Origin of the sequence: Methylobacterium sp. J-090 (assembly GCF_022829345.1) — a bacterium.
GTDB lineage: Bacteria > Pseudomonadota > Alphaproteobacteria > Rhizobiales > Beijerinckiaceae > Methylobacterium.
Map to the genome: position 1 here is coordinate 1 of NZ_JAKSXV010000080.1, position 113,053 is coordinate 113,053.

At 70.3% G+C, this 113,053-nt stretch carries 99 protein-coding genes, 2 tRNA genes and 1 pseudogene (1 of these 102 cut by a window edge); 61 read left to right on the forward strand and 41 right to left on the reverse strand.

What is annotated here, in order from left to right:
- Positions 1-525 precede the first annotated feature (525 nt).
- From MKK49_RS12480 to lysA, 4 genes are all read left to right on the forward strand, one after another.
- On the forward strand, positions 526-1,308 hold the full coding sequence (locus MKK49_RS12480) for a hypothetical protein (RefSeq protein WP_244028825.1): 783 nt from the start codon (positions 526-528) through the stop codon (positions 1,306-1,308).
- A 154-nt stretch (positions 1,309-1,462) separates the two neighbouring features.
- A complete protein-coding gene (locus MKK49_RS12485) occupies positions 1,463-1,735 on the forward strand; it encodes a 3',5'-cyclic-nucleotide phosphodiesterase (RefSeq protein ID WP_244028827.1) in 273 nt (90 codons plus the stop codon).
- Positions 1,736-1,988: 253 nt separating this feature from the next.
- The gene (locus MKK49_RS12490; protein ID WP_244028830.1) at positions 1,989-2,357 is read left to right on the forward strand and encodes a lipoprotein; all 369 of its coding nucleotides are present in this window, start codon (positions 1,989-1,991) and stop codon (positions 2,355-2,357) included.
- A 50-nt stretch (positions 2,358-2,407) separates the two neighbouring features.
- Positions 2,408-3,685, forward strand: a complete 1,278-nt coding sequence (lysA, locus tag MKK49_RS12495; RefSeq protein WP_244028832.1) for a diaminopimelate decarboxylase — start codon at positions 2,408-2,410, stop codon at positions 3,683-3,685.
- Between the two features lie 372 nt (positions 3,686-4,057).
- On the opposite strand, the gene MKK49_RS12500 is transcribed toward lysA, so the two are convergent.
- A complete protein-coding gene (locus MKK49_RS12500; RefSeq protein ID WP_244028834.1) occupies positions 4,058-4,609 on the reverse strand; it encodes a tellurite resistance TerB family protein in 552 nt (183 codons plus the stop codon).
- 186 nt (positions 4,610-4,795) lie between these two features.
- Between MKK49_RS12500 and MKK49_RS12505 the strand changes: the two genes are divergently transcribed.
- The 8 genes from MKK49_RS12505 to MKK49_RS12540 all read left to right on the forward strand — a co-directional run bounded on the left by MKK49_RS12505 (position 4,796) and on the right by MKK49_RS12540 (position 14,758).
- Complete coding sequence (locus MKK49_RS12505; RefSeq protein ID WP_244028836.1) at positions 4,796-7,486, forward strand: TIGR02302 family protein; 2,691 nt, start codon at positions 4,796-4,798, stop codon at positions 7,484-7,486.
- Between the two features lie 227 nt (positions 7,487-7,713).
- Positions 7,714-7,899 carry a twin transmembrane helix small protein gene (locus MKK49_RS12510; RefSeq protein WP_244028838.1) on the forward strand — a complete coding sequence of 62 codons (186 nt, stop codon included), beginning with the start codon at positions 7,714-7,716 and terminating at the stop codon, positions 7,897-7,899.
- Positions 7,900-8,027: 128 nt separating this feature from the next.
- On the forward strand, positions 8,028-8,642 hold the full coding sequence (locus MKK49_RS12515; protein WP_244028840.1) for an acyloxyacyl hydrolase: 615 nt from the start codon (positions 8,028-8,030) through the stop codon (positions 8,640-8,642).
- A 33-nt stretch (positions 8,643-8,675) separates the two neighbouring features.
- Entirely contained in the window at positions 8,676-9,263 is a 588-nt protein-coding gene (locus MKK49_RS12520; RefSeq protein WP_244028842.1) for a cob(I)yrinic acid a,c-diamide adenosyltransferase, read from the forward strand.
- Between the two features lie 744 nt (positions 9,264-10,007).
- A complete protein-coding gene (locus MKK49_RS12525; RefSeq protein WP_244028844.1) occupies positions 10,008-10,757 on the forward strand; it encodes an electron transfer flavoprotein subunit beta/FixA family protein in 750 nt (249 codons plus the stop codon).
- Positions 10,758-10,854: 97 nt separating this feature from the next.
- The gene (locus tag MKK49_RS12530) at positions 10,855-11,808 is read left to right on the forward strand and encodes an electron transfer flavoprotein subunit alpha/FixB family protein (RefSeq protein WP_244028846.1); all 954 of its coding nucleotides are present in this window, start codon (positions 10,855-10,857) and stop codon (positions 11,806-11,808) included.
- Positions 11,809-11,996: 188 nt separating this feature from the next.
- Complete coding sequence (locus MKK49_RS12535; RefSeq protein ID WP_244028848.1) at positions 11,997-12,878, forward strand: 3-hydroxybutyryl-CoA dehydrogenase; 882 nt, start codon at positions 11,997-11,999, stop codon at positions 12,876-12,878.
- Between the two features lie 293 nt (positions 12,879-13,171).
- Entirely contained in the window at positions 13,172-14,758 is a 1,587-nt protein-coding gene (locus MKK49_RS12540; protein ID WP_244028850.1) for a sensor domain-containing diguanylate cyclase, read from the forward strand.
- 93 nt (positions 14,759-14,851) lie between these two features.
- Here MKK49_RS12540 and MKK49_RS12545 read toward each other — a convergent pair whose 3' ends face one another.
- Both MKK49_RS12545 and MKK49_RS12550 read right to left on the reverse strand, forming a co-directional pair.
- Positions 14,852-15,136 carry a hypothetical protein gene (locus tag MKK49_RS12545; protein WP_244028852.1) on the reverse strand — a complete coding sequence of 95 codons (285 nt, stop codon included), beginning with the start codon at positions 15,134-15,136 and terminating at the stop codon, positions 14,852-14,854.
- 94 nt (positions 15,137-15,230) lie between these two features.
- Positions 15,231-16,241 (reverse strand): NAD(P)H-quinone oxidoreductase, encoded by a 1,011-nt coding sequence (locus tag MKK49_RS12550; protein ID WP_244028854.1) that lies wholly within the window; start codon positions 16,239-16,241, stop codon positions 15,231-15,233.
- A gap of 905 nt (positions 16,242-17,146) precedes the next feature.
- Between MKK49_RS12550 and MKK49_RS12555 the strand changes: the two genes are divergently transcribed.
- The 3 genes from MKK49_RS12555 (at position 17,147) to MKK49_RS12565 (ending at position 21,498) form a co-directional block, all read left to right on the forward strand.
- Positions 17,147-18,388: an HlyD family secretion protein gene (locus tag MKK49_RS12555; RefSeq protein ID WP_244028856.1), complete on the forward strand. Its 1,242-nt coding sequence runs from the start codon at positions 17,147-17,149 to the stop codon at positions 18,386-18,388.
- A gap of 51 nt (positions 18,389-18,439) precedes the next feature.
- Positions 18,440-20,383: a glycosyltransferase gene (locus tag MKK49_RS12560; RefSeq protein ID WP_244028858.1), complete on the forward strand. Its 1,944-nt coding sequence runs from the start codon at positions 18,440-18,442 to the stop codon at positions 20,381-20,383.
- Between the two features lie 107 nt (positions 20,384-20,490).
- Entirely contained in the window at positions 20,491-21,498 is a 1,008-nt protein-coding gene (locus tag MKK49_RS12565; protein ID WP_244028860.1) for a glycosyl hydrolase family 8, read from the forward strand.
- Positions 21,499-21,657: 159 nt separating this feature from the next.
- Here the strand turns inward: MKK49_RS12565 and upp are convergent, their stop codons facing one another.
- The 6 genes from upp to MKK49_RS12595 form a co-directional block, all read right to left on the reverse strand.
- Positions 21,658-22,329: a uracil phosphoribosyltransferase gene (gene upp / locus MKK49_RS12570; protein ID WP_244028862.1), complete on the reverse strand. Its 672-nt coding sequence runs from the start codon at positions 22,327-22,329 to the stop codon at positions 21,658-21,660.
- A 154-nt stretch (positions 22,330-22,483) separates the two neighbouring features.
- The gene (locus tag MKK49_RS12575; protein ID WP_244028864.1) at positions 22,484-22,960 is read right to left on the reverse strand and encodes a DUF2852 domain-containing protein; all 477 of its coding nucleotides are present in this window, start codon (positions 22,958-22,960) and stop codon (positions 22,484-22,486) included.
- 196 nt (positions 22,961-23,156) lie between these two features.
- A complete protein-coding gene (locus tag MKK49_RS12580; RefSeq protein ID WP_244028866.1) occupies positions 23,157-23,795 on the reverse strand; it encodes a TetR/AcrR family transcriptional regulator in 639 nt (212 codons plus the stop codon).
- 161 nt (positions 23,796-23,956) lie between these two features.
- Positions 23,957-24,142: a DUF1192 domain-containing protein gene (locus MKK49_RS12585; protein ID WP_244028868.1), complete on the reverse strand. Its 186-nt coding sequence runs from the start codon at positions 24,140-24,142 to the stop codon at positions 23,957-23,959.
- A gap of 21 nt (positions 24,143-24,163) precedes the next feature.
- Entirely contained in the window at positions 24,164-25,381 is a 1,218-nt protein-coding gene (locus tag MKK49_RS12590; RefSeq protein ID WP_244028870.1) for a phosphopentomutase, read from the reverse strand.
- Between the two features lie 8 nt (positions 25,382-25,389).
- Positions 25,390-27,018, reverse strand: coding sequence for an ABC transporter ATP-binding protein (locus tag MKK49_RS12595; protein WP_244028872.1), 1,629 nt, complete (start codon positions 27,016-27,018; stop codon positions 25,390-25,392).
- Between the two features lie 66 nt (positions 27,019-27,084).
- On the opposite strand from MKK49_RS12595, the gene MKK49_RS12600 reads away from it, so the two are divergent.
- Positions 27,085-28,071: a lytic transglycosylase domain-containing protein gene (locus MKK49_RS12600; RefSeq protein ID WP_244028874.1), complete on the forward strand. Its 987-nt coding sequence runs from the start codon at positions 27,085-27,087 to the stop codon at positions 28,069-28,071.
- Positions 28,072-28,166: 95 nt separating this feature from the next.
- The gene (locus MKK49_RS12605; protein ID WP_244028876.1) at positions 28,167-29,075 is read left to right on the forward strand and encodes an alpha/beta hydrolase; all 909 of its coding nucleotides are present in this window, start codon (positions 28,167-28,169) and stop codon (positions 29,073-29,075) included.
- 13 nt (positions 29,076-29,088) lie between these two features.
- Here MKK49_RS12605 and MKK49_RS12610 read toward each other — a convergent pair whose 3' ends face one another.
- The 6 genes from MKK49_RS12610 to MKK49_RS12635 form a co-directional block, all read right to left on the reverse strand.
- Positions 29,089-30,219 (reverse strand): endo-1,4-beta-xylanase, encoded by a 1,131-nt coding sequence (locus MKK49_RS12610; RefSeq protein ID WP_244028878.1) that lies wholly within the window; start codon positions 30,217-30,219, stop codon positions 29,089-29,091.
- On the reverse strand, positions 30,216-30,632 hold the full coding sequence (locus MKK49_RS12615; protein ID WP_244028880.1) for an acyl-CoA thioesterase: 417 nt from the start codon (positions 30,630-30,632) through the stop codon (positions 30,216-30,218). Before MKK49_RS12615 ends, MKK49_RS12610 begins: the two co-directional genes overlap by 4 nt.
- A gap of 61 nt (positions 30,633-30,693) precedes the next feature.
- A complete protein-coding gene (locus tag MKK49_RS12620; protein ID WP_244028881.1) occupies positions 30,694-32,466 on the reverse strand; it encodes a pyrroloquinoline quinone-dependent dehydrogenase in 1,773 nt (590 codons plus the stop codon).
- Between the two features lie 78 nt (positions 32,467-32,544).
- A complete protein-coding gene (locus MKK49_RS12625) occupies positions 32,545-33,693 on the reverse strand; it encodes an OpgC family protein (RefSeq protein WP_244028883.1) in 1,149 nt (382 codons plus the stop codon).
- On the reverse strand, positions 33,663-34,565 hold the full coding sequence (locus tag MKK49_RS12630) for an alpha/beta hydrolase (protein WP_279595504.1): 903 nt from the start codon (positions 34,563-34,565) through the stop codon (positions 33,663-33,665). Before MKK49_RS12630 ends, MKK49_RS12625 begins: the two co-directional genes overlap by 31 nt.
- Positions 34,566-34,809: 244 nt before the next feature.
- Positions 34,810-35,307 carry a MarR family winged helix-turn-helix transcriptional regulator gene (locus MKK49_RS12635; RefSeq protein WP_244028887.1) on the reverse strand — a complete coding sequence of 166 codons (498 nt, stop codon included), beginning with the start codon at positions 35,305-35,307 and terminating at the stop codon, positions 34,810-34,812.
- A 68-nt stretch (positions 35,308-35,375) separates the two neighbouring features.
- Here MKK49_RS12635 and MKK49_RS12640 point away from each other — a divergent pair, with 68 nt between their 5' ends.
- Positions 35,376-35,747, forward strand: a complete 372-nt coding sequence (locus MKK49_RS12640) for an antibiotic biosynthesis monooxygenase family protein (RefSeq protein ID WP_244028889.1) — start codon at positions 35,376-35,378, stop codon at positions 35,745-35,747.
- A 4-nt stretch (positions 35,748-35,751) separates the two neighbouring features.
- On the opposite strand, the gene ubiB is transcribed toward MKK49_RS12640, so the two are convergent.
- Both ubiB and ubiE read right to left on the reverse strand, forming a co-directional pair.
- Complete coding sequence (gene ubiB / locus MKK49_RS12645) at positions 35,752-37,299, reverse strand: 2-polyprenylphenol 6-hydroxylase (RefSeq protein ID WP_244028891.1); 1,548 nt, start codon at positions 37,297-37,299, stop codon at positions 35,752-35,754.
- A gap of 73 nt (positions 37,300-37,372) precedes the next feature.
- Positions 37,373-38,146: a bifunctional demethylmenaquinone methyltransferase/2-methoxy-6-polyprenyl-1,4-benzoquinol methylase UbiE gene (gene ubiE / locus MKK49_RS12650; RefSeq protein WP_244028893.1), complete on the reverse strand. Its 774-nt coding sequence runs from the start codon at positions 38,144-38,146 to the stop codon at positions 37,373-37,375.
- 105 nt (positions 38,147-38,251) lie between these two features.
- On the opposite strand from ubiE, the gene mutM reads away from it, so the two are divergent.
- Positions 38,252-39,151, forward strand: coding sequence for a bifunctional DNA-formamidopyrimidine glycosylase/DNA-(apurinic or apyrimidinic site) lyase (mutM, locus tag MKK49_RS12655; protein ID WP_244028895.1), 900 nt, complete (start codon positions 38,252-38,254; stop codon positions 39,149-39,151).
- Positions 39,152-39,335: 184 nt separating this feature from the next.
- Positions 39,336-40,760, forward strand: a complete 1,425-nt coding sequence (locus MKK49_RS12660; RefSeq protein WP_244028897.1) for a sensor domain-containing diguanylate cyclase — start codon at positions 39,336-39,338, stop codon at positions 40,758-40,760.
- An 18-nt stretch (positions 40,761-40,778) separates the two neighbouring features.
- Here the strand turns inward: MKK49_RS12660 and MKK49_RS12665 are convergent, their stop codons facing one another.
- The 3 genes from MKK49_RS12665 to uvrB all read right to left on the reverse strand — a co-directional run bounded on the left by MKK49_RS12665 (position 40,779) and on the right by uvrB (position 44,737).
- Positions 40,779-41,507: a YidB family protein gene (locus MKK49_RS12665; protein WP_244028899.1), complete on the reverse strand. Its 729-nt coding sequence runs from the start codon at positions 41,505-41,507 to the stop codon at positions 40,779-40,781.
- A gap of 32 nt (positions 41,508-41,539) precedes the next feature.
- Positions 41,540-41,896, reverse strand: coding sequence for a hypothetical protein (locus MKK49_RS12670; protein WP_409565068.1), 357 nt, complete (start codon positions 41,894-41,896; stop codon positions 41,540-41,542).
- Positions 41,897-42,010: 114 nt separating this feature from the next.
- Positions 42,011-44,737, reverse strand: coding sequence for an excinuclease ABC subunit UvrB (uvrB, locus tag MKK49_RS12675; RefSeq protein WP_244028901.1), 2,727 nt, complete (start codon positions 44,735-44,737; stop codon positions 42,011-42,013).
- A 115-nt stretch (positions 44,738-44,852) separates the two neighbouring features.
- Between uvrB and MKK49_RS12680 the strand changes: the two genes are divergently transcribed.
- The 5 genes from MKK49_RS12680 to MKK49_RS12700 all read left to right on the forward strand — a co-directional run bounded on the left by MKK49_RS12680 (position 44,853) and on the right by MKK49_RS12700 (position 49,035).
- Positions 44,853-45,350, forward strand: coding sequence for a VOC family protein (locus MKK49_RS12680; RefSeq protein WP_244028903.1), 498 nt, complete (start codon positions 44,853-44,855; stop codon positions 45,348-45,350).
- A gap of 102 nt (positions 45,351-45,452) precedes the next feature.
- Positions 45,453-46,511 (forward strand): SDR family oxidoreductase, encoded by a 1,059-nt coding sequence (locus MKK49_RS12685; RefSeq protein WP_244028905.1) that lies wholly within the window; start codon positions 45,453-45,455, stop codon positions 46,509-46,511.
- A gap of 79 nt (positions 46,512-46,590) precedes the next feature.
- A complete protein-coding gene (locus MKK49_RS12690) occupies positions 46,591-47,139 on the forward strand; it encodes an ankyrin repeat domain-containing protein (protein WP_244028906.1) in 549 nt (182 codons plus the stop codon).
- 76 nt (positions 47,140-47,215) lie between these two features.
- Positions 47,216-48,472 (forward strand): bifunctional phosphopantothenoylcysteine decarboxylase/phosphopantothenate--cysteine ligase CoaBC, encoded by a 1,257-nt coding sequence (coaBC, locus tag MKK49_RS12695; protein WP_244028908.1) that lies wholly within the window; start codon positions 47,216-47,218, stop codon positions 48,470-48,472.
- Between the two features lie 263 nt (positions 48,473-48,735).
- Positions 48,736-49,035: a hypothetical protein gene (locus tag MKK49_RS12700; protein WP_244028910.1), complete on the forward strand. Its 300-nt coding sequence runs from the start codon at positions 48,736-48,738 to the stop codon at positions 49,033-49,035.
- A 3-nt stretch (positions 49,036-49,038) separates the two neighbouring features.
- On the opposite strand, the gene MKK49_RS12705 is transcribed toward MKK49_RS12700, so the two are convergent.
- From MKK49_RS12705 to speB, 3 genes are read right to left on the reverse strand one after another with little or no spacing between them, the layout of a single operon-like run.
- Complete coding sequence (locus MKK49_RS12705) at positions 49,039-49,440, reverse strand: VOC family protein (RefSeq protein ID WP_244028912.1); 402 nt, start codon at positions 49,438-49,440, stop codon at positions 49,039-49,041.
- 27 nt (positions 49,441-49,467) lie between these two features.
- Complete coding sequence (locus MKK49_RS12710) at positions 49,468-50,109, reverse strand: glutathione S-transferase family protein (RefSeq protein WP_244028914.1); 642 nt, start codon at positions 50,107-50,109, stop codon at positions 49,468-49,470.
- Between the two features lie 54 nt (positions 50,110-50,163).
- Complete coding sequence (gene speB, locus MKK49_RS12715; protein ID WP_244028916.1) at positions 50,164-51,168, reverse strand: agmatinase; 1,005 nt, start codon at positions 51,166-51,168, stop codon at positions 50,164-50,166.
- Between the two features lie 267 nt (positions 51,169-51,435).
- Here speB and rpsT point away from each other — a divergent pair, with 267 nt between their 5' ends.
- From rpsT to MKK49_RS12740, 5 genes are all read left to right on the forward strand, one after another.
- Positions 51,436-51,702, forward strand: a complete 267-nt coding sequence (gene rpsT, locus MKK49_RS12720; RefSeq protein ID WP_056095665.1) for a 30S ribosomal protein S20 — start codon at positions 51,436-51,438, stop codon at positions 51,700-51,702.
- Positions 51,703-52,221: 519 nt separating this feature from the next.
- A complete protein-coding gene (gene dnaA / locus MKK49_RS12725) occupies positions 52,222-53,730 on the forward strand; it encodes a chromosomal replication initiator protein DnaA (protein ID WP_244028997.1) in 1,509 nt (502 codons plus the stop codon).
- A 212-nt stretch (positions 53,731-53,942) separates the two neighbouring features.
- Positions 53,943-55,064, forward strand: coding sequence for a DNA polymerase III subunit beta (gene dnaN, locus MKK49_RS12730; RefSeq protein WP_147710393.1), 1,122 nt, complete (start codon positions 53,943-53,945; stop codon positions 55,062-55,064).
- Entirely contained in the window at positions 55,064-56,254 is a 1,191-nt protein-coding gene (gene recF, locus MKK49_RS12735; protein ID WP_409565069.1) for a DNA replication/repair protein RecF, read from the forward strand. The genes dnaN and recF overlap by 1 nt, the downstream gene beginning before the upstream one ends.
- A gap of 14 nt (positions 56,255-56,268) precedes the next feature.
- Positions 56,269-56,880 (forward strand): LysE family translocator, encoded by a 612-nt coding sequence (locus MKK49_RS12740; RefSeq protein ID WP_244028918.1) that lies wholly within the window; start codon positions 56,269-56,271, stop codon positions 56,878-56,880.
- 3 nt (positions 56,881-56,883) lie between these two features.
- Here MKK49_RS12740 and MKK49_RS12745 read toward each other — a convergent pair whose 3' ends face one another.
- Positions 56,884-57,288, reverse strand: a complete 405-nt coding sequence (locus tag MKK49_RS12745) for a type II toxin-antitoxin system VapC family toxin (protein ID WP_244028920.1) — start codon at positions 57,286-57,288, stop codon at positions 56,884-56,886.
- Complete coding sequence (locus tag MKK49_RS12750) at positions 57,288-57,527, reverse strand: type II toxin-antitoxin system VapB family antitoxin (protein ID WP_244028922.1); 240 nt, start codon at positions 57,525-57,527, stop codon at positions 57,288-57,290. The genes MKK49_RS12745 and MKK49_RS12750 overlap by 1 nt, the downstream gene beginning before the upstream one ends.
- A gap of 90 nt (positions 57,528-57,617) precedes the next feature.
- Between MKK49_RS12750 and recQ the strand changes: the two genes are divergently transcribed.
- The 8 genes from recQ to MKK49_RS12790 all read left to right on the forward strand — a co-directional run bounded on the left by recQ (position 57,618) and on the right by MKK49_RS12790 (position 65,879).
- The gene (recQ, locus tag MKK49_RS12755) at positions 57,618-59,471 is read left to right on the forward strand and encodes a DNA helicase RecQ (protein WP_244028924.1); all 1,854 of its coding nucleotides are present in this window, start codon (positions 57,618-57,620) and stop codon (positions 59,469-59,471) included.
- Between the two features lie 158 nt (positions 59,472-59,629).
- Positions 59,630-60,811: a hydrolase gene (locus MKK49_RS12760; RefSeq protein ID WP_244029000.1), complete on the forward strand. Its 1,182-nt coding sequence runs from the start codon at positions 59,630-59,632 to the stop codon at positions 60,809-60,811.
- A gap of 108 nt (positions 60,812-60,919) precedes the next feature.
- A complete protein-coding gene (gene purL / locus MKK49_RS12765) occupies positions 60,920-63,145 on the forward strand; it encodes a phosphoribosylformylglycinamidine synthase subunit PurL (protein WP_244028926.1) in 2,226 nt (741 codons plus the stop codon).
- A gap of 27 nt (positions 63,146-63,172) precedes the next feature.
- Positions 63,173-63,409, forward strand: coding sequence for a BolA family protein (locus MKK49_RS12770; RefSeq protein WP_056095688.1), 237 nt, complete (start codon positions 63,173-63,175; stop codon positions 63,407-63,409).
- Between the two features lie 39 nt (positions 63,410-63,448).
- Positions 63,449-63,958, forward strand: a complete 510-nt coding sequence (locus MKK49_RS12775) for a DUF29 domain-containing protein (protein WP_244028928.1) — start codon at positions 63,449-63,451, stop codon at positions 63,956-63,958.
- Between the two features lie 44 nt (positions 63,959-64,002).
- A complete protein-coding gene (grxD, locus tag MKK49_RS12780; protein ID WP_244028930.1) occupies positions 64,003-64,347 on the forward strand; it encodes a Grx4 family monothiol glutaredoxin in 345 nt (114 codons plus the stop codon).
- Positions 64,348-64,464: 117 nt separating this feature from the next.
- Positions 64,465-65,370 carry an NAD(P)/FAD-dependent oxidoreductase gene (locus MKK49_RS12785; protein WP_244028932.1) on the forward strand — a complete coding sequence of 302 codons (906 nt, stop codon included), beginning with the start codon at positions 64,465-64,467 and terminating at the stop codon, positions 65,368-65,370.
- A gap of 293 nt (positions 65,371-65,663) precedes the next feature.
- A complete protein-coding gene (locus MKK49_RS12790; protein WP_244028934.1) occupies positions 65,664-65,879 on the forward strand; it encodes a hypothetical protein in 216 nt (71 codons plus the stop codon).
- A gap of 146 nt (positions 65,880-66,025) precedes the next feature.
- Here MKK49_RS12790 and MKK49_RS12795 read toward each other — a convergent pair whose 3' ends face one another.
- Positions 66,026-66,859, reverse strand: coding sequence for a hypothetical protein (locus tag MKK49_RS12795; protein WP_244028936.1), 834 nt, complete (start codon positions 66,857-66,859; stop codon positions 66,026-66,028).
- Between the two features lie 98 nt (positions 66,860-66,957).
- On the reverse strand, positions 66,958-69,045 hold the full coding sequence (locus MKK49_RS12800; protein ID WP_244029003.1) for a M3 family metallopeptidase: 2,088 nt from the start codon (positions 69,043-69,045) through the stop codon (positions 66,958-66,960).
- A 168-nt stretch (positions 69,046-69,213) separates the two neighbouring features.
- Here MKK49_RS12800 and MKK49_RS12805 point away from each other — a divergent pair, with 168 nt between their 5' ends.
- Entirely contained in the window at positions 69,214-70,107 is an 894-nt protein-coding gene (locus tag MKK49_RS12805) for an extensin family protein (RefSeq protein WP_244028938.1), read from the forward strand.
- Between the two features lie 84 nt (positions 70,108-70,191).
- A complete protein-coding gene (locus MKK49_RS12810) occupies positions 70,192-71,382 on the forward strand; it encodes a L,D-transpeptidase (RefSeq protein ID WP_244028940.1) in 1,191 nt (396 codons plus the stop codon).
- Here MKK49_RS12810 and MKK49_RS12815 read toward each other — a convergent pair.
- From MKK49_RS12815 to MKK49_RS12825, 3 genes are all read right to left on the reverse strand, one after another.
- The gene (locus tag MKK49_RS12815) at positions 71,363-72,097 is read right to left on the reverse strand and encodes an ABC transporter permease (RefSeq protein ID WP_244028942.1); all 735 of its coding nucleotides are present in this window, start codon (positions 72,095-72,097) and stop codon (positions 71,363-71,365) included. The genes MKK49_RS12810 and MKK49_RS12815 overlap by 20 nt on opposite strands.
- Positions 72,094-73,239 carry an ABC transporter permease gene (locus tag MKK49_RS12820; protein WP_244028943.1) on the reverse strand — a complete coding sequence of 382 codons (1,146 nt, stop codon included), beginning with the start codon at positions 73,237-73,239 and terminating at the stop codon, positions 72,094-72,096. Before MKK49_RS12820 ends, MKK49_RS12815 begins: the two co-directional genes overlap by 4 nt.
- Before the next feature lie 86 nt (positions 73,240-73,325).
- A complete protein-coding gene (locus tag MKK49_RS12825; RefSeq protein ID WP_244028945.1) occupies positions 73,326-74,276 on the reverse strand; it encodes a glycine betaine ABC transporter substrate-binding protein in 951 nt (316 codons plus the stop codon).
- Positions 74,277-74,587: 311 nt separating this feature from the next.
- On the opposite strand from MKK49_RS12825, the gene MKK49_RS12830 reads away from it, so the two are divergent.
- Positions 74,588-74,977, forward strand: a complete 390-nt coding sequence (locus MKK49_RS12830) for a response regulator (protein WP_056095721.1) — start codon at positions 74,588-74,590, stop codon at positions 74,975-74,977.
- 3 nt (positions 74,978-74,980) lie between these two features.
- On the opposite strand, the gene MKK49_RS12835 is transcribed toward MKK49_RS12830, so the two are convergent.
- The gene (locus MKK49_RS12835) at positions 74,981-75,376 is read right to left on the reverse strand and encodes a YraN family protein (protein ID WP_244028947.1); all 396 of its coding nucleotides are present in this window, start codon (positions 75,374-75,376) and stop codon (positions 74,981-74,983) included.
- The gene (gene rsmI / locus MKK49_RS12840; RefSeq protein ID WP_244028949.1) at positions 75,363-76,328 is read right to left on the reverse strand and encodes a 16S rRNA (cytidine(1402)-2'-O)-methyltransferase; all 966 of its coding nucleotides are present in this window, start codon (positions 76,326-76,328) and stop codon (positions 75,363-75,365) included. The genes MKK49_RS12835 and rsmI overlap by 14 nt, the downstream gene beginning before the upstream one ends.
- 120 nt (positions 76,329-76,448) lie before the next feature.
- Here rsmI and MKK49_RS12845 point away from each other — a divergent pair, with 120 nt between their 5' ends.
- Positions 76,449-77,690 carry a penicillin-binding protein activator gene (locus MKK49_RS12845; protein ID WP_244028951.1) on the forward strand — a complete coding sequence of 414 codons (1,242 nt, stop codon included), beginning with the start codon at positions 76,449-76,451 and terminating at the stop codon, positions 77,688-77,690.
- Here the strand turns inward: MKK49_RS12845 and hemW are convergent, their stop codons facing one another.
- On the reverse strand, positions 77,691-78,869 hold the full coding sequence (gene hemW, locus MKK49_RS12850; protein ID WP_244028953.1) for a radical SAM family heme chaperone HemW: 1,179 nt from the start codon (positions 78,867-78,869) through the stop codon (positions 77,691-77,693).
- 284 nt (positions 78,870-79,153) lie between these two features.
- Here hemW and MKK49_RS12855 point away from each other — a divergent pair, with 284 nt between their 5' ends.
- Positions 79,154-80,275: a tlde1 domain-containing protein gene (locus MKK49_RS12855; RefSeq protein WP_244028955.1), complete on the forward strand. Its 1,122-nt coding sequence runs from the start codon at positions 79,154-79,156 to the stop codon at positions 80,273-80,275.
- Between the two features lie 255 nt (positions 80,276-80,530).
- On the forward strand, positions 80,531-81,040 hold the full coding sequence (locus MKK49_RS12860; RefSeq protein ID WP_244028957.1) for a DUF4188 domain-containing protein: 510 nt from the start codon (positions 80,531-80,533) through the stop codon (positions 81,038-81,040).
- A 47-nt stretch (positions 81,041-81,087) separates the two neighbouring features.
- Here MKK49_RS12860 and rdgB read toward each other — a convergent pair whose 3' ends face one another.
- From rdgB to MKK49_RS12875, 3 genes are all read right to left on the reverse strand, one after another.
- On the reverse strand, positions 81,088-81,723 hold the full coding sequence (gene rdgB, locus MKK49_RS12865; protein ID WP_244028958.1) for an RdgB/HAM1 family non-canonical purine NTP pyrophosphatase: 636 nt from the start codon (positions 81,721-81,723) through the stop codon (positions 81,088-81,090).
- Positions 81,720-82,463 carry a ribonuclease PH gene (rph, locus tag MKK49_RS12870; protein ID WP_244028960.1) on the reverse strand — a complete coding sequence of 248 codons (744 nt, stop codon included), beginning with the start codon at positions 82,461-82,463 and terminating at the stop codon, positions 81,720-81,722. The genes rdgB and rph overlap by 4 nt, the downstream gene beginning before the upstream one ends.
- Positions 82,464-82,572: 109 nt before the next feature.
- Complete coding sequence (locus MKK49_RS12875; protein WP_244028962.1) at positions 82,573-82,893, reverse strand: hypothetical protein; 321 nt, start codon at positions 82,891-82,893, stop codon at positions 82,573-82,575.
- A gap of 286 nt (positions 82,894-83,179) precedes the next feature.
- Here MKK49_RS12875 and hrcA point away from each other — a divergent pair, with 286 nt between their 5' ends.
- Positions 83,180-84,238 carry a heat-inducible transcriptional repressor HrcA gene (gene hrcA, locus MKK49_RS12880; protein ID WP_244029005.1) on the forward strand — a complete coding sequence of 353 codons (1,059 nt, stop codon included), beginning with the start codon at positions 83,180-83,182 and terminating at the stop codon, positions 84,236-84,238.
- A gap of 57 nt (positions 84,239-84,295) precedes the next feature.
- Here hrcA and MKK49_RS12885 read toward each other — a convergent pair whose 3' ends face one another.
- Positions 84,296-85,249: a DUF1236 domain-containing protein gene (locus MKK49_RS12885; protein WP_244028964.1), complete on the reverse strand. Its 954-nt coding sequence runs from the start codon at positions 85,247-85,249 to the stop codon at positions 84,296-84,298.
- A 366-nt stretch (positions 85,250-85,615) separates the two neighbouring features.
- Between MKK49_RS12885 and MKK49_RS12890 the strand changes: the two genes are divergently transcribed.
- Positions 85,616-86,953, forward strand: a complete 1,338-nt coding sequence (locus MKK49_RS12890) for an MFS family transporter (RefSeq protein WP_244028966.1) — start codon at positions 85,616-85,618, stop codon at positions 86,951-86,953.
- 16 nt (positions 86,954-86,969) lie between these two features.
- Here MKK49_RS12890 and MKK49_RS12895 read toward each other — a convergent pair whose 3' ends face one another.
- Positions 86,970-88,790: a chloride channel protein gene (locus MKK49_RS12895; protein ID WP_244028968.1), complete on the reverse strand. Its 1,821-nt coding sequence runs from the start codon at positions 88,788-88,790 to the stop codon at positions 86,970-86,972.
- 165 nt (positions 88,791-88,955) lie between these two features.
- On the opposite strand from MKK49_RS12895, the gene MKK49_RS12900 reads away from it, so the two are divergent.
- Both MKK49_RS12900 and MKK49_RS12905 read left to right on the forward strand, forming a co-directional pair.
- A tRNA-His gene (locus tag MKK49_RS12900) sits at positions 88,956-89,032 on the forward strand.
- A gap of 421 nt (positions 89,033-89,453) precedes the next feature.
- Positions 89,454-90,353 (forward strand): sigma-70 family RNA polymerase sigma factor, encoded by a 900-nt coding sequence (locus MKK49_RS12905; RefSeq protein WP_244028970.1) that lies wholly within the window; start codon positions 89,454-89,456, stop codon positions 90,351-90,353.
- A 3-nt stretch (positions 90,354-90,356) separates the two neighbouring features.
- Here the strand turns inward: MKK49_RS12905 and MKK49_RS24520 are convergent, their stop codons facing one another.
- Together MKK49_RS24520 and MKK49_RS12910 are read right to left on the reverse strand one after the other, a co-directional pair.
- Entirely contained in the window at positions 90,357-90,485 is a 129-nt protein-coding gene (locus MKK49_RS24520; RefSeq protein ID WP_279595499.1) for a hypothetical protein, read from the reverse strand.
- Between the two features lie 12 nt (positions 90,486-90,497).
- Positions 90,498-91,256, reverse strand: a complete 759-nt coding sequence (locus MKK49_RS12910) for an SDR family oxidoreductase (protein ID WP_244028971.1) — start codon at positions 91,254-91,256, stop codon at positions 90,498-90,500.
- Between the two features lie 516 nt (positions 91,257-91,772).
- Here MKK49_RS12910 and MKK49_RS12915 point away from each other — a divergent pair.
- The 9 genes and pseudogenes from MKK49_RS12915 (at position 91,773) to MKK49_RS12955 (ending at position 100,851) form a co-directional block, all read left to right on the forward strand.
- A complete protein-coding gene (locus MKK49_RS12915) occupies positions 91,773-91,931 on the forward strand; it encodes a hypothetical protein (protein ID WP_244028973.1) in 159 nt (52 codons plus the stop codon).
- A gap of 8 nt (positions 91,932-91,939) precedes the next feature.
- On the forward strand, positions 91,940-92,029 hold the full coding sequence (locus MKK49_RS12920; RefSeq protein ID WP_036267122.1) for a K(+)-transporting ATPase subunit F: 90 nt from the start codon (positions 91,940-91,942) through the stop codon (positions 92,027-92,029).
- Positions 92,030-92,055: 26 nt separating this feature from the next.
- A pseudogene (gene kdpA, locus MKK49_RS12925) lies at positions 92,056-93,771 on the forward strand (potassium-transporting ATPase subunit KdpA).
- Between the two features lies 1 nt (position 93,772).
- Positions 93,773-93,994 carry a hypothetical protein gene (locus MKK49_RS12930; RefSeq protein WP_244028975.1) on the forward strand — a complete coding sequence of 74 codons (222 nt, stop codon included), beginning with the start codon at positions 93,773-93,775 and terminating at the stop codon, positions 93,992-93,994.
- A gap of 62 nt (positions 93,995-94,056) precedes the next feature.
- On the forward strand, positions 94,057-96,150 hold the full coding sequence (gene kdpB / locus MKK49_RS12935; protein ID WP_244028978.1) for a potassium-transporting ATPase subunit KdpB: 2,094 nt from the start codon (positions 94,057-94,059) through the stop codon (positions 96,148-96,150).
- Positions 96,151-96,184: 34 nt separating this feature from the next.
- Positions 96,185-96,790, forward strand: coding sequence for a K(+)-transporting ATPase subunit C (locus MKK49_RS12940; protein ID WP_244028980.1), 606 nt, complete (start codon positions 96,185-96,187; stop codon positions 96,788-96,790).
- Positions 96,791-96,808: 18 nt separating this feature from the next.
- Positions 96,809-99,535 (forward strand): sensor histidine kinase, encoded by a 2,727-nt coding sequence (locus tag MKK49_RS12945; protein WP_244028982.1) that lies wholly within the window; start codon positions 96,809-96,811, stop codon positions 99,533-99,535.
- Positions 99,532-100,227, forward strand: coding sequence for a response regulator (locus tag MKK49_RS12950; RefSeq protein ID WP_244028984.1), 696 nt, complete (start codon positions 99,532-99,534; stop codon positions 100,225-100,227). The genes MKK49_RS12945 and MKK49_RS12950 overlap by 4 nt, the downstream gene beginning before the upstream one ends.
- A gap of 318 nt (positions 100,228-100,545) precedes the next feature.
- Positions 100,546-100,851 (forward strand): hypothetical protein, encoded by a 306-nt coding sequence (locus MKK49_RS12955; protein ID WP_244028986.1) that lies wholly within the window; start codon positions 100,546-100,548, stop codon positions 100,849-100,851.
- Here MKK49_RS12955 and MKK49_RS12960 read toward each other — a convergent pair.
- Positions 100,822-100,896: transfer RNA gene (locus MKK49_RS12960), tRNA-Val, on the reverse strand. The two genes, MKK49_RS12955 and MKK49_RS12960, sit on opposite strands and share 30 nt — an antisense overlap.
- A 208-nt stretch (positions 100,897-101,104) precedes the next feature.
- Here MKK49_RS12960 and MKK49_RS12965 point away from each other — a divergent pair.
- The 4 genes from MKK49_RS12965 to MKK49_RS12980 form a co-directional block, all read left to right on the forward strand.
- The gene (locus tag MKK49_RS12965; protein ID WP_244028988.1) at positions 101,105-102,151 is read left to right on the forward strand and encodes a hypothetical protein; all 1,047 of its coding nucleotides are present in this window, start codon (positions 101,105-101,107) and stop codon (positions 102,149-102,151) included.
- A 2-nt stretch (positions 102,152-102,153) separates the two neighbouring features.
- Complete coding sequence (locus MKK49_RS12970; RefSeq protein ID WP_244028990.1) at positions 102,154-104,310, forward strand: glycosyltransferase family 2 protein; 2,157 nt, start codon at positions 102,154-102,156, stop codon at positions 104,308-104,310.
- Between the two features lie 720 nt (positions 104,311-105,030).
- Positions 105,031-112,443, forward strand: a complete 7,413-nt coding sequence (locus tag MKK49_RS12975; protein WP_244028992.1) for a type I polyketide synthase — start codon at positions 105,031-105,033, stop codon at positions 112,441-112,443.
- Positions 112,440-113,053 carry the start of an aminotransferase class I/II-fold pyridoxal phosphate-dependent enzyme gene (locus MKK49_RS12980; RefSeq protein WP_244028994.1) on the forward strand. It continues 763 nt past the right edge of the window, so 614 of the gene's 1,377 nt are visible here — the first part of the coding sequence; it begins with the start codon at positions 112,440-112,442; the stop codon falls past the right edge of the window. Before MKK49_RS12975 ends, MKK49_RS12980 begins: the two co-directional genes overlap by 4 nt.

Sequence of the window (113,053 nt, forward strand, 5' to 3'; positions counted from 1 at the left end):
GGAGGGGGCCGGCGCCGCCGCCGAGCGATCGCAGAGGAGCCGCGCCGGGCCCCCTCGCCTTCCAGGCAGGGCCATCGCAGATGCGTTTTCCGCGGCGCTCGGACGAGGGGCGGAGCGTCCCGCATGACCGCACCGGGCTCCCTCTCCTGGAAGGAGAGGGTTGGGGTGAGGTGTGGGACATCTCCGGAGAGTCCACGACCCTCACCCCAACCCTCTCCCAAACAGGAGAGGGGGCCCGTCGTGGTTCATCTGCGATCGCCCTGCCTTCCAGGAGGGGGGGCGCGCATCCCACGAAACGCGTGACGACGATAGCTTTTCAGGAGACGGGGCTCGGGGCGGCCATGCGAGGTGCTCCGCCCCGCGTCCGAGCGCCGACAAAACGGAACGGCGATCGCCCCGCCCCTCCCCTCGCCCTGTATTCCTTGCCCCTCGCCCCGCCCCGCCGAATTGGGCTAAGGACGCACGGGGCGGTCCGGACGACGGTCGCCGCCGACCTTTTCCGGCGTCAGGGATGAGCGTGCCCGCGTGATCGAAACCGTGATGATCTTCGCGCTCGGCTTCCTCGCCGCCGCGTTGTGCGCCCTGCTGCTGCTGCCCGCCGTGAACGCGCGCGCCATCCGCCTGTCCCGCCGCCGGATCGAGGCGCGCCTGCCCCTCTCGGTCGTCGAGGTCGCCGCCGAGAAGGACCACCTGCGGGCCGAGTTCGCCGTGGCGCGCCGGCGCCTGGAACGCCGGGTCGAGGCCGTGCGCGCCGCGCGCCACGCCGACATGGCGGCCATCGGCGCCCGCACCCTGGAGGCCGCCGCCCTGTCGCGCCAGGTCGAGGCGCGGGACGCGACCCTCGAGGAACGCCGGGCCGAGATCGCCGAGACCCGCGCCACCCTCGCGGACGTCACGCGCGACCTCACCTCCGCGCGCAGCGAGGGCGCGGTCGGTCTCGCCACCCTGCGGGTCCTGGAGGACGCCCATCGCGACCTGCTCGACGACCGCGCGCGCCGTCACCACGCCGCGCTCGCCCTCCCCTCCGAGACCGGCGGGACCGGTCCCGACCTGGCGGGCCAGGGCGCGGACTCGGCGGGCCAGGGCGCGGACTTGTCGGGCCAGTGCGCGGACTTGGCCGCCGAGCGCGAGACCCTGCGGGCGAGCCTCGCCGCCGCCGAGGAGGCCCTGGCGCAGGCCACCGCCCGCATCGACGCCGAGGACGCCGCCACCGCCGCCCTGCGGACGCGGATCGGCGAGGTCGCCGACAGCCTCCTGCGCCGCGACCGGCTTCCCGCCGTCGACGCCTACCCGCTGGCGCGCGCCTGAACGCACGCCCCGGTGCGCCGTTGCGTCGGGTTCAGGCTACGGCGTAGATAAGCGAACTTTCCATGCGTTGACCATGCATGTGCCTTGTTTCGACCACGCAAGCCCATCATCCGGTCGCCTATTCCCCCTGACTTCGAGACGGACCGCGCCCCCTATGGCCAAGAAACTGACATCGCTCGTCCTCGCCCTGGCCGCCTCGGCCGCCCTGGTCGCCCCGGCCCTGGCGCAGCCGGCGCCGCAGACCAAGCGTGGCAACGAGACCCTGAAGAAGTACTGCACCGGCGACTACCTGACCTATTGCGGCAACCTGTCCCCCGACGATCCGGCCATGGACAAGTGCTTCCAGACCAACTGGACCAAGCTGTCCGAGAATTGCCGCCGCGCCATCGACGCCTACGAGAAGAACCCCGCCAACAAGAAGGGCTGAGACGGCCTCCGCTCGATCGGAGCGGTGGCGGGATCGGGCAAGCCCGCGCGGCACCCAACTCCGCCCTCCCGAAGGGATCGACCGGATTGGGTATGACGCGCCCGCGGCGGATCTTTTCGCGCGGGGACTCGCCTTGGGCCTCGCCTTGGGACCTGCGGGAGACGGCCTTGGGATAAGCGCGGCCGTTTCCCTCGCGTCGCGGGCCGGCAGACGCTATGGTGCCGGCCACCCGGTGCCGGACCCCAAAGCCTCGATGCCCAGCTCTCCTGGCGCGCAACCGCGCCCCCTCACGATCCTCGCGGCCCTCGGCCTCGTCGCCCTGGCGACCTCCGGCTGCGGCCGGCGCGGCGGCCTCGAGCCGCCGCCCGGTTCCGCCGCGCCGAGCGTGCCCGCGTCCCGCGTCTCCGCGACCGCGCCGGCGAGCCCGCGGGCCCTGCCCCAGAGCGTGGGGCTCGGCGGCGGCGCCGCCACGCCCGACCCCGATGCCGTGCGGGCCGGTGACGAACTCGATGCCGCCGCGGTGCCGGGGGCGGGCACCGAGGCGCCGATCCTGACCTCGCGCGGGGCCAAGCGCGGCTACGTCGTCCCGAAACAACCCTTCTTCCTCGACCCGCTCCTGTAAGGTCGCTCCCGTCAGGCTCTTCGCCCTTCGGCGCGACCCGAGGCCCCTCGATGCACCATTTCCACTATCGCGATGGCCGCCTCGCGGCCGAGGATGTCGACCTGACGGCGCTCGCCGACGCGGTCGGCACTCCGTTCTACTGCTATTCGACGGCCACCCTGGAGCGGCATTACCGGGTCTTCGCGCAGGCGTTCGCCGGCGACGACGCCCTGGTCTGCTACGCCATGAAGGCGAATTCGAACCAGGCCGTGCTCACCACCCTCGCCCGCCAGGGCGCCGGCATGGACATCGTCTCGGAGGGCGAGCTGCGCCGGGCACTGGCCGCCGGGGTCGATCCCGGAAAGATCGTGTTCTCTGGCGTCGGCAAGACCCCCGACGAGATGGCCGCCGCCCTCAAGGCCGGCATCTACTGCTTCAACGTCGAGAGCGAGCCCGAGCTCGCCGTGCTGTCGGGGGTCGCCTCCGGCCTCGGCCTCACCGCCCCCGTCTCGATCCGGGTGAACCCGGACGTGGACGCCGGGACGCACGCCAAGATTTCCACGGGCAAGTCCGAAAACAAGTTCGGCATCCCGATCGGACGGGCGCGGGCGGTCTACGCGCAGGCCGCCGCCCTGCCGGGGCTCGCGGTCTCGGGCGTCGACATGCACATCGGCAGCCAGATCACCGACCTCGCGCCGTTCGACCACGCCGCGCGGTTGCTCGCCGGCCTCGCCCGCGACCTGCTCTCCGACGGCCACGCCCTGCACCACATCGATTTCGGCGGCGGCCTCGGCATCCCGTACCGGGACGACAACGCGCCCCCGCCCGACCCGGCGGCGCTGGCGGCGCTCCTGCGGCCGCACTTCGCCGGCCTCGGCCTGCGCCCGGTCTTCGAGATCGGCCGGATGATCGCGGGGAACGCCGGCATCCTCGTCACCCGCGTGCTCTACGTGAAGCGCGCCGAGGGCCGGACCTTCGTCATCGTCGACGCGGCCATGAACGACCTCATCCGCCCGACCCTCTACGACGCCTATCACGGCCTGCGCCCGGTCCGCGAGGCGGGCCCCGAGACGCCCCGCCTCGTCGCCGACGTGGTCGGCCCCGTCTGCGAGAGCGGCGACTACATCGCGCTCGGCCGCGACATCCCCGAAGTGGCCCCGGGCGACCTCGTCGCGGTGATGAGCGCGGGCGCCTACGGCGCCGTCCAGGCCGGCACCTACAACACCCGCCGCCTCGTGCCGGAGGTGCTGGTGCGCGGCGCCGACTGGGCCTTGGTGCGCCCGCGCCCGAGCTACGAGGACCTGATCGGCCTCGACCGGGTGCCGGTCTGGCTGTCGGAGACGGCTTGAGGCGTTGGGTGAACGCTTCGGCGCAAGTCACGACGGCGTCTCACGAAGTGCACGGCTCCCTCCCCCTTGCGGGGAGGGTTGGGGTGGGGGTGGTTCCGCCCGCCGCTGCAGCTGGAGCGATTGTCTGATACGGTTTCCGCTTGATCAGGTCGGTGAGGCGGAGAAACGCGGGTCCCCTCTCCTGGAAGGAGAGGGAGCACCGAAGCGACCGTTCGATCCGAAGTGATCAACCGGAAGAGGTATGAGCGGGTCACTTGAGGGTCGCCAGGGTCACCCGACCACCCCCACCTCCAACTCCTCCCCGCAAGGGGGAGGAGAGTCCCGCGCCTTGCCCCCGCTGGCGGGCCGAGCCGCGCCCGACCGGCCAGACCCTCACGCCGCCAGTTCCGCCTCCAGCCGGCGGGTCGCCTTGTCCGGCACATCAAGCGCTTCGGCCAAGTCCTTGAGGAACTTGCGCTCCTGCAGGGTGTCGGGGTCGATGGCGAGGCGGGCCGCCGCGTAGATGCGGGCGGCCTGTTCGGGGTTGGTCACGCGCTCCGCGATGCCGTCGGCGTCGGCCGGGTCGGCCAGCTCGGCCTCCAGCCAGCGGCGTCCGTCGACCCCGATGCCCGCCGCCGCCAGGGCGTCGTCGAGGCGCTTGCGCTCGCCCGCATCCACCAGGCCGTCGGCCAGGGTCGCCGCCACCATGGCGCGCAGCATGATCCGGGCCTCGTCCTCGCCGACCTCGATGTGGTCGAACGGGGTGGTGCCGGCCGGCTCGGCGGCGGCGCTCCGTCCTCCGGTCGGCTCCCGCGACGAGGTGTCCTTCAGGGCCTTGGCGGCGAGGCCCACCACCAGGGCGAGGCCGCCGAGCGCCGCCTTGGCCGCGAGGCCGGAGCGGCGGGTGCGCACCAGCGCGTCGACCATGTGTTGTGGCTCGGACATCGAAGCTCCGTGGTTCACCTGAGGGAATCGATCCCCAACCCCGGGCGGGGCGCCTCGGTTCAGTGGGCCGACCGGACGACGCTCGCCATGGGCGGATTTGACCCGATCGACCCCGGCGGCCACCATGCTAGCTTCTTGGTGAGCTTCTTGATCCGGCGCCCATCGGCGCCAGGGGAACCCAACACGATGGCCGAGGCCGACCCGGCGACTCCCGGTGCGACGCGCGATTCCGACCCGGGCGGCGCCTCCGCCCTGCGGGGGCGCCTCGACCGCCTCGTGTCCCGGTCGCAGACGGCCGTGCTGTGGGAGGGGGCGTGGCCGATCCTGTGGCGCGGCCTCGGGGTCGTCCTCGCCTTCCTCACCCTGTCCTGGCTCGGCCTGTGGCTCGACCTCTCGCCCGCGTGGCGCATGGTGGGGCTCGCCGCCTTCGGCCTCGCCCTCGTGGCCGCACTCCTGCCGCTGGCGACCCTGCGGCGCCCGAGCCGGCGCGCCGCCCTGGCGCGCATCGACCGCGCGGCCGCCGGCCGCGACGCGGCCCTCGTCCACGGTCCGGCCTCGGCGATCGAGGACACCCTGGCGCTCGGCACCGGCGACCCGGCGACCCGGGCGCTGTGGGCGCTTCACCAGCGCCGCTCCGCCGCGGCGGTGGCGGGCCTGAAGGCCGCCCCGCCCCGGCCTGACATGCCCCGGCGCGATCCCTTCGCCCTGCGGGCCGCCCTTCTGGTCGCGGCCGTGGCGAGCCTGTTCGTCGCCGGGCCCGAATGGCGCCAGCGCCTCGCCGGGGCCTTCGATTGGACCCTGCCGCCGCCCGCGGCCCCGAGCTTCCGGGTCGACGGCTGGATCGACCCGCCGCTCTACACCCGCCTGCCGCCCCTCGTGGTGACCATGAACGGCGCCGAGCAGCGCCTGCGCGCGCCCGTGAATTCCACCCTCATCGTGCGCATCGCCGGGCACGGCGAGGCGACCCTCGACGCCCGCGCCGGCCTGAAACCGTTGCCCGGCAAAGCCCCGCCGGCGGGCCAGGCGCCGAAGAACGGGCCGCCCCACGCGGATCTCCGCGAGGACCGGTTCCAGCTCACGGGCGGCACCGCCGAGCTCACCCTCGCCGCCGGCGGGGCGCCGCTCCAGCACCTCGTCGTCGAGACGATCCCGGACCTCCCCCCCGAGATCCGCCGCATCGGCGCCCTCGAGGTCAACACCCGCGGCACCTTCAACCTGACCTACCGCGCCAAGGACGATTACGGCATCGCGTCCGCCGAGGGCCTCGTCGAGCCGCTCGCCGGCACCCGCGCCCTGGTGCCGCCGCCGCGCATCGCCCTGGCGCTCCCCGCCGATTCCAGCGGCGAGGCCGACACCAAGACCCTGGTCGATCTCACCGACAACCCGTGGTCCGGCGCCCGCGTGCGCCTGACCCTGGTGGCGAAGGACGAGGCCGGCCAGGAGGGCCGCACGGAGGCGGCCGAGATCACCCTGCCGGCCCGGGTGTTCACGCAAGGTTTGGCCCGGTCCCTGGCGGAAGAGCGCCGCCGCCTCATCACCGCCCCCGACGAGAGCCGCGGCCGGGTGCAGACGGCCCTCGACGCCCTGCTCATCGCCCCCGACCGGTTCACGCCGCAGCCGAGCGTGTTCCTCGGCCTCAAGACCGCCGCGCGCCGCCTGCGCGCCGCCCGCAGCGACGCGGCCCTGATGGAGGTCGCCGACCTCCTGTGGGAGATGGCCCTGAAGATCGAGGACGGCGACCTCTCGGACGCCGAGAAGAGCCTGCGCGCGGCCCAGGACAACCTCAAGCAGGCCATCGAGCGCAACGCCCCCGACGAGGAGATCCAGAAGCTCACGGAGGACCTCAAGAAGGCGCTGGACACCTTCATGAAGAACATGGCCGAGCGCCAGAAGGAGAAGAGCCGGACGCCCAAGGCCGACGGCCAGCCGCAGAACCAGGGGGGCAAGACCGTCACCCCCGACGACCTCAACAAGATGCTGAAGGACATGGCCGACGCCATGAAGCGCGGCGATACCGCGGAGGCCCAGCGCCTCCTCGAGCAGCTGCGCGAGATCCTCGAGAACCTCCAGACCGCCGAGCCCGGCGGCAAGACCGATCCGAGTTCGCGCGAGATGGCGAAACAGGCGGACGAGCTCGACAAGCTCTCGCGCGAGCAGCAGGACCTGCGCGACCAGACCTTCAAGGAGGGCCAGGACAAGGAGGGCGGGTCCGGCCAGCCCCGCCCCGGCCAGCGCCCGCAACGCGGCCAGCCCCAGCAGGGCCAGAAGGGTCAGCCGGGCCAAGGTCAGCCGGGTCAGGGTCAGCCCGGCCAAAAGGGCGAGGGTCAGCAGGGCCAGGGTCAGAAGGGCCAGAAGGGCGACGGGCAGGGCCAGGGACAGGGCGAGCGCCAGCAGGCCCTGCGCGAGCGCCTTCAGGACCTCCAGCGCCGAATGAAGGACCTCGGCATGGAGGGCGAGGAGGGCCTGTCCGAGGCGGAAGAGGCCATGCGCGAGGCCGAAGGCGCCCTCGGCCAGGGCCGCGAGGGCGAGGCCGTGGATGCGCAGGGGCGCGCCCTCGACGGGCTCAAGCGCGGCGCCGAGGGCATGCAGAAGCAGATGCAGGAGATGGCCGAGGCCGAAGGCGAGGGGGAAGGCCAGCAGGAGGGCGGCAAGAACCCGAGCCAGCAGGGCCAAGCCGGGAGTTCCGAGAACGATCCCCTGGGCCGCCCCAACAAGGGCCGCGACCTGACGGGCGGCAACGCCCGCGTGCCGACGGCCGACGAATCCGCCGTCCAGCGCACCCGCCGGATCCTGGAGGAACTGCGGCGCAAGCTCGGCGACCCGAGCCGCCCGCGCGAGGAGCTCGACTATTTCGAGCGCCTCCTGCGCCGGAATTGAGGGGGCGGTATGCCGCCCCGTCCCCGCGCCCGACCCCTGGGCGGCCGGCGCGTCGAAGTCCATATGGGGGGACGAGATCGATATCGAATGACCGCCTCGGATCGGGCGGGCGCAACCGGGCTACCTTTCCGTCCAGGAGAGGGGGCCGGCGCTTCACCTCGTCATACGGCGTCCGGCCTGATCAGCCTGAACCCGTCTGACCCCAGCCGCGAGACCCCGACGCCGTGATGTCCTCCAACGCCCTCGTCCTCGTCGCCTGCGTGGCGGTGGCCGTCATCCTCCTGCTCGGCCTCGTCAACATGATGCGCGGCGGCAGCGCCAACGTCTCGCAGAAGCTCATGCGCCTGCGCGTCCTGCTGCAATTCGTGGCCATCGTCATCATCATGGGCGTGGTGTGGTGGCGCTCGGCCTGATCGCCAGTGTGGCGGCGAGGTCTCACCGGTGATCTATCGCGGGGTGGGGTGAGGATTACGGGGCCGGCGGCCTGACGCGGCTCCGCCGCCCCATGCTAGACAGGCCCGATACAACCGGATCGGTCCCGATGCTCTCCAACTCGTCCCGTCTGCTTGCCAGCGCCCTCGCCCTGGCCGCCGTTCCGGTCCAGGCCGCCGACCTGCGCGGGGGTACGATGCCCGCCGCCTACGCCGCCCCGGTCAAGCCCATGAGCATCGTCTCGGAGGTCCGCATCGGCGGCGCCGTGCAGGACCCCGGCAGCGCCGAGCACAACACCAACAACATCAACGGCGAGATCCTGTTCGCCAAGCCCCTGGTGAGCCTCGATCCGTTCTGGCAGGCCTTCGTGCCGCGTCCCACCGTGGGCGGCAGCTACAATTTCGGCGGCCGCACCAGCTACGCCTATATCGGCGCGACCTGGACCGTGGACCTGTTCCCGCAGACCTTCAACAACATCGTCTTCCTCGAAGGCTTCTTCGGCGCCGGCGCCCACAACGGCTACACCGGCCCGAAATCCAACACCCCGTTCGGGTTCAACTCGCTCGGCTGCAACCCGCTGTTCCGCGAGGCGGCCGCCCTGGGCTTCCGCCTGAGCGAGCATTGGAGCATCATGGCCACCGTCGAGCACATGTCGAATGCGGGCCTGTGCAGCAACAACCGCGGCCTGACCAATTTCGGCGGCAAGCTCGGCTACACGTTCTGACCTGATCCACCCCTTCGGCGATCGGATACGCCCGTGGTCACGCTCAACCGCATCTACACCCGCACCGGCGACAAGGGGTCGACGGCGCTGGCCAGCGGCGCGCGGCGCTCGAAGGCGGACCTGCGCATCGAGACCTACGGGACGGTGGACGAGACCAACGCCTGCATCGGCCTCGTCCGGCTCCACCTCGTCGGGCTTCCCGCCGCGGCGGACCTCGATGCCATGCTGGGCCTGATCCAGAACGATCTGTTCGACCTCGGCGCCGACCTCGCCACGCCGGAGACCGGGGAGCCCCTGCCCTACGAGCCCCTGCGCATGGTGGAGACCCAGGTGAAGCGCCTGGAAGCCGACATCGACACCCTCAACGCCCACCTGTCGCCCCTGAAGTCGTTCGTCCTGCCCGGCGGCTCGGCGGCGTCGGCGAACCTGCACCTCGCCCGCACGGTCTGCCGCCGGGCGGAGCGCCTCGCCGTGGCCCTGGCCGCCACGGAGGGCGAGATCGTCTCCGCGCCCGCCCTGCAATACCTCAACCGCCTGTCGGACTTCCTGTTCGTGGCGAGCCGCACGGCCAACGCCAACGGCGCCGACGACGTGCTCTGGGTCCCCGGCCAGAACCGCTGATCCATCGCCGGATCGGCCGTCGCTGCCGGCTGTCACCATCCGCCCGGAATTGGTGCCGGGCATCGGCCTGGGCGCGACGCGCTCCCACGCCTGACAGGAGGGCTCTCGCAACAGGAGGGCGCCTGAAGATGAAAGCAGGCGTGTGCGTCAGCCCTTGACCCGCCGCGCGGAACGCCTGTGCGCACCTCCCTCTCCACGCCTGCGGGGAGAGGGCCGCAGGCACCCCGTCGTGCCTGCGGCGAGCGGAGGCGTAGCCGAAGCGACGGTGAGGGGGCTTCGTCGGAGGAGTCTCATCCGGATTCGCCCCCTCACCTTCGGCTGCCGCCTCGACGCGCTCCCCGGCAAGGGGGAGACGCGTCCCTCTCCCCGCAAGCGGGGCGAGGGGATGCGCCCCGGGGGCTGCGCTTCTCCCACAATACACCGCTGCGGCGGTTCCAGGCCACGACCTCATCTGGAATCGCCCTGCCTCGAAGGAGAGGGGCCTGCGCGTCCCGCGAGAGGTGAAGGCCGTCGCCATAAGAGGAAGAGGGATGCGTTCCCCGTCCAAAAAGGCGACCGGGTGAATCCGGTCCGTCCCCGCGGCGCGGGGTGCGTCCGCGCACCCGCGTTGACAAGGCCGAAACCTCGTCGTTACGGTCCGCCGCCTCAATCGAGAGGGTTCTGGATCGCCGGGCGTGCCGGGGGTCCTCCGCGCGCCGCGCCGGCCCTCCCCAAAAATAGTCCGCGCGGAGGATAGTGACCGCCATGAAGGTTCTGGTGCCCGTCAAGCGGGTCGTCGACTACAACGTCAAGATCCGCGTCAAGGCCGACGGCTCGGGGGTCGACCTCGCCAACGTCAAGATGTCCATGAACCCCTTCGACGAGATCGCCGTCGAGGAGGCGATCCGCCTGAAGGAGAAGGGCAAGGTCACGGAGATCATCGCCGTCTCCATCGGCCCGCAGCAGGCCCAGGAGACCCTGCGCACGGCGCTGGCCATGGGCGCGGACCGCGCCATCCTGGTGAAGACCGACGGGCTCGTCGAGCCGCTCGCCGTCGCCAAGATCCTCAAGGCCCTCGTGGCCAAGGAGAGCCCGGAACTCGTCATCCTCGGCAAGCAGGCCATCGACGACGATTCCAACCAGACCGGCCAGATGCTGGCCGCGCTCCTCGACTGGCCGCAGGGCACCTTCGCGTTCAAGCTCGAGTTCGGCGACGGCGCCATCGACGTGACCCGCGAGGTCGATGGTGGCCTTCAGACCGTGAGCCTCAAGCTCCCGGCCATCGTCACCACGGATCTGCGCCTCAACGAGCCGCGCTACGCGTCGCTCCCCAACATCATGAAGGCGAAGAAGAAGCCCCTGGAGGAGCTGACCCCCGAGGCCCTCGGCGTCGACGTCACTCCCCGGATCACGGTGCTGAAGACCGTCGAGCCGGCCGGCCGCAAGGCCGGCGTCAAGGTCGAGTCGGCGAAAGCCCTGGTCGAGAAGCTCAAGGTCGAAGCCGGGGTCATCTGACCCCGTCGTCTCCCGTTTCCTCGCCCTCCCCCCGTGCGAGGCCCGGCGCCGCCCCGGCGACGGGCCCCCGGCCCCGACACTCTCCGAGGTCCCCCGAATGGCCACCCTTCTCTACATCGAGCACGACAACGGTGCGGTTCGCGACGCGAGCCTGAAGGCCCTCACCGCCGCCACTCAGCTCGGCGCCCCCGTCCACGCCCTCGTGCTCGGTTCGGGCAGCCGCCCGGCGGCGGAGGCCGCCGCCAAGCTGGAGGGCGTCGAGACGGTGCTGCTCTCCGAGGAGGCCGCCTACGACCACGCGCTCGCCGAGCCCACCGCCGCCGGGATCGCGGCCATCGCCGCGGGATACGACGTGGTGATCGCCGCCGCCTCCACCACGGGCAAGAACGTGCTGCCCCGCGTCGCCGCCCTCCTCGACGTCGCCCAGATCTCCGACATCATCACGGTGGTCTCGCCCGACACGTTCGAGCGGCCGATCTACGCCGGCAACGCCATCCAGACCGTGCAGGCGACGGAGGCGAAGAAGGTCATCACCGTGCGGACCGCCGCGTTCAAGGCCGCCGTCGAGGGTGGGGCCGCCGCCGCGATCGAGCCCGTGTCGGCCGCCGCCCCGGCCGCCGGCGGCTCGACCTTCAAGGGCGAGGAGATCGCCAAATCCGACCGTCCCGAGCTCGCCGCCGCGCGCATCATCGTCTCGGGCGGCCGGTCGCTGGGCTCGGCCGACAAGTTCAAGGAGCTCATCGAGCCCCTGGCCGACGCGCTGGGTGCCGCCGTCGGCGCCTCGCGCGCGGCGGTGGATGCGGGCTACGCCCCCAACGACTGGCAGGTCGGCCAGACCGGCAAGGTGGTGGCGCCCGACCTCTACGTCGCGGTGGGCATCTCGGGCGCGATCCAGCATCTCGCCGGCATGAAGGACTCGAAGGTCATCGTCGCCATCAACAAGGACGAGGATGCGCCGATCTTCCAGGTGGCGGATTACGGCCTCGTCGGCGACCTGTTCCAGATCGTGCCCGAGTTCCAGGCCGAGGTCGCCAAAGCCAAGGGCCAGTAGGCCGCGTGCGACGGTAACCGCCCGGGGCGGCGCGGCGGGGAGAATAAGCTCCCGCGCCGGGCTGCCCTGGACCCGGAAATGGTCTAAGATTCTGGTGCGACGCGCGTTTTCATAGCCGCAGACCTGCCCAGCCGCCGGATGGCTCCGGCGACGGGCGGGCAGCGCTTCGGGGGTTTGGATTCACCGCAATGGGCATCGATATCAGGACCGTTGGGATCATCGGCGCGGGGCAGATGGGCAGCGGCATCGCCCATGTCTGCGCCATGGCGGGCCTCGACGTCCGGCTGAACGACCGTGATCCCGCCCGCATCCGCAGCGGTCTCGCCACCATCGACGGCAACCTCGCCCGTCAGGTCGCCAAGGGCACGATTCCCGAGGAGCAGCGCCGCGGCGCCATGGCGCGCATCGCCGGCGCCGACACCTTCGACGACCTCGGCGCCTGCGACCTCGTCATCGAGGCGGCGACGGAGGACGAGTCGACCAAGCGCCTGATCTTCAGCACCCTGTGCGCCTCCCTGCGCCCCGACGCCCTGGTCGCCACCAACACCTCGTCCATCTCGATCACGCGGCTCGCCGCCTCCACGGACCGGCCCGAGCGCTTCATCGGCATCCATTTCATGAACCCGGTGCCGGTGATGCAGCTCGTCGAGCTCATCCGCGGCATCGCCACGGAAGACCCGACCTACGAATCGGCCAAGGCCTTCATCGCCAAGCTCGGCAAGACCTCGACCATGTCGGAGGATTTCCCGGCCTTCATCGTCAACCGCATCCTGCTGCCGATGATCAACGAGGCGATCTACACCCTCTACGAGGGCGTCGGCTCGGTGGAATCCATCGACACGGCGATGAAGCTCGGCGCCAACCACCCCATGGGCCCGCTTCAGCTCGCCGACTTCATCGGCCTCGATACCTGCCTGTCGGTGATGCAGGTGCTCTACGAGGGCCTCGCCGATTCGAAGTACCGCCCCTGCCCGCTCCTGGTGAAGTACGTCGAGGCGGGCTGGCTCGGCCGCAAGGTGAAGCGCGGCTTCTACGATTACCGCGGCGAGACCCCGGTCCCCACGCGCTGACGCCGGTCCGGGGGCGGATCGGCGGCGGCGCCTCGCCCGATCCCCTTGGATGGACTTCGCCGTTCGTGCGCCGGATGATCCGCGATCCGGAACAGTCTTGCGAGGCCGGCACGGCGCCCGGCTCGGGGCGGACATGCTTCCGAAGACATGCGGTCCGGGCCGGACGACGTTCGAATACGATGTGTTAGGCATGAAACCATTGGCGGCGTCCGGCCCGGGCCCGGCCTAGCGAGCCATTAGGTCTTGGCATGCCAAGAATCGGGCAACGACGACGAAGCCCGGAACGCTCGCCGATGGTCTTACCGCAGCGCCTTGCGCGCCCGCTTCAATCGGCCCGGACCTGGATCGCGCTCGGCGTCCTGGCGCCCCTCGGGATGCTGGTCGTCTCCGGCCTGATGCTGCTCGACCTGCGTCGGGACGCCTGGGACAAGGTCGAGCAGACGTCCCGGAACCTGCTGCAGGTCATCGAACGCGACATCGCCCGCAACGTCGAGATGTTCGATCTCTCCCTGCAGGCCGTCGTCGACAACCTGCACGCGCCCGGCCTCGCGGCCCTCGATCCGGCCATGCGCCACCTCGTCCTGTTCGACCGCGCCGCCACCGCCCGGGACATGGGCGTGATGCTCATCATCGACGAGCACGGCGCCATCATCGAGGACATCGGCGCCATCCCGCCGCGCCAGGGCAACTACGCCGACCGGGAATACTTCCGGGTCCACCGGGCGCGGACCGATCTCGGCCTCTACGTCGGCCGGCCCATCGTCTCGCGCCTGACCGGGGAGCCGATGCTGCCGTTCAGCCGCCGCCTCACCAAGCCCGACGGCTCGTTCGGCGGCGTGGTGCTGGGCAGCCTGAAGCTCACCTACTTCTCCCGCCTGTTCGACCAGCTCGGCCTCGGGCCGGGGGGGGCGATCAACCTCTACCTGCGCGACGGCACCCGCGTCATGCGCTACCCCTACGAGGCGGCCGATATCGGGGTGAACATCGCCGGCGCGCCGACCTTCGAGCGGTTCGTCGGCGCGCGCAGCGGCGCGTTCATCGGGACCTCGGTGCGCGACGGGGTCGAGCGCCACTACGCGTTCACTCAGGTCGGCGACCTGCCCCTCGTGCTCAACGTCGCCCACGCGACGTGGGACGTCGATGCGGAATGGCGCGCCAAGGCCCTCGGCATCGGGGCGACGGTCCTGACCCTGTGCGGGCTGACCATCGGCCTGTCGCTGCTGTTCGGACGCGAACTGGTGCGGCGGGCGGCGGTGGAGGCCGAGCTCGCCCACCTGTCGCACACGGACACCCTGACCGGGCTGCCGAACCGCCGCCGGTTCGACGAGGTCTTCGAGCGGGCCTGGAAGAGCGCCCGCCGCACGGGCAAGGCGCTGTCGCTCCTCATCGTCGATGCCGATCACTTCAAGCGCTACAACGACCGCTACGGCCATACGGTCGGCGATGCGGTGCTCAAGGGCCTGGCCCGGGGCCTCGCCGGGAGCGTGCATCGGCCGAACGACCTGGTGAGCCGGGTCGGCGGCGAGGAGTTCGTGCTGCTGCTGCCGGACACCGACGAGGCCGGGGCGCTGCGCGTCGCCGCGGAGGTGCATGCCCGGATCGCGGAGCTCGCGGTCGGGACCGCCGGGATCGGCGCCGGGGCCGTGACCGTGAGCATCGGCCTGGCCCTGGCGGGCGACCACGACGCCGCGGCCGCCGACCTCTATCGCCGGGCCGACGAGGCGCTCTACCGCGCGAAGGCCCGCGGACGGAACCGGACGGAATTCAGCCCCGGCAGCGAGCAAGCCCCCGGCGGGACGGGACAAGCCCCCGGCGGGACTGGCAACGAGCGCCTGGGCCTGCTCCGGGTCATTCCGAGCCACGGTACGGCCGCGATGTAGCGGCACCCGTCCTCTCGGGGAGGGTTGCCCCCATCAAAAGGCCGGCCCGCGCGAGCGGGCCGGCCTGTTCGTCTCGCGCGAGCGTCCGTGCGATCAGCGCGCGGAGTTGGTCGACGGCTGGGTGTTGGCCGGGACGGTGCTGCCGGTGCTGGCGGGCATGTCCGACTTCAGGCCGTTGTTCGGCTGGGTGGCGGCGGAGGGGTTCTGGGCGCCGGCCTTGGTCTGGCTCGCGTAGTCCGGCCCGGATTTCGAGCCCTGCCAGGACATCAGGCCGACAATGGCCACCGCCAGGAGGGCGAGGCTCCCGAGCAGGACGGCGAGGACCGGCTTGCCCTTCTTGCCCTGGCGGGAATCCTGTCCGTGAAGCTGCTCTGCCATGTGGCCCCTCGTTGATGGCGCCGCGGGCGCGAGGCCCCGACGCATGATCCTGTGATGCGAGTCAAACGCCGGGTCGGATCGGGAGTTCCTGACCCTACCGGCCCGTGACCAGCATGATCTTGCCGAGATGCGCGCTCGATTCCATGAGTGCGTGGGCTTTGGCCGCCTCCTCCAGGGGGAACGTGGCGTGGATGATCGGCCGGATCGTCCCGGCGTCCAGCAGCGGCCACACGTCGCGGGCGAGCCCGCGCGCGATGGCGGCCTTCTCGGCCTTCGGCCGGGCCCGCAGGGTGGCGCCCGTGAAGGTGAGGCGCTTCATCATGATCGGCGTCATGCTGAACGCGTCGACCTTGTAGCCCTGCATGAAGGCGATCTGGACGAGGCGGCCCTCGATCGCCAGCGCCGACAGGTTTTTGGCGAGATACGGCGCGCCGACCATGTCGAGGATCACGTCGACGCCGTTTCCCTCGGTCAGCGCCTTCACCCGCTCGACGAAATCCTCCTCGCGGTAGTTGATGGCGGCTTCGGCGCCGAGTTCGACGCAGAACGCGCATTTTTCCGCCGAGCCCGCCGTCGCGAAGACCCGGGCGCCGTGGTGCTTGGCGATCTGGATCGCCGTCGAGCCGATGCCGCTCGACCCGCCATGGACGAGAAACGCCTCGCCGGGCTGGAGCCGGCCGCGCTCGATCACGGTGGAATAGACGGTGAAGTAGTTTTCCGGGATGCCGGCCGCCTCCACGAGCGACAGGGGCGCGGGGCGCGCCAGGCACTGGCCGGCCTCGGCCACGGCGAACTCGGCATAGCCGCCGCTGATGGTGAGCGCGCAGACTTCGTCGCCGACCGCAAACCCCTCGGCGCCCTCGCCCAAGGCCACGATCCGCCCGGCGACTTCGAGGCCGGGGATCTCGGTGGCCCCCTTCGGCGGCGGATACTTGCCCTCGCGCTGCTGGATGTCCGGCCGGTTCACGCCCGCCGCCACCACCTCGATGAGCACTTGGCCCCGCCCGGCCGTCGGCAGCGCCACCGTCTCGACGGCCAACACCTCCGGCCCGCCGGCGGCGGTGAACCGGATCTGGCGCATGGTTTGGGGCAGGCTGGCGGTCATGGCGGGGCTCCGTGTGGGGATGCCCGTCATGTGCGGTGGGGTGGGGGTTTGGCAAGGGATGGGGGGGTTGGAGGGGGATCGAGCCCGGCCGGGCCCCGGATCACCCTCCGCCTCGCTCCAGGCATCCGGGACAGGGGACGAAACCGGGAGAGGGGCAAGGCAACCGGTTCCGGTGGTCGGGCTCGGCCGGATTGCACCCATGCCTCGGTGCGGCTCCCGACCCAACCTCATCGGAGCCGGCCTGCTTCACCGCATCTTAACAAAGTGCTCGAGCTATTGGAGAATGACCGGTCTCGTTGACCCGCGATTGAAACGAGCCACGGCAACAGTCATTTCGGTTCCAGCGTCCACGTTGCGCCGGCTCACTTCACGGTAGCGTGAATAACCTCAGTGATCCGTGCGGCGATACGATCCAATTCTCGGCGCCCACAAGCTTCCGAGAGACAGCCTACACTGGATTAGAGATCGCCGTTGAAATCGGCATTCGCGATACAGCGAATGTTGCTCAAAAAATGAGCTAGTTAAAAAACAGATCAAAAATTTAGGCGCTGATGCAGTCTTCGGCGATCCATAAAATTCGCCAAGTCATCGTTCTCATCGAAATATGCTATAAAGTGTGCAGTGAATGCACAGTGATCAATCGGCCGGACGATTGTTTGTGCACGCTTATGACCCAAGTGTAATGTCAGAAGGTATAAAATCTTACATCTAGTAGATATTGGTAATCAGATCCAAACATTACCCGATAATAAGTTTATTTTCCTAAAAATTATACTCCATATTCAGTTACCCGATCCGAAAACTGGCAAAAATATAAGCTTGCCTTTAAAAGTTAAAAATTCGTTAATTTCCTCCAACAACGAGGAAGCGCTCTGCAGCGGCATCATCTCTTCATGGAGGTCGACATGCTACTCAAGCGCGCTCTTAAACTGACGGCCGGCGTCGCCTTCGCTGGGATCGGGGTCGCAGCCGCGTCGAACGGACGATACTTCACTCCGGTCAATGACGCATTCATCAATGGTAAGTTGATCAGCCTGCGCGCGGGCGCCAACGGCATTGTCAACTTCGGAGCCCTGCCGTTCGGAGCTTTGGTGAGCGAAGGCGATGTCCTCGCCGAGATCGCGCCTCCGCGCGTGTCCGGCAATGATCCTCCGACCGTCGCCGAAGGGGATCTGCCGGCGCTGGAGGCCCAGATCGCGTCGCTGGAAGCCCTCGCGGCCGAGAAATCGCGCCAAGCGGAGTTGTACCGCCTCGGCCGCGTCAAGCATCTCGAAGCAAAGATCGCGGAGACGCGGGCAGCGGTGCTCATGCTGCGGGAGAAGGAGCGGCAGGCGACCGCCTTGCGTGAGCGCCAAGAGGAACTGTTCAGCCGAAACTACATCGCCCGGGTCGCCCTCGTGAATGGGCAATCCGCCGAGGCCTCGGCGCGGATCGAGCGCGAGATGATCGAGAGGCGAATCGAAGGGCAGACCCTCGAACTCGCCGCGGCGCGCCAGGGCACATTCATCGGCGATGGCTACAACGACACGTCGTACTCGAAACAGAGAGCCGACGAGATCGCCGTCCGGCTGAGCGAATTGCGAGCGGACCTGCTCCGCAAGCGCCTGGGGAACCAGCAGGCGAGTCTGGCGGCGGCCGTGCTCCAGAAAGCCGCGCTCTCCGCAGGCGCTCCCCCGGCGCTTCGCATCCCGTCCCCGGCGGACGGGAAGATATGGAAGGTCCTGGTCAACCGGGGGGACGTGGTCCGCGCCGGAGAAGAGATCCTGCAGATCGTCGATTGCGGGACCTTGTTCGTCACCGTCGACGCTGTGGGTCGGACGCTCGACGGAGTCGCTCCTGGCCGGCGCGCGGTCTTCACGGACGAGGGCAGGATGCGGATCGAGGGCACCGTCATCTTCGCCACCGGAGCCGACAGGGGCTTCGATGCCGTCATCGGAGGGGCCTTAACGCAGCGCCGGCCGGACGCGACCCGCACGAGCATCGTCGTCGCGCTGAAGCCCGACGCGACCGATCACGCGCGCTGCCCGATCGGCCTCAAGGGCCAGGTCGCGTTCCTGGACGAGGAAATGCAGGCCTCGGCGTTGCCGTCCCTGTTCCGCCGGCTGACCGCGCAGGCCACCGCGATGGTTGGCTGGCCCAGGACGTAAAAAAGCGCCGGTTCGGCCTGTCCTGCCCCCCGTCGAAGCGGAGCGAGAACCGTGACCCTGACTGCGTTCGCGCCGTGCCTGCTGACGCTCGGCTTCCTGACGATCGTGCTGCCCTTTCTCGACAGAAATCGGACTGCCGGCCGAATCCTGCCGTGCCTGCTGTGCGTCGGCCTGATGCTTCGCTATGTCGTCTGGCGCCTCACGGAGACGTTGCCGCCGTTCGACACCACCTTCACGGCACTCTGGGCGTACGTGTTCTTAGCGTTCGAACTCACGAGCGTGACCAGCGGTCTGCTCTTCCTTGCTTTCCTCGTCCGAACGCTCGACAGGCGGGATGAATCGACAGCGAATCAGAACTGGATCAAAGCCCACCAGCCCGCAGTCGATATCTTCATTGCTACTTACAATGAGGAGGAAGCGATCCTTGATCGTACGATCCTCGGGGCTTGCACGCAAGATTACGCCCCCGTGCGGGTCTTCGTCCTAGACGATGGAAAGCGAAAATGGCTCGCTGAACTCTGCGCCCGGCGCGGCGTACACCACGTCACGAGGCCAGACAACGCTCATGCCAAAGCCGGCAACATGAACCACGCGCTGCGCTACGTCGCTGAACTCGGTAATGCCGCAGACTACATCGTTATTCTTGATGCCGATTTCGTCGTGCAGCCCAATTTCGTGCGCAGGGCCCTTGCCCTGTTCCATGACCCAAGTGTCGGCTGCGTACAGACGCCGCAACATTTCTTCAACCCTGACCCCCTTCAGCACGGCTTTCGATCTGCAACCCGGTGGCCGGACGAGCAACGCTTCTTCTTCGACGTCCTGCTCGCATCGAAAGACGCCTGGGGCGCCGCGTTCAGTTGCGGCACCTCCTCGATCTGTCGCCGCAAGGCCGTCGAGGCGATCGGCGGTTTTCCGACGGAGAGCGTCACCGAGGACATGCTGCTGTCAATCAAGCTCCGATCCCAGGGATGGAAGACTGTCTACCTCAACGAGCGTCTTAGTATGGGTCTCGCCCCCGAGGGGCTGGAGGAGTACGTGACCCAACGGGGACGCTGGTGCCTCGGCTTCATGCAGATCTTGCGCAGTCCCTGGGGACCTTGCGGTTCGGCCAATCTGCCGCTGATCGACCGCATCTCGCTCGTTGATGCATTCCTGTACTGGGCAATGACTTTCCCGTTCCGTATCGTCTGCCTCCTGGCCCCGATTATTTACGCGCTGACAGGGGCCATGATCTTGTACACTGACGGCGAAGGTATCCTCACGTATGCGGTCCCGACGTTGATCGCGCAGTTCGCCGTCTACCCCTGGATCTCGCGGGGGCGATGTCTTCCAATCCTATCGGACGCCAGCCAACTCCTCATTGCAACGACGGCCATCAAAGCAACCTGCATCGGTCTGTTTGGCTCGCGCAATCAGAAGTTTAAAGTTACGGCCAAGGGCGGCGACCGCAGCCGGACCGTCGTTCAATGGGGTATGATGCGACCTTTCGCGATCATGCTTGCGTTAACGATCGCCAGCCTGATTTACTACGTGGTCGGCAACATCGACTATGACGGAAGCAAGGGATGGAACATCTCTTGGGTGTTCTGGACGTATTATAGTGTCATCGTTCTGATCGTAACGTGCCTGACATGTGTTGAACTGCCGAGATCGGCCGAGGAGCGATTTCACACGTCGGAGCCAATCTGGGCACAGGTCGGCGAGGAGAGGCTGCCACTGCGGCTCGTCGAACTCTGGCCGAGCGGCGCGCGCGTGCGGGGATTGCCGTTGGGCGGACTCGGCGATCGCATCTCCTTGTACATCGAGGACATCGGGCCGGTGGTCGGATGCGTGACACCGGGCGAGTCCGGAGAGGTGGAGGTCGCCTTCGATGCCCTGCCCGGCCTGCGCGACCGCATGTTGTTGAAGCTGTTCTCGGGCCGATACCGTATGGCTCCCGAGGAGACCTCGTTTACGGATGTCCTTCGGGGCGTCGCCATCCGCATGTTCGCCTGATGCAGTGCACCTTGGAACGGTCGCGCCGCAGGATCGCGGAGCTCTTTCGAACGGGGCGCGGATTCCGAGCCGTCCGGCGTCGGCGTCACAGGTCGCCGCTTTGCACCATGGCGGCATTCTTCTGGGTCATGATAACCGTGAGCGTGACGAGCGAGGAAGCGGTGCGGCCGGATTCGACAGCATTCAGGCGCGCCGTCTCCGAGTTCGTCGGGCGCTTCGTCACCGCGGAAGGTCGCGTCGTCGACGATTACAATGGCGGGATCAGCCACAGCGAGGGCCAAGGCTACGGCATGCTCGCCGCGGCGCTCTCGGGGAACCGTGAGGCCTTCGACCGGATCTGGTCGTGGACGCGCGACACTCTGTTCGTCCGGGAGGACGGCCTCGCGGCATGGCGGTGGGACCCCCATGCCGAGCCCCACGTCACCGACCGCAACAACGCGACGGACGGCGATCTGCTGATCGCCTGGGCTCTGATCGAGGGGGGGGAGCGCTGGCACGGCTCCTACGCGGCCGAAGGCCGGCGGATCGCGGACGCCGTGGCGCAGCGCATGGTGTTCGCGGTTGGTCCGAAGCGGTTCCTGCGGCCCGCCGCGGTCGGTTTCGGTGCCGAGGATCGGGCCGACGGTCCGGTGGTCAACCTCTCGTACTGGGTGTTCCCGGCACTGGTACGGCTCGCCGCGGCGGACCCGGCCGGGCCGTGGACGAAACTCATCGACGGCGGCCTCGACCTGCTTGAGGCCAGTCGCTTCGGACCGGCCCGACTCCCGAGCGACTGGATTTCCGTGGCCGGGTCGCCCTCGCCGTCCGAGCGGGAGCCGGCCCGCTTCGGTTATGATGCCGTACGCATCCCGCTCTACCTCGCATGGGCCTTCCCGCGGGAGGATGCGCGGCTCCAGGGCTTCTCGACGGTCCTCGCAGAAGGGCATCCCCAGGTGATCGACCTGCTCACCGGGGCCCCCCTCGAACCATTCGGTGGCACAGGCTTCTCGGTGCTCGGCGAGGTTATTGCGCGCGCCGAGCACCGAGCTCCCACGCCGGGGCCCGACCTGGCCAAGGACTCGTATTATGCAACGATTATAGGTGTATTTTCTCTATACGTACTTGCGTATCGGTAACGATACAGCTCGAAATCTCGAAAGCAGCCATTCTGTTTTCGTCCACGCATGCCGATGGATGAAGGTCCGGTCCTACGATTGCCAATTCTGACGGCGGACCAACAAAAATCCACCCATCACGGACGTCGATGGCGGACCCCAACCCCCAAAAAACCACCCCTACCGCGTGCCGTACATCCGGTCGCCCGCGTCCCCCAGCCCAGGAACGATGTAGCCGTGGTCGTTGAGGTGGCTGTCGATGGCGGCCGTCCAGATCGGGATTTCGGGGTGGCTGGCCTGGAGGTGCCCGATCCCCTCGGGGGCGGCGAGCAGGCAGACGAAGCGGAGGTCCTGGGCGCCGCGCGCCTTCAGGAGGGTGATGGCCGCCACCGCCGAGTTGCCCGTCGCCAGCATCGGATCGAGGACGAGGACCGTGCGGTCGGCGAGATCCGAGGGCGCCTTGAAGTAGTATTCCACCGCCTCCAGGCTCTCGGGGTCGCGGTAGAGCCCGATATGGGCGACCCGGGCCGAGGGCATCAGCGACAGCATCCCGTCGAGGAAGCCCGTGCCGGCGCGCAGGATCGGGGCGAGCACGAGCTTCTTGCCGGCGATCTGCGGCGCCTGCATCGCCTGGATCGGCGTCTCGATGGTCACCGATTCGAGCGGCAGGTCGCGGGTCACCTCGTAGGCCAGCAGCATGCCGATCTCGTTGAGGATCTGGCGGAAGCCCTTGGTCGAGCGCGCCCGGTCGCGCAGGAGCGTCAGCTTGTGCTGGACCAGGGGGTGGTCGACCACCCGGACCGCCGCCGCGTCCGCCGCTCCGTCCACCCCTTGGCCCGCCGCGTTCTGCATCGCCCGAGTCTTTCCCGTCGGATCGGCGAAAGGCGGACCCGAGGCGAAAATCCTTAGCGCATCGGGGCATCCCCCGCGACGGGCGGACCCCGAGAAAAAGGGGCTCCCGGCTTTTGGCCGGAAGCCCCCGTCGTCATGGCGCTCCGAAAAAATCTCAGACGGAGCGGGTCGAATCGGCGGCGCGCTTCTGGGCCATGTAGGCGTCGAATTCCTCGCGGTCCTTGGCCCGCTTCAGGCCCTCGACATACTCCGAAAAGGCGCGGCTCTCCTCGGCGAGCGCCCGGCGCTGGGCGTCGAGGCGGTCGAGCTCGGCCTTGCGGTACTCGTCGAAGGCGCGGTTGCCGGTGGTGCCGACGCCGTTGGCCGCCTCGTAGGCGGCGGCGAAGCGCGAGCGCCCCGTCGTGCCGGCGGTGTTCCAGGCCGAGCCCCAGGCGCTGCCGCGGCTGGCCAGCCCCCGCAACTCGCCGAGCGCCGGATAGCCGGCGATCTTCCAGGCGACGTAGGCCAGGGCCGCCGGCCACCAGTAGAGGAAGCCGACCACGATGGCGCCGATCTCGAACGAGCGCTTGGGAAACGGGCCGCTGCGGCAGGTTTTGCCGGAGGCCCAGGGGGAAGTGGAGGATAGACTCACGGCTCACGTCTCCGATGTTAATGTGAACGACATTCACTTGCGGATGCGGCGCGGCGCTTTCAAGGGGCGCGCGCCCGGCATTCGTACCGGCGCGCGCCGGGCGCCCGTTCCCTCGGGGGGCTGCGCCGTTCCGTCCGGGGGCCCGCGCCGTTCCGCAGCGGGGACGGACCGGCGCGCCGCGCCGGCCGCGCGCCGGTCAATCGCGGGCGCGCGGGGTCCCGGCGCCGTGCACGAGGGCGAGGACGCCGGCGCGCAGGAGCTCGTACTTGTCGGGCACGCCCGGCCCCTTCGGCAGATGTCCGGAGGCGGCCAAGGTCGCCAGCCCGTGGGACAGGGCCCAGACCTCCAGGGCGACGAAGCGCGGGGCGACGCCGCCGAATCCTTCGGGAAACGTCGATTGCAGGGCGTCCACCAGCAGGTCGAACGGGCTCGGACGGGGCCCGGCTTGCGGGTTCGGCACGGCGGCCGGCAGACCTCGCGTCTCGAAGATCGCCGCGTAGTAGCCCGGCTCCTCCTCGGCGAAGGCGAGGTAGGCCTCCCCCATGCGGGTGAACCGCTCGAGCGGCGTCCCCTTCGCCGCCAGGGACCGCGCCAGGCGCTCGGCGAGGTCGGTGAAGCCGCGCCCCGCCACCTCCTCCAGCAGGGCCTCGCGGCCCCGGAAATGCCGGTAGAGGGCGGCCGGCGTCACCCCGACGAGGCGGGCCGCGTCGACCAGGGTGAACCCGCCGACGCCGCGCTCGGCGATGAACCGGCGCGCCGCCTCGATCAGGGCCTCCTTGAGGTTGCCGTGATGGTAGCTGCGCCGGTCGTCGGGGCCTTCGCGCCAGGGTCGCACGCTGTTGTCCTCATCGGGTCCGCCCCATCATGACGGGCGAGACGCCGCACGGTTGCACGCCGGAGCCCTCCCCTAGCACGCGACCATGAATTTTCGACCCCACTCTGTCGATCAGTAGACAGAGTCCGCCCCATCGACGCAGGTCTGCCACAGGGCCGAGCTTACAGCTTGAAGATCGACCCCGCCGCGTCGCGGGCCGCGTTCTTGGCGTCCCGTGCGGCTTCGAGGCGCGTGATCTCGCGCTGCAGGAGGGCGATGCGCTCGGAGAGATCCGCCACCGACAGGGTGTCGAGGGGCTCGCCGAGGCTGTGGGCCGGGCGCGGCCGGGACTCGTCGTCATCGCGCATGGTCGATCCTTCCTTGAACTGTCACCACGCTTGGCCCGCCCCGAGGGGCGCGAGACCGAGGTGGCGCGCCACCGTGGCGCCGATATCGGCGAAGGTCGGCCGCGCGCCGATGGGTCCGGGCGCGATTCCGGGGCCGAAGGCCAGGATCGGCACCTGCTCGCGGGTGTGCTCGGTGCCGGTCCAGGTCGGGTCGTTGCCGTGGTCGGCGGTGACGACACAGAGGTCATCCGCCCGAAGGACCGCGTGAATGTCGGGCAGGCGCGCGTCGAAGGCTTCGAGCTCGGCGGCGTAGCCCGGCACGTCGCGGCGGTGGCCGTGCTCCGTGTCGAAATCCACGAGGTTGAGGAAGACGAGGCCGCCATCGGGCAGGTCGCGAAAGGCGGCGAGCGCCGCGTCGAGGCAGGCGGCGTTGCCGGCGGGCTTGATCTCGCGGCCCGTGGCGCGGTGGGCGAAGATGTCGCCGATCTTGCCGACGCTGACCACGGCGCGGCCCTGGCCCGCGAGGCGGTTCAGCAGGGTCTCGCCCGGCGGCTCGACGGCGTAGTCCCGGCGGTTGGCCGTCCGGCGGAACCCCGTCTCCGGGGCGCCGACGAAGGGCCGGGCGATGACGCGGCCGACGCGGTACGCGTCGCACAGGTCGCGGGCGACGCGGCAGGTCTCGTAGAGGCGCTCCAGGCCGAAATGTTCCTCGTGGGCGGCGATCTGGAACACGCTGTCGGCGGAGGTGTAGCAGATCGGCCGGCCCGTGCGGATGTGCTCGGCGCCGTGTTCCTCGATGATCGCGGTGCCGGCGGCGTGGCGATCACCGAGGATGCCCGGGAGCCCCGCCTGCGCCACGAGGTCCTCGACGAGGGTCCGGGGAAAGGCCGGGACCGTGTCGGGAAAGTGCCCCCACGGCTCCCGCACCGGCACGCCCGCCATCTCCCAATGGCCCGAGGGCGTGTCCTTGCCGGCGGCCGTCTCGGCGGCGTGGCCGTAGGCGCCCGTGACCGGGCCGGTGGGGGCGAGGTTCGGCGGAATGCGCCCGGTGGCGCCCCGTGCCGCGAGGCCGAGGCCGAGGGCGGTGAGGTTCGGCAGGCGCAGGGGGCCGGCGCGCAGGCCGGCCCGGTCGCCGCGACCGGCGACGCAGGACTCCGCGATGTGGCCCAGGGTGTCCGAGCCGGAATCGCCGTAGGACTCCGCGTCGGGGGCGCCGCCGATGCCGACGGAATCGAGGACGATGAGGAGGGCGCGCGGCATCGGAGGCCTCAGGCCGGGACCGGGTCGGCGATGGTTTCGCTGCGCAGGTCGAAGGCGGCGGCGAACAGGGCCTGGGTGTAGGGATCGCGCGGGTTCGAGAAGATCGCCTCGGCCGGGCCTTCCTCGACCACCTGGCCGTTCTGCATGACGAGGACGTGGTTCGCCAAGGCGCGGACCACCTTGAGGTCGTGGCTGATGAACAGGTAGGCGAGGCCGCGCTCACGCTGGAGGTCGCGCAGGAGGGTGACGATCTGGGCCTGGACCGAGCGGTCGAGGGCCGAGGTCGGCTCGTCGAGGACGACGAATTTCGGTTTGAGGACAATGGCGCGCGCGATGGCGATGCGCTGGCGCTGGCCGCCGGAAAACTCGTGCGGGTAGCGGTCCATGGTCGCCGGATCGAGGCCGACATCGGTGAGCGCGCCCGCCACCACGGCCTGGCGCTCGGCCCGGCCCTTCACGGCGCCCTGCACCACCAGACCCTCGGCGATGATGTCGCCCACCGTCATGCGCGGGGAGAGCGAGCCGTAGGGGTCCTGGAACACCACCTGCATGTCGCGGCGGAACGGCCGCATGGCCGCGGGCGTCAGACCCGCGATGGAGCGGCCGAGGAACACGATGGGGCCTTCGCAGCCCGTCAGTCTGAGGAGGGCGAGGCCGAGGGTCGTCTTGCCGGAGCCGGATTCACCGACCACCCCCACGGTCTCGCCCGCCCGGACCCGCAGGGACACGCCATCCACGGCCTTCACGTGGCTGGTGGTGCGCCGGAGAAGCCCCTGGCGGATGGGAAACCACACCTTGAGGGGGCCGGCGGCGAGGAGCTCGGCGGCGCCCTCCGGGACCGGGTTGGCGCGGCCCGTGGGCTCGGCGGCGAGAAGCCGTTGCGTGTAGGCGTGCCGGGGCCGGGCGAAGACTTCGGCCGTCTTCCCCGCCTCGACGATGCGCCCCTCCAGCATCACGCAGACGGAGGTGGCGATGCGCTGCACGATGCCGAGGTCGTGGGTGATGAACAGCATCGCCATGCCGAGGCGCTTCTGCAGGTCGGCGAGCAGGGTGAGGATCTGCGCCTGCACGGTGACGTCGAGGGCCGTGGTCGGCTCGTCGGCGACGAGCAGGTCCGGCTCGCAGGCGAGCGCCATGGCGATCATCACCCGCTGGCGCTGGCCGCCCGACAGCTCGTGCGGATAGGCGGCGAGGCGCCGCTCGGCGTCGCGCAGGCCGACGAGGTCGAGGAGTTCGAGGATGCGGGTACGGGCCTTCCGGCCCGAGAGGCCGCGATGAACCTCCAGCACCTCGCCGATCTGCCGCTCGATGCTGTGGAGCGGGTTGAGCGACGTCATCGGCTCCTGGAACACCATGGTGATGTCCGCGCCGCGCACCTTGCGGAGCTCGCGCTCCGGCAGGGTCAGGAGGTCCCGCCCCCGGAACAGGATGCGCCCGCCCGGATGATGGGCGCTGCCGTCGAGGAGACGCAGGATCGAAAGGGCCGTGACCGACTTGCCGGAGCCGGATTCGCCCACCAGCGCCAGGGTCTCGCCGGGCGCGATGGTGAAACTCACAGCGTTCACCGCCAGGGTCTCGCGCTCGCGGGAGCGGAAGGCCACGGACAGGTCCTGGACCTCGAGCAGCGTGTCGGTCATCGGGTGGACGTCATGGAACAAGCCGGGGCGAGACGGTTTCGATCGGTTATAGCGCGCGCGATGGCGATGGGCGAACGGCGATGCGCGATTGATCGCGCGCCTCCGCGCGCTACAACCCCGTGCGTGATCATCCTGCGCCCCGCCCTTCTCGCCGCCGTGCTCGTCCTCGCAGGCGCGGCCTTTGCCTCGGCGGCCCCGTCGGAGGGGGGCGAGACCGTGGAGCAGGCCCTGTGCCGGCTCATCGAATCCTCGGCCAAGGCCCGCGCCCTCCCCGTTCCGTTCCTCACCCGCCTGATCTGGCGCGAGAGCGCCTTTCGCGTCGGCGCCGTCAGTCCCGTCGGCGCACAGGGGATCGCGCAGTTCATGCCCGGAACGGCGCGCGAGCGCGGTCTCACCGATCCGTTCGACCCCGAGCAGGCGATCCCGCACGCGGCCCACCTGCTCGCCGATCTCAACCGTCAGTTCGGCAATCTCGGGCTCGCGGCGGCAGCCTACAATGGCGGTCCCGGCCGAGTCTCCGCGTGGCTCGCCGGCACCGGCGGCCTGCCGAGCGAGACGCGCAACTACGTCCTGGCGATCACGGGTGCCCCGGCGGAGGACTGGCGCGCAGGCGCTAGCATCGAGATGCCGCCGAACGAGGCCGAGGCGGGCAAGAAGGCCAACGCCGAAATCAAGTCTCAGGAGGCCAAGTCTCAGGAAGCCAAGCCGGATTCCGAAAAAACATGCCTTCAGGTGACGGCGGCCCTGCGCGTCCCGTCCCGCGGCGACCGCTTCGCCATCGGCGGCAACGAGGGGCCGGCGGCGCCCTGGGGCATCCAGCTCGCGGGCAATTTTTCCAAGGCTTTGGCCCTTCAGAGCTTCGCCCGCACCCGTAAGCTCTACACAAGCGTGATCGGTGAGGTTCGGCCGATGATCATCGGCACACGCCTGCGCAATCGCGGCACCCGGGCCTTCTACCGCATCCGCATTCCGGCCCAGAGCCGCGCGGCCGCCGACGCCCTTTGCGGCCGGATTCGCGGCGTCGGCGGGGCCTGCTTGGTCCTGCGCACGTAAGCGTGTCGATCACGATCCGGATGGCCCGCGATTGCGCCATCAATCCGCCGTGTGCGCCCTGTCACAGGAAGGCGACGCCGCCTTCAGAGAGATGCATGACCCGGGTCCTCACCGTCCTTGCCAGCCTCATCGGTCTTGCCTTCCTCGCCCTCGGCGTCACGGCGTGTTCGCCGCTCGCGCTGTTCGATGCCATCGGCCCGCGTGACGACGGCGGTCGGCTCAGCTTGCGCAACGCCGCCTTCGGTCCGCATCCGCGCCAGCGCCTCGACGTGTTCACCCCCGTGGCGGGTGCCGGCGGCGCCCCCGTGCTGGTGTTCTTCTATGGCGGTTCCTGGAAGAACGGCACCAAGGAGGATTACGCCTTCGTCGGTCAGGCCCTGGCCGCCCAGGGCTTCGTGACGGTGCTACCCGATTACCGGCTCTACCCCGAGGTCCGCTTCCCCGACTTCCTCGACGACGGGGCGGCCGCCATCGCCTGGGTCCGGGACAACATCGCCCAATATGGCGGCGACCCGCGCCGGATCGTCCTCGCGGGCCATTCGGCCGGGGCTTACAACGCGGTGATGCTGGGGCTCGACCCGCGCTACCTGCGCCGGGCGGGCGTCGACCCGAAGATCGTGCGGGCGGTGGCCGGCCTGTCCGGTCCCTACGACTTCCTGCCGCTCGATGCCGGCACCGCCACCGAAGTCTTCGGCGAGGCCCGCGACAAGGCCGCGACCCAGCCGGTGACCTTCGCCGGCCCGCATTCACCCCCGGCTTACCTCGCCACCGGCGACGGCGACACCACCGTGCGCCCGAGCAACACCCGCAGCCTCGCCGCCCGCCTGCGCGAGGCCCGGGTGCCCGTGCAGGAGCGGATCTATGCCGGGCTCGACCATTCCGACACCCTGCTGGCGCTCTCGGTGACGTTTCGCTCCAAGGCCCCGGCCCTGGCCGAGATGGCCGCCTTCCTCCGGCAGCATTCCGGCGGCGAGCGTGTTCCGGCCCGGACGGTGAACCGCTGAGTCGAGCGCCGGTCTATCCCCGTCGCAACCGGTCCCGCGCCGCACGGTGGTCCGGCGCGTCGGAGAACGCCCGGTGCATCGCCCGCCACAGGGGCGTGCGGTTGAAGGTCTCGTCGAGGGGCAGGGCCCGCTGAATCAGGCCGTCGGCGCGGCGGCGCTGTGGATTCGTGTTGAGCCACGAATTGGCGTTGGTGATGTCCCAGGTCAGCACGCTGAGGGTCGCGGGCTCGTCCAGCACCACGTCGAGGAAGCGCCGCGCGAGGTCGGACACCGCCCGGTCCCGGGTCGGCAGATCGGCGGCAAAATCCTTGTCGTTCACATCGAGTTCGGTGATTTCGATGGCGAGGCCGAGACCGGCGACGTCGCGCAGGAAGCGGCGCAGTTTGTCCTGGTCGAGGGGATGCTTGGCGTAGAGGTGGCCCTGCAGGCCGAGGCGCCGGATCGGCACCCCGCGCCGGACCATCCCCTCCAGGGTCCGAAGCACCATGGCCCGGCGCGGCGCGATCCAGTCGGCGTCGAGTTCGAGGTCGTTCTCGTTCCAGACCCCGGCCGCCGTCGGATCGATCTCGTGGAGGATCCTGAAGGCCAGATCGACGTAGCGCGGCCCGAGGGCGGTGAGCCAGGGACTCGCCCGCAGCCCGTCGGCGCGCCCACTGTCGGGGCCACAGATCTCGTTGACCACGTCCCAGGCCTCGATCCGGCCACGGTAGCGACCCGCCATGGCGCCGATCCAGTCCCGCAGGAAACCTTCGGCGTCCCGGGCGATGCGGGGCAGCGCCCAGGCGGGGAGGCCTTCGTGCCACACCAGGGTGTGACCGCGCAGGCGCTGGCCGTTGCTTTCCGCGAACGCTGCGGTCTCGTCGGCGAAGCTGAAATCGATGGGGCCGGGCGCCCGCCACGCATAGGCGAGTTTCATGGCGTTCTCGGGCACCAGGATGCCGCATTCCCGGGCCAGCGCCCGTCCGTAGGCAAGATTCTGACGCAGGGGTGTGATGTTCACGGCCGATCCGTAAGCGACACCCTTCCGGGCCGCCGCCGCGTTGAGGCTGTCGGCCGCCCACGAGCCCCGGGGCGCGGCCGACAGGGGGGCGGCGGCGAACGCCAGGGCACCCCCTGCGAAAAAATCGCGGCGGGTCGGTGTCATTCGTCCTCCGGTGGGATCGGACGCGGGCGCCGGTCGGGGCCGATGGCGACGAAGGTGAACAGCCCCTCCGTGACCTTCATGGTGACCTCGCCCTCACGCTCGCGGCGCCAGACCTCGGCCTGGATGCGCATGGAGGTGCGGCCGACCTTGACGATCCAGGCGTAGATGCTGACCTCGTCGCCGACGAAGACCGGACGGTGGAAAGTCATCGCCTCGGCCGAGATGGTGGCGCAGCGGCCCCGCGAGCGCCGGGCCGCGACGTTGCCGGCGGCGAGATCCATCTGGCCCATGAGCCAGCCGCCGAAGATGTCGCCGGCCGGGTTGGTGTCGGCCGGCATGGCGATGGTGCGCACCACCGGTGGTCCCCGGTCGGTCGGCTGATGAGTCGGATGGGGGGCGGTGTCGTGGGTCATGCGGCCGATCCGGTGGCGCGAAATCCGGCCCGTCGCAAGCCGTGCGCCGCGTGACGTGAAACTAATCCGGCAGCGCGAACACCACGAGGGCGTCCCCGGTGCCGAAGCCCGAGCCCTTGGTGAAGGACGCGCCCCCCGCCGCCACGGCGACGTATTGCCTGCCGTCCAGCGCGTAGGTGATGGGCGGCCCGCCGATGCCGGCGCCGCACTGGAAGCGCCACAGGATCGCGCCGGTCTTCGCATCGTGGGCGTCGAAGTGCCCGTCCTCCTCGCCGGAGAAGACGAGACCGCCAGCCGTGGCCAGCGTCCCCCCTGAGAGCCGGCTGCCCGCCTTCACCGACCATTTGATCGCTCCGTCGCGGGCCAGATCGACGGCCGTGAGGGTGCTGAAGGAGGGCTCGCCCTTCGCCTCCGTGGTCTCGGTATAGCGGATCTCCGGACGGTCGGCCGAGGCCGGCACGGTCTTCACCACGTAGGTGGTCGCCCCGTGCCGGACCTGTGCGTAGGCGGTGGCCGCCTTGGGATCGTAGGCGACGGGGTGCCAGGAGATGGCGCCGAGCGGCCCGGGGCTCACCACCGTGCCGGCTGAGGTCGGTGGTGCGTAGAGGTTCTTCTGGGCGATGAGGGGCGCCGAGCGGGTCAGCAGTTTCCCGTCCGTGCGGTCGTGGACGTAGAGCCAGCCGGTCTTTGAGGCCTGCGCCACGGCCTTCACCGGCCCCTGCGGCGTCGCGTGGTCGAGGAGGAAAGGCGGGCTCGCCACATCGTAGCCCCACTCGTCGTGGGGCACCTGCTGGTAGTACCAGCGTAGCTGGCCCGTGGTCACGTCGAGGGCGACGAGGCTCATGGTGTAGAGGTTGTCGCCCGGCCGCGAGAGGCCGAAATTCTGCGGCGCCGGGTTGCCGGTGCCAACATAGATGAGGCCCAGCGCCGGATCGAAGGCCGGGGTCATCCACAGCGAGCCGCCGCCGACCTTCCAGGCGTCCTTGTGGGCCGGGGCGGCGGCCTTCTCGGCGGCGATGTCGCGGTGGAGCGGCACCCCATCGGGGGTCTTGTCCACGAACCCGCCCTCCCAGCCGTCGGCCTTGGTGACGTACCAGCGCCAGCGCTCAGCCCCCGTCTTCGCGTCGTAGGCAGCGAGCCACCCGCGCCGGCCGTAGCCGCCCTCGATGCCGACGACGGCGCCGCCGTCGAGGCCACCCTTCTCGTCCTCGACATGAAGGCCGTAGCCGGCCCCGGCCACCCCGACGATAACGAGGCCCTTTGCCACCAGGGGGGGCATCTTGAAGCCCAGCCGGCTCGAACCCTGCACGGCGCCGGCGCCGACGCCGAGCTTGTCCGCGAGCGCCGAGGCGGTCTCCGACTCGCCCTCCTCCGGGCGAACGGCTTCGTGATCCCACACCACCTTGCCGGTCCTGGCATCGAGGGCGATCACGCGCCCGTCCATGGTCGCCTCGAACACCAGCCCATCGGAGACGGCCACGCCCCGGTTCGAGGGCGGCCCGAAGATCTTTTCCGTGCGGGCCTTGTGGACGTAGGTCCAGCGCACGGCGCCGGTCTTCGCGTCCAGCGCCGCGACATGGTTCTGCGTCGTCGAGACGTAGAGGGTGCCGTCCACCATCACCGGTTCGGCCTGGAAATAGCCGGTGATGCCGGTCTGGAAGATCCAGGCCGGGCGCAGGCGCGCCACGTTGCCGGTGTCGATGGCGGTGAGGGCGGAAAAGTGCCGATTGGTGTGGTCGCCGCCGAACATCGGCCAGTCCTCGGCCGCGCAGGGGACGAGGCCGGCGAGGAGGAGGGGACCGGCGAGCAGCCGTTGGGTAGAGCGGCGGACCATGGCGTTCTCCTCGAGCCGTTCTTCTTGAAGCACGCCTCGGCGCGCTTGGGCGCCGTTACGGATGCACCGGGTAGACACTCATCGCAATGCGTGGCGGCGCGCCCGCGCGTCGAGGGCCAGGCCGAGGCCCAGCATCAGCGCGAGACCGCCGAGGTTGACCGAGATCTGGAGTGGCCACAGCGGGTCGAAGGTCCGGTAGAGGATCCGGCCGACAAGGGCCGCCATGCAACCGGCCGCGAAGATCTCCAGGGAGTGCCGGCCGCAGGCGTCGAACGGGCGGAGCCATCGGCGGCCGGAGAGCCTCAACACGGCCGGCGAGGCGAAGACGAGGCTCGTGAGGGCCAGGATGTGGAGAAGGCGCAAGGGGGCGACGCGGCTCTTGTCCGGAGCGGTCATGGCGAGGGGCCGCAGGTCCCAGAGGCCCCACTCGGCCCAGGGCAAGGCCTGCAGCAGGGCCCCGATGAGGTAGATCAGGGCAGCGGCCGTGAGGATCGGATACCGGGGCAGGAGCCCGCCGCGGGCCCGGACCGCGACACTGAGGGCCGCTCCGATCACGAACAGGAACTGCCAAGCGAACGGGTTGAAGTACCAGCCGTCGTCGACGGCGGCCGCATTGGGAAGGTTGAGCCTGTGATCGACGTTCGCGGCGAGCCAGATCAGACCCGACAGGGCGAGCGTGCCCCACGGTCTGCGCCGCAATCCGACGTAGACGAGCGGGAAGAGGGCCAGCAGCAGGATGTAGAGCGGCAGGATGTCGAGGTAGTTCGGCAGGGCGTTGAGCATGAGGCCGCGCAGGGCACCCGGCAGCAGGCCCATGTCGAGGAGCGCCCGCACGCCGAAGCGCGGGACGAGGCCGGTGAGGTCCATCCAGGCCCGTACCATGAGCAGCGTCGCCAGCAGGAGCCCCGCCTGGAACAGGTAGATCTTCAGGCAGCGCCACGCGATGCGCGCGAGGGTCGCCTTCGTACCCGCCCGCTGGAACAGGCCGCCATAGGCCACCATCGCGGAGTAGCCCGCCAGGAGCACGAAAATCTCGGCCGCGTCAGAGAACCCGAAGTTGTGGAGGGTGAGCAGGGCCGGTGCATTGCGGGGAATGTGATCGATGAAGATCGTCAGCAGGGCGAAGCCCCGGATGACGTCGATCCGGGCGTCGCGCTGGCGCGGCGGGGCGCCCGGCGGAATCGCGTCGGGACCGGTCAGCGCATCACCGACAGGCTCGTGAGCCACAGCCGGTAGAGGCGGGGCCACAGGGCGACGGACGCCTCGGCGTTTCCGATCCCGAAGCCGTGGCCGCCGACGGCGAAGCGATGATACTCCACCATGACCTTGGCACCTCGGCACGCCTCGTCGAGGATACGGCTCTGCTGGGGGTTGACCACCAGATCGTCGTCCGCCTGCACCAGAAAGATCGACGGGCAATCCGCGCCGACATGGGTGTGCAGCGACCAGGCCGCGCGCGCCTCTGGCGTCGGCGTCTCGCCGACGAGGGAACGGCGGGTGTTCGTGGTGTCGAAGGGCGGTTGCAGGCTCACGACGGGATAGATCAGCGCCGCGAAATCCGGGCGTGCCGAGAACTCGTCCACGGCGTCGACGGGCGCGTAGGAGCGGAAGGCGGAGCGGGCCGCAATCATGCCGCAGAGGTGCCCGCCGGCGGAGAAGCCCATCACGCCGATTCGGCCGGGATCAAGGCCGAACCGGCCTGCGTTGGCGCGGATCACCCGCAGGGCGCGCTGCCCGTCCTGCACCGGTACGACGGGGCCGTCGGTCCAGTTCTCGCTGGGGAGGCGGTAGGTCAGGACGAAGGCCGTGATGCCCTGCGCCGCGAGCCAGTAGGCCGCCGGATAGGCCTCCTTGATGAGGCCGATGCGTCGGTATCCCCCACCGCCCGCGACCAGGACCGCCGCGCCGCTCGGCTTTTGCGGAAGGAACACCTCCAGGGTCGGAGTGGAGATGTTCGATACCGCGCCGCTGTCGTCCTGGACGAAGGCACCGGCCGGTCCGCCGCCGCCGGGGGGCTGAGCGGGCCAGAGCGTCAGCCGGGCAAGTCCTCCGGCCGCGTGAGTTCTCGGAACGACGGCTACCGCCGCAGCGAGACCCATGATGACGGAGCGGCGACCGGGCAGGGATAACTCGTTCGCCACGCAGCCCCTCCGGACACCATTTCGCAGATGCAAAAGCGCCTGTCGGGAATCTGTTCCGTCCAGCCGATGAAACGGGCTGTGTTCGGGGCGAATGTCGACTTCGCCTCTACTCCCTTCGACGCGGCACGGTCCAAATTCCGAACCCTCGGTTGCTTCCCGTGAGCATCCTCGAACCGAGAAACTGCGCCCATGGCCGCCTCGATCACGGTTCCGTTTCGCTGATCGCCATCACACGCCGCCGTGTGGACTTGATCCGCCCGTTTCGAAGTCCGACGACGACCCTGCGCATCTGCGCGAGGAACAAGGCCGCCTCCGCTTCCCCGAACCCCGCCAGCGCCCGGCCATTCACGGCCCTGGCCGCCGCCACGGCGTCCGCCTCGAGGCTTCTCGCGCGCGGCGTCAGGCGGATCACCTGGGCACGGCTATCCTCCGGGTGGGGGGTGCGCAGGATGAGCCCATCGCGCTCCATCCGGGCCAGCGTGCTCGCCATGGTGGCCTGCTCGACATCGGCCCGTGCCACGAGGTCGGTTTGGGCCAGTCCCTCCTCGCGCCAGAGCTCGAGGAGCACCATGAACTGTGCCGGCGCGAGGCCCATCGGCCGGATCGCCTCGGCCAGCGCCTGTGCAAACAGGCGCGCCATCTGGTTGGCGAGGTAGCCGGCGGAGCGGGTCTGGAAGGTGGGCGGATCGGTGTCGGACATGAGGGTGGTTTACAGTGCATCGTATGCTATGTATTTTTGCATAGCATACGATACAAAGGAGCGGGCCGATGCTGACCCTGAGAGACGCCGACCCGAAAATCGACATCCGCCGCCAGCTCGCCGAGGAGGGCGCGGCGCCCGTGGTGCTGGTCAACACGCTCACGGTGGCGGAGGCGGACGTGGACGCCCTGCTTGCCGCCTGGGGCGACGACGCGCGCTGGTTCAAGCGGCAGCCGGGCTTCGTCTCGGCGCAGCTCCATCGCGGCATCGCCGGGAGCACGACGTTCCTGAACTACGCCGTCTGGCGCAGCGTCGCCGACTTCCGGGCGGCCTTCACCAATCCGGCCTTCCAGGCCAAGCTCGCCGCCTATCCCGATAGCACGGTGAGCGCGCCGCACCTGTACCGGCCCGTGGCGGTGGACGGCGTCTGCGACGCCTGAGACTTCAGCGGAATGCCATCACCAGGGCACCGACGGCAATGGCCCACAGGGCCAGGGTGGACCAGATGGCGCGCCGCCGGGTGGCGCGGGCGAAGGCGTCGAGGCGGTCGGCGTTGCCGGTGCCGGCCTCGTCGAGGCGCACGAGGATGCGGCGCAGGCGCTGCGCCAGGTCCGGGATGTCCGAGACCACGTCGGTGATGGTAAGCGCCGCGCGCCCCACGCCCTCAATGCGCCCGAGGGGGCCGAGGTTGCGGGCGATCCAGGAGCGGACCACCGGCTCGGCCCCGGTCCACATGTCGAGCTGCGGGTCGAGGGAGCGGGCGACGCCCTCCACCACCACCATGGTCTTCTGGAGCATCACCAGTTCCGTGCGCGTGCGCATGTCGAACAGGGCGGTGATGTCGAACAGGAGGGTCAGCACCTTGGCCATGGAGATTTCGTCGGCCTTGCGCTGGTGGATCGGCTCGCCGATGGCGCGGATGGCCTGGGCGAAATCGTCCACCGAATGGTGCGCGGGCACGTAGCCGGCCTCGAAATGCACCTGCGCCACGCGCTTGTAGTCGCGCAGGATGAAGCCGAGCAGGATCTCGGCGAGGAAGCGGCGCTCCGGGTGGCCGAGGCGGCCCATGATCCCGAAATCCACCGCCACCAGGGTGCCCGTCGGATCGACGAACAGGTTCCCGGGATGCATGTCGGCGTGGAAGAAGCCGTCCCGGATGGCGTGGCGCAGAAACGACTGGATCACGGCGCGCCCCAACGCCCGCGGGTCGTGCCCGGCGGCCACGATGGCGACGTGATCGTTGAGGCGGATGCCCTCGATCCACTCGCTCGACAGGACGTCGCGGGCGGTGAGCTCCCAGTCGGGCCGAGGCACCCGGAAATCGGCATCGTCCTTCGTGTTCTGGGCGAGTTCCGACATGGCCGCCGCCTCGAGGCGGAAATCCATCTCCATGGTGACGGAGCGGGCCAGGATCTCCACCACCTCGCGCGGGCGCAGGCGCTCGGCCTCGGGCGACAGGGCGTGGACGATGCGGGCCATGAACCGCATGACCTCGAGGTCGCGCTGGAAGCGCTCGCGCACCCCCGGCCGCATGATCTTGACGGCGAGCACCCGCTCGGTCCCGTCGGCATCGAGAACATGCGCCTTGTGGACCTGGGCGATGGAGGCCGCCGCGATGGGCGGGCTGAACGAGACGAACAGCGTGGACACGGGCTTGCCGAAGGCGGCCTCGACGACGCGGAGCGCCACCTCCTGCGGGAAGGGCGGCACCCGGTCCTGCAGGGTTTCCAGATCGCGCGCGGCGTTCATGCCGACGATGTCGGGCCGGGTCGCGAGGAACTGCCCGAACTTGACGTAGGACGGTCCGAGCCGGGTGAGCGCTCGCTGCAAGGGGCCGGCCCCGATGCCGAGGCCCGGCCGCTCCAGCATCCGCCCGACCTTCAGGGCGAGACGCAGATGTGGCGGCAGGTCGCGGGGATCGATGAGGGACAGCCCACCCTCGCGGGCGAGGACGAAGCCCACACGGGCGCCGCGGAAAAGGGAGCGGAGCATCAGGCGCGCCGCCGATCTCGGTCTCGCCCCGATCCGTCCCGAAAACCGGTTTCCACGTGTCGTCCCGACGCGGTCACGAGACCTTCCAACCGGAATGGATCGCCACGATGCCGCCCGACAGGGGCCGGTGGCTCACATGGCGGAACCCGGCCGCCTCGATCATGCCGGCGAAGCGCCCCGGACTCGGGAATTTGCGGATGGATTCGACGAGGTAGCGGTAGGATTCGGCGTCGCCTGCCACCTTCGAGCCGAGGCGCGGGATCACGTGGAACGAGTAGGCGTCGTAGATCCGGTCGAGGACCGGCAGGTCGACCTTCGAGAATTCAAGGCAGAGGAAGCGTCCGCCGGGCTTGAGGATCCGGTGGGCCTCCGCCAGGGCGTGGTCGATGCGCGGCACGTTCCGGATGCCGAAGGCGATGGTGTAGGCGTCGAAGCTCTCCGACGGCAGCGGCAGGGCCTCGGCGTTGGCCGTGACGAAGTCGATGCGACCGGCGAACCGGTTCCCGGCCCGCTCGGCGCCGACGCGCAGCATCGCCTCGTTGATGTCGAGCACCGTGACGTGCGTCGCCGGGCCGCCGGCTTCCAGGGCGCGGAAGGCGATGTCGGCGGTGCCGCCGGCCACATCGAGGTGACGGAACGGACGGTTCCGGGGCGGGCGCAGCATTGAGATGAGCTGCGACTTCCAGGCCCGGTGCAGGCCGCCCGACATCAGGTCGTTCATGAGGTCGTAGCGCTTGGCCACGGAGCGGAACACGTCGTCGACGCGTGCCTGCTTCTCCCCGAGCGCGACCTGCTCGAAGCCGAAATGCGTGCTCTCGTCGGGGGGGGACCGCTCGGCGTGACTCATGAACCTCACCTCTTGGGGTGAGCGTCATAGCGAAAGGCGGGGCGAACCGCCATGTTGCCCAGCACCGCATCCTGTTTCTGCCCCGATGGTCCGTACCGGAGAGCCATGCCCGAACTACCCGAAGTCGAGACCGTCCGCCGCGGGCTCATTCCTGCCATGGTCGGCGCCCGGTTCGCCCATGTCACCCTGCGCCGTTCCAACCTGCGGTTTCCGTTTCCCGAGCGGTTCGCGGAACGCCTGGCGGACCGGACCGTGACGGCCCTGGAACGGCGCGCGAAGTACCTCGTGGCCTCCCTCGATTCCGGCGAGTCGCTCATCCTGCACCTCGGCATGAGCGGGCGCTTCGACGTGGCGATGCCCGATGGCCGCAACCTGTCGCCGGGCGACTTCTACCTCGATGGGGCGCTGGGCACCCCGAAGCACGATCACGTGGTCATGGCCATGTCGAACGGCGCCACCGTCACCTACAACGACGCCCGCCGCTTCGGCTTCATGGACCTCGTGGCGACAACGGAGCTGGCGACCTGCCGCCACTTCGCCGCCATGGGCCTTGAGCCCCTGAGCGAGGCCCTGACGCCGGAGGCCGTGGCGCGGCTGTTCCGCCACAAGATCACCCCGCTCAAGGCGGCCCTCCTCGACCAGCGTCTCATCGCGGGTCTGGGCAACATCTACGTCTGCGAAGCGCTCCACCGCGCCGGGCTTCATCCCGAGATGCCGGCCGGGCGGCTGGCCGGGGGGGATGGCAGCCCGACCCCGAAGGCGCGCCTGCTGGCCGAGGTGATTCCGCAAATTCTCAACGAAGCAGTCGCCGCCGGCGGCTCGACCTTGCGGAATTACGTACACACGGATGGAAGTGCCGGCGCCTTCCAGCACGCGTTCCGGGTCTACGATCGCCTGGGCGAATCATGCCGGACGGAGGGCTGCACGGGATGTATTTCCCGAATCGTGCAATCTGGGCGTTCGACCTTCTACTGTGCCACGTGCCAGACTCCATCGATCGACTAGCTCATGTGGACCGGAAAACGGGTAAGACTTGTCGAAAAGCGGTGGAAACGCTGCGTCGAATCCTATCCCGAAACTGTCGCAGGCTCGATTGACGGACCTCGTTAAGGAGGGATTTGCATTCCTGGCCGATAGCTCGTGTTCGGTTCGAGCGATCGCGTACAACGCGGAAGGTTTCGGAGCACGCATGTACCCCCTCCCCGCCAACGAAACGGAGCGGCTCGCCGCCCTGCGCGAACTCGCCATCCTCGATACCCCGCCCGAGATGCAGTTCGACGCCGTCTGCCGCACGGCCTGCGCCCTGTTCCGGGTTCCGATGGCGACCGTCACCCTGGTCGAGGCGGACCGGCAGTGGTTCAAGGCCAAGTGCGGGTTCTCGGCCGCCGGCACCCCCCGCACGGGCTCGTTCTGCACCTACGCGATCCTGGCCGACGACGTCCTGGTGGTCGAGGACACCTGGGCCGATCCGCGCTTCGCCGACAGCCCCCTGGTCACCGGCGAGCCGCACGTTCGCTTCTATGCCGGGGCGCCGATCATCCTCGCGCCCGGTGTCCGCGCCGGCACCGTGTGCGTGCAGGATATCAAGGCGCGGGACTTCTCGGTCGCGGAGCAGGCGCAACTGGCCGACCTGGCGACGGTCGTCGCGGCGCAGCTGGCCCTGCATCGGACCGAGGCACGCCTGCGGGAGAGCGAGGCGCATTACCGGCTGCTGGCCGACAACACGTCCGACATGATCGTCCGCTCCGGCCTCGATACGAGGCGCCAGTACGTCTCCCCGGCGGCGCGGACCCTCCTGGGTTATGATCCCGAAGAGCTCGTCGGAACGCTTCCGATGGACCAGATCCATCCCGACGATGCGGAGGCCTTCACCCGCATCCTCTCCGACCTCTGCGAGGGACGTATGCCCCAGGCGGTGACGCGGCAACGCTACCGCCGCAAGGACGGCTCCTGGGTCTGGGTCGAAGTCACCTTCAACCTCACCCGTCACGCCGTGGACGGGCGCCCGACGGGCTACGTCGCGGCCGTCCGCGACGTGTCCGAGCGCGAGGAAGCCAGCCGCCGGATCAGCCACATGGCCCGGCACGATGCCCTCACGGATCTGGCGAACCGCACCCTGTTCCGCGAGCGTCTGACCCAGCAACTCCCCGCGATTCGCCGAGGAGGGAACGGCTTCTCGGTGCTCTGCCTCGACCTCGACCGGTTCAAGGCGGTCAATGACGGCCTCGGCCATCAGGCCGGCGATGCGCTCCTGTGCCGGGTCGCCGAGCGCCTGAGAGGGCTCGTCCGGGACGAGGATACCGTGGCGCGGGTGGGTGGCGACGAGTTCACCATCATCCAGGCCGGGACGAGCCGCCCCGAGGATGGGCGGTATCTCGCCCGGCGGCTCATCGAGGCGATCCGCGAGCCCATCGATCTCGACGGCGAGCGTGTGGTCGTCGGCGCCAGCATCGGCATCGCCCGGGCGCCGCAGGACGGCGACAATCCCGATATCCTGTATCGGCACGCCGATCTGGCTCTCTATCGCGCCAAGGCGGCGGGCCGGAACACCTTCCGGTTCTACGAGCCCGGCATGCGCTTCGATCGCGCGATCCAGACCCGCGCGGCCGGGTAGGGCAGACGTCCGGGGCCTCTACCAGCCGCGCGCATCGTCTCCCGTCGGCCGCCGGCCCTGGGGCGTCAGGCGGTCGATCACCTGCGGCAGGGCCTGGGCCAGCTGCGACAGGAGATCGTCCCGCTGCAGGCCCGTCCGTTGCGCGAGGGTGTCGACCGTCTCCGGGCCGAGGGCGTCGGCGAGCTGACGAGGCTGGACCGGGCGGTTCTCGCCGTGGCCGATCCAGGATTCCATCATCTCGCCGAGGCCACCGCGCTGGAAGCGGTCGATGAGCCCGTCGAGACCGGTCTGTCCGTCGCCTGCCTCGTGGTCGAGGCGGGCATAGGGGCCGGCTCCGGGGGCGCGCTCGTCCCGTCCGCCGCCGCGGTCGCCCGGACCGTCGAGCATCCCGGCGAGGTCGCCGAAATCGCCGCCTTGATCGCCGCTTTGGCGGCCGCGCGGCTCGGAACCCGCATCCCGGTCGCGAGCCTCCCCGCGATCCTGTCCGAAGCCACCGAGATCGCCGTCGTCACCGGTGTGTTCGGGTTCCCGCCGGCCCTGGGGCTTGCGGTGCGCGCCGCCGCCCAGGAGGTCGCCGAGCCCGCCGGCGCCCTTGGACATGAGGAGCATCAGGAGTGCCTGGACGATGGGCGAGAGGTTGCTCATGCCACCGCCCGATCCACCCCCCTGAGCCCCGCCCTGTTCGTGGCGTCCGCCGCCCAGGACCTGTCCGAGAACGCCGCCGATAACCTGATCGAGGAGGCCCATGGTCGTTTTTCCTATTCCGCTCTGAGAAAAGTCTACCGCTGCCGGCTGCCACCCGTGGCGGCGCGCTCATGCGCGGGCAGATGGTCGAGGGGATTGGTCGTCTTGCCGCCCGATCCGACGACTGCGGTCGAATGATCGATGGCTGCGGGTGCGGAGACCTGACCCGTGGATCGCCCGGCGGCGCGCGCATCCCGCGACGGCAGGGTCGCGGGGGTCGGCTGGTCGTTGGGATTGGCCGCCGACTGGGCCAGTGCGGGCCTGCCGCCGAGGGGTGTCACGAGCATGCCGAAGGCGGCCGAGACGGCGAGGCCCGCGACGAACAGGCTCGTGGCGGCGGTCCCGGCGCGGGGGCGCAGCGCATGGCGCCGGCGGGCGGAGGTGGTGGTCATGATCAAGGCGGATTCCGGCGGGAGGGCGGGATCGGCACCGTGAGGCGCCACATGCCCAACCAAGCCCGAGCCGGGCCGGCTGGTTCCTCCAAGCCTTTCCCGCCAGCCTCCGCGTCAGCCCTTCTTGCGACCGCCCCCGCCCTTGTATTTCGGCTTCTGGCCGCCGAGTCCCTGCGTCGAGCGGGCTTTGGGCCGCTCGGCCCAGGCCGGCGCGGCGTGGCCGACGGGCAGTTCGCGGTCGGTGCCCGGCCCCATGTTGTCGAGGGTCGGCTTCGAGATGCGGCTCTGCTTCGCGCCGTAGCGCCCCGCCTCGCGCTCGACGTCGCCCTGGCGTGCCATGGGATCGTCGGAGACGAGGAGTTCCGTGGCCTGAAGGCGCTTGAGCTCGTCGCGCAGGCGCGCGGCCTCCTCGAAGTCGAGGTCGGCGGCGGCCGTGCGCATGCGCTTCTCGAGGTCGGCCATCACGGCCTTGAAATTGTGGCCGATGGTGGCGGCGTTCTTGGCGAGCCCCGTATCGACCTGGACATGGTCGCCCTCGAACACGCTCGAGAGGATGTCGGAGATGCCGCGCTTCACGCTTTGGGGCGTGATGCCGTGCTCGACGTTGTAGGCGAGCTGCTTCGTACGGCGGCGCTCGGTCTCGGCCATCGCCCGCTCCATCGAACCGGTGATGGTGTCGGCATAGAGGATGCAGCGGGCGTCCGCGTTGCGGGCCGCGCGTCCGATGGTCTGAACCAGGGATGTTTCGGAGCGCAGGAAGCCTTCCTTGTCGGCGTCGAGAATCGCCACCAGGGCACATTCCGGGATGTCGAGACCCTCTCGAAGGAGGTTGATCCCGATGAGGACGTCGAAGGCGCCCAGTCGCAAATCACGAATAATCTCGATGCGCTCCAGGGTGTCGATGTCCGAGTGCATGTAGCGCACGCGCACGGAGTTCTCGTGCAGGTACTCCGTCAGATCCTCGGCCATGCGCTTCGTCAACGTGGTCACCAGCGTCCGGTAGCCGGCCTGGGCGACCTCGCGGACTTCGCCCAACAGGTCGTCCACCTGGGAGCGGGCGGGCCGGATCTCGATGACCGGATCGACGAGGCCGGTGGGGCGGATGACCTGCTCGGCGAAGACGCCGCCGGTCTGCTCCATCTCCCACTTGGCCGGGGTCGCCGAGACGTGGATCGATTGCGGCCGCATGGCATCCCATTCCTCGAACCGGAGCGGGCGGTTGTCGAGGCAGGAGGGCAGGCGGAAGCCGTATTCGGCCAGCGTCGCCTTGCGGCGAAAGTCGCCCTTGTACATGCCGCCGATCTGCGGAACCGTGACGTGGCTCTCGTCGGTGAAGACGAGGGCGTTGTCGGGCAGGTATTCGAACAGGGTCGGCGGCGGCTCGCCGGGCTTTCGCCCCGTCAGGTAGCGCGAATAGTTCTCGATGCCGTTGCAGGCGCCGGTGGCCTCGATCATCTCGATGTCGAAGGTGCAGCGCTGCTCGATGCGCTGGGCCTCGATGAGGCGGCCCATCTTCGTCAGCTCGTCGACCCGTAGCTTCAGCTCGGTCTTGATGCCCTTCACGGCCTGCTGGAGGGTGGGGCGCGGCGTGACGTAGTGCGAGTTGGCGTAGACCTTCACGAACTTGAGGTCGTTGATCTTCTTGCCCGTGAGCGGATCGAACTCGGTGATCGACTCGACCTCGTCGCCGAACAGGCCGATGCGCCAGCCGCGATCGTCGAGGTGGGCGGGCCAGAGTTCGATGACGTCGCCGCGCACCCGGAAGGTGCCGCGGGCGAAATCCGACTGGATGCGCTTGTACTGGAGCGCCACGAGGTCGGCCACGAGCTGGCGCTGCTCGATCTTCTCGTTCAGCGACACCGTGAACGACATGGCGGTGTAGGTCTCCACCGAGCCGATGCCGTAGATGCACGAGACTGAGGCGACGAGGATCACGTCGTCGCGCTCCAGGAGGGCGCGGGTGGCTGCGTGGCGCATCCGGTCGATCTGCTCGTTGATCGAGGATTCCTTCTCGATGAAGGTGTCCGAGCGCGGCACGTAGGCCTCGGGCTGGTAGTAATCGTAGTACGAGACGAAATACTCCACCGCGTTGTCGGGGAAGAAGCTCTTGAACTCGCCGTAGAGCTGTGCCGCCAGGGTCTTGTTCGGCGCCAGGATCAGGGCCGGGCGCTGCGTCGCCTCGATAACCTTCGCCATGGTGAAGGTCTTGCCCGAGCCGGTGACGCCCAGAAGCACCTGATCGCGCTCGGCCTTCTTCACGCCGTCCACGAGTTCGGCGATGGCGCGGGGCTGGTCGCCCGCCGGCTCGAACTCGGACTGGAGGCGGAACGGCACGCCGCCCTCGGACTTCTTCGGCCGTTCCGGGCGGTGCGGAGCCCAGTTCTTGCCGTCCTTGAACAGGGGGTTGCCCTCGGTGAGGAGGCGCGACAGGGCGTCCACCGTGGCCGAGACGCCGTCGGTGGCGAGCGACGTGTCGCCGTCGTCCGCGTGACCTTCCGGGGCCGGCCCGTCCTCGGGTGGGGTCAGGCCCAGGGCCTGGGCGAGGCGCGGATCGACCTCCGCCGCGTCGCGGGTGGTAACACCATGGGTGAACGCTGTCTGCGGCGACTCGCCGAACCCCTTCGCGGGCGATGGCGCGGGTTTCGCCGCCGGCTTCTTCGGCCGCCCGGGCCGCGCCGGCGCGGGCGGCGCGATGGTCTCCACCACCGGCAGCCGGTTGCGGTTGAGCGCCGGGCTGAGCAGGGCGGCGAGATGCTCGTCGAGGGGCTGAAGCTCGGGCTTCGACGCCTTGGATGAGGATCCCGTGACGGTCGAGGAGCGCGGTTTTTTCGGGGCGGCCATGGATTAAGATATGGGTTCTTCGACGGGAGCCGGGAAGGGTGCTCGTCCCCGGTGGCGCGAATCCGCCGGGAGCGTCCATTGCCAGGAGCGTCCATTGCATGGGAGCGGACACGGCATGACCGACGATCCGACACCGGCCGCCATCGATCCGGGCACGCGCATCGGTCACGTCCACCTCAAGGTGGCGGAGATCGACCGGGCGCTCGCGTTCTATTGCGGGGTGCTCGGCTTCGCTTTGACGCAGCGTTTCGGCACCCAGGCGGCCTTCGTCTCGGCCGGCGGGTACCACCATCATATCGGGCTCAACACCTGGGAGAGCGCGGGAGGAAAGCCGCCCGCGCTGGGGACGACGGGCCTCTATCATCTCGCCATCCTGTATCCGACGCGCCGCGCCCTCGCCGACGCCCTCCATCGCCTCGACGTGGCCGGCATTTCCCTCGACGGCGCCAGCGATCATGGGGTGAGCGAGGCGCTCTACCTGCGCGATCCCGACGGCAACGGCGTCGAATTGTACTGGGATCGGCCGGAGGCGGAGTGGCCGCGGGACAATACGGGCAACCTTGCCATGATCACCCGGCGCCTCGACCTCGCCGCCCTACGCGCCGCCCGGTAGCGCAACACCCTGCGCCTCCGACATGGCTCGGGTGCTCGAACGGCTCGGCCCCGAAACCGTTGACGTCCGAGGGCCGTTCCGAGGCCCCGGAGTTTCAGGATCATGACGGGAACGGCCCTCATCGCCGGTGCCAGCGGTATCGTCGGCAACAACCTCGCGCGCCACCTCGTGGAGACGGGCTGGGACGTCCACGGCCTCGCCCGCCGGCCCGTGGACATCGCCGGGGTGACGCCCGTGGTTGCCGATCTCACCGACCCGGCGTCCTTGACGGCGGCCCTCGGTGCCGTCCGCCCGACGCACGTCTTCATCACCACGTGGATGCGGCAGGCGACGGAAGCGGAGAATTGCCGGGTCAACGGCGCCATGGTGCGCAATCTCCTCGACGCCCTCGACCACGCGCCCCTCGCCCACGTCGCCCTGGTGACGGGGTTGAAGCACTACCTCGGCCCGTTCGAGGCCTACGGCAAAGGCACCCTGCCCCAGACCCCGTTCCGTGAGGACCAGGACCGCCTGCCCGTCGAGAACTTTTATTACGTTCAAGAGGATGAAGTCTTCGCGGCGGTCGCGCGGCGCGGTTTCACCTGGAGCGTGCATCGCCCGCACACTATCGTCGGCTACGCGTTGGGCAACGCCATGAACATGGGCGTGACGCTGGCCTGCTACGCCAGCCTGTGCCGCGCGACCGGCCGGCCGTTCGTGTTCCCGGGTTCGCCCCAGCAATGGCACGGGCTCACCGACGTCACCGATGCGCGCCTGCTCGCCCGCCACCTCGCCTGGGCCTCCACCACAGAGGCCGCCGCCGACATGGCCTTCAACGTGGTCGACGGCGACGTCTTCCGCTGGTCGTGGATGTGGGGCCGCATCGCGGAGTGGTTCGGTGTCGAACCGGCGCCCTATTCGGGCGAGGCCATGCCCCTGGAGCAGCAGATGGCGGGGGCGGCCCCCCTTTGGCGCGAACTCGCCGCCAAACACAGCCTCGTCGAGCCCGATCTCGACCGCCTCGCGTCGGCCTGGCACACGGATGCGGATCTCGGTCGACCCATCGAGGTCGTCACCGATATGAGCCGCAGCCGCCGCCTCGGCTTCCTCGACTACCAGCCCAGCGACGACGCGTTCCGCGACCTGTTTTCGCGACTCAGGGCCGAGCGGGTGATTCCGTAGGGGCCCGACCCCGCTCCCGGCTGGACAGGCCGGGGGTCGAAACCCAGATCACGTCGGACACGAGACCGGACGGAACCCGATGCAGCCGCAAGACCCCGAAACACCCGAACGCCAAAAACCCGAGCTCGACGACGCGACCCTCGCCTTCGCCGGCAAGGTCTTCCAGTTCGCCCGCCTGGGGCATACGCAGGAGCTGGCGGAGCTGTTCGGCCAGGGCCTGCCGGCCAATCTCCGCAACGACAAGGGCGACAGCCTGCTCATGCTCGCCGCCTACAACGGTCAGGCCGAGACCGCCCGGGCGATCCTCGAACATGGCGGCGACCCGGAGCTCGCCAACGACCGGGGGCAGACGCCGCTGGCCGGCGCCGCCTTCAAGGGCGACCGCGCCATGGCCGAACTGCTCCTCGCGCACGGCGCCCTCGTGGACGGCACCGGCGACGGCACCCGCACGGCCCTGATGATTGCGGCGATGTTCGACCGCGTCGAGATCATCGACCTGCTGCTGGCCCATGGCGCCGATCCGGACCGGCGCGACGGGGCCGCCCTCACCGCCGCCGAGATGGCCCAGTCCATGGGGGCGGTCCAGGCGCCGGTCCGCCTCGCCCAGGCGCGGCGCCCGGACGCCTGACCATGGCCTGCATCGGGGGCGGTTCGGGTGTATGGAGCACGACAGGCCCCGGCCCGACCGGCTCTATGAGTGTTCCATGACCCGCACGCTCCAGAACCGACGCATCCTCCTCGTCATCGGCGGCGGCATCGCGGCCTACAAGGCCCTCGACCTCATCCGGCGCCTGCGCGAGCGCGGGGCACGGGTGCGTCCGCTCCTGACGAAAGGCGCGCAGGAATTCGTGACGCCGCTTGCCGCCGCGGCTTTGGCCGGCGAGCGCGCCCATACGGACCTGTTCGACCGGGCGGAAGAAGCCGATGTCGGCCATATCAAGCTCGCCCGCGACGCCGATGCCATCGTGGTGGCGCCCGCCACCGCGAGCCTCATGGCGCGGATGGCGACCGGCGCGGCCTCCGACCTCGCCGCCACGGTGCTGCTGGCCACCACCCTGCCGATCCTCATCGCCCCGGCCATGAACGTGCGGATGTGGCAGCACCCAGCGACGCGGCGAAACCTCGCGACCCTGACGGGCGACGGGGTGCACGTGATCGGCCCCAACGAGGGTGCCATGGCGGAGGCCGAGTTCGGCCCCGGCCGTCTTGCCGAACCCACCGAGATCGCCGACGCCGTGGAGGCGATGCTGGCCGGGATGGAGACCGCCTCCGGGTTGGGCTTCCTCGCCGGCCGAGCGCCGGCCGGGCCGCTCGCGGGGCGCCGCGTCCTCGTCACCTCCGGGCCGACCCACGAACCCCTCGATCCCGTGCGCTACCTCGCCAACCGCTCGTCGGGCCGCCAGGGCCACGCCATCGCGGCGGCGGCGGCGGCGGCGGGCGCCGACGTCACCCTGGTCTCCGGCCCGGTCTCGATCCCCGATCCGGCCGGGGTCCGGGTGGTCCACGTCGAGACCGCCCGCGCCATGCTGGCCGCTGTGGAGGAAGCCCTGCCGGCGGACATCGCCGTGTTCACCGCCGCCGTCGGCGATTGGCGCCCGGCCGCGGTGGGCGCGAGCAAGATCAAGAAGGACGGAAGCGAACCCGCGCCCCTGCGCCTCGTCGAGAACCCCGACATCCTCGCCACCATCGCGGGCCGGTCGAGCGGGCGCCCGACCCTCGTGGTGGGCTTTGCCGCCGAGACCGACGACGTGCTCGCCAACGCGCGGAAGAAGATCGCCCGCAAGGGCTGCGATCTGCTGGTGGCCAACGACGTCTCGGCCGCCGGGGGCGTGATGGGGGGACGGGACAACACCGTCCACCTCGTCGGACGCGACGGCTCCGTCGAGACCTGGCCGACCCTCGACAAGGACGAGGTCGGGCGCCGGCTCGTCGCGCGGTTCGCCGCGCTGTTGACGGCGTGATGCGGTGCGACAAAAACTGCGGAGCCTCCGGCCCGCCCCGCGCGTTAAGACTTGACTAACCCGTCTCTCGGCATCATTCCGGCGTCGCCTGCGACTCCGGCCCGTGCCGGTCGTGCGGCCCCATAGGACCTGACTGACCCAATGCCCAGCGACAGTAGTCGATGGACCGCGCCGCCTTCGGCCGTCCGCGTGCGTCAAGCCTGATCGTTGGATCGGGTTCGCCCGCGATCGGCCCCCGGTGGCCGGTCGAACGAGGTGAGCCCATGACCGTCTTGAAGCTTTCTGCCTTTCCGGCAGCGTTTCGCACGAACCTCCGTCCCGCGAGCGAATTCCGCCTGCGCGTCGCCCGACCCCGGCCGGCCCGCAAGTCGCCCCCAAAGGTTCCCCGGAAGAAAGCCCGCGATGCCAACGTCGCCCTGATCATGGCGGTGATGATGAGCCTTGTCTTCGCGCCCGTAATCGGCATGCACCTGTTCGCGACCTTCGGGCCGGCCGACCTCGGGACGCCGAAGCCCGCCGCCGAGGTCGTCTCGCGCTCCGTGCCCGCCCTGCCCCCGGGCTGACCCTCAGTCGCCCGTGGCGGCGGGGTCCATGTAGACGGCCTCCCAGACATGGCCGTCCGGGTCCTGGAAGCTGCAGGCGTACATGAAGCCGTGATCCATGAGCGGCTGCCACGGCCGGCCCCCGGCGGCCAAGGCCTGAGCCAGCATCGTGTCCACCGCCGCGCGGGACTCCACCGAGACGCAGGTCAGGACCTCGGTGGCGGCGTGAGCATCGCTGATCGGCCCGGTGATGAAATCCCGGAAGCGGCGCTCCGCCAGCAGCATGACGAAGATGTTCTCCGCCACGATCATACAGGCGGCTTCGTCGTTGGAGAAATTCGGGTTGAAGCTGAACCCGAGGGTGCCGAAGAAGGCCCGTGAGACCGTGAGGTCCTTCACGGGGAGGTTCACGAAGATCATCCGCATGTTTCGTCTCCCCGTGGATGAACCCTGTCAGGCCGGTGCCTGGGCCGCCTCGTGCCGGGCCGCCAGGGCGGCGTCCTCAGCCGCGACCTTGATGGCGGCGGGCCGCCCGTTGACCCGGTCGATATAGGCTCGGATCACCGGTTCCTCGGGGACGAGCTTGAAACTCGTGGTCCAACCGAGCGCCGTGCCCCACAGGACATCGGCGGCGGTGAAGCGCTCGCCGAGGAGATAGGGGCCTTTGGCGAGTGCCCCCAAAAGGGTCGCCATCACCGTGTCGAAATCGCCGTAGGCCGACATGGCGCGCGGGCCCGCCTCGCGCTGGAGCGCCCGGTCGATCACCGCCGGCTCGAAGCTCGACCCGTAATAGACCATCCAGCGCAGATACGGACCGCGCAGCGGGTCGTCGAGGGCCGGGGCGAGTCCCGTCCCGGGGAACAGGTCGGCGAGGTAGAGGTAGATCGCCGCCTGCTCGGTCACGAGGGCCTCGCCATGGGTCAGCGCCGGCACCTTTCCCATGGGGTTGATCGCGAGGTAGGCCGCCACGCGGTGCTCGCCCGCCTTCATGTTCAGCACGTTCAGGCGGTGCGGCGCCCCGAGTTCTTCGAGCAGGATGCGCACCCCCGTCGAGCGGGTGTTGGGCGAATGGTAGAGCGTGATCTCGGAAGCCAAGCGGGTGCCTTTCGCGAATCGTCCGCCGCAGGGTCTGCGCCGGACGCGCCAGCGTCAACCGCCCCGGATTCCGCTTCGCCGGGCATCGACGGCCTGGGCCAGGAGGCACAGGATCTCGAACGTCAGGGTGGCGCCCGCCAGCGCCGTGATGCCGGATGGGTCGAGCGGCGGGGCGACCTCGACCAGGTCGGCGCCGACGAGGTCGAGGCCCGCCAGGGCACGGACGAGGGAGAGGGCCTCCCGGCTCGTGAACCCTCCCATCTCCGGGGTGCCGGTGCCGGGAGCGTAGGCCGGATCGAGGGCGTCGATGTCGAAGCTGAGATAGGCCGGCCCCGCGCCGATCACGGCGTGAGCCTCGGCCGCGACGGCGGGCAGGCCCCGCGCCGCCACCGCGTCCATGGGGACGATCCGCACGCCCTGGGCCCGGGCCCAGTCGAGTTCGTCGGCGGCGTCGACGCTGCCGCGCAGCCCGATCTGGATCATCCGCTTCGGGTCGAGGACGCCGTCCTCGATGGCCCGGCGGAACGGCGTGCCGTGGGTGAGTCGGCTGCCGTCGTACTGGCCGTCGTCGGTGTCGCTGTGGGCGTCGATATGGACGAGGCCGAGCGGCCGGTCGCGGCCGAGCGCCCGCAGGACCGGGTAGGTCACGAAATGATCGCCGCCGACGGAGAGGGGCACGATCCCGGCGGCGGCGAGCGGCGCGTAGAAGGCTTCGATCCGCCCGGCGGTGGCGGCGACGTCGATGGGGTTGACGCGGACGTCCCCGAGATCGGCGCAGGCGGCGAGATCGTAGGGCGCGACGCCCGTACTGGCGTTCAGCGCCCGCGTGCCGGTGGAGGCCTCGCGCACGCCGCGCGGCCCGAGGCGCGCGCCCGGCCGGTTGGTCGTGGCCCCATCGAACGGGATGCCGACGAGGCCGATATCGATCCGACCCGGGGCCTCGGCGGGATCGAGGATGGGAAGGCGCATGAAGCTCGCGATCCCCGAGAAGCGCGGACTCTCCATGCCGGACGGCGGGCGATGGCGTGCGATCCGCGCCGCATCCGTTTCCTCCGGCATCGGCCTTCCTCCCTGCGTGCTCCGAACCGGATCATCGCGTGCGGGTGGGGTGCCGATCAAGCGAGGGAGATTGGCGAAGCTCGGCGACACGGCGATGACGCTCGCGTTGACGGATCGGCGGTGCGTGGCTATAGAGCGCGGATTGCCAACGGTCGCGGTCATCCCTGCCCGTCGGCTTCGCCATTGCCCGAACAACCTGCACGCGATCGTACGACACTCCGGCCCGCGGGCCCGTCGGGATCGCCTCAAACGTGATGAGGATGCCCCATGGCCAACACCGTGTCGGCCAAGAAAATGACCCGCAAGATCGCGAAGCGGACCGCTGTGAACCGCTCGCGCCGCAGCCGCATGCGCACCTTCGTCCGCAAGGTCGAAGAGGCCATTGCCGGCGGCGACCAGACCAGCGCGCTGACCGCCCTGCGGGAAGCCGAGCCCGAGATCATGCGGGCCGCCCAGCACGGCATTGTGCACAAGAACAACGCGTCCCGGAAGGTCTCGCGCCTCGCGGCTCGGGTCAAGGCGCTCGCCGCCTAAGCCTTCCTTCTTTAGGACCCATTGCGAAGAAAGCCCGGCAGCGATGCCGGGCTTTCTTCGTTTTCGGCTGTCCGCTTGCCGGCTCGATCCAGCGGGGCGTCTCCATCCTGGACGCGGTGGCGAGATCCGCAGCCCGGGTTTGTTAACGCTGATGGAAAATCTCGCGAGTTGAAGAGTCTTAACGCCAAGTGTAACTTAACGAACGCTTGAGAAGACGCGATAAAAGCCGTGCATCCCCGAGTCGAGAGCGAATCATGCACAAGGTCGGTCTCTTCGTTCGACTCGTCCTGCAAAACCCTCGTCCCGATACGTGCTTATTTCGCTATCCCCGTTAGTCCCGTTGTTAGGAGAACCGTAGCTTATTGTTGATAGGCTGGTTTCATCGGTAAAAGGCGCCCTGGGTCCATTGACTCCGGCGCGAAGATCTGGGCTCCGCGAATGGCTCGCGGGGCGCGACGTCAGTCAAGTGTGCGTACGTACCGATGGCGGCTCTCCGTCCTCGGCGCGAGGAGAGCGATGATGCATGTCGACGGTAGCGTGTCCGGCAACGCCGAGACGGGCATGAGCGGCGTGAGCGGCACCGATCCGGTGGCCGCCTGGGCTCGGGTGAAGCGCCGCTTGCGGGCGGAACTGGGAGAGGACGTGTTCGCGAGCTGGTTCGCTCGCCTCGAATTGCTGGAGGTCTCCGGCGCGACGGCGCGCCTCACGGTGCCCACCCGCTTCCTCAAGAGCTGGATCGAGTCGCACTACATCGACCGCGTCCTGAACACCTTCCGCAGCGAGGTCGAGGAGGTCTCCCGCATCGACGTGTCGGTGCGCGGTCCCGCCGCCGCCCGTCCGGCCGCCACCGCGAGCGCGGCCCAGAAGCCCGCCATGGCGCCGAGCCCCCTCGCCCGCCTCCAGGCCGCCGGCTCCGGGATGCAGGCGCCGAGCGACTCCGAGTCCGACGTCCCCGTCTCGGCCCGCGCCGAGGGCGGCTCCGGCGATCTCAACGGCGCGCCGCTCGACAACCGCCTCACCTTCACGAGCTTCGTCGTCGGTCGCTCAAACGCCCTCGCTCACGCGGCCGGCGAGCGTGTCGCCCGCCACGACGGCCAGGGCGCGCTCTACAACCCGCTGTACCTCCATGCGGGCGTGGGTCTGGGCAAGACCCACCTGCTGCACGCCATCGGCCATGCCGCCCGCGATTCCGGCCGCCGGGTGATCTACCTCACCGCCGACCGCTTCATGTACGGGTTCGTCAACGCCCTGAAGACCCAGAACGCGCTCGCCTTCAAGGAGCGCCTGCGTGCCATCGACCTCCTCATCCTCGACGACGTGCAGTTCATCCAGGGCAAGTCTATCCAGGCCGAGTTCGGACACACCATCAACGCCCTGATCGACGCCGGCCGCCAGGTCGTGGTCGCTTCCGACCGTCCCCCGACGGAGCTCGAAGCCCTTGAAGAGCGCGTCCGCTCGCGCCTGGCCGGCGGCCTCGTGGTGGAGATCGGCACTCTGGACGAGCAGCTGCGCACCTCGATCCTGTCGGCGCGTCTCGCGGCGGTGCAGGTCTCGCATCCGAGCTTCGAGGTCTCGCCCACGGTGGCGACCTACGTCGCCCGGGCGATCACCGCCAACGGCCGCGATCTCGAAGGCGCTGTGAACCGGCTCCTGGCCCACGCCACCCTCACGGGGGCGGCCGTGACCATGGAGACCGCCGAGGCCGCGATCCGGGATCTGGTGAAGAACCGCGAGCCCAAGCGCATCAAGATCGAGGACATCCAGAAGCTGGTGGCCTCGCGCTACAACGTCTCGCGCTCCGACATCCTGTCCGAGCGGCGCACGGCCGCCGTGGTCAAGCCGCGCCAGATCGCCATGTACCTCTCGAAGGTGCTGACCTTGCGCTCGCTGCCCGAGATCGGCCGGCGCTTCGGCGGCCGCGACCACACCACGGTGCTGCACGCGGTGCGCAAGATCGACAAGCTCATCGGCGAGGACAACGTGCTGAACGACGAGGTCGAGCTCCTGAAGCGCATGCTGCAGGATTGAGGCGCGTCCGGCGGTGGAGCCTCTCGGCTCCGCCGCCGATCGAGTTCGGGATAGCCGGCCTCTCGCACTTGCGTTCGCCGATGGGCTTCGCCAAGTTCATCGGCCACGGTGCCATTCCACGTTAACACCACGTTACCTTGCCACGCGGAATGCCGAGGCGCGACGCCGCGCCGGCTCAAGCGACGTCCACCTTCAGACCACGAGTTTTGTCGATGAGAGTCACTGTCGAGCGCGCGGCCCTCCTTCGTTCGCTCGGCCACGTGCACCGCGTGGTCGAGCGCCGCAACACCATTCCGATCCTGTCCAACGTGCTCCTGCGCGCCGGACCGTCAGGCCTGGAGCTGCGCGCCACCGATCTCGACATCGAGGTCACGGAGACGATTCCCGCCGATGTGGCGGATGCCGGCGCCACCACCGTGCCGGCGCACGTCATCTACGACATCGTCCGCAAGTTGCCCGACGGCGCCCAGGTCTCCCTGGAGACGAGCGGCGAGACCGGTCAGATGACCATCCGCTCAGGCCGCTCGCGGTTCTCGCTGGGCGCCCTGCCGGAGGGCGATTTCCCCGATCTCGCGGCCGGCGAGCTTCCGAACCGGTTCACCCTGGCGGCGGCCGACCTCAAGCGCCTCATCGAGAAGACCCAGTTCGCCATCTCCACGGAGGAGACGCGCTACTACCTCAACGGCATCTACCTCCACACCATCGAGTCCGAGGGCTCCTTGAAGATGCGCGCCGTGGCGACCGACGGCCACCGCCTCGCCCGCGTCGAGATCGAGGCGCCCGACGGCAGCCGCGACATGCCGGGCATCATCGTGCCCCGCAAGGCCGTGGCCGAGATCATCAAGCTCGTGGAGGATGGCGGCGAGGGCGTCGAGATCGACCTGTCCTCGGCCAAGATCCGCTTCAAGTTCGCCAGCGGCGTGGTGCTGATCTCCAAACTCATCGACGGCACCTTCCCGGATTACCAGCGGGTGATCCCCTCCGGGAACGACAAGTTCCTCACCGTCCAGCGCGACCAGTTCGCCCGCGCCGTGGACCGCGTCTCGACCATCTCGTCCGAGCGCGGCCGCGCGGTGAAGCTCGCCGTGCAGGAGGGGCGCCTCGCACTCTCCGTCAACAATCCGGATTCCGGCAGCGCCACGGAGGAACTCGACGTCGATTACGACGCCGCCGCCCTCGATATCGGCTTCAACGCCCGTTACCTCCTCGACATCACCGGCCAGCTCGAGGGCGACACCGCCCTGTTCAAGCTCGCCGACCCGGGCTCGCCGACCCTGATCCAGGACCGCGAGGGCGCGCCCGCGCTCTACGTGCTGATGCCGATGCGGGTGTGATCGCGACCGTCTCTTCCAATCCCATCGAGACTGTGCGTGAGGGTACATCAGCGGGTCGGGGCCTTCGCCTCACCCGCCTGATCTGTCGCGACTTCCGCAACCACGCCGACCTCGATCTCGCCGTGGGCCGTCGGTTTGTCGCGCTGGTGGGCGAGAACGGCGCCGGCAAGACCAACCTGCTGGAGGCCGTGTCCCTGTTCTCGCCGGGTCGGGGCCTGCGCCGCGCCGACCTCGCCGGCATGGCCCGGACCGGGGGACCGGGCGGCTTCGCCGTGTCGATGACCCTGGCGGCGGGCGAGGGCGAGCACCGGGTCGGCACCGGCTACGAGCCGCCGGGCTTCGACGGGCGTGCGTCGCGCCTGTGCCGCATCGACGGAGCCACCGCCTCCTCCCCCGTCGCGTTCTGCGAATTCCTGCGCGTGGTCTGGCTCACCCCCGACCTCGACGGCCTGTTCCGGGGGCCGGCCGGCGACCGTCGCCGCTTTCTCGACCGGCTGGTGCTCGCGGTCGACGCCACCCACGGCGCCCGGGTCAATGCCCTGGAGCGGGCATTGCGGTCCCGCAACCGCCTCCTGGAGGAGCGTCCCAACGACGGGCAATGGCTGGATGCCATCGAGCGCGAGGTGGCCGAACTCGGCGTCGCCGTGGCGCTGGCCCGCCGCGAGACCACGGAGCGCCTCGACCGCCTCATCGCCGAGGGGCGCGACGACGCGCAGCCCTTCCCCTGGGCGGCCCTGCGGCTGGAGGGCGACCTCGACGACCTCGTCGCCGTCTGGCCGGCACTCGAGGCCGAGGACCGCTTCCGCATGGCCTTGCGCCAGGGCCGTGCTCGCGACCGCGCCGCCGGGCGCACCCTCAGCGGGCCGCAGACCAGCGATCTCGTGGTGCGCCACGGCCCCAAGGACGTGCCGGCCGCCACTGCCTCCACGGGAGAGCAGAAGGCCCTGCTCATCGGACTCGTCCTCGCCCATGCCCGCCTCGTCCAGGTCATGTGCGGGATCGCCCCCCTCGTCCTCCTCGACGAAGTCGCTGCCCACCTCGACCCGCGCCGCCGCGCCGGCCTGTTCGACGCCCTGGAAGCCCTGTCGGGTCAGGTCTGGATGACCGGAGCCGACCCGGCCCTGTTCGCGGAGCTGGACGGCCGCGCCGATCTGGTGAGGATCGTCGACGGGCGCGTCGCCGCGCCCTGAATCGCCGGTGGGCCATGTCGATCGCGAATCTCATCCTGTTTGCCGGCATCTACGCCGTCGCGGTGGCCTCCCCGGGGCCCGGCATCGCCGCCCTGGTGGCGCGGGTGCTGGCGCGCGGGACGGGCGGCATCGGGGCCTTCATCGCCGGCTTCGTCGTGGGCGATCTCGTCTGGTTCGGCGTGGCGGCGGCCGGTCTGGCCCTCCTCGCACGGTCCCTCGCCGTCGCGTTTGTCGTCCTGAAGTACGCCGGTGCCGCCTACCTCGCGGTTCTCGCCTGGAAAGCCTGGACCGCGCCCGTGGAGCCCGTCGAGACCGCACGCGTGGCCGCGGACGGCCGGATACGCCTGTTCCTCGGCGGCCTCGTTCTCACCCTCGGCAACCCGAAGGTGATCCTGTTCTTCCTCGCGCTCCTGCCGGGTGTGGTTGACCTCGATCACCTGACCCCCCTCGGCTTCGCCGGGATCGGCGCCACGATCGTCGTCGTCCTGAGTACCGTCCTGGCGGCCTATGCCGCGGCTGCGGCCCGCGCCCGGCGGGTCTTCACCTCGGTTCGCGCGCGGCGGGCGATCAATCGCGGCGCCGGGACGGTGATGGCGGGCGCGGCGGTCGCCGTCGCCACGCGGTGAACCTCACGCGAGGGCGGACGGAATGTCGGTCCGGGAAAAATCGGTGCCGATGAACAGGAGCGGCACATCATGCGCGCGGGCGCAGGCATAAGCGAAGCAGTCGCCCATGTTGAGCTGTGCCGGGTGGCCGCGGCCCTTGCCGTAGCGTGCATAGGCGGCCAGGGCGCCGTGCGCCTCGTCGTCGGTCATGGGCACCACTCGGATGCGCGCCTGCTCCAGCAGGCCGCGCACCTCCGTTTCGGCTGCATCGACCGACAGGCCCTTCTTGCGGCAGATGGCGCTCGCGGCTTCGAAGATGGCGAGTGCCGAGGTGATGGGCCGGCTGGCCGCTTCGAGGCAGCCGAAAAGGGCGACATCTTCCTCCTCTCCGGCCAGGATCGCGACCATCGCGGACGCATCGACGAACATCACGGCTCCCCGTTGAGGTCGTCGAAGAAAGCCTTGTCCGCCTCCAAGCCCGTGTCGGGATGGCGGGCGATCCGTGCCCGTGCCGGCCGCAGGCGTTCCAGGAGCGACGGCGTCCGCTCCAGGCGCTCGACCTCGCGCACCAGCGCGGTGCGCACCGCCTCGGTCTTGCTGACCTTGGCCAAGGCCGCCACCTTCTCCGCGAGGCGATTCACCTCCTCGCTTCGGATGTTGAGAGGCATTAGGATCGTTCCCGTGTAGACAATCGAAGCGTAGTGCCTACACGGCGGCCATTCAAGCCGACCCCCGAAATCACCACCCCAAGGTTTGCGATGACCAGCCGTCTCGACGAGGCCCGCGCCGCGTTGAAAACGACCTTCGGCTACGACGATTTCCGCCCCGGCCAGGACGAGGTCATCGGCGCGGTGCTCGACGGGACCGACGTGTTCGCCGTGATGCCCACGGGCTCGGGCAAGTCGATGACCTACCAGCTGCCCGCCCTGGTGGAATCGTCCCTCACCGTGGTGGTCTCGCCCCTCATCGCCCTGATGCACGATCAGGTTCAGCAGATGCTCGGCTTCGGTGTCGCGGCCGCGACCCTCAACTCCTCCGTGCCCGAGGCGACCTCGCGCGAGACCTGGCGCCGGATCCGCTCCGGGGATCTGCGCCTGCTCTTCGTCTCGCCCGAGCGGCTGATGATGGAGGGATTGATGGACGCCCTGCGCGGGGCCGGGGTCCGACGTCTCGCTGTGGACGAGGCCCACTGCGTCTCGCAATGGGGCCACGATTTCCGGCCCGAGTATCGCGACCTGTCCCGCGCCCGCGAAGCGCTCGGCAACGTCCAGACCGTGGCGCTGACCGCCACCGCCGACAAGGCGACGCGGGCCGACATCACCGAGCGGCTGTTTCCGGCGGGCCGCGAACTCAAGGCCTTCGTTCATTCCTTCGACCGGCCGAACATCCGCCTGACCTTCGTGCCGAAGGACAATCCCACCCGGCAGATCGAGCGCTTCCTCAAGCACCGGCGCTCGGAGAGCGGGATCATCTACTGCTCCTCGCGCAAGCGTACGGAGCAGCTCGCCGAGAGCCTCGCCAAGGACGGCTTCAACGCCCTGCCCTATCACGCCGGCCTCGACCAGGGCACGCGGATGAAGAACCAGGACACGTTCCTGCAGGAGGACGGGGTGGTGATGACCGCGACCGTCGCCTTCGGCATGGGCATCAACAAGCCCGACGTGCGCTTCGTCTGCCATGCCGACATGCCGTCCAACGTCGAGGGCTACTACCAGGAGATCGGCCGCGCCGGCCGCGACGGCCTGCCCGCCGACACGCTCACCATCTACGGCCTCGACGACATGTCCCTGCGGCGGCGCCAGATCGACGAGAAGGAGGTGCCGGACGAGCGCCGCCGCGTCGAGCGGCGCAAGCTCGAGGCGATGATCGCGCTCTGCGAGGGCGCCACCTGCCGCCGCCAATCCCTGCTCGGCTATTTCGGCGAGGCGAGCGAGCCCTGCGGGCGCTGCGACCTGTGCCGCTCCGGCGTCTCGCTCGTCGACGCCACGGTGCCGGCACAGAAGCTGCTCTCGGCCATCGTCCGCACCGGCCAGCGCTTCGGCGCGGCCTATGTCTGCGACGTGGTCCACGGCAAGGAATCCGACCCGATCCGCCGCAACGGCCACGCCGCCCTCAAGACCTTCGGCGTCGGCGCCGACAAGCCCGTCGCCGCTTGGCGCGCCATGCTGCGCCAGCTCTTCGCCGCCGGCGCCGTCTCCGAGAACGGCGACGGCTTCGGCGGGTTGTCACTCACCGACAAGGGCGAGGCGATCCTGTTCGGTCGCGAGACCATCCAGATGCGGCCCGACCCCGAGCCGAAGGTGGCCGAGCCGCGAGACCGCAAGCGGGCGGCCTCCCGCGACGACGCCAGCCTCGACCTCGATCCCGCCACCGAGGCCCTGTTCCAGCACCTGCGCGGCCTGCGCGCCACCATCGCCCGAGCCGAGGGCATCGCCGCCTTCATGGTGTTTCCCGACCGCACCCTCATCGAGATGGCCCGCTCGAAACCCGTCGATCTCTACGCCCTGCGCACGGTCCACGGCGTCGGCGAGCGCAAGCGCGAGGCCTATGGCGCACGCTTCGTCGAGGCCATCGCCGAGTTCCTGTCGCACGCGCCGGCCGGATCGGCGTGATGCGGTTTGGCACTCGTCGGACGGGATGCGCATCGTGTAGGGACGAGCGCTGTCGCCCATCGCGCCCGGCGCGAATCATTTAATCCACGCATGACCGGACGGATCGACCCATCCCTCAGGACGCCCCTTCAGCCGAGACACGGTCGCGCGAGACCTTCCTGCGCCAAGTCTTCTACATGCCGGGCTTCGACCCGCGCGCGCCCGAGACCTACTGGGGTCTGTTCCGTCGCGAGAGCCGCCTGACCGCCACCCGGCGCGCCATGGCGATCACCGTGAGCGATCCCGACCGCTCGCCCGACGGCTTGCGCCTCGACTGGCGCGTGGAGGCGGACGGGGCGCAGACCCGCTACACCCTCCTGCGCTGGGACGACATCGTCGCGGCCCGGTTCCCCCGTGGGAACGCGCGCCGCCTTCTCGCCGTGCCGGCCCTGTGGTGGCGGCTCTGGCGTTCGGGCTACCTTCGGCGATTCCGCCGCGAGGCAAGGCGCTTCGCCCGGGTGATCGTCGGCGTCCACCTCATCTACCTCGCGCTGGTGGCCCTCAGCCTCGCCGCCGCCCTCGGTCTGACCGCCCTGTTGCCCATCGCGTCCGGGCACTGGACCAGCCTCGCCGTGCCGGTCCTCGCCTACGCGATCCTGACCGGGCTCATGGCGGCGACGCGCGGAAAACCGTTCTACGTCGCCCACCTCGTCGACGACACCGCCTTCACCCACGACCACGCCGGCGGGACCGACGCGCGGATGCAGGCCCGCCTCGACGCCTTCGCCGACCTCATCCGGGCGGCGGACGGACGAGCGGACGAGATCGTGGTGATCGGCCATTCCTCGTCGAGCTTCCTCGGGATCGAGGCCCTCGACCGGGTGCTCGCCCGCGATCCCGAATTCGGACGGCGCGGCACCCCGGTCTCGTTCGTCAGCATCGGCAGCGTGATCCCGTGGATCACCCTCGATCCCCGGGCCGTCGCCGTGCGCGCGTCCCTGGCCCGCGTCGCGGCCTGCGACGCCATCGGCTGGCTCGATGTCCGCGCCAAGTGGGACTGGCTCTCCATCCACAAGCGCAATCCCCTGAGCGCGTCGCGGGTCCCGGCGCCGGCGGCGCACCGGCCGGTGGAGATCCATGTCCGGATCGAGGATCTCATCGAGAAGCGCATCCTCAAGCGGCGCAAGTGGAACCTGTTCCGCATGCACTTCCAGCTGCTCATGTCGAGCCGCGACCCGCACGCCTTCGACTACGTCGCCTTCGTCGCCGGGCCCGAGCCGGTCCACGCCGCCATCCGGCGCTGGCGCGACGGCGCGGAACATCCCAAGGCCCGCGTGACGGAGGAATCCGCCGTTCCGTAGCCCGCGCGGAACGGTCCGGGCGCGATCGCGTGTTGCCAGGGCGCGCCCTAACCCTCTAGAGCCGTCACGACCGAGACGGCCATACGGGATCGTGTCGAGAGGGGCCGCATGTTCCGCAACGATGTTCCGATCACCCCCGAACTGGTGCGCCAGCACGGCCTGACGCCCGACGAGTACGACCGCTTTCGCGGCCTCATCGGGCGCGACCCGACGCTGACCGAGCTCGGCATCGTCTCGGCCATGTGGAACGAGCACTGCTCGTACAAGTCCTCGCGAAAACACCTGCGCGGGTTGCCGACGAAGGCGCCGTGGGTGATCCAGGGCCCGGGCGAGAACGCCGGCGTCATCGACATCGGCGATGGGCTCGCCTGCGTCTTCAAGATGGAGAGCCACAACCACCCGAGCTTCATCGAGCCCTACCAGGGCGCGACCACGGGCGTCGGCGGCATCCTTCGCGACGTGTTCACCATGGGGGCGCGACCCATCGCGGCGCTCAATGCGCTCCGCTTCGGCTCGCCCGACCACCCCCGCACCCGCCACCTCGTCTCGGGCGTGGTCGCGGGCATCGGCGGCTACGGCAATTCCTTCGGCGTGCCGACGGTCGGCGGCCTCATGGGCTTCCACTCGCGCTACGACGGCAACATCCTCGTCAACGCCATGGCGGTGGGTCTGGCGAAAACCGACGCGATCTTCTACGCGGCGGCCACCGGCGTCGGAAATCCCATCGTCTATCTCGGCTCGAAGACCGGCCGCGACGGCATCCACGGCGCCACCATGGCGTCGGCCGAGTTCGACGACGCCTCGGAATCGAAGCGCCCCACGGTGCAGGTCGGCGACCCGTTCGCGGAAAAACTCCTGCTGGAGGCCTGCCTCGAGCTCATGGCGTCGGGTGCCGTCATCGCCATCCAGGACATGGGTGCGGCGGGCCTCACCTGCTCGGCCGTCGAGATGGGCGCCAAGGGCGATCTCGGCGTCGAACTCCACATCGAGAAGGTCCCGGCCCGCGAGGCCGGCATGACCGCCTACGAGATGATGCTGTCGGAGAGCCAGGAGCGGATGCTCATGGTCCTCAAGCCCGGCATGGAGGCGGAGGCCGAGGCCATCTTCGTGAAGTGGGGCCTCGATTTCGCGGTCATCGGCCACACCACCGACACGCTGCGCTTCGTGGTCAAGCACGACGGCGTCGTGATGGCCGACCTGCCGATCAAGGAGCTCGGCGACGAGGCGCCCCTCTACGACCGACCGCACGTCGCCAACACCCATCAGCCGGTGATCCTGGCGTCCGACGTGCCCGAGACGGTCGGCGGCGCCGAGGCGCTGAAGCGCCTCATCGGCTCGCCGGACCTGTCTTCGAAGCGCTGGGTCTACGAGCAGTACGACCACTTCATCGGCGGCAACACCGTCCAGAAGCCCGGCGGGGATGCCGCCATCGTGCGCGTCGAGGACGGCCCCAAGGGCCTCGCCATGACCGCCGACGTGACGCCGCGCTACTGCGAGGCCGATCCCGTCGAGGGCGGCCGGCAGGCCGTGGCGGAAGCCTGGCGCAACATCACGGCGGTGGGCGCGACCCCGCTCGCCATCACCGACAACCTCAATTTCGGCAACCCCGAGAAGCCGGAGGTGATGGGCCAGCTCGTCGGCTGTCTCAAGGGCATCGGCGAGGCCTGCCTGGCGCTCGACTTCCCCGTCGTCTCCGGCAACGTCTCGCTCTACAACGAGACCAACGGCGTGGGCATCCTGCCGACCCCGACCATCGGCGGCGTCGGCGTGCTCGCCGACGTGACGCGGCATGCCACGATCGACCTCAAGCGCGCGGGCGACCTGCTGGTGCTGGTGGGCGACACCGGCGGCTGGCTCGGCCAGTCCGTCTACCTCGCCGTCATCGCCGGCCGCGAGGAGGGCGCGCCGCCGCCCGTGGACCTCGCCGCCGAGCGCCGCAACGGCGATTTCGTGCGCGGCCTCATCGTCTCCGGTCAGGTCGATACCGTGCACGATCTCTCGGATGGCGGCCTCGCCGTGGCGCTCGCCGAGATGGCCATGGCCGGCGGGATCGGCGCGGCGCTCCCCGAAGTACCGGCCGGCATGGCGACGCATGCCTACCTCTTCGGCGAGGATCAGGCCCGCTATCTCCTCGCCGTCGATGCCGAGACCGCGCCGGATCTCCTCTACAGCGCCTCGGCGCAGGGCATCGACGCCCTCGTGGTCGGCGTGACGGGGGGCGACACCCTGACCCTGCCCGGCGGCCTGACCATCGCCCTCGCCGAACTGCGCGAAGCCCACGAGGGTTGGCTGCCGGCCTACATGGCGAGCCAGCCTGCCGGCGTGCCGGCCTGACCCGAACACTCATCAGGAGATCATCCCATGCCCATGGACGCGCGCGAGATCGAGGCGATGATCCGGGAGGCCCTGCCCGACGCCCGGATCGAGATCAAGGATCTGGCCGGCGACGGCGACCACTACGCCGCCACCGTCCTGTCCGCCGCCTTCAAGGGCAAGACCCGGGTGGCCCAGCACCAGATGGTCTACGGCGCGCTCCAGGGGCGCATGGGGGGCGTGCTCCACGCCCTTGCGCTCACCACGGGCGTCCCCCAGGATTAGAGCGTCCTTCGGAGACGAAGGATCTCACGGGCGGACCGCATGGACCAGCCGAGCCTCTACGACGACGACATCGTGACGTGGGCCGAGCAGCAAGCCTCGACCCTTCGCGAACTCGCGCGCCGGCCGGACCTGTCGAACATCCTCGATTGGGAGAACGTCGCCGGGGAGATCGAAAGCGTGGGGCGTTCGCAGATCGGCGCCGTGGAGAGCCTGCTGGCGCAGACCCTGGCGCACTTGCTCAAGCGCTTGTCCGCACCGGATACTCTGTCCGTCGAGCATTGGCGCAAGGAAGCCGGAACGTTCCAGGTCGCCGCGTTCACCCGCTACGAGCGGTCGATGCGCCAGCGCCTGGACTGGGATAAGATCTGGTCCGTGGCCCAGTCACACGCGAAATTGGGCCTGACCGCTTATGGGGACACCCTTCTGCCCCACCTGCCGGCACGATGCCCTCTCGGACCGGACGACCTTCTCGTCACGCCCTTCGATCTGGATGCCGCCCTCCGTGCCATCGCGGACTCGACGGCCTTGAAATCGACGAATCAATCCTGACCTCAACGGTGACGCACACCGTTCCTGACAACGCGAGGATTCCCATGACCGACGCCAACACCGCCATCAAGACCGAGATCGAGTCCCAGGACGTGGTCGTGTTCATGAAGGGCACGCCGCAATTTCCCATGTGCGGCTTCTCGGGCCAGGTCGTGCAGATCCTCAACTACCTCGAAGTGCCGTTCAAGGGCGTGAACGTCCTCGACGACATGGCGATCCGCGACGGCATCAAGGCCTTTTCGAACTGGCCGACGATCCCGCAGATCTACGTGAAGGGCGAGTTCGTCGGCGGCTGCGACATCACCCGCGAGATGTTCCAGTCGGGCGAGCTGCAGCAGTTCCTGTCCGAGAAGGGCATCCCGGTGAAGGCCGCGGCCCCGGCCGCCTGAGACGGCTGACCGATTCGTGAACGGAAGAGGGCGCCGCGGGCGCCCTTTTTCATGTCGCGCAACGGGTGGCCGCCTCGGCCGTTGGTGGGACAGCACCACGGTGCCGGAGCGGTTCCGATGCACGATGCGATCATCGTCGGTGGCGGTCCCGCCGGCCTCAATGCCGCGCTCATCCTCGGGCGCTGCCGCCGCTCGGTCCTCCTCGTCGACGCCGGTGACCCCCGCAACGCCGCGACGCCCCGGACCTGGGGCCTGTTCACCCGCGACGGCACCGCGCCCGCCGACCTGCGGGCGCAGGCCCGGGCCGACCTCGACCGCTATCCGACGGTGGAATGCCGTACCGCCGAGGCGACGCGGGCCAGCCGCGAGGGCGATGCCTTCGCGGTCGTCCTCGCCGACGGCCGGACCGAACGGGCGCGCCGGCTGATCCTCGCCACGGGGTTGCGCCAAGACCTTCCCGACGTCGAGGGGTTCGACACCTACTGGGGACGCGGCGTTCACACCTGTCCGTATTGCGACGGCTACGAGCATTGCGACCAGTCCCTCGTCGCCTACGGCCACGGCCATGCCGGGGCGGCCTTGGCCCTCGAACTCACCGTCTGGAGCCGCGACGTCACCCTCTGCACCGACGACCGGGCCGACACCCTGTCGGCGCCCGACCGCGCCCGCCTCGCCCGCAACGGGATCGCGGTCGCGGACGGCGCCGTGGCCCGCCTGACGGGGGATGGGACCCGGGCCGCGCGCCTGGTTTTCGCGGACGGGACGGGCCGACCTTGCAGGGCGGTCTTCCTCACGCCCGGGGGATGCCACCCGTCGCCCCTCATCGCGCAGCTCGGCTGCGACCTGTCGCCCAAGGGTATCGTGCCGACGGGCGAGTACGAAGCCACCAACGTGCCCGGCCTCTACGTCGCCGGCGATGCCTCGCGGCGGGTCCAGTTCGCCGTGGTCGCAGCGGCCGAAGGGGCAATGGCGGCCTTCGCGATCAACACCGAGCTCCTGAAGGCCGATATCGCCCGGCTCTGAGGAAAAGCCGGGGCGCGAATCATCCGGACCGAATCGGGCGACTTTTGGGCATAATGGAGGCGCGGCCACCCGGACGGCGTGCAATCGCTGGACGGCGGTGGAGCGCGTTCTTCAAGGAATCGATGTATTCACGTGCGCCGCCACACGGGAAAGATCGGTGAAAATACGCAAACGTAAATTAATCATCAATTATGGCGTGCGTTCGGAACTTTTTGGCGTTATCCCCGCTTTCTGCCAATGACCGGGTCGCGGCTCCCCATGGAGTCCTCAACGGCGCCGGGTCGGTGAACGCCATGCCAGTGTTCGAAGCCAAGAATCTCGACGCCGAGTTCGAGGGCCACGCCTTCCTCGCCGCCATCCTGCATCCGTCGCAGGAGGCCAAATCCCGTGCCCTGACGCATGGCCGCAACCGGGCCGTCCGCGCTTCGATGATGGCCGATCCGATGACCATCGAGCCGCATTTTCCCATGCGCCCGAACGAGGTGGAGATCGAGGCCCAGGCGACCTGAGCCCGGCCGGGAATCTCGTTGGTCCTTTTACGTCCGCCCGCCTTCCGATCCGCCGCGTCGGTGATCTGACCGGTCTCCAGCCGTCTTTCCGCCAACGGAAGGCGGCTTTTGACGTGCGCCGGACCCGCCGACCGATTCGCGGAGGCCTACCAGGTTTGGGCGGTGATGACGCCCTGCCGGGTCACGACGGCCCAGGCCCTGCCCCGGCGCTCGATGGTCTCGATGCGGCCGACGCCCGGTACGGTGTCGCCGATCCCGACCTCGACGAGGCGGCGCTTGCGGTCCTCCAGCACGGCGATCCCGTCATAGACCTCGCGAACGGCCCAGTTGTCGGTGGCGGGTGGCTTCGGCGCGGCGTGGGCCTTGTCCGCGATCGCCCCGGTCTCCGTCGGCTCCGGCACTGCCTTGGCGGCGACGGGGGCCGGCGCGGGAATGGCGGCGCGCTTTTCGATCTGCGCCGTCAGGGCCGCGAGGCGCCCGGCGTGATCCTTCTCGCTCTGCTCGAGGCGCTCGCTCAGTGTCGCGAACTTGGCGGCGAGGGCCTGCTCCGACCGGCCGACACGATCCATCACGGCGGTGCCCCGCGTGCGGACCTCACCGCGCACTGCGTCCGCGCTGTCCTGCACCTGCGCCAGGCCCTTGCCGAGCTGGGCCAGGGCCGTGGCGATCCGGTCCGTCTCGGCCTGGGCGGTGCCGAGCTGATGCTGGAGCTGCGCGATGGCGGTGGCGGCCCGGTCCTCGCCCGTGGCACCGAGGCGCATCGCGCCGGCGCCGAGGATGCCACCGACCAGGAGAGCCGCTCCGGCGAGGCCGGCGAGGCGCGGGTCGATGCGGCGCATCCACGGTGTGGGAGCGGCCACGGCCGCGGGCGCGACGGCAGGCTTCGGGACTGCCTTGGCGGCCGGTTTGGCCCCCGTCACTGCCTGCTTCAGCAGCGCTTCCGGCGAGGTGTCCGACGCCGTTCCGACCGTGCCCGTCATGACCGATGCTTCCCGAATGATCAGGAAGCATTGGTTAAGCATGCTTGTTTACCAAAGCGTTACCGGGGCGGGCGGCCGCTGAGGCCGCCCGCATCCGCTCAGGCCGCGAGCCCCCGCTGCCGCAGGAGCGGACCGATGCTCGGTAGGCGCCCGCGGAAGGCGGTGTAGGCCTCGCCCGGATCGCGCAGGTTGCCCGCGCCGTAGACGAACTTGCGCAGGCGCGCCGCCGTCTCGGGATGGAAGATGTCGCCGGCCTCGCGGAACGCGTCGAAGGCGTCGGCGTCGAGCACCTCCGACCACAGGTAGCTGTAGTAGCCGGCGGCGTAGCCCTCGCCGGAGAAGATGTGGGCGAAGTGCGGCGAGCGGTGCCGCATGGAGATCTCCGCCGGCATGGCGATGCGGCTGAGCGCGTCGGCCTCGAAGGCCTGCACGTCGAGGCCGTCCTCGCCGGCGCTCGACAGGTGCAGGGTCATGTCGACGATGGCCGAGGAGGTGTACTCGATGGTGGCGAAGCCCTGGTTGAAGGTGCGGGCCGCGAGCAGGCGCTTCAGCAGGTCCTCCGGCATCGGCTCGCCGGTGCGGTAGTGGCGCGCGTGCCGGCGCAGGACCTCCGGCTGCTCGAGCCAGTGCTCGTAGAGCTGCGAGGGCAGCTCGACGAAGTCGCGGGCCACGGCCGTGCCCGACAGGAGCGGATAGGTCACGTCCGACAGGAGCCCGTGCAGGGCGTGGCCGAACTCGTGGAACAGGGTGCGGGCGTCGTCGAAGGACAGCAGGGTCGCCTCGCCCTCCGGCGCCTTGGCGAAATTCATCACGTTGACGATGACCGGCGTGACGACGCCGTTGAGGCGCTCCTGCGCGCGGAAGGCGCTCATCCAGGCGCCGCTGCGCTTCGAGGCGCGGGCGAAGTAGTCGCCGAGGAACACGCCGACCTCCGAGCCGTCGGCGTCGTGGACGGCCCAGGCCCGCACGTCGGGGTGGTAGCGCGGCACGTCGGCGAGTTCCTCGAACCGCAGGCCGAACAGGCGGGTCGCCGTGTCGAAGGCGCCGGCGATGACGCCGTCGAGCGACAGGTACGGCTTGATCTCGCCCTCGTCGAGGTCGTGCTCGGCCCGGCGCAGCTTCTCCGCGTAATGGCGCCAATCGTGTCGGGCGAGGGCGAAATCGTGCCCCTCGGCCCGGACGATGGCCTGGAGCCGGTCGCGCTCGGCCGCCGCCTGGTGGTGGGCCGGGGTCCAGACGTTGCGCAGCAGATCCATGGCGTTGTCGGGGGTGCCCGCCATGGTGTCGGAGAGCTTGAGATGGGCGAAGCTGTCGAAGCCGAGCAGGCGCGCCCGCTCGGCGCGCAGGGCCACGGTCTCGGCGATGAGGCCGCGGTTGTCGGTCTCGCCGCCGTTCTCGCCGCGCTTCGACCACGCGGCGTAGGCGCGTTCGCGCAGATCCCGGCGGGTGGAGAACACAAGGAACGGCTCGATCAGCGAGCGCGACAGGGTGATGACGTGGCCGTGCTTGCCGCCCCGCTCCTTGGCGGCGGAGGCGGCGGCGGCGCGCAGGAACGGCGGCAGGCCGGCGAGGTCCTCTTCGCCGTCGAGCGGCAGGGCGAAGGCGCCCTCGTCGGCCAGCAGGTTCTGGCTGAAGCCCGTGCCGAGTTCGGCGAGCCGCCCGGCGATCTCGGCCATGCGGGTCTTGGCCTCGGGGGCGAGATCGGCGCCGGACAGGCGGAAGCGCGTGCGGTAGCGCTCGAGCACCCGGCGTTCCTCCGGCCCGAGGGCTTCGGCCTCGGCATCGACGGCCGAGATGCGGGCCCACAGGTCGGGGTCGAGGTAGATGGCGCTGCCGTGGCGGGCGAGGACGGGCGAGATCGACCGCTCCACCGCCTGGAGCTCGGGGTTGGTGTGGCTGCCGCTGAGGTTGAAGAACACGTTCGCCACCCGGTCGAGGGCGAGGCCGGCCCGCTCCAGGGCGCCGACGGTGTTGTCGAAGCGCGGGGCCTCCGGATTCTTCGCGATGGCGGCGATCTCGGCCGTGTGCGCGGCGAGCGCGGTCTCGAAGGCCGGCAGGTAATGGGCGGCTTCGATGTGCTCGAACGGCGGCAGGCCGTGGGGCGTCGTCCAGGCGTGCTCCGCGAACGGCCCGATCGACGCGCCGGTGGGGCTGGAGGCGGAAGCGGGGGTGGTGCCGGCGGTCATGGTCATCCTGAGTTCGCGGATCGTATCCCAGCCGCAAGGTAAGCACCGCCCCGCCCCGGTGCAAAGGCCGGGACCGACCTTTGGGCCACGCCTGTTGCCCCTTCGCCCTTGCCGCACGCCCCGGAACCGCGATGCTCCGCAGGACTTCAGGCAGAAAACGGAACCCGGATGCCCCCGCCCTCAGTCAAGGCCGCATCCCGGCGAATCCTTCGCGGGATCGTCGTCTCCGCCCTGTTCGCCCCCCTGCTCGGGTCCGGGCTCGCGGCCCAGGAAGCGGCGGTGCCGGTGCCGCCGCCGATGCCGCCGGGCCGCCCGGCGGACCTCGGGGCCGCCCCCTCCCCCCCGGCCGGTCCGAGCCTCGACGCGCCGCGCCCGCCGGAGCGGCCGCCGGAGCTGTCGGCTCCGGCTGTGAAACCGCCCGACCCCAAGCCCGAGGCGCCCGCGGCCGAGGCGACGCCCCTGCCCCCGGCCCGCCCGGCCGAACTCTCCGGCGAGGCCGCCCTCGCGCTGACGGTGGCGGCCGCCGACGACACCGCCTGCCGCCAGCGCCTGGAGCGCCTCGGCGCCCGGTTCGAGCCTCAGCCGGCCCTCTCGGACGGCCAGTGCGGCGCGGCGCGGCCCCTGAAGGTGACGGCGCTTGCGGGCGACCTCGCCCTGACGCCCCCCGCCATCCTGGTCTGCGGGGCCGCCGAGGCTCTGGCCCGCTGGGCCACGGAAGCGCAGGTCCTGGCCGAGCGCGACCTGTCGCAGCCGCTCAAGGGGCTCAGCCTCGGCACCACCTACGTCTGCCGGGGCCAGAATCACGATCCCGACGCCAAGCTGAGCGAGCACGCCTTCGCCAACGGCATCGACGTGATGGGCTTCGCCTTCGCGAGCCGGCCGGCGATCACCGTGGCGCCCCTGCCCGAGGGGACGCCGGAGGCGGCGTTCCTCGCCCATGCCCGCGCCAAGGCGTGCGGGTTCTTCCGCACGGTGCTCGGGCCCGGCACGGATGCGGCGCACGCCAACCATTTCCACCTCGACGAACGCGAGCGCCCCGCCGGCCACCGCCTCTGCCAATAATTTTCAGGCCGCGGAACGGCTTAGTCTCCGCCGAGCTTGTTTCCTGTCGAGTGGGCGGTGGCGCCCCGGCCAGGATGCGTGACCATGCGTGGATCTTTGAAGGTGGGCGGAGTGTCCGCGCTGGCATGGGCCTGCCTTGCCGGCGGTGCTTTGGCGGTGCCCGAAAAAGCGGTCCCCGCCAAGGAAGCCCCCGCCAAGGAAGCCCCCGCCAAAGAGGTCCCCGCCAAGGCGGACGCGTCCCGACCGGCCGAAGCGCCCGCCCTCACCCGGGACGCCATCGAGGCCGCCACGTTCGTGGATGGCGCGACGCCGAAGGGCGACGACGGGACGTCCGGCGCGAAGACGGGCGACAAGCGCAAGGCCGACGGCAAGGCCGACGGCAAGCGGCCCGACCCCCTCCTCGTGAAGGTGCAGGTCCTGCTCGACCGGGCGCAGTTCTCGCCCGGCGCCATCGACGGGCGCGACGGCGAGAACCTGCGCGGCGCCCTCTCGGCCTTCGCCGTCGCCAACGGCCTGCCGGCCGCCACGGCCCTGGACGCGAAGCTGTTCGAGACGCTGAAGGCCACGAGCACCGAGCCGGTGGCGGCCGAGTACACCCTGACCGAGGCCGACGTCGCCGGGCCCTACGTCCCCGAGATCCCCGCGAAGATGGAGAAGCAGGCCGATCTGGAGGCCCTGTCCTACACCGATGCGCGCGAGATGCTGGCCGAGCGCTTCCACATGACGCCCGCGCTTCTCACCGCCCTCAATCCCGACAAGCCCCTCGACAGGGCCGGTACGGCGATCATGGTGGCGGCGGTGCCGGCCCTGGAGACGGGCAAGCCGAAGGCCGAGGACAAGGCGGGCAAGAGCGACAAGGATGTCGCCCGCATCACCGTCGACAAGGAGACCCGCCACGTGCGCGCCTTCGACAAGGCCGGCAAGCTCCTGGCGTTCTACCCCGCCTCCATCGGCAGCGAAGAGAAACCCGCACCCTCGGGCAAGACCAAGGTGAAGGGCGTCGCCTTCGCGCCGAACTACACCTACAACCCGAAATACGCGTTCAAGGGCGTGAAGACGAAGGAGAAGTTCACGATTCCCCCCGGGCCCAACAACCCGGTGGGCGTGGTGTGGATCGACCTCGCGATCCCCTCCTACGGCATTCACGGCACGCCGGAGCCCGAGAAGGTTGGCAAGACCGAGTCGCACGGCTGCATCCGCCTGACGAACTGGGACGCGCGCAGCCTCGCGCTGCGGGTCGCGCCCGGGACCGAGGTCACGTTCGTGGACGATTGATCCGGGCCAGCGTCGCCAGCCCCAGCAGGGCGGCATCGCCGAGGAAGGCCAGGGCGGCGGTGGCGCAGGCGCCCTGGAGCATCGGCACGGTGTTCTGGTTCTGGAGGCCGGCGACGATGGGGGTGCCGAGCGTCGCGGCGCCGGCCAGCGCCCCCACCGCCGCCGTAGCGATGGCCAGCACCAGGGCGGTGCGCAGGGTCTCGACGATCCCGGGCGCGGCCAGCGGCAGTTCGACGGACAGCAGGATCTGCCGGCGGGTCAGGCCCATGGCCTCGGCCGCCTCGCGGGCCTCGCGCGACACCGTCTCGAGGGCGCCCACCGTGCCGCGCAGGACCGGCATCACCCCGTAGGCGACGAGGGCGAGGAGCGTCGGCGGACCGCCGAAGCCCAGGATCGGGAGGGCGAGGGCCACGACCACCACCGGCGGCACCGCCTGGGCACCGGCGGCGAGTCCGTCGATGGCCGGGCGCAGGGCGGCCCCCCCGCGCCGGGTCGCCAGGATGCCGAGGGCGATCCCGAGCCCCGCCACGAGGGCGAGCCCGGTGCCCGCGAGGACGAGGTGCTGCACGGCGAGGGCCAGGAGACGATCCGTATCGAGGGCCCGGCGCGGCGCCTCGCCGAGGAATCCTGCCAGTCGGGTTGCGACCGCCGGATGGCTCAGGGCCGCCAGGGCGAGGCCGGTGACGGCGACGGTGGCGATCGGGCGGAGGCTCATGCCGGGAGCCCCGCGCGCATCCGGTCCTCGAGGGCGCTCAGGGTCCGCTCGGCCACAAGCGAGAGGGCGACCACCGGCACGGCGCCGAGCAGGATGAGGTCGGGGGCGAACTGCGCCATGCCGTCGAACACGATGCGGCCGAGGCCGCCGGCCCCCACGAGGGCGCCGAGGGTGGCGAGCCCGATGGCCTGGACCGTCGCGACCCGCAGGGCCCCGACGAGGAGCTGCCCCCCCAGGGGCAGGCGCAGGCGGGCGAGGATCTGGGTCTCCGTCAGACCCATGGCCCTGGCCGCGTCGAGGCTGGCGGGATCGGGCGCGGAGAGCGCCGCCGCCAGCCCCCGCCACAGGGGCAGGAGCAGGTAGGCGGCGACGCCCACCATGGCGGGCACCGGCCCCAGCGCCGACAGACCGAGGTCCCGTAACGAGGGCACGGCCCGCAGCAGCCCGCCTGTGAGCGCGACGAGGCCGCCCAGCAGGGCCACCGCCGGCACCACCTGCACCCCGCCGATCACGATCCCGACCGCGTCCTGGCCGCGCCGCCACAGGGACAGCAGGATCACGGCGGGGACGGCCAATCCGAGGGCGCCGCCGGCGAGCACGAGGTGCTCCACGAGGGCCGTGTGCACGGCCTCGCGTCGGGCGGCGTACTCGACGGCCAGCGACAGGGCGTCGAACGTGCCGGCCCGCCCGGCTGCGCCGAGGCCGACGAGGCCGAGCCCCACCACGACGAGGCCGAGGCCCGGACGGCGGCAGCGCCGGACGGCGAGGCCGAGGGCGGCGCCGAGCAGGGCGGCGGCGAGCCACGCCCCGGCCCCGAGGCCGGCCCGCGCCGCCGGCGGCTGGCCCGCCATCCGCAGGGCGGCGCCGTGGCCGAGCCCCCAGGCGAAAAGCCCGGCGGCGGCGAGGGCGAGCGCCAGGGCGGTGGCTCCGGCCCGGCGGCCCGGGGATACGGCGAGGAGGCCGGCGGCGAGGGCGGAGAGCGCGAGGATCGCCGGCAGGACCTGGCCGAGGGCGGCCCCACCGGTCACCGGCACGCCGGGGACGAGGCGGTTGGCGGCCATGGTCAGCAGGGGCCAGTGGATCAGCGCCGCGGCGAGGGCCGCCAGCCAGGCTAGGGCCACGGCCGCCGGCAGGCTTTTCATGACAGCCGGCAGGCCTTTCATAGCCGCCGGCAGGCCTCGCCATCCCGGGCCGGCCCGCTTGCCGTCCGTCTCCGCCGCTGGTCTCATCACAGAAAGCCGCGCTGTGTCAGGTAGGCGTGGGCCACGGTCCCGGCCACGGCACCCTCCACGGTGATGCGGGCGTTGAGGGCGCGCAGGGTCGTGGCGTCGAGGCTCGCGAAGATGCGGGCCAGCGCCGGCCGGATCGTGGGATGGCGGGTCAGGGCCTCGGCCCGGATGACCGGGGCGACCTCGTAGACGATCTGCGCGCCCTTCGGGTCCGCCATCACCACGAGGTCGAGGGCATCGAGCGCCCCGTCGGTGCCGTAGACCATGCCGGCGTTGACGCCGCTGATGCCCTGGGCCGCCGCCCGCGCCGTGACCGCCGTGTCGCCGCCGGGCAGGCTGATGATCCGGTCCAGCGGCAGCCGGAACTCGTAGGCCGCCTCGAAGGACGGCAGGGCGGCGGGGCTCTCGACGAACTCCGTCGAGGCGGCGAGCCGAATCAGCCCCCGCCCCACGGCGCGGGCGAAATCCGCCATGGTGGCGAGGCGTTCACGGCGCGCCAGGTCCCCGTTCACGGCGATGAGCCAAGTGTTGTTGGCCGGCGCCCGCGCGAGCCAGACGAGGCCGCGCGCCGCGTCCGCGCGGGCGATGGCCTCGAACGCGCCTTGGGACGTCTTCCAGGCCGGGTCCGAGACCGTATCGGTGAAGAAGGCACCGTTGCCGGTGTATTCGGGGTAGAGATCGACGGCGCCCGACAGGAGCGCGTCGCGCACGATGAGGGTCGGCCCGAGGCCGAGCTTGCGCACCACCGATAGCCCCAGGGCTTCGAGGGCGAGGGCGATCATCGCGCCCGCCAAGGCGCCTTCCGTATCGTTCTTCGAAGCGACCACCAGGGGCGCGGCCGCCGATGCCGACCGGGGACCGGCGAGGCAGGATACGGCGAGGCCGCCGAGGATGCCGCGCCGGGTTCGGAACCGGGTTCGTGGTGCGGGTTGCCCTGCGGATTCTACCATCGGTTTTCCCACGGGCCGGGACGCGCACGCGCGAGGACCGCCGGTCGCGGCGCGGGAGACGCAAATGTATCACTTCGTAACATCAACGCCCCGTCGGTGGCATTCGGACCCGGCGAAGTGCTTGACACGCTCGACGGAACGGGCGACGGCTCGTTCAGTCTCGGAACGGTCCCAGCCGTTCCGGCATCTCGGCAAGGTTGTCGTGCGCACGGCCAAGGGTGGTCTCCACCCGCGCCGAGGTCGATCTCAAGATTCGCCTTTGTAAACGGCGTTCCCGAACCCGGAACGGATCGAAGGGAAGAAGCCCCGGCGTGAGTGCTCAAGTGAACGAAGACCTTCTGAACGGGGCTCGCGTGCTTGTCGTCGAGGACGAAGCGGCGATCTCGATGCTTCTCGAAGACATGCTGCTCGACTTCGGTTGCACGGTTGTAGGGCCCGCCGCTCGGCTCTCGACCGCCCTCGAGATGGCGCAGGCCGAGAATTTCGAAGTGGCGATCCTCGACGTCAACGTCGCAGGCGAGCCGATCTATCCGGTGGCCGAGGCCATCGTGAAGCGCAACCTCCCCATCGTGTTCTCCACGGGCTATGGCGGCGCCGGCATCCGCGAGCCGTTCCGTGACCGCCCCGTGGTGCAGAAGCCGTTCAGCCAGGCCGATCTCAAGCGTACGCTGCTGGCCGCCGTCGCCGCCGCGCGGGCCTGACGCTCACCGCCCGTCCAAGGGAAACGCGTCCGCCACGTGGGTCGGCCAGCGCCCCGGGACGACCAGCACCGCATCCGCCCGCAGGGTGAGACCGGCGCAGGCCGGATGGGCCGTGATCCAGGCCCGGACCGCCCGCGAGACCCTTGCGCGCTTGCGCCCGTCGATGGCATCGAGGGCCGTCGCCAGGGTGGCCCGCGCCTTCACCTCGACGAACGCGACGGTGCGCCCGCGCCGCATGACGAGGTCGATCTCGCCGCCGGCCGCGCCGTAGCGCCGGGCGAGCGGCCAATACCCCTTCAGCATCAGTGCCATGAGCGCCCGGGTCTCGCCCGACAGGCCGCGCCCGTGGGTGGCGCGCCGCCGGGCGGCGTCCTTCGGGGGACGCTCAGGCGTCGTCATCGGTCCGCCGGGCGAGGGCCAGGGCGCGGGCATAGACCACCCGGCGCGGCTGGCCGGTCTCGTCGGCCACCAGGGCGGCGGCGTCCTTGATGGAGTGGCGGGCCAGCGCCGCGTTCAGGGCCGCGTCGAGGCCCGCATCGGTCTCGGCCGCGTCGGGCTCGTCGGCGCCGGTGCCGACGATCACCACGATCTCGCCCCGTGGCGCCCCCTCCTCCGCGAAGGTCGCGGCGAGCTGGCCCAAGGTGCCGCGCCGGATGGTCTCGTAGAGCTTGGTCAGTTCCCGGGCGACCGCCGCTGGGCGCCCCGCCCCCAGGACCTCGGCGGCATCGCCGAGCATCTCGGGCAGGCGATGGGGTGATTCGAACAGCACCAGGGTTCCGGGCACCTGCGCCAGCGCCTCCAGGCGGTTGCGGCGCGCGCCCGTCTTCTGCGGCAGGAAGCCTTCGAAGAAGAACCGGTCGGTGGGCAGGCCGGCGGCAACGATGGCGGTCATCACCGCCGAGGGGCCGGGGATCGGCGTGATCCGGATGCCGGCCGCGATGGCCGCCTGGACGAGCTTGAAGCCGGGGTCCGACACCAGCGGCGTGCCGGCGTCCGAGACCAGGGCCAGGGCCTCGCCGGCCTGCATCCGGGCGATCATCCGCTCGCGCACGGCGGCGTTGGAATGCTCGTGATAGGCGACCAGGGGCGTGGTGATCCCGTAATGCATCAGCAGGGTGCGGGTGACGCGGGTGTCCTCGGCCAGCACCGTATCGGCCGCCGCCAGGGTGGCCAGCGTCCGGAACGAGACGTCCTTGAGGTTGCCGATGGGGGTCGCGACCACGTGCAGGCCCGGATCGAGGGGCTCGGCCTCCGCCGCCAGACCGAAGGCCGTGAAGGTGGAGGCGGGCTTGTTGCCCCCGGCCGGGGCGTCCCGGCGTGGCCGGCCGGGCTTGTCGCTTCGCTGTGTCATGGAGGGACCATGCCATGCCGGCCCCCCCTCGCGGAATGCGCGCGTCCACAGGCGCGCACATTTACTTTTTCGAGCGACACTCCCAACGTGGCTGGACGGTCGGCGACAGGGGGGCTCGCGATGGCGCGCGCGAAGGGGCGACTCACGGAGCTGATCGGCGTGGGTGCCGTCGCCCTGGCCCTGGCCGGCTGTATCGGCGGCCCGGATGGCGGCCCGCGCTCGAGCCGCCGGACGCCGCCCATGGTCGCGGAGGTTCCCCCGGAGGGATTGCCGCCGGGTGAGACCAGCGTTCCGGGACCAGCCTCCCCCGGGACCCGGATCGGCACCGGCTCGGTCAAGGTCGCGCTCGTGGTGCCGCTGACCGGCCCGGGCGCGGCGGTGGGGGCGGCTTTGCGCAACGCGGCCGAGCTCGCCATGGAGGATTTCCAGAAGCCCGACCTCCAGATCCTGGTGAAGGACGACCGGGGGACGCCCGACGGCGCCCGCGAGGCGGCGCAGGCGGCTTTGGCCGACGGGGCCGAACTGGTGCTGGGCCCGCTCTTCGCCGCCAACGTCCAGGCGGCCTCCGGGCCGACGCGGGCGGCGGGCAAGCCCGTCATCGCCTTCTCCACGGACGCGGCGGTGGCGTCGCGCGGCGTCTACCTCCTCAGCTTCCTGCCCCAGGCGGAGGTCGACCGCATCGTCGACGAAGCCGTGGCCAAGGGCCGACGCTCCTTCGCCGCCCTGATCCCGGAGAACAGCTACGGCAACGCCGTCGAGGCGCAGTTCCGCGAGGCCGTGGCGCGAAAGGGCGCCCGCCTCGTCGGCATCGAGCGCTACGCGCCGGGCAATCCCGGCCCGGCGGTGGGGCGGCTCTCCGGCCTGATCGCGGGCGGCGGCGCCCAGGCCGACGCCCTGTTCCTGCCCGATACGCCCGACGGGCTGGCCGCCCTCGATCCGGTGCTCGCCAAGGCCGGGTTCGCGCCGACCCGAGTCCGGCCCCTCGGCACCGCCGTCTGGAACGACCCCCGCGCCTTCGCCCTGCCCTCGCTTCAGGGCGGGTGGTTCGCCGCCCCCGACGCGGCGGGTTTTTCGAGTTTCTCCCAGCGCTATCAGGCGCGCTTCGGTGCGGTGCCGCCGCGCGTGGCGACGCTGGCCTACGACGCCGTGTCGCTCACGGCGGCGCTCGGTCGGCAGTTCGGCTCCCAGCGCTTCGCCGACACCACGCTCACCAACCCGTCCGGTTTTTCCGGCGTCGACGGCACCTTCCGGTTCCGGCCCGATGGCCCGAGCGACCGGACCCTCGCGGTCTACGAGATCCGCAGCGGCGCCCCCGCCGTGGTCAGCCCGGCGCCCCGGGTGCTCGGGCCTTCGGGGACGTGATCAGGCGGCGAGCGCCGCCACGACGGAATTGAGCACCGGCGCCCCGCGCGGGGTCGCGGCGATGCGGCCGCCGCCGCTCCGGGCGAGCAGGCCGTCCGCCACGAGGGTCTCGATGCGGCCGGCGTCGAGGGCCTTTCCCTTGAGCGCCGCGTAACGGGCCGGGTCGATGCCCTCGGCGAGGCGCAGGCCCATCATCAGGAACTCGTCGCCCTGGTCGGCCGGCGACAGGATCTCCGTCTCGACGATGCCGTGTCCGTCGCGCTCGACCCGCGCGAGCCACGCCTCCGGCGCCCGCTCGGTGACGGTGCCGAGGCGCCCGTCCGGGGCCACGAGGCGGCCATGGGCGCCGGGGCCGATGCCCGCATACTCGCCGTAGCGCCAGTAGAGCAGGTTGTGGCGCGACTGCGCGCCGGGGCGGGCGTGGTTGGAGATCTCGTACGAGGACAGTCCGGCCCGGTCGCAGACCTCCTGGGTCACGTCGTAGAGGGCGCGGGCATGGTCGTCGTCGGGCGGCACGAGCCGGCCGGCGGCGGCGAGGCCGAAGAACGGCGTGCCGGGCTCGATGGTGAGCTGGTAGAGCGACAGGTGCTCGGCCGCCCGGGCGATGGCTTGCCCAAGCTCGGCGCGCCAGGCGGCGACGCTCTGGTCCGGCCGGGCGTAGATAAGGTCGAACGAGTACCGCTCGAAATGGGTCGCCGCCACGCTCACCGCCGCCATGGCTTCCCGCGCCGTGTGCATCCGGCCGAGGGCCTTGAGGGAGGCGTCGTCCATGGCCTGGACGCCCAGGGACACCCGGTTGACGCCGGCCGCCCGGTAGCCGCGAAACCGCTCGGCCTCGACGCTGGTCGGATTGGCCTCGAGGGTGATCTCGACGTCGGGCGCCGTCGCCCAGGCGCCCGCGATGGCGTCGAGGAGCCCCGCCACGGTGGCGGGACGCATGAGGGAGGGGGTGCCGCCGCCGAGGAACACGCTGGAGACCGTGCGGCCCGGTGTCCGCGCGGCCATGTGGGCGATCTCGGCCCGGAAGGCGGCGAGGTAGCGGACCTCGTCCACGGGCGCGTGGCGCACGTGGCTGTTGAAATCGCAATACGGGCACTTCGCGGCGCAGAAGGGCCAATGGACGTAGACCCCGAAGCCCGCGTCGCGGGTCGGATGGTCCGGGCCTGTCGGTTCGGTCATGGCCGCGATGTGCGCGCGCGCGGGGCGTTTGGCAATCCCGGCCGCGCCCCACTCCACGCGTCCACCTGTGCCGAACTGAGCCAGTCCGGGCGGTTATTGAGTGAGAAGACGAAGATCCGCTTCAGGCGAGATTAACCAAGTCCGTGCTTACTCACAGACACTTACGGTAAATCGTTCCCTCCACGGCGACCCCCGATCCGTTGTCAGGCCCGCGCGGCGCATCCGCGCGGACAGGGCTCGGGCAGGGCTGCCCGAACGGGACCTGCGTAACGAGTCGAGTCCCCATGACCTATGTCGCGCTCCGCTCGCGCCACTCCCCCCGGCAGGAAAGCCGCCGCCGCCGCAACCGCGTGCTGCTGGCCGCCTCGGTGGGGGCGCTCGGCCTCGTCGGCGCCGGGCTGTCGGGCCGGGGCGAGACCACCCCACCGCCCGTGAGCGTCGCGGTCGCACCCGAGGCGGCACCGGTGCGCGGGCGCCCCGCCGATTACGCCTGGATGCTCGATCCCACGCCCGCCCTTCCGGGGGCCGGCCTCGCCGCGTTCGCCCCCCTGGCCCCCGGCTTCCAGCGCACGGCCATGGCCCCGCCTCCCGAGGTTCTGATCGCCGCCGCCGAACCGGGGCGTGAGGCCGCCATTCCGGCGGCGCAGATCGCTCCGGCGCAGCCGCGCCCTCAACAGGTCGCCGCGACGCTGCCGCGCCCCGAGCAGGTCGCCGTCTCGATTCCCTTGCCGATCCCCCTGCCGGTGCCGCGCCCGCCGGAGTTCCGGCGCGCACCCGTCGCCGTCACCGCGCGCCTGTCCCGGCGTCCGGCCCTGCCCTCGACCCAGAGCGTGTTCCGGGCGGCGGGCGTCGAGGAACCGTCCCTATTCGACCGCATCTTCGGCGATGCCCCGGCCCCCACGGCCTACGCCGCCGTGGATGGGGCGTCGGAGGCGATCCCGTCGCGCCAGCGTCTGGTTCCGGCGCCGACCCTGGGTGCCGGCATCGCGATCTACGACATCACCGCCGGGCGGGTGACCCTGCCCAACGGCGAGGTCCTGGAGGCGCATTCGGGCCTCGGGCCCGCCCAAGACAATCCGCGCCACGTGCACCTCACCATGCGGGGCGCGACGCCGCCGGGCACCTACGACCTGCGCGAGCGCGAGGCCCTGTTCCACGGCGTGCGGGCGATCCGCCTCAACCCCGTGGGCGGTCCCGGTGCGATCCACGGCCGCGTCGGCCTCCTCGCCCACACCTACATGCTGGGACCGAGCGGCGCCTCCAACGGCTGCGTCGTGTTCCGCGATTACAACCGCTTCCTGCAGGCGTACCTCCGCGGCGAGGTCCAGCGCCTCGTGGTGGTGGCCGGCAACGGCCAGGACGGGCCGCCCGCGAGCGGGCGCCGCTACGGTCTGCTGGGCCGGTGAACGGCGGCGGCTGATCCGGCGTCCGCTAGATCAAAGCGGACGCCGGATCGGCAAGCCCGCGCGGCGCTTGAGGACAACCGAACTCCGCCATTCCGAAGGACTCAAACGGAGTTCGTATGAGACGGAAAACAGCGCGGCCTCGTCGCGATCGCCGCCGTGTTCCACGTTGAACCGTCGTGTCGCACGCGTCGGATCGGGGCGCTATGTTTCGATATACGGGAGTGAGTCCGTCGAATCGCCCGGGAGGACGCAACCATGGCCGCCAGCCGACGCGAGATCGTTCCGGATTTTTCGGCCTATCCCGACCTGGTCGTGATCTATCTCGGCATGCGGGTTCGGACCCTGTACGGCATCAAGACCCTACTCGGATTCGGGCCGCGGATCGCACGGGTCGGTGCGGCCCGGCCCGCCGGCCTGCTGCATTACGAGAACAACATCATCTTCAGTCTGAGACCGCTGCATGTCGGCATGCGCTGGTACTGGCGCGACATGGACAGCATGGTCGCCTGGGCGAAGTCCGAGCCGCACCGGCAATGGTGGACGGATTTCGTGCGGGATACGCGCGGCGTCGGCATCTGGCACGAGACTTACCACATGCGGGGCGGCATGGAGGCCATCTACAACGACGTGACCAAGCCCGTCGGGTTCGCCGCGTTCCTGCCCATGCGGGAGGCCCGTGGATCGTTGGCGGCCCGGCACAGGGCGCACGCCTCGCCGAACCTCGAAGACCTTCCCTCGCAGAACGTGCCGGACCCTTCGCCCTGAACGGGGGGCCTCGTCGCCGACCGTCAGCCCGGCCGCCGCAGGCAGGCTCAGGTCGGTCGCCGCAGGCACACTTGGGCCAGGAGCACGAAGGCGCGCGCCCGGTGCGAGAGAGCCTCGCCCGTCTCCCAATCGACGCCGTGCTTCTCCTCCGACGAGATCTCCCCGAAGGTGCGGTCGTGGCCGTCGGGCAGGAACAGCGGATCGTAGCCGAACCCGCTGCCACCGCGCGGCGGCACCACCTGCCCGAACACCCTTCCCTCGAAGGTCTCGGTGTGGCCGTCCGGCCAGGCGATAACGAGAGCGGAGACGAAGTGCGCCCGGCGCGTGGTGTCGCCGCGCTTGGCCATCTCGGCCGCGACCCGGGCCATGGCCCCGCCGAAATCCTTGGATTCCCCGGCCCAGCGCGCCGAGAACAGGCCGGGCGCGCCGTCGAGCGCGTTCACGCACAGGCCCGAATCGTCGGCGAAGGCGGGCAGGCCCGAGGCCTGGGCCGCCGCGTTCGCCTTGATGGCGGCGTTCTCCGAGAACATCGTGCCGGTCTCGTCGGGTTCGGCCAGGCCGAGTTCCCCGGCCGAGACCGCCTCGACGCCGAAGGGCGCCAGCAACTCGCGCATCTCGACGAGCTTGCCGGCATTGTGGGTCGCGATGACGACCCGGCCCGAGAGGATGCGGTGCTGGCTCATGCGGAGGCCTTCCGGTCGGGGGCCGGCTGCGCCAGCGCCTGTTTCTGGAGGGCGACGAGGCGCTCGGTGCCGCCCTTGGCGAGGCGCAGGAGCGCCAGGAGTTCCTCTTCCGAGAACGGCTTGCCCTCGGCGGTACCCTGGACCTCGACGAGGCCTCCGGACCCGGTGATCACGAAGTTGGCGTCGGTCTCGGCGCCCGAATCCTCGGCGTAGTCGAGGTCGAGCACCGGCACGCCCTTGACGATGCCGCAGGACACCGCTGCCACGTGCTCGCGCAGGGGATCGACGGAGATGATGGAACGGGCGCGCATCCAGGCAAAACAATCGTGCAGCGCCACCCAGGCGCCCGTGATGGCGGCCGTGCGGGTGCCGCCATCGGCCTGGATCACGTCGCAATCGACGGTGATCTGGCGCTCGCCCATGGCCGGCAGGTTGGTGACGGCGCGCAAGGATCGGCCGATGAGGCGCTGGATCTCCTGGGTGCGGCCGGACGGCTTACCGGAATTCACCTCGCGCCGCGTGCGCTCGTGGGTGGCGCGCGGCAGCATGGAATACTCGGCCGTGATCCAGCCCTTGCCGGAGCCGCGCAGCCAGGGCGGCCCGCGCTCTTCGAGGGAAGCGGTGCACAGCACCCGCGTCTCGCCGAAGGTGACGAGGCAGGAGCCCTCGGCATAGCGGGCGACGGCGCGCTCGAGGGTGACGGTGCGCAGATCGTCGTTGGCGCGCTTCGAGGGCCGCATCGCCACTCTCCCGGTTGAGATGTCAGGACGCGGCTCTTAGGCGTCGGAGACGGCCCCGGCAACGCCTCCAGCGAAAAGGGGCGCCCGGTCGGGCGCCCCTCGTCATGTCTCAGTAGAAGTGGCGGCGGCCGTAGCCGTGGTGGTGACCCCGGTGGTGACCGAAGTGACGGCCGAAATGGTGGCGGCGGTGGCCGTAGTGATGGCCGAAGTGGCGGCGGTGGCCGAAGTGACGGTGGTGATGGCCGCGATGATGACGGCCGTAGCCGCCGTACTGAACCTCGGTGAGGCCGGCGGCCGGGCCGGCGACCTCGGTGGAAACCATGGCGGGGGCCGCCTGGGCGCCCTGGGGGGCGGCGACGAACATCGCACCGATCATCGCCAGTACGATGGCCAGGGACCGGATCAGGCCGAAACGGGGTGTGTTGCGCATATGGGACTCCTGACGCCACGCGGGGCCGGCCGCGAACCGAGCTCGCATTGAACTCGAACTCGGCCGGACAGGTGAGCGGTGTGGAACGCACGATGCGCCGGGACGGCTTCATCGGACGTCGGTTTTTATTTTTGCCGGTTTTCCCGTCTCCGTGGATTAACGTCGCCGCGCCCTCCCCGGCCGCGTCCCGACGGCGCCTTGTGAAAGGGCCCCCGGGCGGACACAATCGGGGACCAGGGAAACCATCGTGACCGAGCCCGCCCGCCCCTTCTCCTCGTCCCAGCAGATGCAGGTTCTCGCCGCTCTGAACGAGCGCTCCCGCGAGATCTTCCGGCAGATCGTGGAAAGCTACCTCACCACCGGCGAGCCGGTGGGATCGCGCAACCTCGCGCGCATCCTGCCCATGGCCCTGTCGCCGGCCTCCATCCGCAACGTGATGGCGGATCTGGAGCATTCCGGGCTCATCTACGCGCCCCACGCCTCCGCCGGGCGGCTGCCCACCGAGCAGGGGCTGCGCTTCTTCGTCGATGCCATGCTCGAACTCGGCGATGTGGGCCAGGACGAGCAGGCCCGCATCGAGGCGCAGATGCGGGCGGCGGCCTCCGGGCACACCTTCGAGAGCGCGCTCGCCGAGGCCTCGACCCTGCTGTCGGGCATCTCGCGCGGGGCCGGCGTGGTGCTGACCACGAAGACCAACGTCCACCTGAAGCACATCGAATTCGTGCGCCTCGATCCCGCCCGGGCCCTGGTGGTCCTCGTCTCCGACGACGGCTCCGTGGAGAACCGCCTCCTCGACCTGCCGCCGGGATTGCCGGCGAGCGCCCTGCAGGAAGCCTCGAACTACCTCAACGCCCGCCTCCAGGGCCGCACCCTCGGGACGCTCCGGGCCGAGATCGAATCCGGCCGCCAGGCGATGAAGCGCGAACTCGACGCCATCACCGAGCGCCTCGTCGATGCGGGGCTCGCCGTCTCCGTCGGCCCCTCGGACGCCCGCCAGCTCATCGTGCGCGGCCAGGCCAACCTCCTGGACGACCTACGCGCGGTGGAGGACCTCGAGCGCATCCGCCTGCTGTTCAACGACCTCGAGACCCAGAAGGACGTGATCGAACTTCTGTCCCGGGCCGAGGGCGGCGAGGGCGTGCGCATCTTCATCGGCTCGGAGAACAAGCTGTTCTCGCTCTCCGGGTCCTCGATGATCGCCGCACCCTTTCGCGATGGGGCGCAGAAGATCGTCGGCGTCGTCGGCGTCATCGGGCCGACGCGACTGAACTATGCGCGGATCGTCCCGATGGTGGACTACACCGCCCGCGTGGTGTCGGGGCTGCTCGACCGGACCAAGCGGTAGAACGGAAAGAGGGCGCCGCCTCGCGGCCGCGCCCTCCCGGTCACCTGAAGCGGCCGTTCAGCCCCGGATCACGTCCACGATCTCGTAGGTGTCGGGATCGACGATGACGATGTCGTCGTCGACCAGCACGTAGCGGTAATCCTCGTATTCCGGTGCGATGCGGACGATGTCCGGCGGCAGGTCGTAGAGGGTGTAGCTGCGGGCGATGGCCGTGCCGACGGTGAGCGCGAAAGCGCCGGCGGCCAGGCGCGGGATGCCGCGGCGGATCACGCTCTGGCGGAACTCCGTGCGCTGCGGCGCGCCGAGGCGGCCATAGGCTCCCCGGACCGCGCCCCGCTCGCCGCGTCCGCCCCGGTCACCCCGTGCGCCACGATCACCCCTGTCGTCGCGATCCGCCTTGCCGCCGCGATCGCCCCGGCCGTCGCGATCGCCGCGATCGGCCTTGCCGTCCCGATCCGCCTTGCCATCGCGATCGCCACGATCCGCCTTTCCATCCCGATCCGCTTTGCCATCCCGATCCGCCTTGCCATCCCGATCCGCCTTGCCATCCCGATCCGCCTTGCCGTCCCGGTCGCCACGGCCGGCCTTGCCGTCGCGGTCGGTCGGACCGTCCCGGTCCGCCCGGCCCTCGCCCTGCCCGGCGCGGCCCTCGGCGCCCGGACCGGACCGGCCCTCGTCCCCGCCCCGCCCCGCGCCGCCGACCGGACCGCCGCGCTCGGCGGCGCCACCGGCCGCACCCGCACCCCCTGTGCCCGCGCCGCCCGCGGCCGGACCGCCACGCTCGGCACCGGCGCCTCCCGCCGCTCCGGCGCCACCGGCCCCTGGGCCGCCTGCCCCGCCGCGCCCGCCGCCGCCGGCCCCGCCGGCTCCCATTCCGGCACCGCCACCGGCGCCACCGGCCCCCGCTGCGCCGCCACCGGGGCCGCCGCCGGGGCCGCCTTGGCCGAAGGCCGCCGTCGCGCCGATGATCAGGGCCGCGGCCGCGACCGTGCTGCGAAAGAGCTTGTTCATGGATTCGTTTCCTGACCCGTTGATCGACGACGCCGTCCGGCGCCGATGCGCAGCCGCAACGAGGACGCCCGAGAAACCGTTCCGAATTTCTTCGGCTCGACTGGTGCGAGACCTTCCGTTCGAAGTCGTCCGATGCAACGAAAGCTTGAGCGCATATTCTCCACAACGGCGATGCGCGCCCTCATGGCTGCGGCGACCGCCGGCCCACCGGAGCCCTTGTGAATTTTTCGCCGAGGCTTAACGTCCCCGCAAAGCGTGCCCGGGCCGGGTCATGCTCAAAAAATGTCATGCTCAAAAAATAATGAGCCAATCCAAGAACATCCCAAACAAAACAGGGGGAAGCGCATGTCGGACAGTGCTGGAGTCATGACGCCGAGGCTCGACGAGGCGGCGGACAATCGCCGCCGGATCAAGGCCATCGTCGCCTCGTCGTCGGGCAACCTCGTCGAGTGGTTCGACTTCTACTGCTACGCCTTCTTCGCCCTGTACTTCGCGCCGGTGTTCTTCCCCGAGGGCGACGACACCAGCCAGCTCCTGAAATCGGCGGCCGTCTTCGCCGTCGGCTTCTTCATGCGGCCCATCGGCGGCTGGCTGTTCGGACGTCTCGCCGACCGGCTGGGCCGCAAGAAATCCATGATGATCTCGGTGCTGATGATGTGCGCCGGCTCGCTCATGATCGCCGTGCTGCCGACCTATGCCAGCGTCGGTCACCTCGCCCCGGCCCTCCTGCTCCTCGCCCGGATGATCCAGGGCCTGTCGGTGGGCGGCGAGTACGGCACCAGCGCCACCTACATGAGCGAGATCGCCATCAAGGGCCGGCGCGGGTTCTTCGCCTCGTTCCAGTACGTCACCCTCATCGGCGGCCAGCTCCTCGCCTCCCTGGTGCTCATCGTCCTGCAGGGCTTCCTCACGGCCCAGCAGCTCACCGCCTGGGGCTGGCGCATCCCGTTCGTGATCGGGGCGGTGGCCGCCGTCGTCGCCCTCTACCTGCGCTCGTCGCTGACCGAGACCGCCACCAAGGCGGACATGAATTCCAAGGAATCCGGCACCTTCGCGGCCCTGTTCAAGCACTGGCGCGCGTTCTGCGTGGTGCTGGCCTACACCGCCGGCGGTTCTCTAAGCTTCTACACCTTCACCACCTACATGCCGAAGTACCTCTTCAACACGGCGCATATCGACAAGGTGACGGCCTCGCAGATCTCGACCGCGGCGCTCCTGGTCTACATGATCATCCAGCCGTTCTTCGGCTGGCTGTCGGACCGGATCGGCCGCAAGGCTAACATGCTGCTCTACAGCGGCCTCGGCACCCTCATGGTGGTGCCCTTGATGACCACCATCGGCAGCACCACCAACCCGGTCCTGTCCTTCGCTCTCATCATGATCGGCCTGACCGTGATCAGCTTCTACACGGGCATCTCCGGCATCGTGAAGGCGGAGCTGTTCCCGACCCAGGTGCGGGCGCTCGGCGTCGGCCTGTCCTACGCGGTCGCCAACTCCCTGTTCGGCGGCACCGCCGAGGCGGTCGCCCTCTACCTGAAGCAGATCGGTTCGGAGAGCACGTTCTTCTGGTACGTCACCGTGATGCTCGGGATCGCCTTCGTCGCCTCGCTGATCATGCCGAACCCCAAGCGCCACGGCTATCTCGACGGCGACGGCACCGTCGAGGAGGCGCTGGGGGCGAAGGCGCGCGTGGTCCACGCCTGATCCGTGGGGCGACGGTTCAGGCCGTCTCGCCCAGCATCGCCCGGCGCTGCCGGTCGAGTTCCTCGGCATAGCGCTTGAGGGTGTGGCTCTCGGTCAGGAGGCCCACCACCCGGCGGGTGTCGAGGCCGTCGACGACGGCGAGCGCCTCGCTCTCCGTGCGGTCGAAGGTGGCGGCCGCCGCCTTGGCGTTCATCCCCGGTGTCAGGACGTCGCCCGCGTGGCGCAGCAGGCCGGCGAGGCCGGGCGCGGCGCCTTCCGCATCGCGGGCGGCGGCGTGGGCCTCGGGCACGCGGACGATGCCGGCATAGCGCCCCGCCCCGTCCACCACCACGATCCGCGAGGGCGATCCGAGGGGATGGCCGGCGAGGAACGCGTCGAGTCCGGTGTCGAGGGGGACGGTGGCCACCTCGCGCCGCATCAGGGTCTCCACGGTGAGGGTCCTGATCCAGCCGATATCGTGGGCGCTGCGGATGCTCTCGCCGCGCAGGTGGAAACGCCAGGTGGCGAACGAGTAGCCGAAGGTCTTTCGCACGGTGAGCGAGGAGGCGATCACCGCCACGAGGACGAGGCCGGTGATGGGAAAGCTTCCCGTGAGCTCCAGCGCCAGGAACGTCATGGTGAGCGGTCCGCCGATGACCGCCACGGCCAGCGCGCTCATGCCGATCACCGCGTAGGCCAGTGACGTGGGCGAAAACGCGGTGAGCCCCGGCATCAGCCCCGAAAAGACCTCGCCGGCCAGCGCCCCGAGGAACAGGGAAGCGAAGAACAGCCCGCCGCGAAACCCCGAACCGATGGAGATGGCCGAGGCCGTCGCCTTGGCGGCGAACAGCAGGGCGAGGGCTCCGAGTCCCATGCCGGTCCCGGGGTTGTCGAGATGCAGGTGCAGCGCCCCGTGCCCGCCCGAGAGCACCTGCGGCGAGGTGGCCAGCGCCAGGGCGCCGACGCACAGGCCGCCGAGGGCCGGAGCCACCATGGCGGGCAACCGGCTCGCGCGGATTCCGGCCTCCACCAGGGTGACGCCGCGCATGATGAGGATGCCGAGGCCCGCACAGATGAGCCCGAGGCCGAGGACCGGCAGGGTGTCGGCCCCGGTGATCGCCGTCGTCGTGAGGGCGTCGAGGCCGTCGACGGTGACGAGCGCCGGCTGGGTCATCAGGGCGCGGGCGACGACGCTGCCGCACAGGGCCGCCACCACCACCGGCGTTAGGGTGGCGATGGAGTAGGTGCCGATGATGAGCTCGAAGGCATAGAACGCCCCCGTGAGCGGCGCCCCGAAGGCGGCCGCGATGGCGGCGGCGGCCCCGCAGCCCACCAGGGTGCGCTGGTCGCTCCGGCGCAGTTCGAACGACAGCCCGAGGCGCGAGGCGAGGCCGGCGCAGATCTGGGTGTAGCCGGCCTCGAGGCCGACGGAGGCGCCGCACCCGTTCGAGATCACGTTCTGGAGGGCGACCAGCCCGGAGCCGCGCACCGACATCCGTCCCCCGTGCAGGGCGTTGGCCTCGATGGGATCGATGACCGCCTGCGGGCGCCGTCCGCGCCGCCGGGCGATGGCGATGGCGAGGAGGCCCAGCAGCGCGCCGCCCGCGGCCGGGGCGAGGACGAGGGTGAGGGCCGACAGGTCGGGGGTCGCGCTGAGGCGGGCGCCGTTCGGCAGGCCGTAGAGGCTTTCCCGCAGGGCTTGCGCCACCCATCCCATGGCCGCGACCAGGACGCCCGCGCCGCAGCCGGCGAGGGCCGCCAGGGCGACGAGGCCGGTCTCCCCGCCGCGCACCAGCGCGCGCGCCCGCGCCGGCGCCTGGGCGAACACGTGGGCGAGGCGGGGACGGGGCGCGTTCATCGGGGCCGTTCGTGAGGGAGGCGGGCAGGCGGACCGGTTCGGTTTAGGGGGACCGTTCCAGGGCGTCGATCCGTTTCCCGCGCCGGCCCGTCCACACATTCTCCCGGCCGCGATGCGCAGCCGGCGCTTGAAAAGCGCTCCGGCTCGCGATACAGCCCCCTCAGTGCCGCCGTAGCTCAGTTGGTTAGAGCACCAGATTGTGGATCTGGGGGTCCCCCGTTCGAGCCGGGGCGGTGGTACCATCAATTTTGTTGAGGGTCCGGAAGGGGTTGGCGCTGCGCCAGCCCCTTTTTCGTTCTCGTTCTGCCTCCCAGATTTTCTCCCTAGGAAGCAGATAGGAAGCACTTTGCGCCGGGGCACCCGTGGACAAAGCGATCCGCCCGACCTTCCGTTGCTGGCGTTGGCGGATGTGCAAGCACTGCTGCGGCTCTACGGCACCGCCGCCCACTACTCGGGGGCGCTCATCCGTGCCGACATCGGCTCTGGGTGCAGACACTGAGGATCATCATTGGCCTGGAGCCGGGGAACACCAGCGAGGCAATTGGGATCGTGCCTGCTACGGACAAGGGCAAGGCCGACGTTGGTCGGATCTGCCCCGCGATTTCCCTTCGGTGACGCTTCCTGCGCTTATCGCGGTCGCCCTCAGCGTCTGGTCGTTCCGCCATGCCGACCATTGATGATCCGACCCGCGTCTTCGAGCAGGAGCGGGCGCGGCTCATCCGGCTCGCCTACCGCATGCTCGGGTCCCTCGGCGAGGCCGAGGACGTCGTACAGGACGCATGGCTGCGCTGGCGGCAGGTCGACCATGCCGAGGTCGCCTCGGCCGGCGCCTTTCTGTCACGGACGGTGACGCGGCTCTGTCTGGACGTCATGAAGTCCGCCCGGGTCCGGCGTGAGACCTATCTCGGAACCTGGTTGCCCGAGCCCGTTGCCCTGGTCCCGGACGAAACCTCTGGCGACGACCTGACGCTGACGCTGATGCTCGCCTTGGAGAGGCTCTCGCCGCTTGAGCGGGCCGCGTTCCTCCTGCACGACGTCTTCGCGGTCCCGCTCGCGGACATCGCGGTGACTCTCCGGCGTGAACCGCAGGCGGTTCGTCAGCTCGCCGCAAGGGCCAGGAAACACGTGCAATCCGCACGCCCGCGCTTCCCCGTGGAGCGGGAAGAGGGCGCGCGGATCGCCAAGGCCTTCTTCGAAGCCGTGTCCACGGGCGAGGTCGCGGCGCTCCGCATCATGCTGGCCAATTCCGTCGTCGTGCACTCCGACGGAGGCGGAAAGGTGCTCGCCTTCCCGCGGCCCATTGTCGGAATCGACAAGGTCACGCGCATGTTCGAGGGGTTCGCGCGTAAATTGTGGATCCAGCATGCCCGGAAGCTGCAGGACCTCTGGATCGATGGCCTGCCGGGCTACCTCAGCCTGGAACCGGGCGGGATGCTTCAGACCGTCGCCCTGGATATCCAGGGCGGATTGATCGTCGGCATCTACTTCACCCGTAATCCGGACAAGCTCCAGCGCATGGCGGTGTCGTTCGCAGGATCGCCGGGAGCGCCGATACCTCACTGAGCCTCATCGGCGGGCGATCGCCAGTTCCCGTCGGCAGACCGTCGCGAACGCGCAGAGCGGATCGAGGTCGCCGGCGTGGCGGATGGCCGACCCGGCCAGCGCGGACAGCGCCGGGATATGGGCCGCATCCATCGGCGCAAAGCCTCAGGCCGTGCGCTTCGGCTGTGCCGCGAGCCAGTCGTCGTAGCGCCGCTGTGAGAGCCACGCGTCACCGGTTGGCGTCAGCCAGCGGTCTTCGAGGACCACGCCGAAATACGGTGCGGCGTCGTCCGTGATGACTTCGTGCGTCTCGCCGAGGCCCTGGAAGTGACGCTTCACCAGCTCGACCATCGGCAGCCGTTCGGGGCCGGCGATCTCGACCATGCCGTTTCGCGGTGGCGCCAGCGCGGCCTCGGCGACCTTCGCCGCAACGTCGGCCGACGCGATCGGCTGGATCGACGCGGAGGTCACATGCGCGACGCCGTCGACGATTGCGGCCCCCGCAATCGCGGCGACGAACTCGAAGAACTGGGTGGCGCGGACAAGCGTCCAGGGCACGCCCGCCGAGGCGATCAATTCCTCCTGGGCGAGCTTGGCGCGGAAGTAGCCGCTGTCGCGCAGGAGCTCGGTGCCGACCACCGACAGCGCGACGTGGTGGGACACGCCGGCATGCTTCTCGGCTTCGGCGAGGTTCCGTCCGGCGCGGACGAAAAAGTCCATCGCGGCCTCGTCGGCGAATGACGGGGCGTTGGCGACGTCGACCACCACGCCAGCGCCCTTCAGGGCTTCCGCGAGGCCTTCGCCCGTGACGGCGTTGACGCCGGTGTTCGGCGAGGCCGCAAGGACCTCGTGGCCGGCGGCCTTCAGGGTGGCGACGACCTGCGAGCCGATCAGCCCCGTGCCGCCGATGACGACGATTTTCATGTGGCGCTCCGTCCTGTGTCCGGTCCCGGTGGGGACGTTCGAAACCAAGACGAGGGCGATCCCACCCGATGTGACATCGGCTCCGATGAAACTGATCCGGCCGCGGCCCGAACGCCCCTACGGCCAGGAAGATCCGTTCCGCCATGTCACGTCCGCACCTGCATTCTCGTCAGGCAGCGCGCATCGCGAGGAACGACGATCATGACGCCCGCCATCGAGAGGCTGACGCGGGACCGATCCCGACCCAACACCATCATGTGAAGTGTTGCCGGCCGTTTCTCGAAACGGCCATTCGTTGGCGTTGGCGTTCGCATGCGGACTTCGCAGGATCTGTCGCCGCCCATGTCGACCACGGTCGCCCAGGCAGGCTGTCCCCTGGGGTGCGCCGAGTTCCGCTCTGCCTTGTGCCTCGGCACGGCCGCCGACTGAACTGGCAGGGTGATGGGGTGAGGCCGCCGGCCCCGAGATCCTCATGCGATCCTTATAAGATCGTCTCCGCTTCCGTCTCGAACCCTAATGCGGTTCGCGTCCACATTCGACGCGGGCGGGACCGGTCATGGCATCGGGCCGCCGAACGGAATCGGACCCACCATGCTCGACATCGCCTTCATCGCCGCGGGGCTCGCCTTCTTCGGCCTGGCCGCCGGCTACGCCGTCCTGTGCGAACGCCTCTGAGACCCGCCATGACCCTCGACCTGACGCTCGGCGCCCTCGTGACCCTGGGGCTGCTCGGATACCTCACCTACGCCCTCGTCCGCCCCGAGCGGTTCTGAAGGAACGGCTCCCAGGAAGACTTGCCATGACCATCAACGGCTGGATCCAGATCGCGCTGTTCTGCGCGGTCGTCCTCGCGCTCGCTCGACCGCTCGGCGGCTACATGACCCGTGTCTTCACGGGTGAGCGAACCTTCCTTTCGCCCGTGCTCGCACCCGTCGAGCGTGGGCTCTACCGCGTCGCCGGCATCAACGCCGCCCAGGAGCAGCACTGGCTGGCCTACGCCCTGTCCATGCTCGCCTTCCACGTCCTCGGCTTCCTCGCCCTGTACGGGCTGCTGCGCGTCTAGGCGGTGCTGCCGTTCAATCCGGACGGGCAGTCGGCGGTCGCGCCGGATCTGGCCTTCAACACGTCGACGAGCTTTCTCACCAACACGAACTGGCAGTCCTACGGCGGCGAGACGACGATGTCGTACCTCACGCAGATGCTGGGGCTGACCCACCAGAACTTCCTGTCCGCCGCCACCGGCATCGCGCTGGCCGTAGCCCTGGTGCGTGGCTTCTCGCGGGCTTCGGCCAACACGGTGGGCTCGTTCTGGGTCGATCTCACCCGTACCACCCTCTACGTGCTGCTGCCGCTCTGCATGGCGCTGACGCTGTTCTATGTCTGGCAGGGCATCCCGCAGACGCTCGGCGGAGCGGTCGAGGCGACGACGCTGGAAGGCGCCAGGCAGACGCTCGCGGTCGGCCCGGTGGCGAGCCAAGTCGCGATCAAGATGCTTGGCACCAACGGCGGCGGCTTCTTCAACGTCAACGCCGCCCATCCGTTCGAGAACCCGACCGCCCTCGCGAACTTCGTCCAGATCGTCTCGATCTTCGCCATCGGTGCGGCGATGACCAACGTCTTCGGTCGCATGGTCGGCGACGAGCGCCAGGGCTGGGCGGTCCTGTCCGCCATGGGCGTGCTGTTCCTCGCCGGCACCGCGGTGGTCTACTGGGCCGAGAGCGCCGGAAGTCCCGTCCTGAATTCCTTCGGTCTCACCGGCGGCAACATGGAGGGCAAGGAGGTCCGCTTCGGCATCGTCGCGTCCGCCCTGTTCGCTGCCGTCACCACGGCGGCGTCCTGCGGCGCGGTCAATGCCATGCACGACAGCTTCACGGCGCTGGGCGGCATGATCCCGATGATCAACATGCAGCTCGGCGAGATCATCGTCGGCGGCGTCGGCGCCGGTCTCTACGGCATCCTGGTCTTCGTCATCGTGACGATCTTCGTCGCCGGCCTGATGGTCGGGCGCACGCCGGAATACCTCGGCAAGAAGATCGAGGGCCGCGAGGTCAAGATGGCGATGCTCGCCATCCTGTGCCTGCCGCTGATGATGCTCGGCTTCACGGCGCTCGCCACCGTGGTCGCGGCCGGCCTCGCGGGTCCGGCCAATGCCGGCCCGCACGGCTTCTCGGAGATCCTCTACGCCTTCACGTCGGCGGCGGCGAACAACGGCTCGGCCTTCGGCGGGCTCACGGCCAACACGGCCTTCTACAACACCACCCTCGGCCTCAGCATGCTGTTCGGGCGGTTCTTCGTCATCGTGCCGGCCCTCGCCATCGCCGGGTCGCTCGCGGCCAAGAAGACCGTGCCGGCCTCGGCCGGGACGTTCCCGACCCATGGCGGCCTGTTCGTCGGCCTGCTGGTCGGCGTGATCCTCATCGTCGGCGGCCTGACCTTCTTCCCGGCCCTGGCGCTCGGACCCATCGTCGAGCACCTCGCCGGCGGCCTCGGCCAGACCTTCGCGGCGGGGGGCTGAGATGCGTCACCCATCGCTGCACCACCGCGCGCCGATGCGCCCCGCCGCCCGCCGCGCCCTGGCCCTGCACCGGCCTCGGCCCCGAACGGTCAGCCGGGGCCACCCGGAGCGCGGCGATCTCCGGGCCTCGGACGTCGTCCTCGCGCTCCTCGGCCTGACCCTGCTCGGCGCCTTCTGCCTGGTGATCGCCGTCGATCTGCTCGGCCGCGCCCTGGCCGCCTGACCCTTCGGCACGGCGTGGATCCGCGCCGGCTTCCAGACGTCCCTCATGCCCGGACACTCGCCATGGCCCGCCCAAACTCCATACGCCTGTTCAGCGCCGCCCTCGTTGGGCCGGCACTGGTCGGCGCCCTGACCAAGCTCGACCCGCGCAAGATGATCAAGAACCCGGTCATGTTCGTGGTCGAGGTCGTGGCCGCGCTGACGACCGTCCTGTTCGTTCGTGACGTCCTGACGGGCGGCGCCAACCTCGCCTTCTCCGGCCAGATCATCCTCTGGCTCTGGTTCACCGTGCTGTTCGCCAACTTCGCCGAGGCCATCGCCGAGGGCCGCGGCAAGGCCCAGGCCGACAGCCTCCGACGCACCCGCACCGAGACCATGGCCAAGCGCCTCACCGGCACGGGCCGGGACTTCGAAACCGTGCCCGGCAACGACCTCAAGGTCGGCGACGTGGTGCTGGTCGAGGCCGGCGACATCATCCCCTCGGACGGCGAGGTCATCCTCGGCGTGGCGTCGGTCAACGAGGCCGCCATCACGGGCGAATCCGCCCCCGTGATCCGCGAATCCGGCGGCGACCGGTCGGCGGTGACCGGCGGTACCCAGGTGCTCTCGGATGAGATCCGCGTTCGCATCACGGCCGCCGCCGGCTCGACCTTCGTCGACCGGATGATCGCCCTGGTCGAGGGCGCGTCCCGCAGCAAGACCCCCAACGAGATCGCGCTGAACATCCTGCTCGCCGGCCTCACCATCATCTTCGTCTTCGCGGTGGCGAGCATTCCGAGCTTCGCCTCCTACGCCGGCGGGTCGATCCCGCTGATCGTCCTGGTCGCCCTGTTCGTCACCCTGATCCCGACCACCATCGGCGCGCTCCTGTCCGCCATCGGCATCGCCGGCATGGACCGCTTGGTGCGCTTCAACGTGCTCGCCATGTCGGGCCGGGCCGTGGAGGCGGCCGGCGACGTCGACACGCTGCTCCTCGACAAGACCGGCACGATCACCCTCGGCAATCGCCAAGCCACCGAGTTCCGCCCCGTTCGCGGCGTCTCCGAGCAGGACCTCGCCGATGCGGCCCAGTTGGCGTCGCTGGCCGACGAGACCCCCGAGGGCCGCTCCATCGTCGTGTTGGCCAAGGAGGAGTACGGCATCCGCGCCCGCGACATGGCGAGCCTCAACGCCACCTTCGTGCCCTTCACCGCCCAGACCCGGATGAGCGGCGTCGACCTCGACGGCTCCTTGATCCGCAAGGGCGCGGTGGAGTCCATTATCGCCTCGGTCAACCCGCAGCCAATGGCGACCCGCGGCTCCAGCGCGGCCCTGGCCTACAGCCCCGGCGTCGCCGACGAGACCGTCCGCGAGATCCAGGCCATCGCCGAGGACGTGGCCAAGGCCGGCGGCACCCCGCTCGCCGTGTCGCGGGACGGCCGGCTTCTCGGCGTCGTCTATCTCAAGGACATCGTGAAGGGCGGCATCCGCGAGCGCTTCGCCGAACTGCGCCAGATGGGCATCCGCACGGTAATGATCACCGGCGACAACCCGATGACCGCGGCCGCCATCGCGGCCGAGGCCGGAGTCGACGACTTCCTCGCCCAGGCCACCCCGGAGGACAAGCTCGCTCTCATCCGCAAGGAGCAGGCGGAAGGAAAGCTCGTCGCCATGTGCGGCGACGGCACCAACGATGCCCCGGCGCTCGCTCAGGCCGATGTCGGGGTCGCCATGAACACCGGCACGGTGGCGGCGCGCGAGGCCGGCAACATGGTCGACCTCGACAGCGATCCGACCAAGCTCATCGAGATCGTCGGCATCGGCAAGCAGTTGCTGATGACCCGTGGGGCGCTGACCACTTTCTCCATCGCCAACGACGTCGCCAAGTATTTCGCGGTTCTCCCGGCGATGTTCTTAGGTCTCTATCCGCAGCTCCAGACCCTCAACATCATGGGGCTGGCCTCGCCTCAGAGCGCGATCCTCTCGGCCATCATCTTCAACGCCCTGATCATCGTCGTGCTGATCCCGCTGGCGCTCCGCGGCGTGTCCTACCGGGCGGTCGGGGCCGGCGCCCTCCTGCGCCGCAACCTCCTGATCTACGGCCTCGGCGGCATCCTCGTCCCCTTCGTCGGCATCAAGGCCATCGATCTCGCCATCACCGCCCTGCACCTCGTCTGAGCCACCGCCGCACACGACCTCCGGGACCATCGTCATGTTGAACCAGCTTCGCCCCGCCCTTGTCCTGCTGACCGCCCTGACGGCCATCACCGGGCTCGCTTATCCCCTCGCGATGACCGGCATCGCGGGGACGATTTTCCCGGCCGAGGCCGCCGGCAGCCTGATCGTGCGAGACGGCAAGGTCGTCGGCTCCAGCCTGATCGGGCAGTCCTTCACCAGCGAGCGCTACTTCCAGGGGCGCCCGTCCGCCACGAGCGCCGCCGACCCAGCCGACGCCACCAAGACGGTGCCGGCGCCCTACAACGCGGCGAACTCGTCGGGTTCCAACCTCGGCCCGACCAGCGCCGCCCTGGCCGAGCGCGTGAAGGCGGATCTGGCCGCGCGTCAGGCCGAGAACCCGGGCCAGCCGGTCCCGGTCGATCTCGTGACCACGAGCGGCTCGGGCCTCGACCCGGACCTCTCGCCCGACGCCGCGTTGTTCCAGGTGCCCCGGGTCGCGAAGGCGCGTAACCTGCTCGATGATCGGGTACGGAGCCTCGTCGCGTCCCAGGTCCGGGGTCGCGTCCTCGGCATCCTGGGAGAACCGCGTGTCAACGTGCTCGCCTTGAACCTCGCCCTGGACGATCTGGGCCGGAAGTAACCTCGCCGGAAGTGCAGCGTGCCGACGTCGATCCCGCACCGCGACCCCGACCGTCCTTCGCCCGACGCGCTGCTGGATGCCGCGCGCCGGGAGGAGGGCCACCGCGGCCGCCTCAAGATCTTCCTCGGTGCGGCCCCGGGGGTCGGCAAGACCTACGAGATGCTCACCGTCGGCCGCGCCCGTCTCAAGGCCGGCACGGACGTCGTCGTCGGCGTGGTCGAGACGCATGGTCGGGCCGAGACCGAGGCCCTGGTGGAAGGCTTCGAGGTCGTGGCCCGTCATCAGGTGCCGTATCACGGCACGGTGCTGGCGGAGATGGACCTCGACGCCCTCCTCGCCCGTCAGCCGGTGCTGGCCCTCGTCGACGAGCTCGCCCACACCAACGCGCCGGGCTCGCGGCACCCGAAGCGCTATCAGGATATCGAGGAACTGCTCGACGCCGGCATCGACGTCTACACCACCCTCAATATCCAGCACGTCGAGAGCCTCAACGACGTTGTCGCCCAGATCACCCGCATTCGGGTGCGCGAGACGGTCCCCGACGGCATCCTCGACCGGGCCGACGATATCGAGGTGGTCGACCTCAATCCGGACGACCTGATCCAGCGCCTGAACGACGGCAAGGTCTACGTGAAGGGCAACGCCGAGCGTGCCCTCAAGCACTACTTTTCGCGGGGCAACCTCACGGCGCTGCGGGAGCTGGCGCTCCGCCGCACAGCCGATCGGGTCGACGACGAACTCCTGATCCACATGCGGGCCAACGCCATCGCAGGGCCCTGGGGTGCGGGCGAGCGGGTCCTCGTCTGCGTCAGCGAAGACCCGCGCTCCGCCGGCCTCGTGCGCCACGCCAAGCGCCTCGCCGACCGGCTGCACGCGCCCTGGACGGCCATCACCGTGGAGGGGCCGCGAAGCCTCTCCCTCGACGAGGCGGCGCGCGACCGCATCGCCGACACCCTGCGCCTCGCCGACCGCCTCGGCGGCGACGCCGTGACCCTGCCGGGCGGACGCCGCGTGGCCGACGACATCCTCGCCCATGCCCGCTCGACCAACGTCAACCACATCATCCTCGGCAAGGCCGACCGTTCCCCGCTGTTCGAGCTTCTGAACGGCTCGGTGGTGCATGACATCGTCCGGCGCTCGGGCAACATCAGCATCCATGTCATCAGCGGCGAAGCGGCGAAGGCCGATCCGGGCCGACCGAAGACCGTTGCAACAGCGCCGACCACGCCGTCCTTCGAGGCACCGCCCTACCTCCTCGGCCTCTTCGCGACGGCAGCGGCCCTCGGGCTTGCCCTCGTGGTCGAGCCCTATCTCGGCGTCGAGAACGCCGACCTCATCCTGCTGACCGCCATCGTGGCCGTCGCCGTGCGCTTCGGGCTCGGTCCCTCCCTCGTCGCCGTGGCGGCGGCCTCGCTGTCCTACAACTTCTTCTTCCTGCCGCCGGTCTACACCTTCACCATCGCGGACCCCACGAACATCGCCGCGTTCCTGCTGTTCACCGTGGTCGCGGTGGTGGTCTCGAACCTCGCCTCCCGCTCCCGCCGGGAAGCCGTCGTCTCCCGTGGCAGGGCCCGGGCGACCGAACGGCTCTACGGCTTCAGCCGTAAGCTCGCCGGGTGCGCCACCCTCGACGACGTGCTCTGGGCGACCTCCGCCCAGATTGCCGCCATGCTGAGGGTGCGCGTCGTCTTGCTGTTGCCCGAGAGCGGGGCGGTTTCGGTCCGGGCCGGCTTCCCGCCCGAGGACACCCTCGATGCTGCCGATCTCGGGGCTGCGACCTGGGCCTTCGACAACGAGCGCCTGGCCGGGCGTGGGGCCGATACCCTACCGGGGGCCAAGCGCCTGTTCCTGCCGATGCGCACGGGCCGCGGCATCGTCGGGGTGATCGGCCTCGACACCGACGGCACCGGCCCGATCCTCTCGCCGGAGAACCGACGCCTGTTCGATGTGCTGGCCGACATGGCGGCGCTGGCCATCGAACGCGTGCGGCTCGTGGAAGACCTCGACCGGGCCGAACGCGCCGCCGAGACCGACCGCCTGCGCCAGGCCCTGCTCACCTCGATCTCGCACGACCTGCGCACGCCGCTGTCCTCGGTGCTCGGGGCGGCCACCACCCTGCGTGACTTCGACGAGGCCCTGCCACGCGACGCCAAGGTGGACCTCCTCGCCACCATCATCTCGGAATCGGAGCGGTTGAACCGCTTCATCGTCAACTTGCTCGACATGACGCGGCTGGAGGCCGGAGCCGTGGCGGCGAGCCTCGCGCCGCAGGACGTCGGTGAGACCGTAGACACGGCCCTGCGCCGTCTGGGTCCGATCCTCGCCGGCCATCGGGTGTGCCTGGACCTCCCGACCGATCTGCCGGCCCTGCGCCTCGATCCGGTCCTGTTCGAGCAGGTGCTGGTCAACCTCCTCGACAACGCCGCCAAGTATGCGCCTGAAGGCTCCACCGTCACCGTCAAGGGCTCGGCCGAGCGCGGGCAGGTCCGGCTCCAGATCCTCGACGAGGGCGATGGGCTGCCCGAGGCCGATGTCGAGCGGGTGTTCGACAAGTTCTACCGCGTCCGCAAGTCCGACAGCGTCCGGGCCGGGACGGGGCTTGGCCTCGCCATCGCCCGTGGCTTCGTCGAGGCGATGGGCGGCACGCTGACGGCGGACAACCGCCGCGACCGCCTCGGCGCCGTCTTCACCATCCTCCTGCCCGTCCCCCCGGCGGGACACGTTCACTCGGATCTGGCGGCATGAGCATCAGCATCCTCGTCATCGACGACGAGCCGCCGATCCGCAAGCTCCTGCGCATGGGCCTGGCCACCCAGGGCTACGAGATCTTCGAGGCGCCCAACGGACGGACAGCCCTCGATGTCCTGTCCCGCGAGACGGTCAATTTGATCATCCTCGACCTTGGCCTGCCGGACATGCGCGGGCACGACCTGCTCCGCGTCATCCGCAAGGATTTTCGCGATCTCCCGGTCGTCGTCCTGTCGAGCCGCGACGACGAGGCCGGCAAGGTCGAGGCCCTCGACATCGGCGCCGACGACTACGTGACCAAGCCCTTCGGCATGGGCGAGCTCCTGGCCCGCATCCGCGCGGCCCTGCGCCACCAACTCGCCGTCCAGGGCGAGCGCGCCCTGTTCGAGGTCGACGGCCTCAGCGTCGACCTGGTGCGCCGCCTCGTCCGGGTGCGCGGTGCGGACGTCAAGCTGACCCCGCGCGAGTACGACTTCCTGCGCGTCCTGATCCAGCATGCCGGCAAGGCCCTGACACACGCCCAACTTATGAGCGCGGTCTCGACCTCGTCGGACCCCCAATACCTGCGGGTCTACATGCGCCAGCTTCGCCTCAAGCTGGAGGCCGACCCCGAGCGGCCGCGCATCCTCCTGACTGAGACCGGCGTCGGGTACCGCTTGCGCGCACCGGACGACGCGGCCCGAGCCTGACGCCGGGACTTCCTCATCGCAGACTTCCTCATCGCATGCCGGCAGCACCGACCGGTACTTTCCAGATATCCCAGCGCGTCGGAGCGAGCGCCGTGACTCATCCTACAGTCGCACGACCGAGCCTTCCCGCACGACCATCGCCGAACGTCTGTCCCCGGACCGGCGCCCGGTCGGATTGGGTGATCAATGGGCCGGCGAACCGGTTCGCTCGGTGAGGAAGGGATTGGCGACGGCGGCGCGGGCGGCCGGCCTGCCTCACGTCCACCCCATCTGCTTCGGCATAGCGCGGCGGTGCGCTAGGCCGAGATGGGAGTGCCGATGGAAGAGATCGCATCTCATCTCGGGCATTCCAACCCGAAGGTCACCCGCGAGCTCTACGCCCTGTTCAGCCCCGAGGCCCTCACGCGGCGTGCCGGGGCCCTTGAACTGGACGATCTGGGTCTGAAGGAAGTGCCTGCGGTCGGCCGGTCCATCGAACCTGCGAAATCCGCCAAACGAACCCAAGTCAGGTTCGCCGAACCAGAGGGGACATTCGAAAAATGTCCCGCAATCCGCATTCGAAGAGGTGAAACCATTGTTCCTGCGAGGGAAAAATGGTGGGCACTACAGGGTTCGAACCTGTGACCCCTACCATGTCAAGGTAGTGCTCTACCGCTGAGCTAAGCGCCCTCACCGGCGGCGTCCCCGCCGGTGAGGGGGGCTATAGCTTCTGGTTCCGGGGGGCGCAAGCGCAAAGGCGGCTTCGCAAGGCACCGCGCGATCCATTTTCCTGCGCCGATCCCGAAAGTAGGCTAAGGGCCGGGCCGGCAGCCACGGACCGGTCTCCTCAAGGGGCCCGAAATCCCGGGCGGATCGGGCGCGCGAGCAACGGTGAGGAATGCGGTTCTACGTCGATCACGACCGGGGCGATGAGATCAGGTGCTGGGTGGTCCCGGACAACCCCCTGGCGATCAGCCGCGTCTTCGTCGCCCTGGAGGGGCGCCGGGTCGCCGAGGTTCCCGCCACGATCACGGATGACGGCATCCGGGCCAATGGCTGGCACTCCACCGGGCAATGCGTCTTCCGGCTCACCCCGGAGGAGGTGCCGGGTCTTGCGGAGGCGCGGCGGGTCGAGGTCTACGACACCGACACCAACGTCCTCATCTACCGGCGCATCCGCCAGGACGGGATACGGCCGGGCAAGGTTCTCCTCATCGACACCAGCATCGTGCCGGAGACCCGCATCCCTTCGGCCCTGTTCGACCGGTTCCAGCAGAGCTACATCGGCATCGGCCGCCTGTCCGACGAGGTGCTGCGTGTGCTGTTCGAGAGCCCGTGGCTGGCCTCGTCCTTCCTGTCCGGCGCCATCGTCGTGCCGCGCTACGAAGGCTTCTTCGCCAGCGACGACTTTCTCACGACGGCCCTGGTCCACGACCCCTACACCGAGATGGCGACCCGCCTGCTCTGGCTGAAGGCCCGCACCGCCGTGGCCGCCGATCCCGACCAAGCCTGGCGCCTCGGCCGCCTCGCCGAGGCGGCGGATTTCGCCGGCGACTACGATTACGACGACGTGAAGAGTCTCAAGCGCTTTTTCCGGATGATGCCGGAGCAGGCCTACCGCCTCCTCTACAATCCCCTGGCCCGCCAGTTCGGCACCAAGCTGCCCGACGACCGCCTGACCCCGGGCAATTCCATCGTCGCCATCGAGATCCTGGCCCGCGTCGGCATCGTCGGCCACCGCGAATTCTACGAGGCCTTCGCCACCACGCTGTTCGACCGCCTCGGGATCGAGGCCGTCGTGCCCGAGCCCGAGCCGATTTCCGAGACGGTCCTGGCGCTGGCTGCGCGCCTGCGCGGCCTGCGGGTGGCGCAGGACATGCTGGTCTTCGACGTCGCCATGGCGGATGCCGTGCGCGATGCCGTCGCCAAGGGCTGGACCGTCTGAGCATGGAGCCGGACACGGTCGCGGCGCCCTCGGCCCGCCTGCCCGGCGGCGTGAGGCCCTTCGCGGCCGAGGGCGCGTCCCTGCGCCTCGACCTTACCGGAGCCGGCCTCGGCGGCGCCTGGGTGACGATCCGGTTCTCCGACGCGGGCAGCGGTGGCATCGCCCGCCTTCTGATCAGCCTGCTCGGCGAGGGCCGCCAGGGCGCGGTCCTGTCGGAAGAGGCCCTGGGCGGCGATACTTTCGCCTGGACCGGGCGCCTGCCCGAGGGCGTCCGCGCCCTCGTCCTCTCGCCCCTGGCGCCGGGCCGGCCCTTCGCCCTCGCGCGTTTCTCCATCCGCCGGCAGGGCCGCCTCGCCCTCGCGGCCCGCGCGGTCGTGAGGCACCCGACATCGACCGCCCGCGCCGTGTACTGGCGCTGCCTCGGCCTGAAGGTGCGCGGGCGCGGCCTGCTCGCCGCGGCGCTCGCCCATCGCCGGAACACCGGGTATCCCGCCTGGATCCGGCGGTTCGACACCCTCGACGGCCCCGGGCGGGCCCGCCTGCGCGCCGAGGCGGCCGCATGGCCCGACCCGCCCCTGATCTCCGTCCTGATGCCGGTCCACGATCCCGCGCCGCGGGTGCTGGAGGCGGCCCTGCGATCGGTGCGGGGGCAGCTCTCTCCGCATTGGGAACTCTGCGTCGTCGACGACGCCTCCTCCGATCCCGCCGTCGGCCGGTGTCTCGCGGCCCATGCGGCGGCGGACCCGCGCATCCGGGTGATGCGGCGCGCCGTCAACGGCCATATCGCGCGGGCCACCAACGACGCCCTGGCCATGGCGCGGGGGGCCTACGTCGCCTTCCTCGACCACGACGACGTCCTCTCGGAAACGGCGCTGTTCCACGTGGGCCAGGCCGTTCGTGCCGATCCCGGCCTCGTCCTCGTCTACAGCGACGAGGACAAGATCGACGGGCGCGGGCGCCGCTTCGAGCCGCACTTCAAGTCGGGCTTCGACCGCGAACTCCTCTACGGGCAGAACTACATCAACCACCTCACGGTGGTGCGGACCGCCGAGTTGCGGGCGCTCGGCGGCCTGCGCCCCGGGTTCGAGGGCAGCCAGGACCACGACCTGCTCCTGCGCCTCACCGCCGGCCTCGCGCCGGAGCGCGTGCGCCACATTCCGAAGGTGCTCTATCACTGGCGCGCCGCGGGGGGGTCCGGCACCTTCTCCGACCGGGCGCTGGCGCAAGCCGAATCCGCGCGTCTCACCGCCCTCGCCGAGGTGGCGGTCGCCTTCGGGGCCCGTGCGGAACGCGGGCCGTTGGGCTTCAACCGCCTGGTGCGGCCCCTGCCCGATCCGCCCCCGCGGGTCTCTATCGTCATCCCCACCCGCGACCGGGCCGAACTCCTGGGGACGGTCCTGCACGGTCTCTTCGCGGCGACGGACTACCCGGATCTCGAGGTCGTGGTCGTGGACAACGACAGCCGCGAGGCGGCCACCCGCGCTCTGTTCGCGCGCCGTGCCGGGGACACGCGCCTCCGGATCCTGCCCGTCCCGGGGCCGTTCAACTTCTCGGATCTGTCGAACCGGGGGGCGGCCGCCGCCACGGGGGCGGTGCTCTTGTTCCTCAACAACGACGTCGAAATCATCGAGTCCGGCTGGCTGCGGGAGATGGTCTCCATCGTCCTCGACCCCGGCGTCGGGGCGGTGGGCGCCAAGCTGCTCTATCCCGACGGCACCCTCCAGCACGGCGGCATCGTCCTCGGCATCGGCGGGGTCGCGGGCCACAGCCACCTCGGCCTGCCGGGCGCGGAACCAGGCTACTTCGCCCGGATGGTGCTGACGCAGGAGGTCTCCGCCGTGACCGGGGCGTGCCTCGCCGTGCGGGCCGAGGTCTTCGCGGAGGTCGGCGGGTTCGATGCGGAGCACCTCGCCGTCGCCTTCAACGACGTCGACCTGTGCCTGCGCCTGCGCGGGGCCGGCTACCGCAACGTCTGGACGCCGCATGCCCGCCTCATCCACCACGAATCGAAGAGCCGTGGCCCCGAGGACACGCCGGAGAAGCGGGCCCGGTTCGAGGCCGAGACGCGGGTGATGCAGGCGCGCTGGGAGCCCCAGCTGCGAGCCGACCCGTACTACAATCCCAATCTTTCGCGGGGGTCGGCGCATTTTCGCCTGTGATGCGCGGCCCGGCGTGCTCTCCGACGACGCGGAGACCGGTTCGTCGCAAGGAGCACGACACAAGCGAGCACGATGCAGGGCGCTCGAGACGTGATCCGATCCGACTCGATCAGGCACGGCTCGGGCCGAGGATGGCCCGTGACGTCGCGCCCGCGACGGTTGATGTTGCAGTGCGGCGACACGTTGCCGCGTTCCGCGCCGTCCGGCATCGTGAGCCGGCGACGATCCCGTGCCCTGTGTGTCTTGGACGTGACAGGCCTGCCTTGGAATTGCTTAAAGTCGGGATGATAAGCGGCCCTGCGACCGTAGAAGCGGCGCCGCCCGCGCATCGCCGGCGACGGGGCACGACCCCGATCCGATCCACGAGGGCCACCGGGAAGCACATGGCATCTTTTCGCAAGTCGATTCCGGATTCCAAGTCGATTCACGGCGCGCGGGCCATCGTGCCGTCCCGTTCGCGCTCGCGCTCGGTCGTCCACGACGCCTAGCCTGTCCCGGGGACGGTTATCGGACCCGATCCCCTCGGCCGTTCCTGATCGGAGCCGTGCCGTCCATCGATGAAGACGCGCAGCCGGATCGTCAGTCCTTGCGCGAGCCTCGCCCGCCCCCTTTCCCGCGTGTTGGACACCGTCGTGGTGCCATACTAAGGATCGGGCGGATTGCCCGGCCCCTCCCCGAGGCCGGTCTCGTTCCCCGTTCAAGAGCGTGTGCGAATCGAACGTGACTCAACGTACAGACATCGCGATCATCGGTCGTGCCTGCCGCCTCCCGGGTGCCTCGAACGTCGAGGGTCTGTGGCAGCTCCTGACGGAGGCCCGCTGCGCGGTCGGGCGGATTCCCGAAGACCGCTGGTCGCTGAGCCGGTTCGGGCATCCCCGCGCCCAGGAACGCGGCAAGAGCTACACCTGGTCGGCGGGCATCCTCGACGAGATCTGGTCGTTCGATCCGGGCGTGTTCGGCATCTCGCCCCGCGAGGCCGAGCAGATGGACCCGCAGCAGCGGCTCCTGCTCGAACTCACCTGGGAAGCCCTGGAGGATGCGGGCCTGCGCCCCTCGGCCGTGGCCGGCACCCAGATCGGCGTGTTCGTCGGCGCCTCGTCCCTCGATTACGGCAATCTGCGCATCCTCGACACCGCCTCGGGTGACGCCTACGCGGCGACCGGCAACACCCTCTCGATCCTGTCGAACCGCATTTCCTATATCTACGACCTCAAGGGCCCGAGCTTCACCGTCGACACGGCGTGCTCGTCCTCCCTCGTCGCCCTGGATTCGGCGGTGGCGGCCATCGCCAGCGGCCGGATCGACACCGCCGTGGTGGCCGGCGTCAATCTGCTGGCGAGCCCGTTCAACTTCATCTGCTTCTCCAACGCCCAGATGCTGTCGCGCCGCGGCCTGTGCAGCGCGTTCTCGGCCCAGGCCGACGGCTACGTCCGCTCCGAGGGCGGCGTCGTCCTCGTGCTGCAATCGGCGAAGGCCGCGGCCCGCGACGGCAACACCGTGCGGGGCGTCATCGCGGCCAGCGGCGTCAATTCCGACGGCCGCACCACCGGCATCTCGCTCCCCTCGGGCTACGCGCAGGGCGCGCTCCTGGAGCAGGTCTACCGCGAGGCCGAGATCGATCTCGACAAGGTCGTGTTCGTCGAGGCGCACGGCACCGGCACTCCCGTGGGCGATCCCATCGAGGCCGGCGCCATCGGCGGCAAGCTCGGGAAACCGCGCCGCGAGCCCCTGCCCATCGGCTCCATCAAGAGCAATATCGGCCACACCGAGCCGGTCTCGGGGCTGGCCGGCCTGCTCAAGGCGAGCCTCGCCCTGGAGCACGATTTCGTGCCGGCCTCCCTGCACGCCGCCGAGCTCAACCCCGACATTCCCTTCACCGACCTCAACCTGTCGGTGCTGAACCAGCCCCTGGTGATCCCGCGCGGGCGCGCCGAGCGCTTCGCCGGCGTCAACTCCTTCGGTTTCGGCGGCACCAACGCGCACATCGTGCTCACCGATGGCGAGCGCGTCGCCGCCAAGGCCGAGACCACCCGGGCGCCCGAGATACTGCTGCTGTCGGCCCAGAGCCGCGCGGCCCTCAACGAACTCGCCCTCGACTACGCCGAACGCTTCGACGGCGCCGCACCGGCCGAGGTCGCGCGCATCGCGGCCGCGGCCGCCCATCGCCGCGAGCGCCTGTCGTCCCGCCTCGCCATCGCACTCGACGCCGACCTGCCCGCGACGCTCCGCGCCGTCGGCGAGGCCGAGGAGTCCGACGCCGCCCTCATCGGCACCGCCGTCGACCGTTCGGCCGAGGTCGCCTTCGTCTATTCCGGCAACGGCAGCCAGTGGGCCGGCATGGGCCGCGAGGCCTACGAGGAGAACGCGGTCTTCCGCGCCGCCTTCGATCGCATCGACACCCTGTTCCTCAAGCTCTCGGACTGGTCCCTCAAGGAGGCGCTGTTCGCCGAAGACCTTGACGAGCGCCTCGTCCTGACCCGCGTCTCCCAGCCCCTGATCTTCGCCATCTCCAGCGCCTCGACCACGGCGCTCCGGGCGCGCGGCCTCCACCCGAAATACGTGCTCGGCCACAGCGTCGGCGAGATCGCGGCGGCGGAGGCCGCCGGCATCCTCAGCCTCGAGCAGGCCGTGAAGGTGATCTTCTTCCGCAGCCAGCATCAGGAATCGACGCGGGGCCTCGGCACCATGGCGGTGCTGCTGGCGCCGGCCGACGAGATCGAGCTGTTCCTGAAGGACTACCCGAGCCTCGACATCGCCGCCTACAACAGCCCCAAGGCCATCACGGTCGCGGGGCCGGTGGCGGACATCGACGCCGCCATGAAGGCCCTCGCGCGCAAGCGCCGGCGCGGACGCAAGCTCGACCTCGAATACCCGTTCCACGGTCGGTTGATGAACCCGACCGAGAAGCCGCTCCTGCGCGATCTCGCCGGCCTCAAGCCCCATGCCGGCACCACCGCCATGGTCTCCACCGTCACCGGCATGGTGCTGGCCGGTTCGGAATTCGGCGCCGGTTACTGGTGGCGCAACATCCGCGAGCCCGTGCGCTTCGCCCAGGCCGTGCAGGAAGCCACCCGCCAGGGCGCCCGTGTCTTCGTGGAAGTCGGCCCCCGCGCCACCCTCCTGTCGCATATCGGCGACGCCATCGAGCCCCTCGGCATCGAGAACGCCACCATCGGCGTCCTCCATCGCAAGCAGGCCGGCGGCGATCCCATCGCCCGGACCGTGGCCGCCGCCCTCGTCCAGGGCGCGGCCGTCGACGAGACCACGGTGTTCGGCCAGAACCCGAAGGGCGACGTGTCCCTGCCGCTCTACCCGTGGCAGCGCCGCGCCTTCCGTCTGGCCGAGACCTCCGAGGGCGTCGGCGCCACGACGCCGCGCACCTATCACCCCCTCTACGGCGCGCGCGTCACCGTGGACGGCCTCGAATGGCACGGCCACGTCGACATCGCCACGGTGCCGGAACTCGACGACCACCGCATCGACGGGCAGGCGATCCTGCCGGGCGCGGCCTTCATCGAGATGGCCCTGGGGGTCGCCCGCGAGGTCATGCGCAGCGACACCGTGGTGCTCGCTGAATTCGAGATTCAGTCGCCGATGGTGTTCGGCGAGGAATCCCTGCGCGAGGTCATGGTCCGCGTCTCGGGCTCGGGCAACGGCATCCAGATCCTGAGCCGGCCGCGCCTGACCCAGGCCGCGTGGCAGCTCCACGCGGCGGCCAAGATCGTCGACGGCACCTTCTCCGCGCCCGCCCGCCAGGACATTCCCGCGCCGGGCGAGCAGGCGGTGGACGGCGAAGCCCTCTACCGTATCGCCGCCGCCTCCGGCCTCGGCTTCGGCCCGAGCTTCCGTCAGGTCGCCCTGTCGGCGCGCCTCGACGAGACCACCATCGTCTCCGACCTCGTGCCGGCCGAGGCCGACGAGCGCTTCGGCCTCGTGCCCGCACGCCTCGATTCGTGTTTCCACGGCCTGATCCTCCTGTTCGCCGGCCTCATGGGCGAGGGCTCGACCAAGGCCTACGTGCCCGTGCGCTTCGGCGAGATCCGCCTGGTGAAGCCGGGCGCCGTCATCGCCCGGGCGATGATCCGGACGCGCCGCGCCAACGAGCGCAGCATCCTGGCCGACTTCACCCTGGTGGATGCCGAGGGCGAGGTCATCGCCACCCTGCGCGAGGGTCGCTTCCAGGCCCTGCGCACTAAGAACGCCAACGAACTGGCCGCCTACGCCATCGCCCAGCGGGCCGAGCTCGCCACCGAACCCACGGCGATCCCCCTCGACCGTCGCCAGCGCATCGCCGACGCCGTCCGGCCCCAGGCCAAGGCGGCCTTCGCCGCCGCCGAGGCGCCGCTGGCCCCCGGCCACCTGCTCCTCGAGGGCTGGGCCACCTCCATGGCTTACCGCTTGGCGGAAGGCCTGCAGCGCTCGGGCACCGTCGCCATCGACGAGCGCGTGCCCGAGGCCATGCGGCCCTGGCTGCTGAACGCCCTCCTGGCCCTGGAGAGCAGCGGGCTCGCCACCCTCGACGGCGAGCGCTGGACCCTGCGCAAGGACGTGACCCTGCCGGCGCCCGACGAGATCATGCGCTGGATCGCCGCCGATCACCCCGACCTCTCGGCCGAACTCGTGCTCACCGCCGATATCGGCGCCGTCGTCGGCCGCCTCCTCGCCGGCGACCTCGTCCACGCCCCGACCCTGTCGCAGAACGCGCTCGACGCCTTCACCCTGCGCAGCGCCACCGCCCGCGCCTCCGCCGACGTCATCGCCCGGATCGTGGAATCCGGCAGCGCCGCGCTCCCCCGCGACCGCGCCCTGCGGGTGCTCCAGGTCGGCTTCGGGCCCCTGTCGGCCCAGGCCGCCGCCTTCGCCGACGGCATCGAGGCGCAGCTCTCGGTGTTCGAGGCCGACCGGCGCCTGGCCGAACGCGCCCGCCTCGCCCTGCCCCGCGGCGTCACCGTCATCGAGGACGCGGCCGAGCTCACCCCCGGCGGCTTCGACGCCATCCTCGCCGCCGACGTGCTCCATCGCTCCGAGCGCGGCGTCCTGCAGCAGGTGGCCGATGCGCTGGCCACCGGCGGCTTCCTCATCGCCGTCGAACCCGGCGCGTCCCTGTTCCGCGACCTCGTGTTCGGCCTGACGCCGGACTGGTTCGACGTGACCGGCGAGATGCCCATGGGACGCCTCGACGACATCACCGGCTGGCAGCGCTCGCTCAGCGACACCGGCCTCGTCCGGGTCGCCGTCGACCGTGCGGTCTCCGACAACGGCGACGACCTCCTGTTCATCGCCGAAGCGCCCGTGCGCGCCCGCCCCGCCGCCGGCCAGACCTTCGCGTTCGTCATCGGATCGCACGACGCCTACGCCGCCGAGACCGCCTCGTCCCTGGCGACCCTGCTGGTTGCGGGCGGCGTCCACGTCTCCATCATCCTCGATTCCGAGCAGTCCCTGCTCGAGCTCGAGCGCGAGACCCCCGACACGGTGGTGTTCCTCGCCGGCGCCTTCAACACCGACGGTCCGGCCGCGAACCGCCTGCGCGACCGCTGCCTCAGCCTCAAGCGCTGCGTCGAGCACCTCGGCAGCCGCCAGACTCGCCTCTGGGTGGTCTGCCCCGGTGCCACCCGCGACGACGGCGATGCCAACGGTTCCGTCGAGGCGGGCGTCTGGGCCTTCACCCGGACGCTGGCCAACGAGGTCGCCAACCTCGACGTGCGCCGCATCGACCTGACCGACACGCTCACCACCAAGCTCGCCGCCGAGCGCCTGCGCGACCTCATCCTGTCGGGCACCGCCGAGACCGAGATCGTCCTCGATCCCGACCAGACCCGGGTGATCCGGTTCTCGCCGGGCCAGATCGCGCGCCGCCCCGCCGCCGACGCGGTGCCGGCGCCCGCCGCCCGCCTGGAACGCAGCAACACCGGCGGCCTCAACGAGATGGCCTGGGGCCCGGCCGAGCGCCGTGCGCCGGGACGCGGCGAGGTCGAGATCGCCGTCGAGGCCACGGGCCTCAATTTTCGCGACGTCCTCTGGGCGCTCTCCATGCTCCCGGAAGAGATTCTGGAAGACGGATTCGCCGGGCCCCGCCTCGGCCTGGAGGTCGCCGGCCGCGTCCTCTCCGTCGGCAAGAATGTGGATGCCTTCAAGGCCGGTGACCGCGTCGTCGCCTTCGCCCAATCGGGCTTCTCGACCCACATCGTCGTGCCCGAGCTCGTGGTCGCGCCGAGCCCCCCCGGCCTCGATGCGCAGGCCGCCGCCACGGTGCCGGTCGCCTTCCTCACGGCCTATTACGGCCTCGTGAGCTGCGCCCGCCTGCGGCGCGGCGAATGGGTCCTCGTCCATGGCGGCGCCGGCGGCGTCGGCCTCGCCGCCCTCCAGATCGCCAAGCTCAAGGGCGCGCGCGTCATCGCCACCGCCGGGTCGCGGGAGAAGCGCGCCCTGGTGAAGGCGCTGGGCGCCGAGCACGTCCTCGACTCGCGTTCGCTGGCCTTCGTCGACGATGTCCGCCGCATCACCGGCGACGGCGTCGGCGTGGTGCTCAACAGCCTGTTCGGCGAAGCGATGGAGCGCAGCCTCAACTGCCTCAAGCCGTTCGGCCGCTTCATCGAGCTGGGCAAGCGCGACTACGTCGCCAACACCCATATCGGCCTGCGCCCGTTCCGCCGGAACCTGTCCTATTTCGGCGTCGATCTCGATCAGGTGCTGCAGCACCAGGGCGAGGACGGGGCGCGCCTGTTCCGGGAGGTCATGGCCCTGTTCAACGAGGGTGGCCTCAAGCCGCTCCCGTACCAGCCCTTCACCTCGGACGAGGTCTCGGACGCGTTCCGGCTCATGCAGCAATCGGGGCACGTCGGTAAGATCGTCATCGCGCCGCCGAAAGCCGGCAGCGTGATGATGGCCGAAAAGTCCACCTTCGAGATTTCACCGGACGGCGTGCACCTCGTCACCGGCGGCCTCGGCGGCTTCGGCCTGGAGGCCGCGCGCTGGCTCGCCGACCGGGGCGCCCAGCGCATCGTTCTCGTCGGCCGCAAGGGCGCCGAGAGCGCCGATGCCAAGGCCCTCGTGGCCGAGCTGACGGCACGCGGCGTCGCGGTGCAGGCCAAGGCCTGCGACATCACCAGCCGCAAGGCGGTGGACGCCCTCTTGGGTGACGTGGAGCGCGGCGGTCAGAAGCTCGCCGGCGTGATCCACGGAGCCATGGTGCTACAGGACGGCCTCATCGCGAACATCGACGCGGCGGCCCTCGACGCGGTCATCCGCCCGAAGGTCATCGGCGCCGAGCACCTCGACGCGGCGACGCGCACGCGAAAACTCGACTACTTCGTGCTGTTCTCCTCGGCCACGACCTTCATCGGCAATCCCGGCCAGGGCTCCTACGTCGCCGCCAACGGCTTCATGGAGGGTTTGGCCCGCCGCCGGCGCAAGCTCGGCCTGCCGGCTCTGGCGGTCGCCTGGGGCGCCATCGGCGATGTCGGTGTCCTCGCCCGCAACCGCGCCGTGATGGAGACCCTGGCCGGCCGCGTCGGCGTCACGCCCATGGACGCCCGCCACTGCCTCGACCTCATGGCCGATGCCCTGGAGGGCCAGAGTCGCGGCACCGACGATGCGGTCATCGCCATCGCCTCCATGCATTGGGGCAAGGCGCGCGAGCGCCTCGCCACCATGAAGAGCCCGAGCTACGCCGACCTCGGCTCGGACCAGCAGATGGAAGCCGGCACGGTGGCGGCCATCAACATCGGGATGCTGCTCAAGACCCAGGACATCGACACGGTGCGCAAGACCGTGGCCGATGCCATCGTCGAGGACATCGCCCGCATCCTGCGCCTGCCGAAGGACGACATCAGCCGCGTCCGACACCTCTCGGAGATCGGCCTCGATTCGCTCATGGGCGTCGAGCTCGGCGCCAGCCTGCAGGAGCGCTTCGCCCTCGAAGCGCCGCCTTCTGGCATCTCGTCGGGGCTCACGGTCAATGAGCTCACCGAGACCCTGATCCAGTCGATCTCGGCCCCCGTGGACGAGGCGGCGGCCGCCGTGATGAGTCTCGCCCAGCGCCATGCCAGCGAAGGCGTGGATGTCAGGACCCTCGAGCCCTTCCACGCGCTGGTCGAAGAGAACAGCCTCGTCATCAAAGAGATTCTGCCATGACAAAACCCGCCAGACCGGACGGCGGACGCGCGGCGCTCGCGGGCTTCGTGACGAACCGCCTCGGCCGCAACGCCAACCGGCCGGCCCCGGCGCGTGCGCCCGCGCGCCCGGCGGGCGACCCGTCGGTGCAGAACTTCGAGACCCTGCCGGGTTACCGCGAGCTGCGCCTGCAGCGCTCGGCCGCCGATCTCATCGGGCTTGGCAACCCGTTCTTCCGGGTCCACGAGACCCGGGCCGGCGCCAGCACCCGCATCGCCGGCAAGAGCTTCATCAACTTCTCGTCCTACGACTACCTCGGCCTCAACGGCCATCCGGACGTGAACGCCGCCGCGGCGAAAGCCATCGAGACCTTCGGCACCTCGGCCTCGGCGAGCCGCATCGTGGCGGGCGAACGCCCGGGCCACCTCTCCCTGGAGAAGGCCCTCGCCGACCATTACGACACGGAGGCCTGCGTCGTGATGGTGAGCGGGCACGCCACCAACGTCACCACCCTCGGCGCCCTGATGGAGCCGGGCGACGTGATCTTCCACGATGCCCTGAGCCACAACAGCATCGTCACCGGGGCGCAGCTCTCGGGGGCCCAGCGCCGCTCCTTCGCCCACAACGACCT

What these genes read in the sequence shown, in the direction of transcription:
- dnaA (WP_244028997.1), top strand. Translation starts at nt 52,222, where the DNA reads ATGCATGTCGACGGTAGCGTGTCCGGCAACGCCGAGACGGGCATGAGC.
- upp (WP_244028862.1), bottom strand. Translation starts at nt 22,329, where the DNA reads ATGCAGAACGCGGCGGGCCAAGGGGTGGACGGAGCGGCGGACGCGGCG.
- MKK49_RS12590 (WP_244028870.1), bottom strand. Translation starts at nt 25,381, where the DNA reads ATGCCGCGCGCCCTCCTCATCGTCCTCGATTCCGTCGGCATCGGCGGC.
- MKK49_RS12810 (WP_244028940.1), top strand. Translation starts at nt 70,192, where the DNA reads ATGCGTGGATCTTTGAAGGTGGGCGGAGTGTCCGCGCTGGCATGGGCC.
- MKK49_RS12540 (WP_244028850.1), top strand. Translation starts at nt 13,172, where the DNA reads ATGGTCTTACCGCAGCGCCTTGCGCGCCCGCTTCAATCGGCCCGGACC.
- MKK49_RS12890 (WP_244028966.1), top strand. Translation starts at nt 85,616, where the DNA reads ATGACGCCGAGGCTCGACGAGGCGGCGGACAATCGCCGCCGGATCAAG.
- MKK49_RS12825 (WP_244028945.1), bottom strand. Translation starts at nt 74,276, where the DNA reads ATGGTAGAATCCGCAGGGCAACCCGCACCACGAACCCGGTTCCGAACC.
- lysA (WP_244028832.1), top strand. Translation starts at nt 2,408, where the DNA reads ATGCACCATTTCCACTATCGCGATGGCCGCCTCGCGGCCGAGGATGTC.
- MKK49_RS12860 (WP_244028957.1), top strand. Translation starts at nt 80,531, where the DNA reads ATGGCCGCCAGCCGACGCGAGATCGTTCCGGATTTTTCGGCCTATCCC.
- MKK49_RS12740 (WP_244028918.1), top strand. Translation starts at nt 56,269, where the DNA reads ATGTCGATCGCGAATCTCATCCTGTTTGCCGGCATCTACGCCGTCGCG.
- MKK49_RS12530 (WP_244028846.1), top strand. Translation starts at nt 10,855, where the DNA reads ATGGCCACCCTTCTCTACATCGAGCACGACAACGGTGCGGTTCGCGAC.
- MKK49_RS12565 (WP_244028860.1), top strand. Translation starts at nt 20,491, where the DNA reads ATGGCGGCATTCTTCTGGGTCATGATAACCGTGAGCGTGACGAGCGAG.
- MKK49_RS12920 (WP_036267122.1), top strand. Translation starts at nt 91,940, where the DNA reads ATGACCCTCGACCTGACGCTCGGCGCCCTCGTGACCCTGGGGCTGCTC.
- MKK49_RS12670 (WP_409565068.1), bottom strand. Translation starts at nt 41,896, where the DNA reads ATGACCACCACCTCCGCCCGCCGGCGCCATGCGCTGCGCCCCCGCGCC.
- rph (WP_244028960.1), bottom strand. Translation starts at nt 82,463, where the DNA reads ATGCGGCCCTCGAAGCGCGCCAACGACGATCTGCGCACCGTCACCCTC.
- ubiE (WP_244028893.1), bottom strand. Translation starts at nt 38,146, where the DNA reads ATGAGTCACGCCGAGCGGTCCCCCCCCGACGAGAGCACGCATTTCGGC.
- rsmI (WP_244028949.1), bottom strand. Translation starts at nt 76,328, where the DNA reads ATGACACAGCGAAGCGACAAGCCCGGCCGGCCACGCCGGGACGCCCCG.
- rdgB (WP_244028958.1), bottom strand. Translation starts at nt 81,723, where the DNA reads ATGAGCCAGCACCGCATCCTCTCGGGCCGGGTCGTCATCGCGACCCAC.
- MKK49_RS12500 (WP_244028834.1), bottom strand. Translation starts at nt 4,609, where the DNA reads ATGTCCGAGCCACAACACATGGTCGACGCGCTGGTGCGCACCCGCCGC.
- MKK49_RS12700 (WP_244028910.1), top strand. Translation starts at nt 48,736, where the DNA reads ATGACCGTCTTGAAGCTTTCTGCCTTTCCGGCAGCGTTTCGCACGAAC.
- MKK49_RS12600 (WP_244028874.1), top strand. Translation starts at nt 27,085, where the DNA reads ATGGGCGAACGGCGATGCGCGATTGATCGCGCGCCTCCGCGCGCTACA.
- coaBC (WP_244028908.1), top strand. Translation starts at nt 47,216, where the DNA reads ATGACCCGCACGCTCCAGAACCGACGCATCCTCCTCGTCATCGGCGGC.
- MKK49_RS12680 (WP_244028903.1), top strand. Translation starts at nt 44,853, where the DNA reads ATGACCGACGATCCGACACCGGCCGCCATCGATCCGGGCACGCGCATC.
- MKK49_RS12585 (WP_244028868.1), bottom strand. Translation starts at nt 24,142, where the DNA reads ATGCGCGATGACGACGAGTCCCGGCCGCGCCCGGCCCACAGCCTCGGC.
- MKK49_RS12705 (WP_244028912.1), bottom strand. Translation starts at nt 49,440, where the DNA reads ATGCGGATGATCTTCGTGAACCTCCCCGTGAAGGACCTCACGGTCTCA.
- MKK49_RS12690 (WP_244028906.1), top strand. Translation starts at nt 46,591, where the DNA reads ATGCAGCCGCAAGACCCCGAAACACCCGAACGCCAAAAACCCGAGCTC.
- MKK49_RS12505 (WP_244028836.1), top strand. Translation starts at nt 4,796, where the DNA reads ATGGCCGAGGCCGACCCGGCGACTCCCGGTGCGACGCGCGATTCCGAC.
- MKK49_RS12775 (WP_244028928.1), top strand. Translation starts at nt 63,449, where the DNA reads ATGGACCAGCCGAGCCTCTACGACGACGACATCGTGACGTGGGCCGAG.
- MKK49_RS12745 (WP_244028920.1), bottom strand. Translation starts at nt 57,288, where the DNA reads ATGTTCGTCGATGCGTCCGCGATGGTCGCGATCCTGGCCGGAGAGGAG.
- MKK49_RS12545 (WP_244028852.1), bottom strand. Translation starts at nt 15,136, where the DNA reads ATGGCAGAGCAGCTTCACGGACAGGATTCCCGCCAGGGCAAGAAGGGC.
- MKK49_RS12535 (WP_244028848.1), top strand. Translation starts at nt 11,997, where the DNA reads ATGGGCATCGATATCAGGACCGTTGGGATCATCGGCGCGGGGCAGATG.
- MKK49_RS12950 (WP_244028984.1), top strand. Translation starts at nt 99,532, where the DNA reads ATGAGCATCAGCATCCTCGTCATCGACGACGAGCCGCCGATCCGCAAG.
- ubiB (WP_244028891.1), bottom strand. Translation starts at nt 37,299, where the DNA reads ATGCTCCGCTCCCTTTTCCGCGGCGCCCGTGTGGGCTTCGTCCTCGCC.
- MKK49_RS12940 (WP_244028980.1), top strand. Translation starts at nt 96,185, where the DNA reads ATGTTGAACCAGCTTCGCCCCGCCCTTGTCCTGCTGACCGCCCTGACG.
- grxD (WP_244028930.1), top strand. Translation starts at nt 64,003, where the DNA reads ATGACCGACGCCAACACCGCCATCAAGACCGAGATCGAGTCCCAGGAC.
- MKK49_RS12885 (WP_244028964.1), bottom strand. Translation starts at nt 85,249, where the DNA reads ATGAACAAGCTCTTTCGCAGCACGGTCGCGGCCGCGGCCCTGATCATC.
- recQ (WP_244028924.1), top strand. Translation starts at nt 57,618, where the DNA reads ATGACCAGCCGTCTCGACGAGGCCCGCGCCGCGTTGAAAACGACCTTC.
- MKK49_RS12820 (WP_244028943.1), bottom strand. Translation starts at nt 73,239, where the DNA reads ATGAAAAGCCTGCCGGCGGCCGTGGCCCTAGCCTGGCTGGCGGCCCTC.
- MKK49_RS12595 (WP_244028872.1), bottom strand. Translation starts at nt 27,018, where the DNA reads ATGACCGACACGCTGCTCGAGGTCCAGGACCTGTCCGTGGCCTTCCGC.
- MKK49_RS12835 (WP_244028947.1), bottom strand. Translation starts at nt 75,376, where the DNA reads ATGACGACGCCTGAGCGTCCCCCGAAGGACGCCGCCCGGCGGCGCGCC.
- MKK49_RS12610 (WP_244028878.1), bottom strand. Translation starts at nt 30,219, where the DNA reads ATGACACCGACCCGCCGCGATTTTTTCGCAGGGGGTGCCCTGGCGTTC.
- MKK49_RS12485 (WP_244028827.1), top strand. Translation starts at nt 1,463, where the DNA reads ATGGCCAAGAAACTGACATCGCTCGTCCTCGCCCTGGCCGCCTCGGCC.
- MKK49_RS12875 (WP_244028962.1), bottom strand. Translation starts at nt 82,893, where the DNA reads ATGCGCAACACACCCCGTTTCGGCCTGATCCGGTCCCTGGCCATCGTA.
- MKK49_RS12895 (WP_244028968.1), bottom strand. Translation starts at nt 88,790, where the DNA reads ATGAACGCGCCCCGTCCCCGCCTCGCCCACGTGTTCGCCCAGGCGCCG.
- hrcA (WP_244029005.1), top strand. Translation starts at nt 83,180, where the DNA reads ATGCAGGTTCTCGCCGCTCTGAACGAGCGCTCCCGCGAGATCTTCCGG.
- MKK49_RS12970 (WP_244028990.1), top strand. Translation starts at nt 102,154, where the DNA reads ATGGAGCCGGACACGGTCGCGGCGCCCTCGGCCCGCCTGCCCGGCGGC.
- MKK49_RS12930 (WP_244028975.1), top strand. Translation starts at nt 93,773, where the DNA reads ATGCGTCACCCATCGCTGCACCACCGCGCGCCGATGCGCCCCGCCGCC.
- MKK49_RS12750 (WP_244028922.1), bottom strand. Translation starts at nt 57,527, where the DNA reads ATGCCTCTCAACATCCGAAGCGAGGAGGTGAATCGCCTCGCGGAGAAG.
- MKK49_RS12785 (WP_244028932.1), top strand. Translation starts at nt 64,465, where the DNA reads ATGCACGATGCGATCATCGTCGGTGGCGGTCCCGCCGGCCTCAATGCC.
- MKK49_RS12790 (WP_244028934.1), top strand. Translation starts at nt 65,664, where the DNA reads ATGCCAGTGTTCGAAGCCAAGAATCTCGACGCCGAGTTCGAGGGCCAC.
- MKK49_RS12955 (WP_244028986.1), top strand. Translation starts at nt 100,546, where the DNA reads ATGGAAGAGATCGCATCTCATCTCGGGCATTCCAACCCGAAGGTCACC.
- MKK49_RS12795 (WP_244028936.1), bottom strand. Translation starts at nt 66,859, where the DNA reads ATGACGGGCACGGTCGGAACGGCGTCGGACACCTCGCCGGAAGCGCTG.
- MKK49_RS12685 (WP_244028905.1), top strand. Translation starts at nt 45,453, where the DNA reads ATGACGGGAACGGCCCTCATCGCCGGTGCCAGCGGTATCGTCGGCAAC.
- MKK49_RS24520 (WP_279595499.1), bottom strand. Translation starts at nt 90,485, where the DNA reads ATGGATGCGGCCCATATCCCGGCGCTGTCCGCGCTGGCCGGGTCGGCC.
- MKK49_RS12550 (WP_244028854.1), bottom strand. Translation starts at nt 16,241, where the DNA reads ATGACCGCCAGCCTGCCCCAAACCATGCGCCAGATCCGGTTCACCGCC.
- MKK49_RS12845 (WP_244028951.1), top strand. Translation starts at nt 76,449, where the DNA reads ATGGCGCGCGCGAAGGGGCGACTCACGGAGCTGATCGGCGTGGGTGCC.
- purL (WP_244028926.1), top strand. Translation starts at nt 60,920, where the DNA reads ATGTTCCGCAACGATGTTCCGATCACCCCCGAACTGGTGCGCCAGCAC.
- MKK49_RS12910 (WP_244028971.1), bottom strand. Translation starts at nt 91,256, where the DNA reads ATGAAAATCGTCGTCATCGGCGGCACGGGGCTGATCGGCTCGCAGGTC.
- MKK49_RS12915 (WP_244028973.1), top strand. Translation starts at nt 91,773, where the DNA reads ATGCGGTTCGCGTCCACATTCGACGCGGGCGGGACCGGTCATGGCATC.
- MKK49_RS12555 (WP_244028856.1), top strand. Translation starts at nt 17,147, where the DNA reads ATGCTACTCAAGCGCGCTCTTAAACTGACGGCCGGCGTCGCCTTCGCT.
- rpsT (WP_056095665.1), top strand. Translation starts at nt 51,436, where the DNA reads ATGGCCAACACCGTGTCGGCCAAGAAAATGACCCGCAAGATCGCGAAG.
- hemW (WP_244028953.1), bottom strand. Translation starts at nt 78,869, where the DNA reads ATGACCGAACCGACAGGCCCGGACCATCCGACCCGCGACGCGGGCTTC.
- MKK49_RS12640 (WP_244028889.1), top strand. Translation starts at nt 35,376, where the DNA reads ATGCTGACCCTGAGAGACGCCGACCCGAAAATCGACATCCGCCGCCAG.
- MKK49_RS12965 (WP_244028988.1), top strand. Translation starts at nt 101,105, where the DNA reads ATGCGGTTCTACGTCGATCACGACCGGGGCGATGAGATCAGGTGCTGG.
- MKK49_RS12605 (WP_244028876.1), top strand. Translation starts at nt 28,167, where the DNA reads ATGACCCGGGTCCTCACCGTCCTTGCCAGCCTCATCGGTCTTGCCTTC.
- MKK49_RS12905 (WP_244028970.1), top strand. Translation starts at nt 89,454, where the DNA reads ATGCCGACCATTGATGATCCGACCCGCGTCTTCGAGCAGGAGCGGGCG.
- MKK49_RS12615 (WP_244028880.1), bottom strand. Translation starts at nt 30,632, where the DNA reads ATGACCCACGACACCGCCCCCCATCCGACTCATCAGCCGACCGACCGG.
- MKK49_RS12665 (WP_244028899.1), bottom strand. Translation starts at nt 41,507, where the DNA reads ATGGGCCTCCTCGATCAGGTTATCGGCGGCGTTCTCGGACAGGTCCTG.
- speB (WP_244028916.1), bottom strand. Translation starts at nt 51,168, where the DNA reads ATGCCGGAGGAAACGGATGCGGCGCGGATCGCACGCCATCGCCCGCCG.
- MKK49_RS12770 (WP_056095688.1), top strand. Translation starts at nt 63,173, where the DNA reads ATGCCCATGGACGCGCGCGAGATCGAGGCGATGATCCGGGAGGCCCTG.
- MKK49_RS12805 (WP_244028938.1), top strand. Translation starts at nt 69,214, where the DNA reads ATGCCCCCGCCCTCAGTCAAGGCCGCATCCCGGCGAATCCTTCGCGGG.
- MKK49_RS12855 (WP_244028955.1), top strand. Translation starts at nt 79,154, where the DNA reads ATGACCTATGTCGCGCTCCGCTCGCGCCACTCCCCCCGGCAGGAAAGC.
- mutM (WP_244028895.1), top strand. Translation starts at nt 38,252, where the DNA reads ATGCCCGAACTACCCGAAGTCGAGACCGTCCGCCGCGGGCTCATTCCT.
- dnaN (WP_147710393.1), top strand. Translation starts at nt 53,943, where the DNA reads ATGAGAGTCACTGTCGAGCGCGCGGCCCTCCTTCGTTCGCTCGGCCAC.
- MKK49_RS12815 (WP_244028942.1), bottom strand. Translation starts at nt 72,097, where the DNA reads ATGAGCCTCCGCCCGATCGCCACCGTCGCCGTCACCGGCCTCGCCCTG.
- MKK49_RS12635 (WP_244028887.1), bottom strand. Translation starts at nt 35,307, where the DNA reads ATGTCCGACACCGATCCGCCCACCTTCCAGACCCGCTCCGCCGGCTAC.
- MKK49_RS12490 (WP_244028830.1), top strand. Translation starts at nt 1,989, where the DNA reads ATGCCCAGCTCTCCTGGCGCGCAACCGCGCCCCCTCACGATCCTCGCG.
- uvrB (WP_244028901.1), bottom strand. Translation starts at nt 44,737, where the DNA reads ATGGCCGCCCCGAAAAAACCGCGCTCCTCGACCGTCACGGGATCCTCA.
- MKK49_RS12620 (WP_244028881.1), bottom strand. Translation starts at nt 32,466, where the DNA reads ATGGTCCGCCGCTCTACCCAACGGCTGCTCGCCGGTCCCCTCCTCCTC.
- kdpB (WP_244028978.1), top strand. Translation starts at nt 94,057, where the DNA reads ATGGCCCGCCCAAACTCCATACGCCTGTTCAGCGCCGCCCTCGTTGGG.
- MKK49_RS12660 (WP_244028897.1), top strand. Translation starts at nt 39,336, where the DNA reads ATGTACCCCCTCCCCGCCAACGAAACGGAGCGGCTCGCCGCCCTGCGC.
- MKK49_RS12525 (WP_244028844.1), top strand. Translation starts at nt 10,008, where the DNA reads ATGAAGGTTCTGGTGCCCGTCAAGCGGGTCGTCGACTACAACGTCAAG.
- MKK49_RS12510 (WP_244028838.1), top strand. Translation starts at nt 7,714, where the DNA reads ATGTCCTCCAACGCCCTCGTCCTCGTCGCCTGCGTGGCGGTGGCCGTC.
- MKK49_RS12800 (WP_244029003.1), bottom strand. Translation starts at nt 69,045, where the DNA reads ATGACCGCCGGCACCACCCCCGCTTCCGCCTCCAGCCCCACCGGCGCG.
- MKK49_RS12515 (WP_244028840.1), top strand. Translation starts at nt 8,028, where the DNA reads ATGCTCTCCAACTCGTCCCGTCTGCTTGCCAGCGCCCTCGCCCTGGCC.
- MKK49_RS12630 (WP_279595504.1), bottom strand. Translation starts at nt 34,565, where the DNA reads ATGGGTCTCGCTGCGGCGGTAGCCGTCGTTCCGAGAACTCACGCGGCC.